Annotated in this window: 101 protein-coding genes and 2 pseudogenes (1 of these 103 cut by a window edge); 40 read left to right on the top strand and 63 right to left on the bottom strand. The window is 61.9% G+C overall.

What is annotated here, in order from left to right; translation table 11 throughout:
* The first annotated feature begins 359 nt into the window (after positions 1-359).
* Positions 360-1,727, top strand: coding sequence for an MFS transporter (locus GH665_RS26530; protein ID WP_174771790.1), 1,368 nt, complete (start codon positions 360-362; stop codon positions 1,725-1,727).
* A gap of 78 nt (positions 1,728-1,805) precedes the next feature.
* On the opposite strand, the gene ltaE is transcribed toward GH665_RS26530, so the two are convergent.
* From ltaE to GH665_RS26515, 3 genes are all read right to left on the bottom strand, one after another.
* Positions 1,806-2,813 carry a low-specificity L-threonine aldolase gene (gene ltaE, locus GH665_RS26525; protein WP_153140227.1) on the bottom strand — a complete coding sequence of 336 codons (1,008 nt, stop codon included), beginning with the start codon at positions 2,811-2,813 and terminating at the stop codon, positions 1,806-1,808.
* 43 nt (positions 2,814-2,856) lie between these two features.
* Complete coding sequence (locus GH665_RS26520; RefSeq protein ID WP_153140226.1) at positions 2,857-3,630, bottom strand: peptidoglycan DD-metalloendopeptidase family protein; 774 nt, start codon at positions 3,628-3,630, stop codon at positions 2,857-2,859.
* Positions 3,631-3,787: 157 nt separating this feature from the next.
* On the bottom strand, positions 3,788-4,099 hold the full coding sequence (locus tag GH665_RS26515) for a cupin domain-containing protein (RefSeq protein WP_028198297.1): 312 nt from the start codon (positions 4,097-4,099) through the stop codon (positions 3,788-3,790).
* 249 nt (positions 4,100-4,348) lie between these two features.
* Here GH665_RS26515 and GH665_RS26510 point away from each other — a divergent pair, with 249 nt between their 5' ends.
* Both GH665_RS26510 and GH665_RS26505 read left to right on the top strand, forming a co-directional pair.
* A complete protein-coding gene (locus GH665_RS26510) occupies positions 4,349-4,669 on the top strand; it encodes a hypothetical protein (protein WP_028198298.1) in 321 nt (106 codons plus the stop codon).
* A gap of 165 nt (positions 4,670-4,834) precedes the next feature.
* Positions 4,835-5,605: a DUF2968 domain-containing protein gene (locus GH665_RS26505; RefSeq protein WP_153140225.1), complete on the top strand. Its 771-nt coding sequence runs from the start codon at positions 4,835-4,837 to the stop codon at positions 5,603-5,605.
* Positions 5,606-5,763: 158 nt separating this feature from the next.
* Here GH665_RS26505 and GH665_RS26500 read toward each other — a convergent pair whose 3' ends face one another.
* From GH665_RS26500 to GH665_RS26455, 10 genes are all read right to left on the bottom strand, one after another.
* Entirely contained in the window at positions 5,764-6,081 is a 318-nt protein-coding gene (locus GH665_RS26500; protein ID WP_153140224.1) for a DUF4148 domain-containing protein, read from the bottom strand.
* Positions 6,082-6,346: 265 nt separating this feature from the next.
* Complete coding sequence (gene gndA, locus GH665_RS26495) at positions 6,347-7,756, bottom strand: NADP-dependent phosphogluconate dehydrogenase (RefSeq protein WP_153140223.1); 1,410 nt, start codon at positions 7,754-7,756, stop codon at positions 6,347-6,349.
* Positions 7,757-7,958: 202 nt separating this feature from the next.
* Positions 7,959-8,582, bottom strand: a complete 624-nt coding sequence (locus tag GH665_RS26490; protein WP_153140222.1) for a DUF938 domain-containing protein — start codon at positions 8,580-8,582, stop codon at positions 7,959-7,961.
* 12 nt (positions 8,583-8,594) lie between these two features.
* On the bottom strand, positions 8,595-9,200 hold the full coding sequence (locus tag GH665_RS26485) for a pyridoxamine 5'-phosphate oxidase family protein (protein ID WP_153140221.1): 606 nt from the start codon (positions 9,198-9,200) through the stop codon (positions 8,595-8,597).
* 125 nt (positions 9,201-9,325) lie between these two features.
* Positions 9,326-10,195 (bottom strand): NAD-dependent protein deacetylase, encoded by an 870-nt coding sequence (locus GH665_RS26480; protein WP_153140220.1) that lies wholly within the window; start codon positions 10,193-10,195, stop codon positions 9,326-9,328.
* Positions 10,196-10,245: 50 nt separating this feature from the next.
* Positions 10,246-10,467, bottom strand: coding sequence for an oxidoreductase-like domain-containing protein (locus GH665_RS26475; RefSeq protein WP_153140219.1), 222 nt, complete (start codon positions 10,465-10,467; stop codon positions 10,246-10,248).
* A gap of 147 nt (positions 10,468-10,614) precedes the next feature.
* Positions 10,615-11,379, bottom strand: coding sequence for an SDR family oxidoreductase (locus tag GH665_RS26470; protein WP_153140218.1), 765 nt, complete (start codon positions 11,377-11,379; stop codon positions 10,615-10,617).
* A gap of 76 nt (positions 11,380-11,455) precedes the next feature.
* A complete protein-coding gene (locus tag GH665_RS26465; RefSeq protein WP_153140217.1) occupies positions 11,456-12,352 on the bottom strand; it encodes a glutamate/aspartate ABC transporter substrate-binding protein in 897 nt (298 codons plus the stop codon).
* Positions 12,353-12,453: 101 nt separating this feature from the next.
* A complete protein-coding gene (locus GH665_RS26460; RefSeq protein ID WP_153142312.1) occupies positions 12,454-13,701 on the bottom strand; it encodes a D-amino acid dehydrogenase in 1,248 nt (415 codons plus the stop codon).
* A 114-nt stretch (positions 13,702-13,815) separates the two neighbouring features.
* A complete protein-coding gene (locus GH665_RS26455) occupies positions 13,816-14,691 on the bottom strand; it encodes a LysR family transcriptional regulator (RefSeq protein ID WP_153140216.1) in 876 nt (291 codons plus the stop codon).
* 233 nt (positions 14,692-14,924) lie between these two features.
* On the opposite strand from GH665_RS26455, the gene GH665_RS26450 reads away from it, so the two are divergent.
* Positions 14,925-15,782, top strand: coding sequence for a polysaccharide deacetylase family protein (locus GH665_RS26450; RefSeq protein WP_153140215.1), 858 nt, complete (start codon positions 14,925-14,927; stop codon positions 15,780-15,782).
* An 83-nt stretch (positions 15,783-15,865) separates the two neighbouring features.
* Here the strand turns inward: GH665_RS26450 and GH665_RS26445 are convergent, their stop codons facing one another.
* Both GH665_RS26445 and GH665_RS26440 read right to left on the bottom strand, forming a co-directional pair.
* Positions 15,866-17,275, bottom strand: a complete 1,410-nt coding sequence (locus GH665_RS26445; protein WP_153140214.1) for a DUF2252 domain-containing protein — start codon at positions 17,273-17,275, stop codon at positions 15,866-15,868.
* A gap of 70 nt (positions 17,276-17,345) precedes the next feature.
* Entirely contained in the window at positions 17,346-18,359 is a 1,014-nt protein-coding gene (locus GH665_RS26440; RefSeq protein ID WP_246216374.1) for a hypothetical protein, read from the bottom strand.
* 441 nt (positions 18,360-18,800) lie between these two features.
* Here GH665_RS26440 and motA point away from each other — a divergent pair, with 441 nt between their 5' ends.
* From motA to GH665_RS26415, 5 genes are all read left to right on the top strand, one after another.
* Positions 18,801-19,670, top strand: coding sequence for a flagellar motor stator protein MotA (gene motA / locus GH665_RS26435; protein ID WP_153140213.1), 870 nt, complete (start codon positions 18,801-18,803; stop codon positions 19,668-19,670).
* A 14-nt stretch (positions 19,671-19,684) separates the two neighbouring features.
* Positions 19,685-20,674: a flagellar motor protein MotB gene (gene motB / locus GH665_RS26430; protein WP_153140212.1), complete on the top strand. Its 990-nt coding sequence runs from the start codon at positions 19,685-19,687 to the stop codon at positions 20,672-20,674.
* Positions 20,675-20,777: 103 nt separating this feature from the next.
* Positions 20,778-21,461, top strand: coding sequence for a Pr6Pr family membrane protein (locus GH665_RS26425; protein ID WP_153140211.1), 684 nt, complete (start codon positions 20,778-20,780; stop codon positions 21,459-21,461).
* A gap of 488 nt (positions 21,462-21,949) precedes the next feature.
* Positions 21,950-24,310: a DUF6531 domain-containing protein gene (locus GH665_RS26420; RefSeq protein ID WP_167531010.1), complete on the top strand. Its 2,361-nt coding sequence runs from the start codon at positions 21,950-21,952 to the stop codon at positions 24,308-24,310.
* Between the two features lie 9 nt (positions 24,311-24,319).
* A complete protein-coding gene (locus GH665_RS26415; protein WP_153140209.1) occupies positions 24,320-24,565 on the top strand; it encodes a hypothetical protein in 246 nt (81 codons plus the stop codon).
* 151 nt (positions 24,566-24,716) lie between these two features.
* On the opposite strand, the gene mctP is transcribed toward GH665_RS26415, so the two are convergent.
* Both mctP and GH665_RS26405 read right to left on the bottom strand, forming a co-directional pair.
* Positions 24,717-26,198 (bottom strand): monocarboxylate uptake permease MctP, encoded by a 1,482-nt coding sequence (gene mctP / locus GH665_RS26410; protein WP_153140208.1) that lies wholly within the window; start codon positions 26,196-26,198, stop codon positions 24,717-24,719.
* Positions 26,195-26,392 (bottom strand): DUF3311 domain-containing protein, encoded by a 198-nt coding sequence (locus GH665_RS26405; protein WP_028198313.1) that lies wholly within the window; start codon positions 26,390-26,392, stop codon positions 26,195-26,197. The genes mctP and GH665_RS26405 overlap by 4 nt, the downstream gene beginning before the upstream one ends.
* A 269-nt stretch (positions 26,393-26,661) precedes the next feature.
* On the opposite strand from GH665_RS26405, the gene GH665_RS26400 reads away from it, so the two are divergent.
* The 3 genes from GH665_RS26400 (at position 26,662) to GH665_RS26390 (ending at position 29,360) form a co-directional block, all read left to right on the top strand.
* Positions 26,662-28,071 carry a cache domain-containing protein gene (locus GH665_RS26400; RefSeq protein ID WP_153140207.1) on the top strand — a complete coding sequence of 470 codons (1,410 nt, stop codon included), beginning with the start codon at positions 26,662-26,664 and terminating at the stop codon, positions 28,069-28,071.
* Positions 28,072-28,073: 2 nt separating this feature from the next.
* On the top strand, positions 28,074-28,721 hold the full coding sequence (locus GH665_RS26395; RefSeq protein ID WP_153142310.1) for a response regulator: 648 nt from the start codon (positions 28,074-28,076) through the stop codon (positions 28,719-28,721).
* 96 nt (positions 28,722-28,817) lie between these two features.
* Positions 28,818-29,360 (top strand): hypothetical protein, encoded by a 543-nt coding sequence (locus tag GH665_RS26390; protein WP_153140206.1) that lies wholly within the window; start codon positions 28,818-28,820, stop codon positions 29,358-29,360.
* Positions 29,361-29,363: 3 nt separating this feature from the next.
* Here GH665_RS26390 and GH665_RS26385 read toward each other — a convergent pair whose 3' ends face one another.
* The 10 genes and pseudogenes from GH665_RS26385 to GH665_RS26340 all read right to left on the bottom strand — a co-directional run bounded on the left by GH665_RS26385 (position 29,364) and on the right by GH665_RS26340 (position 40,169).
* The gene (locus GH665_RS26385; RefSeq protein ID WP_153140205.1) at positions 29,364-30,602 is read right to left on the bottom strand and encodes an HlyD/EmrA/EmrK family protein; all 1,239 of its coding nucleotides are present in this window, start codon (positions 30,600-30,602) and stop codon (positions 29,364-29,366) included.
* The gene (locus GH665_RS26380; protein ID WP_153140204.1) at positions 30,603-32,147 is read right to left on the bottom strand and encodes an efflux transporter outer membrane subunit; all 1,545 of its coding nucleotides are present in this window, start codon (positions 32,145-32,147) and stop codon (positions 30,603-30,605) included.
* Between the two features lie 146 nt (positions 32,148-32,293).
* Positions 32,294-33,190: pseudogene (locus GH665_RS26375) on the bottom strand (glycosyltransferase family 2 protein); the annotation flags it as partial.
* Positions 33,191-33,200: 10 nt separating this feature from the next.
* Complete coding sequence (locus GH665_RS26370; protein ID WP_408271456.1) at positions 33,201-34,793, bottom strand: DHA2 family efflux MFS transporter permease subunit; 1,593 nt, start codon at positions 34,791-34,793, stop codon at positions 33,201-33,203.
* Positions 34,790-36,130, bottom strand: coding sequence for a glycosyltransferase (locus GH665_RS26365; RefSeq protein WP_153140202.1), 1,341 nt, complete (start codon positions 36,128-36,130; stop codon positions 34,790-34,792). The genes GH665_RS26370 and GH665_RS26365 overlap by 4 nt, the downstream gene beginning before the upstream one ends.
* A gap of 9 nt (positions 36,131-36,139) precedes the next feature.
* Positions 36,140-36,709, bottom strand: coding sequence for a methyltransferase family protein (locus GH665_RS26360; protein WP_153140201.1), 570 nt, complete (start codon positions 36,707-36,709; stop codon positions 36,140-36,142).
* Between the two features lie 137 nt (positions 36,710-36,846).
* Positions 36,847-37,686, bottom strand: a pseudogene (locus tag GH665_RS26355) (alpha/beta fold hydrolase); the annotation flags it as partial.
* 644 nt (positions 37,687-38,330) lie between these two features.
* Positions 38,331-38,816, bottom strand: a complete 486-nt coding sequence (locus tag GH665_RS26350; protein WP_144193638.1) for a hypothetical protein — start codon at positions 38,814-38,816, stop codon at positions 38,331-38,333.
* A gap of 22 nt (positions 38,817-38,838) precedes the next feature.
* Positions 38,839-39,651 carry an H-NS histone family protein gene (locus GH665_RS26345; RefSeq protein ID WP_153140199.1) on the bottom strand — a complete coding sequence of 271 codons (813 nt, stop codon included), beginning with the start codon at positions 39,649-39,651 and terminating at the stop codon, positions 38,839-38,841.
* Positions 39,652-39,830: 179 nt separating this feature from the next.
* Positions 39,831-40,169: a hypothetical protein gene (locus GH665_RS26340; RefSeq protein ID WP_153140198.1), complete on the bottom strand. Its 339-nt coding sequence runs from the start codon at positions 40,167-40,169 to the stop codon at positions 39,831-39,833.
* A gap of 264 nt (positions 40,170-40,433) precedes the next feature.
* Between GH665_RS26340 and GH665_RS26335 the strand changes: the two genes are divergently transcribed.
* Positions 40,434-40,748, top strand: a complete 315-nt coding sequence (locus GH665_RS26335) for a hypothetical protein (protein WP_153140197.1) — start codon at positions 40,434-40,436, stop codon at positions 40,746-40,748.
* A 48-nt stretch (positions 40,749-40,796) separates the two neighbouring features.
* Here the strand turns inward: GH665_RS26335 and GH665_RS26330 are convergent, their stop codons facing one another.
* The 3 genes from GH665_RS26330 to GH665_RS26320 form a co-directional block, all read right to left on the bottom strand.
* Positions 40,797-41,870 carry a DUF6765 family protein gene (locus tag GH665_RS26330; protein WP_153142308.1) on the bottom strand — a complete coding sequence of 358 codons (1,074 nt, stop codon included), beginning with the start codon at positions 41,868-41,870 and terminating at the stop codon, positions 40,797-40,799.
* Between the two features lie 405 nt (positions 41,871-42,275).
* Entirely contained in the window at positions 42,276-42,623 is a 348-nt protein-coding gene (locus tag GH665_RS26325; RefSeq protein ID WP_174771789.1) for an FKBP-type peptidyl-prolyl cis-trans isomerase, read from the bottom strand.
* A 127-nt stretch (positions 42,624-42,750) separates the two neighbouring features.
* Positions 42,751-43,275 carry a MarR family winged helix-turn-helix transcriptional regulator gene (locus tag GH665_RS26320; protein WP_153140195.1) on the bottom strand — a complete coding sequence of 175 codons (525 nt, stop codon included), beginning with the start codon at positions 43,273-43,275 and terminating at the stop codon, positions 42,751-42,753.
* A 213-nt stretch (positions 43,276-43,488) separates the two neighbouring features.
* Here GH665_RS26320 and GH665_RS26315 point away from each other — a divergent pair, with 213 nt between their 5' ends.
* The 6 genes from GH665_RS26315 (at position 43,489) to GH665_RS26290 (ending at position 52,615) form a co-directional block, all read left to right on the top strand.
* Positions 43,489-45,060 (top strand): sulfatase-like hydrolase/transferase, encoded by a 1,572-nt coding sequence (locus GH665_RS26315; protein ID WP_153140194.1) that lies wholly within the window; start codon positions 43,489-43,491, stop codon positions 45,058-45,060.
* A 138-nt stretch (positions 45,061-45,198) separates the two neighbouring features.
* Complete coding sequence (locus tag GH665_RS26310; protein ID WP_153140193.1) at positions 45,199-46,533, top strand: MFS transporter; 1,335 nt, start codon at positions 45,199-45,201, stop codon at positions 46,531-46,533.
* 283 nt (positions 46,534-46,816) lie between these two features.
* Complete coding sequence (locus tag GH665_RS39480; protein WP_153140192.1) at positions 46,817-48,283, top strand: hypothetical protein; 1,467 nt, start codon at positions 46,817-46,819, stop codon at positions 48,281-48,283.
* 979 nt (positions 48,284-49,262) lie between these two features.
* Complete coding sequence (locus GH665_RS26300; protein ID WP_153140191.1) at positions 49,263-50,024, top strand: 3-oxoacyl-ACP reductase; 762 nt, start codon at positions 49,263-49,265, stop codon at positions 50,022-50,024.
* Positions 50,025-50,397: 373 nt separating this feature from the next.
* On the top strand, positions 50,398-51,786 hold the full coding sequence (locus GH665_RS26295; RefSeq protein WP_153140190.1) for an FAD-binding oxidoreductase: 1,389 nt from the start codon (positions 50,398-50,400) through the stop codon (positions 51,784-51,786).
* A 238-nt stretch (positions 51,787-52,024) separates the two neighbouring features.
* On the top strand, positions 52,025-52,615 hold the full coding sequence (locus GH665_RS26290) for a BPSL1445 family SYLF domain-containing lipoprotein (RefSeq protein ID WP_153140189.1): 591 nt from the start codon (positions 52,025-52,027) through the stop codon (positions 52,613-52,615).
* Between the two features lie 80 nt (positions 52,616-52,695).
* On the opposite strand, the gene GH665_RS26285 is transcribed toward GH665_RS26290, so the two are convergent.
* Together GH665_RS26285 and GH665_RS26280 are read right to left on the bottom strand one after the other, a co-directional pair.
* Positions 52,696-54,255, bottom strand: a complete 1,560-nt coding sequence (locus tag GH665_RS26285) for a methyl-accepting chemotaxis protein (RefSeq protein WP_153140188.1) — start codon at positions 54,253-54,255, stop codon at positions 52,696-52,698.
* A 117-nt stretch (positions 54,256-54,372) separates the two neighbouring features.
* The gene (locus tag GH665_RS26280) at positions 54,373-54,912 is read right to left on the bottom strand and encodes a YbaK/EbsC family protein (protein WP_153142307.1); all 540 of its coding nucleotides are present in this window, start codon (positions 54,910-54,912) and stop codon (positions 54,373-54,375) included.
* A 217-nt stretch (positions 54,913-55,129) separates the two neighbouring features.
* Between GH665_RS26280 and GH665_RS26275 the strand changes: the two genes are divergently transcribed.
* Both GH665_RS26275 and GH665_RS26270 read left to right on the top strand, forming a co-directional pair.
* A complete protein-coding gene (locus tag GH665_RS26275; RefSeq protein ID WP_153140187.1) occupies positions 55,130-56,443 on the top strand; it encodes a YihY/virulence factor BrkB family protein in 1,314 nt (437 codons plus the stop codon).
* Positions 56,444-56,836: 393 nt separating this feature from the next.
* Complete coding sequence (locus GH665_RS26270) at positions 56,837-58,030, top strand: porin (protein ID WP_153140186.1); 1,194 nt, start codon at positions 56,837-56,839, stop codon at positions 58,028-58,030.
* 209 nt (positions 58,031-58,239) lie between these two features.
* Here GH665_RS26270 and GH665_RS26265 read toward each other — a convergent pair whose 3' ends face one another.
* From GH665_RS26265 to pdxR, 8 genes are all read right to left on the bottom strand, one after another.
* Complete coding sequence (locus GH665_RS26265; RefSeq protein WP_153140185.1) at positions 58,240-59,109, bottom strand: proteasome-type protease; 870 nt, start codon at positions 59,107-59,109, stop codon at positions 58,240-58,242.
* A gap of 72 nt (positions 59,110-59,181) precedes the next feature.
* Positions 59,182-59,982: a transglutaminase family protein gene (locus GH665_RS26260; protein ID WP_153140184.1), complete on the bottom strand. Its 801-nt coding sequence runs from the start codon at positions 59,980-59,982 to the stop codon at positions 59,182-59,184.
* A 12-nt stretch (positions 59,983-59,994) separates the two neighbouring features.
* The gene (locus GH665_RS26255; RefSeq protein WP_153140183.1) at positions 59,995-60,945 is read right to left on the bottom strand and encodes an alpha-E domain-containing protein; all 951 of its coding nucleotides are present in this window, start codon (positions 60,943-60,945) and stop codon (positions 59,995-59,997) included.
* Between the two features lie 183 nt (positions 60,946-61,128).
* Positions 61,129-62,538 (bottom strand): circularly permuted type 2 ATP-grasp protein, encoded by a 1,410-nt coding sequence (locus GH665_RS26250; RefSeq protein WP_120344999.1) that lies wholly within the window; start codon positions 62,536-62,538, stop codon positions 61,129-61,131.
* A 409-nt stretch (positions 62,539-62,947) separates the two neighbouring features.
* Complete coding sequence (locus tag GH665_RS26245; protein WP_153140182.1) at positions 62,948-63,400, bottom strand: HU family DNA-binding protein; 453 nt, start codon at positions 63,398-63,400, stop codon at positions 62,948-62,950.
* Between the two features lie 471 nt (positions 63,401-63,871).
* Positions 63,872-64,627: a tetratricopeptide repeat protein gene (locus GH665_RS26240; RefSeq protein WP_167531009.1), complete on the bottom strand. Its 756-nt coding sequence runs from the start codon at positions 64,625-64,627 to the stop codon at positions 63,872-63,874.
* Complete coding sequence (locus GH665_RS26235) at positions 64,627-66,708, bottom strand: bifunctional 2',3'-cyclic-nucleotide 2'-phosphodiesterase/3'-nucleotidase (RefSeq protein WP_153140180.1); 2,082 nt, start codon at positions 66,706-66,708, stop codon at positions 64,627-64,629. The genes GH665_RS26240 and GH665_RS26235 overlap by 1 nt, the downstream gene beginning before the upstream one ends.
* A 158-nt stretch (positions 66,709-66,866) precedes the next feature.
* Positions 66,867-68,345 (bottom strand): MocR-like pyridoxine biosynthesis transcription factor PdxR, encoded by a 1,479-nt coding sequence (gene pdxR / locus GH665_RS26230; RefSeq protein ID WP_153140179.1) that lies wholly within the window; start codon positions 68,343-68,345, stop codon positions 66,867-66,869.
* 113 nt (positions 68,346-68,458) lie between these two features.
* Between pdxR and GH665_RS26225 the strand changes: the two genes are divergently transcribed.
* Complete coding sequence (locus GH665_RS26225) at positions 68,459-68,896, top strand: carboxymuconolactone decarboxylase family protein (RefSeq protein WP_153140178.1); 438 nt, start codon at positions 68,459-68,461, stop codon at positions 68,894-68,896.
* 70 nt (positions 68,897-68,966) lie between these two features.
* Here GH665_RS26225 and GH665_RS26220 read toward each other — a convergent pair whose 3' ends face one another.
* Entirely contained in the window at positions 68,967-70,511 is a 1,545-nt protein-coding gene (locus GH665_RS26220) for a peptide MFS transporter (RefSeq protein WP_153142306.1), read from the bottom strand.
* A gap of 1,020 nt (positions 70,512-71,531) precedes the next feature.
* On the opposite strand from GH665_RS26220, the gene GH665_RS26215 reads away from it, so the two are divergent.
* The 6 genes from GH665_RS26215 to GH665_RS26190 all read left to right on the top strand — a co-directional run bounded on the left by GH665_RS26215 (position 71,532) and on the right by GH665_RS26190 (position 77,833).
* Complete coding sequence (locus GH665_RS26215; protein ID WP_153140177.1) at positions 71,532-72,104, top strand: cupin domain-containing protein; 573 nt, start codon at positions 71,532-71,534, stop codon at positions 72,102-72,104.
* Between the two features lie 181 nt (positions 72,105-72,285).
* Positions 72,286-73,902: a peptide ABC transporter substrate-binding protein gene (locus GH665_RS26210; protein WP_153140176.1), complete on the top strand. Its 1,617-nt coding sequence runs from the start codon at positions 72,286-72,288 to the stop codon at positions 73,900-73,902.
* A 16-nt stretch (positions 73,903-73,918) separates the two neighbouring features.
* A complete protein-coding gene (locus GH665_RS26205) occupies positions 73,919-74,857 on the top strand; it encodes an ABC transporter permease subunit (protein WP_153140175.1) in 939 nt (312 codons plus the stop codon).
* A gap of 3 nt (positions 74,858-74,860) precedes the next feature.
* Entirely contained in the window at positions 74,861-75,775 is a 915-nt protein-coding gene (locus GH665_RS26200; RefSeq protein WP_246216373.1) for an ABC transporter permease, read from the top strand.
* Position 75,776: 1 nt separating this feature from the next.
* On the top strand, positions 75,777-76,772 hold the full coding sequence (locus GH665_RS26195) for an ABC transporter ATP-binding protein (protein WP_153140174.1): 996 nt from the start codon (positions 75,777-75,779) through the stop codon (positions 76,770-76,772).
* On the top strand, positions 76,769-77,833 hold the full coding sequence (locus GH665_RS26190; protein WP_153140173.1) for an ABC transporter ATP-binding protein: 1,065 nt from the start codon (positions 76,769-76,771) through the stop codon (positions 77,831-77,833). The genes GH665_RS26195 and GH665_RS26190 overlap by 4 nt, the downstream gene beginning before the upstream one ends.
* A 43-nt stretch (positions 77,834-77,876) precedes the next feature.
* On the opposite strand, the gene GH665_RS26185 is transcribed toward GH665_RS26190, so the two are convergent.
* Positions 77,877-79,142 carry an agmatine deiminase family protein gene (locus GH665_RS26185; RefSeq protein WP_246216372.1) on the bottom strand — a complete coding sequence of 422 codons (1,266 nt, stop codon included), beginning with the start codon at positions 79,140-79,142 and terminating at the stop codon, positions 77,877-77,879.
* Here GH665_RS26185 and GH665_RS39205 point away from each other — a divergent pair.
* On the top strand, positions 79,141-79,359 hold the full coding sequence (locus GH665_RS39205) for a hypothetical protein (protein ID WP_246216371.1): 219 nt from the start codon (positions 79,141-79,143) through the stop codon (positions 79,357-79,359). The two genes, GH665_RS26185 and GH665_RS39205, sit on opposite strands and share 2 nt — an antisense overlap.
* Before the next feature lie 252 nt (positions 79,360-79,611).
* Here GH665_RS39205 and GH665_RS26180 read toward each other — a convergent pair whose 3' ends face one another.
* Genes GH665_RS26180 through GH665_RS26165 form a run of 4 tightly spaced genes read right to left on the bottom strand, consistent with a single transcriptional unit; the run spans position 79,612 to position 83,904 of the window.
* Entirely contained in the window at positions 79,612-80,721 is a 1,110-nt protein-coding gene (locus GH665_RS26180) for an agmatine deiminase family protein (protein WP_153140171.1), read from the bottom strand.
* 48 nt (positions 80,722-80,769) lie between these two features.
* A complete protein-coding gene (locus GH665_RS26175) occupies positions 80,770-81,882 on the bottom strand; it encodes a polyamine ABC transporter substrate-binding protein (protein WP_153140170.1) in 1,113 nt (370 codons plus the stop codon).
* 10 nt (positions 81,883-81,892) lie between these two features.
* A complete protein-coding gene (aguB, locus tag GH665_RS26170) occupies positions 81,893-82,807 on the bottom strand; it encodes an N-carbamoylputrescine amidase (protein ID WP_153140169.1) in 915 nt (304 codons plus the stop codon).
* A 32-nt stretch (positions 82,808-82,839) separates the two neighbouring features.
* Complete coding sequence (locus GH665_RS26165) at positions 82,840-83,904, bottom strand: agmatine deiminase family protein (RefSeq protein ID WP_153140168.1); 1,065 nt, start codon at positions 83,902-83,904, stop codon at positions 82,840-82,842.
* Positions 83,905-84,006: 102 nt separating this feature from the next.
* Here GH665_RS26165 and GH665_RS26160 point away from each other — a divergent pair, with 102 nt between their 5' ends.
* Complete coding sequence (locus tag GH665_RS26160; protein ID WP_153140167.1) at positions 84,007-84,909, top strand: LysR family transcriptional regulator; 903 nt, start codon at positions 84,007-84,009, stop codon at positions 84,907-84,909.
* A 43-nt stretch (positions 84,910-84,952) separates the two neighbouring features.
* On the opposite strand, the gene GH665_RS26155 is transcribed toward GH665_RS26160, so the two are convergent.
* Together GH665_RS26155 and GH665_RS26150 are read right to left on the bottom strand one after the other, a co-directional pair.
* Positions 84,953-86,521 carry a DUF3138 family protein gene (locus GH665_RS26155; protein WP_153140166.1) on the bottom strand — a complete coding sequence of 523 codons (1,569 nt, stop codon included), beginning with the start codon at positions 86,519-86,521 and terminating at the stop codon, positions 84,953-84,955.
* Between the two features lie 259 nt (positions 86,522-86,780).
* On the bottom strand, positions 86,781-87,902 hold the full coding sequence (locus GH665_RS26150) for a polyamine ABC transporter substrate-binding protein (RefSeq protein WP_153140165.1): 1,122 nt from the start codon (positions 87,900-87,902) through the stop codon (positions 86,781-86,783).
* Positions 87,903-88,595: 693 nt separating this feature from the next.
* On the opposite strand from GH665_RS26150, the gene GH665_RS26145 reads away from it, so the two are divergent.
* Positions 88,596-90,617: a hypothetical protein gene (locus GH665_RS26145; protein ID WP_153140164.1), complete on the top strand. Its 2,022-nt coding sequence runs from the start codon at positions 88,596-88,598 to the stop codon at positions 90,615-90,617.
* A gap of 127 nt (positions 90,618-90,744) precedes the next feature.
* Here GH665_RS26145 and GH665_RS26140 read toward each other — a convergent pair whose 3' ends face one another.
* Entirely contained in the window at positions 90,745-91,623 is an 879-nt protein-coding gene (locus GH665_RS26140) for an IclR family transcriptional regulator (protein WP_153140163.1), read from the bottom strand.
* Positions 91,624-91,926: 303 nt separating this feature from the next.
* Between GH665_RS26140 and GH665_RS26135 the strand changes: the two genes are divergently transcribed.
* From GH665_RS26135 to GH665_RS26105, 7 genes are all read left to right on the top strand, one after another.
* Positions 91,927-93,018 (top strand): ABC transporter ATP-binding protein, encoded by a 1,092-nt coding sequence (locus GH665_RS26135; RefSeq protein WP_153140162.1) that lies wholly within the window; start codon positions 91,927-91,929, stop codon positions 93,016-93,018.
* Positions 93,011-93,925 (top strand): ABC transporter permease, encoded by a 915-nt coding sequence (locus GH665_RS26130; protein ID WP_153140161.1) that lies wholly within the window; start codon positions 93,011-93,013, stop codon positions 93,923-93,925. The genes GH665_RS26135 and GH665_RS26130 overlap by 8 nt, the downstream gene beginning before the upstream one ends.
* Before the next feature lie 16 nt (positions 93,926-93,941).
* Positions 93,942-94,736 carry an ABC transporter permease gene (locus GH665_RS26125; protein WP_106352325.1) on the top strand — a complete coding sequence of 265 codons (795 nt, stop codon included), beginning with the start codon at positions 93,942-93,944 and terminating at the stop codon, positions 94,734-94,736.
* Positions 94,736-95,146 (top strand): (2Fe-2S)-binding protein, encoded by a 411-nt coding sequence (locus GH665_RS26120; protein ID WP_425496055.1) that lies wholly within the window; start codon positions 94,736-94,738, stop codon positions 95,144-95,146. Before GH665_RS26125 ends, GH665_RS26120 begins: the two co-directional genes overlap by 1 nt.
* The gene (locus GH665_RS26115; protein ID WP_153140160.1) at positions 95,143-96,576 is read left to right on the top strand and encodes an FAD/NAD(P)-dependent oxidoreductase; all 1,434 of its coding nucleotides are present in this window, start codon (positions 95,143-95,145) and stop codon (positions 96,574-96,576) included. The genes GH665_RS26120 and GH665_RS26115 overlap by 4 nt, the downstream gene beginning before the upstream one ends.
* Entirely contained in the window at positions 96,569-97,696 is a 1,128-nt protein-coding gene (locus tag GH665_RS26110; RefSeq protein ID WP_153140159.1) for an NAD(P)/FAD-dependent oxidoreductase, read from the top strand. The genes GH665_RS26115 and GH665_RS26110 overlap by 8 nt, the downstream gene beginning before the upstream one ends.
* Before the next feature lie 100 nt (positions 97,697-97,796).
* Positions 97,797-98,843 (top strand): ABC transporter substrate-binding protein, encoded by a 1,047-nt coding sequence (locus GH665_RS26105; protein ID WP_153140158.1) that lies wholly within the window; start codon positions 97,797-97,799, stop codon positions 98,841-98,843.
* Here the strand turns inward: GH665_RS26105 and GH665_RS26100 are convergent, their stop codons facing one another.
* The 5 genes from GH665_RS26100 to GH665_RS26080 all read right to left on the bottom strand — a co-directional run bounded on the left by GH665_RS26100 (position 98,844) and on the right by GH665_RS26080 (position 102,982).
* Positions 98,844-99,143, bottom strand: coding sequence for a hypothetical protein (locus GH665_RS26100; protein ID WP_153140157.1), 300 nt, complete (start codon positions 99,141-99,143; stop codon positions 98,844-98,846). It abuts the gene before it with no gap.
* 59 nt (positions 99,144-99,202) lie between these two features.
* On the bottom strand, positions 99,203-100,138 hold the full coding sequence (gene panE / locus GH665_RS26095; RefSeq protein WP_153140156.1) for a 2-dehydropantoate 2-reductase: 936 nt from the start codon (positions 100,136-100,138) through the stop codon (positions 99,203-99,205).
* Positions 100,139-100,337: 199 nt separating this feature from the next.
* The gene (locus GH665_RS26090; protein ID WP_153140155.1) at positions 100,338-101,303 is read right to left on the bottom strand and encodes a nucleoside hydrolase; all 966 of its coding nucleotides are present in this window, start codon (positions 101,301-101,303) and stop codon (positions 100,338-100,340) included.
* Positions 101,300-101,689 (bottom strand): cytidine deaminase, encoded by a 390-nt coding sequence (locus tag GH665_RS26085; RefSeq protein ID WP_153140154.1) that lies wholly within the window; start codon positions 101,687-101,689, stop codon positions 101,300-101,302. The genes GH665_RS26090 and GH665_RS26085 overlap by 4 nt, the downstream gene beginning before the upstream one ends.
* 15 nt (positions 101,690-101,704) lie before the next feature.
* Positions 101,705-102,982, bottom strand: coding sequence for a NupC/NupG family nucleoside CNT transporter (locus GH665_RS26080; RefSeq protein WP_153140153.1), 1,278 nt, complete (start codon positions 102,980-102,982; stop codon positions 101,705-101,707).
* 276 nt (positions 102,983-103,258) lie between these two features.
* Between GH665_RS26080 and gltS the strand changes: the two genes are divergently transcribed.
* Entirely contained in the window at positions 103,259-104,509 is a 1,251-nt protein-coding gene (gene gltS, locus GH665_RS26075) for a sodium/glutamate symporter (protein ID WP_153140152.1), read from the top strand.
* A gap of 8 nt (positions 104,510-104,517) precedes the next feature.
* Here gltS and GH665_RS26070 read toward each other — a convergent pair whose 3' ends face one another.
* From GH665_RS26070 to GH665_RS26045, 6 genes are all read right to left on the bottom strand, one after another.
* Complete coding sequence (locus GH665_RS26070; RefSeq protein WP_153140151.1) at positions 104,518-105,702, bottom strand: thiolase family protein; 1,185 nt, start codon at positions 105,700-105,702, stop codon at positions 104,518-104,520.
* Between the two features lie 75 nt (positions 105,703-105,777).
* Positions 105,778-107,217 (bottom strand): efflux transporter outer membrane subunit, encoded by a 1,440-nt coding sequence (locus tag GH665_RS26065; RefSeq protein ID WP_153140150.1) that lies wholly within the window; start codon positions 107,215-107,217, stop codon positions 105,778-105,780.
* A gap of 10 nt (positions 107,218-107,227) precedes the next feature.
* Complete coding sequence (locus GH665_RS26060) at positions 107,228-108,799, bottom strand: DHA2 family efflux MFS transporter permease subunit (protein WP_153140149.1); 1,572 nt, start codon at positions 108,797-108,799, stop codon at positions 107,228-107,230.
* Between the two features lie 7 nt (positions 108,800-108,806).
* Complete coding sequence (locus tag GH665_RS26055) at positions 108,807-109,907, bottom strand: HlyD family secretion protein (RefSeq protein ID WP_174771759.1); 1,101 nt, start codon at positions 109,905-109,907, stop codon at positions 108,807-108,809.
* An 86-nt stretch (positions 109,908-109,993) separates the two neighbouring features.
* Positions 109,994-110,416, bottom strand: coding sequence for a MarR family winged helix-turn-helix transcriptional regulator (locus tag GH665_RS26050; RefSeq protein WP_153140148.1), 423 nt, complete (start codon positions 110,414-110,416; stop codon positions 109,994-109,996).
* 80 nt (positions 110,417-110,496) lie between these two features.
* Complete coding sequence (locus tag GH665_RS26045; RefSeq protein WP_153140147.1) at positions 110,497-110,919, bottom strand: MarR family winged helix-turn-helix transcriptional regulator; 423 nt, start codon at positions 110,917-110,919, stop codon at positions 110,497-110,499.
* 662 nt (positions 110,920-111,581) lie between these two features.
* Here GH665_RS26045 and GH665_RS26040 point away from each other — a divergent pair.
* Positions 111,582-113,198, top strand: a complete 1,617-nt coding sequence (locus GH665_RS26040; protein ID WP_153140146.1) for a DUF2957 domain-containing protein — start codon at positions 111,582-111,584, stop codon at positions 113,196-113,198.
* Positions 113,199-113,301: 103 nt separating this feature from the next.
* Here GH665_RS26040 and hutG read toward each other — a convergent pair whose 3' ends face one another.
* The 3 genes in view from hutG to GH665_RS26025 are tightly spaced (each overlapping or abutting the next) and all read right to left on the bottom strand, a layout consistent with a single transcriptional unit that may run on beyond the window.
* Positions 113,302-114,300: a formimidoylglutamase gene (gene hutG / locus GH665_RS26035; protein WP_153140145.1), complete on the bottom strand. Its 999-nt coding sequence runs from the start codon at positions 114,298-114,300 to the stop codon at positions 113,302-113,304.
* Positions 114,297-115,073, bottom strand: coding sequence for an amino acid ABC transporter ATP-binding protein (locus tag GH665_RS26030; RefSeq protein ID WP_153140144.1), 777 nt, complete (start codon positions 115,071-115,073; stop codon positions 114,297-114,299). Before GH665_RS26030 ends, hutG begins: the two co-directional genes overlap by 4 nt.
* A protein-coding gene (locus GH665_RS26025; RefSeq protein ID WP_153140143.1) for an amino acid ABC transporter permease crosses the window boundary here: on the bottom strand, positions 115,070-115,343 show its 3' end. The gene runs 395 nt beyond the window's last position; only the last 274 of its 669 coding nucleotides appear in the window; the start codon falls outside the window, past its right edge — the gene reads right to left on this strand; its stop codon occupies positions 115,070-115,072. Before GH665_RS26025 ends, GH665_RS26030 begins: the two co-directional genes overlap by 4 nt.

Here is a 115,343-nt window from a genome sequence, read left to right as displayed (position 1 = left end):
GTGACAACGTGATCGCGCGCCAGTTCGAAGACGTGATACCGGGTTGACCGTTAGTTGCATGTTGGTTGCGTGTTAGTTACGTCATAAGCAGCTTACAAAGCGCCTCCGCCCCGCCGGGCTCCCAGCACGATTTCCACGTCTCTGTAACAATCACTCCATTCGCCGCGCGAGCCGCCTGGACCGCTGGACCCGGCCTCTGCGCGCTTCACTCCATGCAACCCTGCCGCTTGCGCGCCGCGCTGTCCTTCCGACGCGCCCGGTGCTGCGGCATGCTTAACCCGACGAGCCACGCCTTGTCCGACAAACCCAGCACCGCCCGCAGCGCGACACTCGACCAGACCTTGCCGGCAGACGGCCCGATGAGCGCGGCCAACCGCCGTGCGATGGCCGCGATCATGCTCGCGGTCGCGCTCGCCACGCTCGATACCGCGATCGCCAACACCGCCCTGCCTGCCATTGCCACGGATCTGCATGCCCAGCCCGCGGCGTCTGTGTGGATCATCAACGCCTATCAGCTCGCGATGGTCGCGACGCTGCTGCCGCTTGCCGCACTCGGCGACATCGTCGGGCATCGCAGGATTTATATCGGCGGCATTGCGCTGTTCACACTGGCGTCGCTCGCGTGCTCGCTCGCCTCGACGCTGCCGATGCTGGCCGCCGCGCGCGTGCTGCAAGGTCTCGGCGCAAGCGCGATCATGAGCGTGAACACGGCCTTGATCCGCTATTTGTATCCGCCGCATCGGCTCGGACGCGGCCTCGGCACCAACGCCCTGATCGTAGGCGTCTCGTTCGCGGTCGGGCCGACGGTGGCGTCGCTGATTCTGTCGGTGGCTGCATGGCCGTGGCTGTTCGCGGTCAACGTGCCGCTCGGCCTGCTGGCGCTGGCCTTCGCGTGGCCCGCGCTGCCGCACACCGAGCGCGGCACCCACAACTTCGATCCGATTGCGGCGCTCCTCAACGTAATCACTTTCGCGGCACTGATCTTCGCGCTTGGCGAAGCGGCCCAGCGCGCGTCGGCGCAACTGGTGCTGAGCGCCGCAGCGATCGCCGTGGTGTTCGGCCTGCTGCTGATTCGTCGCGAGGCCGGTCACCCCGCACCGATGCTGCCGGTCGATCTATTCAAGCGGCCGGTGTTTGCGTTGTCGGCGGTGACCGCGGTGTGTTCGTTCGCCGCGCAAGGGCTGGCGTTCGTGTCGCTGCCTTTCTATTTCGAGGACGTGCTGCATCGCAGCCAGGTCGAGACCGGCTTTCTGATGACGCCGTGGCCGGTGGTGGTCGCACTGGCCGCGCCGCTGGCGGGCAGTCTGTCCGACCGCTACCCGCCGGGCTTGCTCGGCGCGATCGGCCTCGCGGTGATGTCGGCGGGGATGGCGTCGCTGGCCTTGCTGCCGGTGCATCCGCACGTGCTCGACATCGGCATTCGCATGGCGATTTGCGGCGCGGGCTTCGGCTTCTTCCAGTCGCCTAACCTGAAGGCATTGATGGCGAGCGCGCCGCCCGAGCGCAGCGGCGGCGCCAGCGGCATCGTCGCGACTGCGCGGCTGCTCGGACAGACCACGGGCGCCGCGCTGGTCGCGCTGAGCTTCGGCATTGCCGGCCGGCACGGGCCGACACTCGCGCTCAGCACTGGCGCCTTCTTCGCCGGCGCGGCGAGCCTCGCGAGCGGGCTGCGGCTGTTCGCGCCTTCGCATCGCGCGGGCGTGCATGCGAAGGCGTCGGCGGAATAGGCGGACTAAACAGAACGGGCGCACTGCGGTGGCAGTGCGCCCGTTTTTCCATCTGCCTGCCTCTGCCTGAGCGACCGCTCAACGCGCGGCGAAATACCCCTTCACTGCGGCGATAAAGGTATCGATATCCGCACGCGACACATCTTTATGCGTGACGAAACGCGACGCGTAGAGCATCTGCGTGAGGATGCCGCGCTCCTTGAGCCACGCTTCGAGCGGCGCGCAATCCTGCTGCGGAAACTGCGCGAACACCATATTGGTCGCGATCGACTGCACCTTGACGTGGTCGATCGCTTCCAGACCGGCCGCCAGATGCGCGGCGTTCGCGTGATCGTCGGCGAGACGCTCGACGTTGTGATCCAGCGCGTACAGGCAAGCCGCCGCCAGCACGCCGGCCTGACGCATGCCGCCGCCCAGCACCTTGCGCCAGCGATGCGCCACCTCGATCAGTGCCTGGCTGCCGACCAGCACCGAGCCGACCGGCGCGCCCAGCCCTTTCGAGAAACAGATCGAGATCGAATCGAACGGTGCGCACAGCGCCGCGACCGGCTTGCCCGACGCAACTGCCGCGTTGTAGACCCGGGCGCCGTCCAGGTGAGCCGACAAGCCGCGCTGACGCGCCAACTGCACCGCCTCGTCGACGTAACCCGCCGGCAGCACCTTGCCGCCAATGGTGTTTTCCAGCGCCAGCAGCCGCGTGCGCGCGAAGTGGTTGTCGATCGGTTTGATCGCCGCGGCGATCTTCTCGAGCGGGATCGACCCGTCAGCGGCATTTTCGAGCGGCTGCGGCTGGATGCTGCCCAGCACCGCCGCGCCGCCGCCTTCGTATTTATAGGTGTGCGCCAGCTGGCCGACGATGTATTCGTCGCCACGCGCGCAATGCGCCATCAACGCGGCCAGATTGCTTTGCGTGCCGCTCGGGAAGAACAGGCCGGCTTCCTTGCCGGCGCGCTCCGCGACCGTTGCCTGCAGACGCAGCACGGTGGGGTCGTCGCCCCAGACGTCGTCGCCCACTTCGGCGGCCGACATCGCCGCGAGCATGGCCGGGGTGGGACGGGTTACGGTATCGCTGCGCAAATCGATCATGGTGAGAGCCTTGTGTGTCCCGGGTTTGTGTCAAAAAATTAGCTTATCCGCCCGACTTCGGCAGCCACGCAAGCGGATCGACCGGCTGGCCGTTATGGCGCACTTCGAACTGGATCGACGCCACGCCCCGGCTATCCACGCCGACTTCGCCAATGGTCTGCCCTTGCGCGACAGCGTCGCCTTCCTTGACCAGCAGCGTGCTGTTCTGTCCGTAAGCGGTAATCAGCGAGTCGTCGTGCTTGATGATGATAAGCGGACCGTACGCTTCGATCCCCGTGCCGGCATACACCACCCGGCCGGTCGCGGCCGCCTTGACCGGATCGCCCGGATGGCCGCCGATCACGATGCCGTTCGACTTGCCCGGCGCAAAGGTCTTCAGTATGGGACCGCGCAACGGCCACTGCAGCACGCCTTGCTGCGCGACGTCGGCCTCGCCGGGCACACCCGGTGTCGCGGTCGCACCGTTCTGACCGGCAACATTGACCGGCGGTGTCACGACACTACCCGACGCCATCGGCGGAGCTACCCGCAGCACCTGCCCCGGATTGACCGGCGAATTCCATGCAAGACCGTTCCACGCCGCAATCTCCTGCGGCTTACGGCCGTATGCAGACGCAATGGCCGCCAGCGAGTCGCCCGGATTGACGCGGTAGTAACCGGCCGGCACCGGGACCGTGGCAAGCGTGGTCGGCCGGGACGGCGCGCTGCTGTAGAACGGCGTGCTTTCCCACGGCATCGTCGTACAGCCGCTGATCAACACGCCGAGTGTCGCCGCGATCAGCAACCGGGTCGCCGTGAATTGCCATTGCCTTGTCATGTGATTTTCCTCGACATTTTGATTCAATCGGATTCGATCAGCCCGAAGCATTTGCCGTGCCGCACGGTGCGGGCGTCACGGCGCCTGTCCATTATGCCGCCGCGTGCCGGCAAAGACTCCAGCATGGGCACAGGCACAGGCATGGATGAGACGCCTCTCAGACGCTGCCCTCGGCCTCGACCACCAGAATGCGCGCCACGCCAATGGGATGCGCGACATGTTCGGTGCCCACCGACGCGTAGAACACGTCGCCGGTTTCCAGAATCGCCGACTGCTCGACGCCGCCCTCGCGATAGCGCATCTCCACGCGACCGTCGAGCACGGCGAACACCTCCTCGCCGTCGTTGACATGCCACTTGTACGGCTGATCGGTCCAATGCAGGCGCGTTGTGATGCCGCGCATATTGGCGATATCGAGCGCGCCCCAGGGACGCGTCGCGGTGAAGCTCTTGCTGCGAATGATCTTCATGGCGGATAGCAGGTTGAGAAACGGACGCTGCCGGCGCGTTATCCGTGCTACATACCGGAGTACCCGGCCCGGCAGGATCGCGCGCTTCGACTGGCCCCATTATAGGTGCTGCGGCTAGCATGGCCGCCGACACGCGGCCGCCCGGGAGCATTAGTGTGATTATTGAATCCTTTCAGCCCTCGCCTATACTCAGTCATGCTGCCGCAACGCGCCGTAAGCAAAACGCCTGAATTCAGCGAGGAGTTGGGGATGAACAAAGCCACGTTTCTGGCCGTGCAGCTCAACGTCGACGATATTGCGGCATCGCCCGGTTTGGTCGAATTGCTGAACACGCATCTGGTTTTCGCGGCAGACGTCGCCGAGGCCGCCGACGCACTGGTTCAACTGGCCAGCATCGCGGGATTATCCAGCGGCGTTGAAGCCAGCGTTGAGATTCCGGCTCTGGCAATCGAACGGCTGCGCGAAGCGCTCGACAATCTCAGCGGTTACGACGAATCCTGGTTGCTTGCGCTGGAACCCAGCCGCGCGTTGTTCGACGAAATCGGCCGACGGCATCGCACCCTGCATTAAAGCTGCGCTCGCGGACAACTCATCCGCACCGCCGCGCACCCCGGCGCTCCCCCAGGCGCCGCCGGTCCGCCAGTTTTCGCTCACCGCCCGAACCGCCTGATCGCCCGGCATGCCTGAGCGTCGGCGCCATCCGAAGGTTTCGGGCGAGTCAACCGGAGGAACGCCGTGAAAAGTCTCCTGAACCGCCGTAGCGTGCTGGCAGGCCCATCGCATCTCGTGCAGGTCTCACGAGAGAACACCGCCGATTCCGTATCGCCCGACGACAGTGAGGAGGCCGCGCTGGCCGCGGCAGCCGGCGTCGCTCCCGCCGCCGACGCGGCCGGCACACCCGCGGTTGCCCCGGCCGCGGAGCCGGCGCGGCCGGTGACGACGTTACGGCCGGTGCCGGTGGTGCCCTCGCAAGTCAGCGCGCGCGGCGTGCAGATGGCCGACACCGCCGAAATCGAATGGCTCGCCGAAGAAGAGGCGCTGACGCCGTTTCGCGTATTCCGCAGCTTCGCCTATTCGGTGAGCCTGTTGTTCCACGCAAAGGAATTGACGTACTACGTCGCGCTGTATCAGGACGGCTCGTTGTGGCGCGCACTCAAAGCCGCCGACCTCGAGGCTGCGGAAACCGCCTTCCATCATTTTGAGGAACAGGCAACCCGGCTTTCGGATGGCGAAACGCGCCGCGCGCAACTCGAGGCGCAAAACGAGCAGCTGGCGCGCATGATCGCCCGCTCCGAGGCGCAGGCCGAACGGCTGCGCTCGGATCTGCAACGGCGCGGCGCACAGGAACAGACCGTGTCGAACCGGCAGCATCAGGTGCGCAAGGAAGTGTCGCAACTGGAAGCGCAGCGGGTGGCCGCGCAAGCGCACCTGAACAAGGCGCATCGGCAGATTCACCAGCTCAATCTGACCAGCAACGAAGGGATTCCCCATTTGCCGAACCGGTGATGCCTGCTCTGAGATTGAGCTGGGATCGAGCTGAGATTGAGCCAACGGCGAAGCAGCGCCGTAAACGACAAAACGCCGCCCGGCAATTCCGGGCGGCGTTTTTTTTGATTACTCGCCGCCAATCAGCCGGGCGGCATTTCCATCAGCTTCGGCGCGATTTAGTTGCCGAAGTAGACCGAGTTGCGGTCATTGCCGCTCACCGGACGGCCGGCTTGCGAGGTGCCTGCCATCGGTGCGCCGTAGCCGCTGTTCACAGCCTGAGCGGTGCCGTTCTGCGCGTCGACACGTGCTTGTGCTGCTTGCAGGTTAGCCGGGTAATCGGCATGGTCGCCGATCGGGTTGTAACCGGCCTTTTCGAGTTGCACCAGTTGAGCGCGGACGTCAGCGCGCGTCAGCGGTTGGTTCGATTGTGCAAACGAAGCAACAGGAGCAACCAGAGCGGCGGCAACGACAACTGCAGAGATAAGGGACTTCATGATGTAAACCTCCAGAACTTGTAGTTAATGCGCTTTGTGACCTGTTGTCCGTAGCGCTTAAATAGAAGTTTAGGAGCGTTGACATCTAGGGGAAACCCCTAAAACGACGAAACTCTATTGCGATTTTCGAAACAGTAGGCGGCCTGAGGTGCCGCCATGCTATCTGCCTGATAGCTTTCAACAACAATTGTCTGTCTCGATTTCAATCGGTCATGCAGCCCGGCGCGCCTTATGGCAAGCGCGCGCCGGGCCGCAATTCAAACGATCAATTCCAGTTCGCGTGGAAGCTGCCCGGCTTGTCGATACGTTCGAACGTATGCGCGCCGAAGAAATCGCGCTGGGCCTGCACCAGGTTCGCCGGCAGGCGTTCCGAACGATACGCGTCGAAATACGCCACGGCCGATGCGAAGGCCGGCACCGGCACGCCCGCATTGATGGCGGCAATCACCACCTCGCGTAAAGCTGACTGGTAGTTCTTAGCGATGTCGCGGAAGTACGGATCGAGCAGCAGATTGGCGATCGCCTTGTCTTTCGTATAGGCGTCCGTGATCTTCTGCAGAAAGCGGGCGCGGATAATACAGCCGGCGCGGAAAATCTTCGCGATCGTGCCGTAATCCAGATCCCACTTGTACTCTTCCGATGCCGCCCGCAGTTGCGCGAAGCCTTGTGCGTACGAAATCACCTTGCTGAAGTACAGCGCACGGCGCACCGATTCGATGAAGGCGTCACGCTCCACGCCAGGCGGCTTCGCTGCCGGCCCTTCCAGCACCTTGCTCGCGGCCACGCGCTGAGTCTTCAGCGACGACAGCACGCGCGCGAACACGGCTTCCGTGATCAGCGGCAGCGGTGCGCCAAGGTCGAGCGCGTTCTGGCTGGTCCACTTGCCAGTGCCCTTTTGCGCCGCGCGATCGAGGATCACGTCGACCAGGTCTTTACCGGTTTCTTCGTCTTTCTTGCCGAAAATCTTCGAGGTGATCTCGATCAGGTAGCTGTCGAGTTCGCCCTTGTTCCATTCGGTGTAGACCTTGCCCAACTCTTCGTTCGACAGGCCGACCACCTGCTTGAGCACCGCATAGCTCTCGGCGATCAGCTGCATGTCGCCATATTCGATGCCGTTGTGCACCATTTTCACGAAGTGGCCCGCGCCGTCCGGTCCCATGTACGCCACGCACGGCTCGCCGTCCGGCGCCTTGGCGGCGATCTCGGTGAGGATCGGGGCGACCAGGTCATACGCGTCGCGCTGTCCGCCCGGCATGATCGACGGGCCTTTCAGTGCGCCCTCTTCGCCGCCCGACACGCCCGTGCCGATGAAATGCAGGCCGGCCTTCGCCAGTTCCTGATTGCGGCGGATGGTGTCGGTGAAATGCGTATTGCCGCCGTCGATCAGGATGTCGCCCTTGTCCAGCAGCGGCTTGAGCGATGCGATCGTAGCGTCGGTCGGTTCGCCCGCCTTGACCATTAGCAGAATGCGGCGCGGTTTTTCCAGCGACTCCACGAACTCTTCCAGCGTGAAAGCCGGCACCAGCTTCTTGTCCGGATATTCGGCGATGAGTTCGTCGGTTTTCTCGCGGCTACGGTTGTACACCGACACCGCGTGGCCGCGGCTTTCGATGTTGAGCGCCAGATTGCGGCCCATGACCGCTAGCCCCACCACGCCGATTGCCTGTTTGCCCATGTGAATTCTCCAGAGTCCAATGAATGTCGAGACGCCGCGCCGGAAGGAACGTCGGCGGGACGTCGAGGGTGAAAGGATAAAAGAAATGCCGGCTTGCCGCTCGCTGGCGCTCATGGGCGCCAGGCAAGCGGCGCTTTGCGCCGCGCGTGGCGCTTCGGGCGTCCACGCGCGGTCAATCGTTTTGTCAGACTCGTCCAGCCCGTTAGCGTTTCCTGAACACCAGACTGAAATTGTTGGCCGGCATCGCGATGGCTTCATCGCACACCAATCCAAGCGATGCGCCCAGCGCTACCACGGTTTCCATCTCACGCACGCCCCACGCCGGATCGCGGCTGCGCAACTGCCAATCGAACGCCTCGTTGCTCGGCGAGGTGTGCGCGCCACCGCGTTTGTAGGGGCCGTACAGATACAGTACACCGCCCTCGGCAAGACGGCGGCTCGCGCCGTCGAATAGCGCTTGCGTCGCGCTCCACGGCGAGATGTGAATCATGTTGATACAGACTACGGCGTCGAGTTTGCCTTGCGCGTCCACACCCCAATCCGCCTGATGCACATCGAGGGCGAGCGGCGTGCGCACGTTCGCCAGCCCTTCGTGCGCGATCCATGCCGCAATCGACTCGCGTGCATCCGCATCGAGGTCGCTCGGCTGCCAGTCAAGCCCGGGAAGCGCGCTGGCGAAACACACAGCGTGCTGACCCGTGCCGCTGGCGATTTCCAGCACACGGCCGGTGGCGGGCAGCACCGCGCGCAATACGGCGAGAATCGGTTCGCGATTGCGTTCGGTGGACGGCGAGTGTTGCCGCAGCGCCGGATGGGAATCAGTCATGTTCACTTTGTTTCAGTACAGCGTCGTGCGCACGCGTTCGGCGAGCTCACGGTCATAGGTCGCCGCATCGAACTGCATGCCGTTGATGCGCCGGTGGATCTCGCCCGCGCTCGGCAGGCGTGAACGTTCGACATGATGCGCCGGATCCCACAGTTTCGAGCGCACCAGCGCTTTCGAGCAATGAAAATACACCGCGTCGACGTCGATCAGCAAAACGGTGCGCGGCAGTTTACCTTCGACGGCGAAACTGTCCAGCAATTCCGGATCGTTGGAAATGCGGCCGCGGCCGTTCACGCGCAAACTTTCGCCGACGCCCGGAATGATGAACAGCAGCGCCAGATGCGGCTCGGCGATGATATTGCGCAGACTGTCGATGCGATTGTTGCCGATGCGGTCCGGCAGTGCGAGCGTGCGTTCGTCGATCACGCGCACGAAACCCGGTGCGTCGCCGCGCGGTGAACAGTCGAGACCTTCGGGACCGGCGGTGGCGAGCACCACGAACGGCGCGACCTCGATGAACGCGCGATAGTCTTCGTTCACGTAGGGAATCTCTTTGTTCACTGCGCGCTCGTGAGGCTGACCGTAGATTGCTTCGAGCTGTTCGATCGTCGTCAACATCGGCGTTCCTGTGGTGTGGCGGTTTCTTGTGAAAGCAGCGCTGCGTGGGATAAAGATTATCGGCGATTTACGCGGGCCGCGCGGTTTCGGGCAACCAAGCCAGGCAACCGGCCCCCGCTGCGTGACTAGTCCAGTGCGAGACGGCCCGCGAGCGCGGTCAGCGTATCGGCACAGGGTGCGGCGATTTTCAGCGACAGAAGCGGATCGGCGCGCGTGCGCCCCAGATTGATCGCAACGATCGGCTTGCCCTGCTTCTGCGCCCACACGCAGAAGCGGTAACCGGAATAAACCATCAGCGACGAGCCGACCACCAGCACGGCGTCCGCCGCATCGAGCGCATGCGAAGCCGCTTCGACACGCTCGCGCGGCACGCTTTCGCCGAAGAACACCACCGAGGGCTTCAGCAAACCGCCACAGTTCGTACATGCCGGAACGCGGAAAGATTCCAGATCGTGCCACTCCAGATGCGCGTCGCCGTCGGCCGCGGTTTCGGCAGTGACGTTCAGAAGCGCGGGATTGCCGGCTTCAAGCGTCTGCTGGATCGACGCCCGCGTATGCTGCATGCCGCAGTCCAGGCAGGTCACGCCATCAATGCCGCCGTGCAGTTCGATCACCTCGCGGCTGCCCGCGCGCTGGTGCAAACCGTCGACGTTCTGCGTGACGAGCGTCGGCACGTGGCCCGCTGCCTCGAGCCGGGCCAATGCGGTATGCGCGGCGTTGGGCTGCGCGCCGGCCACGACCGGCCAGCCGACCATGCTGCGTGCCCAATAGCGCTGACGCATCGCGGCCGTGCCGAGAAATTCCTGCAGCGTGATCGGCGGCGAACGCTTCCATGCGCCATTGTCGTCGCGATAGCCTGGAATGCCGGAGTCGGTGCTAATGCCCGCGCCGGTCAGCACGAACAGACGTGGATAGCGCTGCACGAAGGTATGCAGGTCGTCCAGCGTGTGCGACGCGTTGAAGGGTTCGACGTGTGCGGGCTGGGGGTCGGTCATGACGGGAAGAAGGTGTGGCTGTGGCCTGGGTGTGGAAGCTGAAACGCCGGTTAGCGGCGCGTGCGCGGCTTGCTCTGCCGCTCGTGCGTGGTTCGCACCGCCGGCGCCGCTTGCCTTGCCTGCCATTCGGCGAGCGCTGACTGATAGCGCTCGAGCGCTTCATCGTAGAGATCGAAGACACACGGATTGCAGCCGCTATGACAACAATCTTCGAGCTCGGGCTGAACGGGCGGCACCGGCTGCGGGTCGTCCTTGGGTGTGGCTCGGGGCACGGTGAATCGCTTTGTCGAAAGGGCGGGAAACGCTCAGTATAAGTTGATCTCCCACGCCGCGCGCGGCGGCACCCCGGGCTGAACACGCGCCTGCAAAGGTCGCCCAAGCCGCTCCTGCAAGCCGCTCGCCCCGCGAAGCCCGGCCTTTCAGCCTCTGCCGACGAACGGCATCTTGCTCGCCATGATCGTCATGAACTGCACATTCGCCGACAACGGCAACTCCGCCATATGCAGCACCGCGTCGGCAACATGTTGCACGTCCATCAACGGTTCGACCGCGATTTCGCCGTTTGCCTGCGGCACGCCGCGCGCCATCCGCTCGGCCATCACCGTCGCGGCATTGCCGATGTCGATCTGCCCGCACACGATGTCGTATTTGCGGCCGTCGAGCGAAACCGCTTTCGTGATGCCGGTAATCGCGTGCTTGGTCGCGGTATAGGCGATGCTGTTCGGCCGCGGCGCGTGCGCGGAAATCGAGCCGTTGTTGATGATCCGGCCACCCCGCGGCGTCTGCGTTTTCATCAGGCCGAAGGCCGCGCGCGTGCAGAGAAACACGCCGGTGAGATTGGTGTCGACCACCGAGCGCCATTCTTCGATATCGAGTTCGTCGATATCCACCGGCGAGCCGTTGCGGCCCGCGTTGTTGAACAGCACGTCGAGCCGCCCTCGCCACGCGCGGATCGTGTCGAACAGCGCGGCGACGCTGTGGGCGTCCGTCACGTCGCAAGCCACGGCAAGCGCGTCGCCACCCCGTTGCCGTGCTTCTTCGGCCGCGGCGTCGAGTGGCGCCTGGCGGCGACCGGCCAGCACGACGCTATAGCCGTGTTCCAGCAGCCTGAGCGCACAGGCCCGGCCGATGCCGCTGCCCGCGCCCGTCACCAGCGCCACTTTCCTGATTCCCGTTCCTGTCACCACGCCTCTCCTTGTTTCGCAGACACGCTGCACGCGACACGTCTGACAGGGCCACGCTATCGATCAGTCCAGCGGATCAATCCAGCGCGCGGTCGTTCGGGTTCGCGAACAGCGACTTCATATCCGCCGAAAGCGGATAGTTCAAGTTGATGCCCTTCGGCGGAATCGGTTGCATGAACCACTTCTGATACATCGTGGCCGCCTCGCCCGAGGTTTGCAGCCGCGCGATCACGCCGTCGGCGAGCTTCTTGAAGCCCGGGTCTTCCTTGCGGAACATGCAGCCGTACACTTCGGACATCGGCGGCGTGCCGGTGATCAGGTAGTCGTTCGCATCCGCCTCCTTGGCCTTAGCACCATACAACAGCGGATCGTCCATCACAAATGCAACGGCACGGCCGGTCTTCACGTTGAGGAAAGATTCCGCGTGATCTTTCGCGCTGATCAGACGCATGTTCATGCCCTTCTCATTGTTCATCTGCCGCAGCAGGCGTTCCTCGGACGTACCCGCCGTCGTCACGACCGTCTTGCCGGCGAGATCGGGAAAATCCTTTATCCCCGAGTTCTTCTTCACGATCATGCGCACGCCGTACTGAAAGAAGCTGTTCGAAAACGCGACCTGGTTGTCCCGATCTTTGGTGTGGGTGGTCGAACCGCATTCGATATCGATAGTGCCGTTCTGGATCAGCGGAATCCGGTTTTGCGACGTAATCGGCACTTCCTTCACTTTGAGGTTCGGCAGGTTCAGCTCTTTTTTCACCTCGTCGACGATCTTCAACGCGATCGCCTGCGCGTAGCCAATCACCTGCTGCTGCTCGTCATAGTAGGAAAACGGCACCGACGATTCGCGCACGCCGAGCGAGATCACACCGGTTTCGCGGATCTTCTTCAGCGTGGCGCTTGAATCTTCGGCGTGTGCGGCGCCGCTCAGCGTCGAGGCGATAGCGATCGAGGTCAGTGCTGCTGCGAGTTTCATGACGTCTCCTTGCATGGATGCCGAAGTGGCGTGTGGTGGTTAAATGCGTTTGTCTTGCCGTACGGCGGGTGAACTGCCTGATGCTGTATTGCGTGCGGCAGCTAGCGCTGCCACGAGTAGGCACCGAGATCGAGCGGCGGCGTGCGTCCCGCGATCGCATCCGCGATCACGCGCGCACTGCCGCAGGCCAGCGTGAAACCGAGCGCGCCGTGCCCGGTGTTGAGCCAGAGATTGCGATACGGCGTAGCGCCAAGCAGCGGTTTGCTGTCCGGGGTGGCGGGACGATGCCCGCACCAGGTCTCGGCAACCGCATAGTCGCCGGCATCCGGGAAAATTTCCTGGGCCTGGCGCCTGAGCAAGGCGAGGCGCCTTTCGCGTTGCGCGACGCTCATGCCGGCGATCTCCACCATGCCGGCAATCCGCAGGCGCTCGCCGAGCGGCGCATACACGACCTTGCGATGCAGATCGGTCACGCTGACGCGCGGCGCGTGGCCGGGCGTGCCGGGTAAGGTCAGGCTATAGCCGGTGAGCGGATACATCGGCAGCCGCACGCCGAGCGTGCGCAGCAAGGGCGCGCTGCCGTTGCCCAACGCCACCACGAATGCATCCGCACGGATTTCGCCGTGCGGCGTGCGCGCCGCCACGGCCTCAGCGGCTTCGATAATCATCGACTCGACCGGCGTCGCATAGTGAATCGCCACGCCATAGCGCGCTTGCAGCAAACCGGCGAGCGCCACGCCGAAGGTGTAGCAGTCGCCCGCTTCTTCTGACGGCGTATGAATACCACCGGCCAGCAACGGCTGCGCGCGTTCGAGCGCGGGCTCCAGCGCCACGCACGCGGCGGCATCGAGCGCGCGCTGGTCCGAACCCGCGGCCGCCAGATACGCCATCTTGCGGCGCGCCGCGTCGAACGCCTGAGCGTCGCGATACACGACGAGCTTGCCGTTGCGCACGTAATTGAAGTCAATGGCTTCGCGTTGCACCAGTTCGTGCAACGCGTCGCGGCTCAGGGCGCCCAACTGCAGCATTTCCATGGCCGTCTGCCGCGCGCGGCTGCCGCGGCACGCCAGCAAAAACGATAGACACCAGCGCCATTGCTGCACGTCGAGGCGCGGCACGAAGCGCAAGGCGGAATCGCGTTGCAGCAGCCACGCGGGCAAGTGCGGCAAGACCGATGGATCGGCCAGCGGCGCAACATAGCTGTAGCTCAGTTGGCCGCCGTTCGCGAAGCTCGTTTCGAGCGCCGCACCGTCGCGGCCTTCGAGAATTGTCACGTCATGGCCGTCGCGCGCCAGTTGATACGCGCTCGTCAATCCCACCACGCCTGCACCGAGTACACATACCCGCATTGCCATCCATACCTCAGGAGAATCGTTCGCCATGAGTGTGGCGCGACGAAATACGCACATCAAATGAGCAGATGCACGGCTCCATAACCCAAGGTTAAGACCTCGAACGGCGGCTTACGCGAAAGGCGCGCGCAATACGTCCAGAAATGCGTTGCCGGCTTGCGAGTCCATCCCGCCGTCGCGCCAGAGCGCGAATACGCCGACCGAGAGCGCGGGCGTCACCGGACGGATCGCAACAGGTTCCGCGCCGCCGCGTGCAGTCAGCTCGTCAAGCAGAACATAGCCAATGCCGCGCGCGGCCAGCGCGCGCGCCACATACCAGGTCTGTGCTTCGACCGCCGCCACGCGTTCGTCGAGCCCCTGTGCTTCCAGCGCATTGCCGATCAGCTCGCCGAGCGGATCGCTGTTGCCGATGCTGATCCAGTCGCGGGCGAGGAAGGCCGGCAGATCGATCGGCTGCTGTGCTTCGGGATCATCCGGCGGACCGACGCAAACGATCGCCGTGCGGCCCAGCTCGATCGCGGCGATGCCCGGTCGCGCCGGCGGATTCAACGCGACCGCGAGGTCGAGATCGCGCGTGAGCAACGCGTTGAGCAGTTCTTCCGTATGGCGCGTCTGGATTTTCAGCGACACGCGCGAATAGGTGCGGCGAAACACCTGCACCGCCGCCGGAATCAGACTTAAACCGAGGCTCGGCAAGCACCCAATGCGCAAATGGCCCTCCGGCTGCAGCGCCAGATTGCGCGCCAGATGGCGAATCCCGTCCAGATTGGCCTGCAGCTTCTGCGATTCCGAGAACAGCAGTTCCGCTTCGCGCGTCGGCTGCAGACGGCCATGCACACGGTTGAATAGCGCAAAACCGAGACTGCGCTCCGCATGCGCGAGCGCCTTGCTGACAGCAGGCTGGGAGACGCACAGCAGTTCCGCCGCTTTCGAGAGCGACCCCGTACGCATGATGGCGTGAAAAATTTCGATGTGACGCAAACGCATGGATGCATGACCGGTAAAACCGGCGAAGTAAGCGCAGAGGGACGGGCCACGTCGCCCGGCGTGAAATCATGGATATCGCGAAGCATAACGTCTTTCAACGTGCTTTCATGAGTTGTCTTTCCGGTGCGCCCCGGCGCCGATCGGCGCATCAATGGTATTGTTCGCCGTTGCGCGTCGTATGCGCAATTCAAGGCCTTCCCAGGATGGTGGAAGGAAGACAGGAAGCACGCTTTATGAACCAATTCTTCACACAGCCGCAAGGTGCTGAGGCCGCGCCGCAGCGCCGCTGGCCGCGCACCGGCTACCCCCCGATGCTCACGGCCACCACCGCCTGGCACGTATTGGTGCTGGCCGGATGCCTGCTGGTGCCCTCGGCGTGGCCGTGGTGGCTGGCCGCGATCTTCGCGAATCACGCTATTTTCACCGTGGCCGGCCTGTTGCCGCGCACCTCGCTGCTCGGCCCTAACTGGACGCACCTGCCGGTCGGCGCGCGCAACGCGGACGCGATCGCATTGACGATCGACGACGGTCCCGATCCCGTCGTCACCCCGCAAGTGCTCGATCTGCTCGACGCCTTCAAGGTGCGCGCCACCTTCTTCTGCATCGGCGAGAAAGCACAACGCCACCCGGAGATCGCACGCGACATCGTTGCACGCGGCCACGCGCTGGAAAACCATTCGCAGGTTCACCTGCACACGTTTTCGATCACGTTTCCAGCCTCACTCAGGCGCGAAATCGACGCGGCGCAACGCACCTTCGAAGCATTGAGCGGCGAGCGGCCCATGTTCTTCCGTGCCCCGGCGGGTTTGCGCAACATCTTTCTCGAACCCGTGCTGAGCAAGCTCGATTTGCGGCTCGCGGCGTGGACGCGGCGCGGTTACGACACGCGCGAGCGCGATCCGCAAGTCGTCGCGCACCGGCTGCTCGACGGCCTTGCCCCGCGCGACATTCTGCTGCTGCACGACGGCAATGCCGCGCTCACTATCGACGGCAAACCGCTGATACTCGCGGTCCTGCCGCGTGTGATCGATGAAGCCCGGCGGCGGCGCTTGCGTTTCGTTACGCTGCGTGAAGCACGTATCGACGACTGAACCGGCGCCCTTCCACACGGCTCGGCCGCTGGCCATGCGGCGAGCCGCGCAAACGCCCCTCACAGCCCTTTCACACGCCGCGGTTACACGCGGAAATCCGCCGCCATGTCTTCGTCCGTGCGCGCCTCGAGCTCGCCGCTGCGGCAGGCTTTCAGGAACACGTCGTAATCGCGTTCCACCTGGTCCGCGTAGCTGGCGGCGTAGCCGGTGAGGGATTCCGCAAACTGATCGCCACGGCCGATGTACGCGCTGACTTCGATTGCCTGGCCACTCGCCTTGGCATGCGCACGCGCCATGATCCAGCCGCACAGTTTCGCGTAGCCTTCAAGGAGGTCCGTGTCGAACAGCTCGATGTTCGCCGACAACTTCATGTCGCGCAGTTGCCGGAAGTAGAAGTGGCGCCCTGACGGCCCGCTCGCCCAGCCGAGAAAGATATCGCTCGCTGCCTGCAGCATGCGCTGCCCGCGAACCACCCGCTCGCCCTCGTGCTTGAGCGAGGGCGCCTTGTAGTACTGCGCGATCACCGACGGCCGTGCTTCCTTGATCTGGATGAACAACGGCTTGCCCATGTGATCGACGTTCAGCAGTACAAGACAACGCGTGCCCACGCTGCCCACGCCTACTACCTTGAACACCAGGTCCTGTGCCGTGAAATGGCTGAGCAACTCCCGCCGATCGTGCGACAAGGTTTTCAGGTACTCGCTCCACGTCCGCTCGATCAACTTGTTCCAGTTAGCGGTCATGAACCAGTCGTCGTCGGCAGAAAACAGCGTATTGACGCCATGCACATGAAAGAGTCCAGGCGGCGCGTCGCGAATCGACCAGCGATTGCCATCGAACTCCGCCATTTTCTCCAGCAGGCTTTCGTGGGTACGGCCCGCCGCCTTCTCCATGCCACGGCGCACGACGCGGCGACGCTCGGGTGTCAACGCTGTCTCGGCCATCAGATCGAAGGTGATACGGTCGTACCAGAGTTCGAGCGCGCCGCATTGCGCGTATTGCGCCATACGGTCGCGATATTCGGTGGCGGCGGTCATCACCAGATGCTCGGCCGTGCCGCGGCTCAAACGCATATGACGCGCGGCCACCACGAGGCTCGCGGTCAGGCGTTTCAAGTCCCATTCGAACGGGCCCGTTGCGACTTCGTCGAAATCGTTCAGGTCGAATACGAGTTGACGCTCCGGCGTCGCGAAGCCGCCGAAATTCATCAGATGGCCGTCGCCGCATATCGGCATGGAGAGACCTGTGTCGGGCACCCGGCTCAGATCGTGAGCCTGAATGATCGCGGTGCCGCGAAAGAACGTGAATGGCGACACCGACATGCGCCCGTAGCGCAAGGGCACGAGCTTTTCGACCCGCCCTTCACTGCTTTGCTTTAGCAACTCAATCGGGTTGCGATGCAATTCGCCTACCGTACGATGGCTCGACCGCTTCGAGTGCTCGCGGGCGGCGCGGCCACGGGCTTCCCGTTCGGCGATGGTGCTGGCTCTCATGCTGTTCTCCGGTTTTTGTGTGAATCTACTATCGTTTCCAGAAGACTGCTTCTGCTGGCACGGCGAGCTATCACCAACGGTAGCCCACACCGCCGAAAATCACGTCCGAATCGCGATCATAGCGTGTCACGATCCGATTCCACGCGATCCGCGCTTCCCAATGGTCGGTCAGACGATACGCGCCGGCGATCGTGACGAGCCCGGAGAACTTCCCTGCGCCCGGTCCCGGCGACTCGCTATTTTCGTTTTCGTTAATCGCGTAGTAAGCGCCGAGTCCGAGTCCCAGCGTTACCTTGTCGTTGAGGAAGGCACGCGTCGCCCAGAGCTGGCTGGTCACGCCGTCGCGGCGGGCCACCTTGCTACTGCCTTCGTGAAGATAACCGAGCGTCACATCGAGGTATTTTGCAAGACCGCGACGGTACTCGATCGCACCGCCCAGCGCGCTCGGCGAGCTGGTTGAATTGACGATGGTCTTGCCGAGGTACAGCGCGACTTCGTTGTCAGTGACCTTGTGCGTGCTGCCGCTTGCCCAGTCGCGCGGACCGGGCGTGCCGGGAGCATCGAGCTGATAGCCGACGCCGAACATCAGGCTAGTCGCATCCGGCCCGCGTTGCACATGCACACGATTCAACTGCAGTTGCGTGATCCACCGGCTCGATGCGTAGTACGCCGCGCGCACGCTATACACGACACCCCAGCCGTGCGTGTCCGAATAGCTTCCGCCCTGCACGGCGGTGGTGGTGTCGAAGTAACGGTATGGCCCGATGCCTGCCTGCAGGACGAACTGCGGACTTCCCACGGGAATGCGGCCCCATAGCTGGATCATCTGGCCGTCCCTGTGATGGTCCGGAATGTGTCCTTCATTGAGCCACGTGAAACTCGCGGCAAAGTATTGCCCGAGCCCTTCCTGATAATTGAATGCCCAGGTGTAGGTGTTTGTGCTGCCCGCGCGAGAGCCACCCCCGAATAGGGAAAACTCCTGGGCGTGACCTGCGGTGGATACGAACAGGAGTCCAAAACCGGTAACGCAGGAAGCCGCCTGGATTGCCAGCCTGCGGCTCACAGCAAAGTTCAGATTCCGCATGCGCATTGCATCTCCGGATGAGTCGCTGTGACTGCCGGGATTCATGGCCCGGCAAAAAAGCCGAATAGCGGCAATGAGCGCCGGAACCGGCTGTCATTACAAATTGATTGCCATGCTAGCAGACCATTCGGTAAAAATGCCACTCCATGCTTTTTGAGTAATCCGGTTATGCATCTAACTCCTCAATCGTCCAGTCTGCAAATGCCGAAAATTGGTTGCGACCGCAACGGCCCTTCACAACATGGCGGACAAAATTACCGGAAATCGAACCGATGATTAACTATTTGGTGAATATTTTATTTTTCACGGATCCACACACTTCAGACATCGCGAATCCGGCCGTTTACCGGTACATACAGAATATTAGCGGCGCACCCGAAAAGTCCCTTTAAATAGGGCCTGTTCTAACGAACGTGCGTTGCGCAAGATAACGGAGAGAGCATGTTTGTCGCAATTGGCTGGGTAGTGGTAATCGCTTCTGTAATCGGTAGTTTTGTCGGTGTAGGCGGGCATCTTCCCGCGCTCATTCAACCATTCGAACTGCTATGCATTTTTGGCGCCGCGATCGGCGCGTTCGTTGTAAGCAATCCGACCTCCACGCTGAAGAAAACGATCAAGGCGATTCCTTCGTGCTTTAAGAGCGGCGGATATACGAAGGAAAAATATCTCGAGCTGATCGCGTTACTCTACGAGTTGCTTCAGAAGGCGCGCAAGGAAGGCATGATGGCGCTCGAAGCCGACGTCGCCGCGCCGGAAGAAAGTGTGCTGTTCCAGAAGTATTCGCACGTATTGAAGGACCATCATCTGCTCGACTTCATCGTCGACTATTTACGCATGATGTCCGGCGGCAACGTGAACGTGCTTGAAGTGCAGGACCTGATGGACGAAGAACTGGCCACGCATCATGCCGAAGCGTCGGTCGCGGCCAATGCGATTCAGAAGATGGCCGACGGCTTACCTGCATTCGGCATTGTCGCCGCGGTGATGGGCGTGGTCCACACGATGGGCTCGGTCGGCGCGCCGCCCGCCGTGCTCGGCGAGATGATCGCCGGCGCGCTGGTCGGCACCTTCCTCGGCATTCTGCTCGCCTATGGTTTTATCGGACCGGTCGCCGATCTGCTCAATGCCAAGGGTCGCGCCGAAGCCAAACCTTATCAATGCGTGAAGGCAGTATTGCTCGCAGCGCTCTCCGGCTATGCACCGCCGATCGCCGTCGAATTCGGCCGCAAGGTGCTGTTCACCGCCGACCGCCCGAGCTTCCAGGAACTCGACGACGCCGTGCGCGCCACCAAGATGCCGAAATCGGCCTGACGTGGAGCGGCATCATGAGTGAAAGAAGATCGCGCGCGTCCCAGCAGGAAGAGACCAGCGCTCCGGTGATCGTACGCCGCTCGAAGAAGGGTGGCGATCATGGCGCCCATCACGGCGGCGCATGGAAAATCGCCTACGCCGACTTCGTCACCGCGATGATGGCGTTCTTCCTGCTGATGTGGCTGCTCGGTTCGACGTCCAAGTACGACAAGCAAGGCATCGAAGACTATTTCAACACCCCGCTGTCGAGCCTGCTCGGCGGCAACGAAGGCACGGCAGCGGCACGTCCGAACGTCATCCAGGGCGGCGGGCGCGACATCACCGACACCCGTCCCGGCGACGGCAAGAAAACCCAGACCGAACCCACACCACCGGCGAAGGTCCCACCGATCGTGGCCCCCGCCGACGCGGCACGGCTTCAGCAATTGAAAGAGAAGCTCACCGCCTTGATCGAACAGAGCCCGGCGTTGAGGGCATTCAAGGATCAGATCCGCATTTCGATCACGAACGAAGGTCTGCGCATCGAGATTGTCGATTCACAGAATCGTCCGATGTTTCCGTCCGGCAGTTCAAAGTTGCAGCCTTATGCCGTGACGATCCTGACGCAAATCGGCGCCGCGCTCAACGACGTGGAGAACCGCATTTCGATAGCCGGCCACACCGACGCAGTGCCGTACACGGCCGGCCCGGAGGGCTATTCAAACTGGGAGCTTTCGTCTGAGCGGGCCAACGCCGCACGCCGTGCGTTGGTAGCGGGCGGCATGCACGGCGAGAAGCTGCTGCAGGTGCGCGGGCTCGCCGATGTATTGCCGCTAAACAGCAACGTCGCCGACGAGCCGACCAATCGGCGGATCAGCATCCTTGTACTGAACAAGGCCGCGGAACTCGCGTTCTTCCACGACGGCGGCCGCACGACGATTGACGAAACGTCGCCCGCAAGTTCGGCTATACCCGAAGTAGTGAGCCGTTTGCAGCCGGTCAGCGTTTCACGTAGCACGCCATAGAATTTTTATTGGGCAGAGGTTGGGTGCGGATCGGCCTCGACTTCGGCTCGTGCGCTTTTCGCGCTTGCTGCAAAGCGCATGAGGTGTGTATAGAATCGTTCGCATGCGCCCTGCCCCAGATCATCACCATGAGCCCGAGCTTCCGCTCCACACGCCCAGCGTCTCGTCTGTGACGCTGGCGGCGATCATTGCCGTGATCGCGTGGATTTCGATCGTTGCGCAAGCCGACCTGACGATCGACCGCACGCTAGCCCGCGGGCTCGGCGTGCTTGATGGGGTTGCGCGGATGAGCAGTTACCTCACCAATCTAACGGTATTAGCGTGCGCGGTCTGCTTTACCTGCGTAGCGTTACGAAGGCGCAGCCTGGCGATCATACGTTTTTTTCGGCAGCCAACCGTCGTGACCGCGGTCGTTGTCTACATGGCATTTGTGGGGATTGCCTACAACCTGCTTCTACGCGGAATGTGGTCGCCGAGGGCGTACAGGCTGCTGCTCAACGAATCGATGCACAGCGTTTTACCGATGCTGACGGTGCTTTACTGGGTGTTATTCGTACCGCGATTTCATTTACGGTTACGGCATTGCCTGCTGTGGCTGATCTATCCCGTCGCGTACCTCGCCATCACTTTCTGGCGCGGGAGTTTGTCAGACTTTTATCCCTATCCTTTCATCAACGTCGACGTGCTCGGCGTCAGACACGTCGTCGTCAATTCCGCCCTACTGTTTGGGGGATTTCTGATGTTGATGGCCGTGTTCGTGGGGATCAACTTTAGGCGTAGACGCTGATCGCTCACCGTCTGGCTCTTCTAGTGTTCCCCTGATTATATTTTCTCGCGGCTGTTAAAGATCGCGATTCGAAGCTCCCTTACGAAGTGTCCACTCTGAACGACGGCTTACGCTACCGCCGCGTCCCCCACTCCTTGCCCACGGCTTCGCACGTGAAACGGCGTTAGCGTCGTTCGAAATAACGTCGATGGCTGTTGCTCCTGCCTCAATCTGTCAATCGTTGGTCGTGTCATGGTCAACGATGATCGCACGGCATGCTCGCCTTCGTCATGCATGGTCACTTTTAACAGTGCTCCCCTAGGTGAGGTCAGAATCGGGCGGCAATGACGCGGAATTGCGCGCCAATGCAATGCCGAACATTCCGATCTACCAAAGAGACATCCAATTTTGGGAGTTGTCCTATTTTATTGACAGCCTCTACCTGGTGCAGTGTCGAGCGCATTACGAATTGCCAACGATGCATTGCAAAAGGGATATCTATGAGGCAAATGAAAACGCCCAACGGGCTGCGGGCCAATATCGTGCGCCTTTTGGCTGCGCTAGCGCTGTCATCAACCGCCATCAGCGCTCATGCTGAAAGCTGCTGGGATCTTTATCCAAAGTCGGGGGCGACGCCGGGCACTTCTTCGTGCCGACTTGACGTAGCAAGCAATACGCCGGGTGGCATGGGCAGCTACGGATGCCGCAACGACATGGCACTGATTGACGAATGGTGTTCCACGCCTGACGATCCCGACGATTCATGTCCGGTTGCCGATCCCGTGTATCCGGCCAACGGCAAAGTAACCCTGATTGAAAGTGACTTCCGCAGTGGCGACGCAGTGCCGCTGACTTTTACGCGAAGCTATCTTTCTTCCCCCTTCGTCAAATCTGCGACGGCGATGGGGCCGATGTGGCTAAATAACTGGCAGCGTCAACTTGACGTTACCGGAGCGAGCGGTAGCTCCCCGAAGATCGTCGCGTATCGTGCAAGTGGGCAGCCACTGACTTTCCAATTGACGAGCGGACAGTGGAAGACTTCCGCGTTTAGCGGGTTAGCGCTCGCGCAGTCGGGCAGCGGTTGGACGTTAACGGACCTGACAAGCAATACCGTCGAAACCTATTCCAGGCAAGGCGTGTTGCAGGCTGAGGCGACCCATACGGGCTTTACACGCACGCTCGTTTACGACGGCACGGGAAGACTCACGGCGATCAATCAGCGCGCTGCCGGTGCAATGCCAAAGTACGACCTTCTCACAATCAAGCTTGACTACGATACGCAAGGTCGCATCTACCGTATGACCGACCCAAGTGGCGGCCTTACACAGTATGGGTATGACGCGAATAGCAATCTGATATCCGTGACATGGCCCGACGGCTATGTTCGCCGGTATGTCTACGACGATTTACGCTTCAAGAATGCGCTTACCGGTGTCATTGACGAGAACGGCTCACGTATCGCAACTTGGACTTACGACGACCGGGGCCGCGCGACCGCCGTCAGTCACCCGGATACGACGCAGAACGTTCAGTTTGCTTACAGTAGAAACTCGACCACCATGTCTTGGGGTAACGAATCCGGGACGATGAACTACGCGTCTATCGCCGGGATGTTGCGGTTGACAGGTAGCACTGCTGCCGACGGCAACGAGAGCCGAAGTTTGGACGCGAACGGCAACCTGCTACAAAAAACAGCACCTGACGGAACCGCTGCCTATTCATACGATGCGACGGGTCGGCCGGTGCGCGCGGCTGTAACCAGTGCTAACGGGACCGTCATAACGAACGTGAGATATGCGGATGCTACGAGCTTGCGGCCATTGCTAGTGGCATCGCCTGGAAAAATGCGGGCGTTCGTGTATGACCAGAGTGGGAACGTTACGGGATACAGCGAGTTCGACACGACCGACTCGACCGGAGAAAATGGTTTCGACGCGATCAGCACGGGAACCAAGCTGACGATTGGTGCGATCTACGACGCGAATAATCGCATGTCGGAAGCGACGGTTTACCTCAATGGGATAAAAACAGAATACTGGTGGTACTTTCCAGACGAAACGGGCAATCTGATGAGTGCCCAGGAGCATATTTCCCACTTCCTCATCAGCGAAATTGAACGCGATGCGTCTAACCGACTAACCGTCGTTAGCGGCAACTACCGGGAAGGACGCTTCACATACGACAAACGTGGGCGCGTTATCCGGTTCGTGTACAAGGAGGACACAATCCCTCTGACGGCCGGGGTAAAACGTATCCTGACAGTGGACTACACCTACACGCCTGACGGACGTGTATCGAGCCGCACCGGGACGGTTGCGAAAAACAACGAAGCCGCACAAACTATTTCCAACGATGAGATAGATCAGTGGATTAGCAACTACGAGGGTGGCGTTGAGCCGGTTGGGCCGCCTGCAAAACTATCAGGTGCGCGCAGTGCGCTGAAGGCAAGCAGCACGACGGCAATCAACCCGGTATGCCCTGAATGTTACGTTTTCACGCGGGCGAAGTTCGCCTGGAAACTTTTCTATCGCGACTTCACTGTCACCCCGACGGGTCAACCCGTTCGAGGCGATGTACCGGAACTGCAAATAGCGGCGCAAGAACAGGTTCCGTTCCCTATCCTGATACCGGAGCAGAACGCGCAATCGAAACGTGCGGTGCTATATGCTCAGCTGTTCTCAGACGGCGGTGACCCTGATTCGGGCTTCGTCAAATGCAGTTATGGTCGGCCTGCGTCAAAGCGCTGTCGAGACGTGCGTGAAAAGTGTATTGACAAATGCACGATGCAATATCTTCCGACCCCCGCAATGAATGACGGCAGGAACTATCATCTTTGCATCACTCAATGCCTGGCCGATAACGGCTGTTAGGAAAACACTATGGATAAAGAAACTGCGAAGGATATCGACAAGACCTTGCGTGATGCATTTCGGTCTGTTGAAGACGCAATCAGGCTCGTTCAAGCTCGTTGCTCGGTGGAGGAGTTCGAATTTTTCCGCACAGAAGCTGGAAGGGTGGCGGGTGGCATAACGCTACTTTTGTTACCGCTATGGGAAGACTACCCCGACATTGCCCCCGAAGGTGTGGTCGTCAGTCCACCAAAGAGGGGAAAAAGTAAGCGGTAAAAACGAAAAAAGGCGCGAGCAATCGTGCCTTTTTTATTGTTGCGCCGTTACCGGCCCCAATGTTGCGCGGGCAGTCGTTGCGTGGCTGCGCTGATTTGGTCAGTGAAGACCAGCGCCGCAGGTAGCCCACGGCGCCAGCCGAACAACCACCTCAAACCGCCGCCACAACCCTCCGCGGCGACAAAACCGACACCACAAAACTCACCACAATATTAGCCGCCAGGGCGATCAATCCGATATAAAGCGGATAGGTAGCACCACCGACATGCAAGGCAAACACCGGCTTAAGTCCTTGCGAAATAGCCAACCCAGTCCCCAGCACGATCCCCACCAGCCACCCAAGAAACAACCCTGGCGTATTCAACCGCCGCGTATACAGCGAAAACACAATAGCCGGGAAAATCTGCAGAATCCACACCCCACCCAGCAGTTGCAGATCAATCGCATACTGCGTCGGCAGAAACACGATAAACAGCAGCGCGCCAAACTTCACGACCAGCGAAACGATCTTCGCGGTCGATGCTTCAGCCTCAGGCGTGATATTCGGCGAGACGAGAGGACGCCACAAATTCCGCGTGAACAGATTGGCCGCGCCAATCGACATGATCGCGGCAGGCACCAACGCGCTAATCGCAATGGCCGCGGCCGCAAAGCCGACAAACCACGAAGGAAACAGCGTGTTAAACAGCGCCGGCACCATGTCGGACGCCGACTTCACATGCACGCCGGCAGCAATCGCCATATAACCGAGCAACGCGATCAAGCCCAGCAATAGCGTATACGCGGGCAGGAAAATCGCATTCTTGCGCACCGTGTTAGCCGACGCGGACGACAACACCGCCGTCATCGTATGCGGATACATGAACGCCGCCAGCGCCGAGCCTAACGCAAGCGATGCATAAGCAGTGAACTGCGTCGGCTTCAGAATGATTCCGGTTGCGCCGCCCTTGGCCTTGAAATACGTATCGGCCGCGTCGAACACATGCGCATAGCCACCAAGCTTCGCCGGAATCAGCCAGACTGCCGCGATCACGACGATATAGATCATGATGTCCTTGACGAAGGCAATCATCGCCGGCGCCCGCAAACCGCTTGCATACGTGTACAGCGCCAGAATCACGAAAGCGACGATCAGCGGCATCTCGCCGGTCACGCCAAGCCCCTTGATCACCACCTGCATGCCCACCAGCTGAAGCGCGATATACGGCATGGTCGCGACAATACCGGTGACCGCCACCGCGGCCGGGAACCACTTGCCGCCGTATTCGCCCTGCACGTAGTCCGCTGCCGTGATGTGGTTCTTCGCATGCGCGATCTTCCACAGCTTGGGCATCACCGCGAACACGAACGGATAGACAATGATGGTGTACGGCAACGCAAAGAAACCATACGCGCCCACCGAATACACCAGCGCAGGCACCGCAATCACGGTGTAAGCGGTATAGAAATCGCCGCCCACGAGGAACCACGAAATCACCGTGCCGAACTGGCGGCCACCCAGGCCCCACTCGTGCAATTGCGTCAGGTCGCCCCGCTTCCAGCGCGCGGCAAAAAAACCGATCACGGTGACAAGAACAAAGAACGCGATAAAGACGGTCATCGCAACCGGGTTCACAGGATTGACATCGCTCATTTGACACCTCGGTACACGACGTAAATCAGCAGCGAGGTCAACGGAACCCACAAGAACTGATACCAGTAGAAGAACGGAAAGCCGGCGAATGAGGGCCGTGTGTCGTTATAGAACGGCAACCACAGCAACGCGATGTACGGGATCAGCAGGACGATCCATAGCCATGAACGGCCGGAAGATTGGGAGGTCTCCACGAACTTCTCCTAAGTCTATTATTGAAACCGCGCGCCTCGACTTTTGGCCGGGCACGCGGAAAACCGGTTACCTGATATTAGACGGCAAAACCGGTGTTTGCTTTTTGCTCGGCACCAGGCTGCCACCGCCAGGTGCACCGCAACAACGCGCCAGAAGGCGCGGCACGCCGCGGGGATGTAGTATTCGCCTTCGTGGGCGCTGTCACAAGCGCGCAACTACGTAAGCCAGCTACGTAATACTACGTAGCCCGTCGGCCGTTCTCTCTACGATGAAACTCAAAGCAAAGATTGTCCTGCTGGCGATCGTGCCCTTTCTGGCGGCCATCGCCAGCATTGAAATCGGCGTGCGCCGGGAAGCCACGGCGCTCGCCGAAACGCAGCACGCGACCACTCAGGCCGCCTACATGGCCAGCAAGGAAATCGAGCTCAAACACTATGTCGAGCTCGCGACCACGGCGATCGCCCCGCTCTACGACGCGGGCCGCGACAACGCACGCGACGATGCGATGCTGCGTACCCGTGCGCTCGACATTCTCGGGAAAATGGACTTCGGCAAGGACGGCTACTTCTTCGTCTACGACATGCACGGCCGTACGCTGATGCATCCGCGCGAACCCGATCTCGTTGGCCGCGACCTCTGGGCGCTGCGCGATCCGAACGGCGCGCTGACGATCCAGCAACTGCTCGCCGCGGCCTCGCGCGGCGGCGGTTATGTGCGTTACGTCTGGCATCGGCCATCGACGGGCAAACTGGCGTCGAAACTGGGCTACGTGGTGCCGCTCGAACGCTGGGGCTGGATGATCGGCACCGGCATCTATCTCGACGATGTCGATGCCACACTCGCGCATATCGACGAAGGCGCAGCGGCCAACATCGATCGCACGATGCAGTGGATCGACGGTATCGCGGTGGCCGGACTCTTCGTGATCGCCTTGTGTGCGCTGGTGCTCAACGTCACCGAATACCGCAGCGCCGACGCAAAACTCAAGCGGCTCGCGCAGCAGGTGGTCGACTCACAGGAAAACGAACGAGCGCGTCTGTCACGTGAGTTGCACGACGGCATCAGCCAGATGATGGTCTCCGTGAAGCTGCTGCTCGAATCGGCATTGACGCGCTTCGAACGCAGTGACGCGCGCGTGCCCGCAGCAGAAGCCGCGCTATCGACGAGCATTGCGCGGATCGGCGACACCTTGCGTGAAGTGCGCCGCATCTCTCACGCACTGCGTCCGTCCATGCTCGACGACCTCGGCGTAGCGGCTGCCCTGGAACAGCTCACCCGCGAGTTGAGCGACCAGTCCGGCATCCAGATCGGCTTCACGCAGATTGCCCATACCCATGCCGCGTCTTTGCCGGAAGCGGTGAATACCGTGCTGTTCCGTATCGCCCAGGAAGCGTTGACGAATATCGTGCGGCATGCCCACGCCTCCAGTGCGGCGCTGTCGCTGGAGGTATCGAGCGATGCCGTCACGCTAACCATCGCGGACAACGGCTGCGGTTTCGACGTCGCGCACGCGCTCGTCAATCCACACGCGGGGGTGGGTCTGCGCAATATGCGCGAGCGGCTGGACACGCTGGGCGGCAAGCTGTCACTCAGCTCGCAGCCCGGTCATACGATCGTGACCGCGCGTGTGCCAGTGGTAGCGTCCACGCCTCAATCGCCGGCCTTGCAGGAAATCTGATGATGAACGACATGTCCCTCGCCATCGCACGTTTGATTCTGATCGACGACCACCCGCTGGTTCGCGACGGCTTGCGCGCGCGGCTCGAAGCCGTACGCAACATCGAGATCGTCGGCGAAGCCGGCAATGCGCAGGAAGCGCTCGCGCTCGCCGACAGTCAGGAACCGCATCTGGTGCTGATGGACGTCGGCATGAACGGGATGAACGGTATCGCGCTGGCCGGCCTGTTTCATGAACGCTTCCCGGCAATTCGCGTGTTGATGCTGTCCATGCACGACAACCTCGAGTACGTGACCCAGGCGGTACGCGCGGGGGCCAGCGGCTACGTACTCAAAGACTCACCCGCCACCGAAATCATTCAGGCAATCGGCGCGGTGCTGGAAGGCAAGACGTTTTTCAGCGCAGGGCTGGGCGCACGATTAATTCAGGCCTCGGCGACGCAATCGCCGATTGAACGGCTCACGCCGCGCGAGCGCGATATTCTCGACGCGCTCGCGGAAGGCCTCTCGAGCAAGCAGATCGCGCAACGCAACGATTTGTCCGTGCGCACGGTAGAAACGCATCGGCTGAATCTGAAACGCAAGCTCGATATCGAAGGTCAGGCTGAGTTGATCAAGTTCGCTGTCGAGAATCGTCGTAAGAATCGTTGAGCATCCGAACAGCCGCTGCATAATCTCGTCCAGGTAGCCGGGAATCAAGGCCGTCGATCCGTCTGCCCCACGCTCAACACTCCGGAGCCGAAGACGATGGAACGCCTGATTAGACAGTACCTGGCAAGTTTTCTGGTCTGCATGGCCGCGACGCACGCCTATGGCGAGGCGCAACGCGTCAATCGCGGGCACGACCCGTTCTTTCAGATATCCCAAGCGGTCAGTGACTGCCCGGTACCGCTGGGCCCGCTCGAGACCGAACAGGAATGGCTCGACGACAGCCATTACCGGATCGAGCGCGGCAATAGCTGCTGGGTGGAAGGTCGGTGCCGTCTGTCGAACGCGTACCTGTACGACGCGGAAATCGCCGAGGCCGTACAGCGGCGGCTCGCCAATATCAACTACGCCAACCACTGGCGCGAACAGTCGACGCTGTGGCTCACGCTGCAACGCCGCTTCATCTACGTTCAAGGTTGCGTCGCACCAGGCTTCGATAAACAGGCGTTCCTCACGGAACTCGCGAAAACCGCGGACGTCGATCGCGTGATCGACGACACCACAAGCAATCCGCACGCAGCAGCCCTTCCCTATAGAACGCTTGCTGAGCCGGACAAACCGGTGATCGATCCCGGCAACTAGCCGCTATTGCGCAGCGCCACCCCGGTCGCTGTTATCCCGGATGATCTGCGCGATCAACGTGTCGGCATCGCGCGAAACGTTATCGTGGACGCGGGTACTCAACGTGGCCGCCGGCGTATCGTTGCCGATCAGATGACCACTTCGCACGTGCGTATCCACCGACACCTGCATCGAGAGACCGAGTCGCAACGGATGCGCAGCGAGTTCGGCCGGATCGAGCGAAATCACGATCGGCACGCGCTGCACGACCTTGATCCAGTTGCCGGCCGCGTTCTGCGAAGGCAGCATCGAGAACGCGCTACCCGTGCCCGCCGAGAAGCCTTCCACGTGCCCGTGATACACCACCTGCGAGCCATACACGTCCGACACGATGCGCACGGGCTGCCCCACCCGCATGCTGCGGATCTGGCCTTCCTTGAAGTTCGCTTCGACCCATAGACGCTCGAGCGGGATGATCGACATCAGGGCGAGTCCTGGCCCGACCTGCTGGCCGATCTGCACCGAGCGCTGCCCGACCGTGCCGTCGACGGGAGAAACCACGGTGGTGCGCTGCAGGTTCCGATAAGCAAGCCGCAATTGCGCGGCGGCTTGCAGAACCGGCGGACTGGCTTCGACCGGAAATTTTCCGCCGAGCGCGCGGGCAGCATCGAGTTGGACCTGTGCCGAAGCGAGATTCGCTTGAGCAACCGCCACCGCCTCACGAGCACGCGCCAGTTCTTCCGGCGACACTACCTCGACCGACGCATGATCGCGCGCCGCCAGCGCACGTTGCGCCAACGCCAGTTCGGCGCGGCGCGCATCGATCGATTGCACGTAGAGCTTGCGCGAGATCGTCGCGTTTGCTACCTGGCGCACGGCGAGTGTAAGTTGCGCTTTGGCCTGCGCGAACGCGGCGGCCGCTTCGGCGTCGTCGAGCTTGACGAGCGGCTGGCCCGCACGAACCTGACGCGTGTTGTCCACGAGAATATCGGTGACCGTGCCGGGTATCTGCGCGGCGATCTGCACGATGTTGCCCGCCACGTAGGCGTCGTCGGTCTCCTCAAAGAAGCGCGCGCTCAACCCCCAATACGTTAGCCACGCCAGACCGGCGAGCGCCACCACACCGAAGAAAACGGCAAACCGGCGCCGCCGCGCAGTCCGTTTCGAATCGTGCGCGTCGCCCGATATGCCTCCCCCGTCTGCCGGGTTTGCCTGCTGCTGGGTCCAGCCGGCGGCATGCTGTGCCTGTTTATCGTTGTGCATTCAATCGAAGTGCGTATCCGTGATGCGTGCGTGAGAGGGAAAGGTCGGCTGATAGTGCGAGATCGGCGCGCCGGCCACCTTGCGTACGTCAAAGCCGCCACCGAGCGCGCCCACCAGCGCGACCTGCAGCAGTCTGCGGCGGCCCTGCAAATCGACTTGCTGGGCGCGTTCGTCGAGTAAGGACAGGTCCGCCAGCGTCACGTCCTTCTGCATGCCGATACCCCGACGATGCCGCTCCTCTGCAATCGCAACGATCTTTGCGGCTGCGTCGACCGCGCGCGTCTGCTCAGTGGTGAGCGTATCGACCGTACGCAACGAAGTCAGTTGACGCGCAACGTCGCCGAGCGCCTCGTCGATCGTCTTGTTGTAAAGAGCGATCGCGGCGTCGACGTTGGCGTAATCGCCGCCGAGTTGGGCACGCAGCCGGGTTCGATCGAAAATCGGCAAGGAGATCGCCGGTCCCACCGAACCAGTCAGCGCCGCGCGCGAGAAAAGCGCGGCGGGCGTCAATGCCGTGAGCCCGGCAAAGGCCACCAGATTCACGTCGGGATAAAACTGCGCCCGCGTGGCGTCGATATTCGCGAGAGCGGCTTCGGCCCGCAAACGCGCCGCCACGATATCGGGCCGGCGGCCCAGCAGGTCTACCGGCAATTGCGCGGGCATTGGCGCGTCGGCCGCCGCTGCCAGTTGCGGACGATGCAGCGACAAACCGCGCTCCGCGCCGCGCCCCGTCAGCACGCCGATCTGCAACTCGGTCAGTTTGATGCGTTCGTCGTTGAGTGCCTGCTGCGAAGCGAGCCGGCTTCGTTTCAGTGCGGCGTCGGCCGAGTCGTAAGCGTTATCGATGCCGCGCGCACCCCGCTCGCGCAACACCGCATCGACGCTATCCGCGGCCTGCTGCTTTTGCAGCAGAATGTCCTGCATGGCATATCCGCGGTCGAGCTCGCAATAGAGCGTCACGAGCGCAACCGTCAACGTGAGCCGTGCCTGCTCCGCATCGACGCGCGCCGCATCGCGCGTGGACAGCAGGCTGCCGGTCAGCGCGGCATTCTTGCCCCACAGGTCGAGCTGGTAGCTCAAACCGGCGAACAACGCCGCCGGCGAGACCACCGGATCGTTGAACAACTGCACCGGAATCTGCCGACCGCCAACGGACACATTGGCCACGTCGTCCGGTTGCGGCAAGCGGGCCTTGCTTACCGTCGCGCCCGCCGTGCCCGTAAGACCGGTGAGCGAAGCAAACTGTTCGAGTTGGGCCTGCGCGGTGCCCACCCTCGCCTTGGCGATCTGCAGGTCGGGACTATTCTGCAACGCCTCAGCAACCAGTTCATCCAGTTGCGGATCGCGGTAGCGTTTGACCCAATCGGGCGCGGGCCATGTGCCGTTCGCGTTCGGCCCGATACTCTGGACAAGCGCATCGGCGGACGGTTTAAGCGGTGTAACGCTAGTATGCAGACCAGCATCGCTCACACACCCTGTCAGCGCCGCTGCAATGAGCAGAAGCGGTAAAAACAGTGGCGAGGAGCGCGGCAAAAGCAATTGCATAGACTGTCTCACGAGTGCCAGGTACGAGGTACTGCACGAGCTACCGTGCGCGCTCCCGGTTCTGGCGTGCTCATCCCGCCGGCCATCGCGGGGTCAGCCACAGCAGCTACGTTAGCCGCCCTGGCAACGTTGGCCGCAAGTCGCGGACGCGTCCGTTCAAGCGGCCCCATTCGCCCGAAGAATCCATCGAAAACACCCTGCGCAATCGCTTTGAGCTTTGCTGCCTTATGCTTCTCCAGCAGCAGGATTTGCACGATTTGCCAGAGCGTCAGCACGTTCGGCACGATCGCCACCGGCAAACGTAATCCATATTGCAGCGCCAGCTGCATTGCGTTTCGCGCGCTGTAATAGCGGCGGAAACCGGGATGATTCATCGTCGTCAATTCCAGCGGACCCAGTTTGTGACGGCTCCGCGAGCCAATCCGATGCAGCAGCACGAGCGACGGCACGACATACACAGGCACATTACGCAGCAGCGCGCGCAAGCAGTACTCGGTGTCGACATGATCGATGAACAGCGCTTCGTCGAAGCGGCCAAGCCGCGCGAACGCCTCGCGAGACACGACGCAGCCGGACGAAATCAGAAAGGCGCAGCGCTGCAACGGCACGTCGGCTTGTATCGCCAATCTTTCGACCGCCAGCCCGCTCGTCGCGAGCTCGGGCAGGAAGCGCTGATCGTTCTCATCGAAGATACGCGGGCCGGCCAGGAATGCCCGGCCGCTCATTGAGGCGCACCGCTCGCGCATCACCGTGAAGTAGTCGGCAGGCGCCTCCGAATCCTGGTCGAACAGCGCGACCGCTTCCACACCCGAGTCGAACAGCGTACTCAAGCCGCAATTGAAGGCGCCCGCAATGCCATTGCGATTACCGTGATGCTGCAACGCGACGCCCGCCTCCCCCAGCATGATCGCGGCGCGCGCGTCCGGCAAAGGCGAGTTGTCGACCACCAGCAGACGATCGCACCTTTCGCGCATCGCCACCGCGCGTGCGAGTTGCGCTTCGCTCGGATGAAACAGGATGATCAATGCGCCCAGGATCGTCATTGGAAGTTCCTCAGTGACCTAAAGCCATTGCCGCACCGCGCTTTGGACGCGTGAGCCACATCATCGCGGCAAGCACGAGGCAGGTGACGCTTGCCATGTAGAACATGTCGCCGGTCGCCATCATGTACGCCTGTTGCTGCACGACGTGATGCAAGGTGGCGAGTTCGCGCGCGCCGTCGATACCCATGCCGTGCAGGCTCTGAACAAAGCGCTGCGTGTTGCCGGACGATTTCGTCACCGACTGTGCGACGACGTCGTAGTGATACAGCGCGCGGTTATCCCATAGCGTGACGCTCATTGCCGTGCCGAACGCCGCCGATAGCGTGCGCAGGAAATTCGACAGGCTGGAGGCCGCCGCGAGCTTGTCGTCGGACACGCGCGAGAGCGTCGCCGCGGTCAACGGAATGAAGAAGCACGGCAAGCCGATTCCCTGGATCAGACCCGGCGTGATGATCTGCGTGAAGGTCATGGTCAGCGTGAAATGCGCATCCCACCACAGCACGCCCGCAAACACGAGAAAGCCGAAAGTCGCCAGCACGCGTGCGTCGAAACGGGCTGCATAGATGCCGACCAGAATCGAGAACACCAGCGCGAGCACGCCGAGTGGCGCAGTGGCAAGTCCGGCCTGATATGCGGTGTAACCCATCACGGCCTGCAGCCAGAGCGGAAAGATCACGCCGACCACCGAAAAGCTCATCATGCCAAGCGCGATAATCAGCACGCAAAACGAGAACGTACGGTCGCGGAACAGGCTTAAATCGATCACAGGATGCCGTTCGCCGGCCTCCCAGATCAACAGCGACACGATCGCCAAACCGGCGACGATCGCGAGCGTCAGGATCAGCGGCGAATCGAACCAGCCGCGATCATGCCCAAGATCCAGCACCATCTGCAGCGAGCCCACACCGACCACCAGCAGAAGAATGCCGGGCAAATCGATCGGCGCCGCCTTGGCAGCCGGCGCGTCGGGGCGCAGCATCGTCATGCACACTGCAAACGAGAAGATACCGATCGGCAGATTGATCAGGAAGATCCACGGCCACGAAAAATTGTCGATGATCCAGCCGCCCACCACCGGGCCGAAAATCGGCGCAAGCAGTACGGTCATCGCCCATAGCGCGAGTGCCACAACGCGCTTGTCCGGGGGAAAGGTGCGCAGCAGGATCGTTTGGGAAAGCGGCACCATCGGCCCGGAGAAAAGCCCCTGCAAAGCGCGGCATACCACCAGAAGATGAAAATCGCCGGCCACGCCGCACAACAGCGACGTCAGCGTGAAGAGCACCACCGCGCCGAGAAACAGCCGCGTTTCGCCGAGCCGGCGCGAGAGCCAGCCCGTCAACGGTACGGCGATGGCTGCGGCCACGGAGTACGAACTGATTACCCACGTGCCCTGGCTGTTGGACACGCCGAGGCCGCCGGAAATCGCCGGCACCGCGACGTTTGTTACCGTCGAATCCAGGACTTCGATGAAGGTGGCCAGCGACAACGCGAACGTCAGCAAGGCGAGTTGCGCGCCGCGCATGCGAGGTACGCTGTGCTCGCCAGCGGAGTCCGGGCCAGGGCCATGCCCCGTATCCGCCGGCAACGGCGTAGCGGCGCTCATACGCTATGTCCGATGGCGGCCAGCGCCGGCGAAGTCGTGCGACCGACAGTTTGCTCGCGCACGGCGGCCGGCATGAACGCTTCGATATAGCGCGCGGCGGTCTCGCAGCCGTCCGGCGACGCCGCGAGGCGGTCCTGCACGCGTCCGCACTGGGTCGCGATCGACGGGCTGCCAAGCACTTGCCTCAAGGCACGAACGAGCGCCTGCGGTTGCAGCGGCCTGTCCAGCCGAATGCCGCATCCACTCACGACGACGCGCTGTGCGTTATCGAACTGATCGTGCGCGAACGGTGTGACCACCTGCGGAATACCGGCGGCATACGCCAGCGCAGCAGTGCCGATGCCGCCGTGATGCACGAGCGCACGGCAGCGTGGTAACAGCGTCTGCAGCGGCACGTAACGCCGCTTGAGCAACGCGCCCGGCGCGTCTGCACACACATCGGCCTCAATAGCAGCCGCATCGGTTTTGGGCGCATCCGGTGTCAGAAGAATGCCGCGCAGCCCACCTTCCCTCAACGCCGCGCTCACGGCATTTGCATAGCGTTCCTGATCGATCAGCGTCGAGCCTGCTGTGAAAACCACAGGCCGCTCGCCCGTAGCAAGAAAAGCGTCGAGTTGCGGATCGGGCGCGGTCGCGCTCGTGTCGTTGAACAGCGGAAAACCGCTAAGGCAGCGCGGTGCCGGCCAATCCGGTTGCGCTTGCGCGAACCAGTCCGGAAACAGGCACAGCACACCGTCGGTCGAATGCAGCCACTCGCCGAAAATGCGCCGCACCGGCGCGGGCCCCAGTTCCGCGCGCAACCCATTCAATGCGGGGCCGCAGATCTTGTCGAGCACCTGTCGCTCGATTAGCCGCAGCAGCGCCGTTTTTACAGCCAACGGCAAGCCACGCGGAATCGTCAGACGCGGGTGGGTGGGCGGCGCATGCGCGGACAGCAGGGTCGACGGCGACACCTGTACCGACACGAACGGCACACGATACAGTTCCTGCATCAGCCGTGCGGAAAAAGCCCATAACGTGCCGACCAGCACCGTGTTGCTATCGGTCAACGCGGCCAGCGTGTCGAAATGCGGTCGCAATGTTGGTGCGATCACCGCCCATAACGTCCGGAACGACGTACGCGGATGCCATAGCGCCGGGTTCGCCATCGCCGCTTCATATTCAGCGGCGGTGCCGATGGGCACGAAAGCAAAGCCCTGGCGCGCGGCAGCTTCTGCGAACGGAGGATGCGTGCAAAAGACGATCTCATGGCCGCGCGCGGCCAGCGCCGCACCGATGCCGAGCAACGGATGCACGTCGCCCGCCGAGCCGATCGCGGTAATGATGACTTTCGCCATTCGGGCAGCTCAGAAGAGACCGGGAATCAGCGCGGCGACGTCGCGGCGATACTGCGAATACGCACGGCCGAAGTGACCGGTCAGCCAGCTCTCCTCGACCCGCACCTTGTACGCCAGCGATGCGAAAATCAGCAATAGCCCGACCACGCCACGCCATTGCGCGCCGATCAGCACGGCCCCCAGAAGGGCCAGCAGGCAGCCCGTATAGATCGGATGACGAACCAGCCCATAAGGCCCGCTACGCACCAGTTCATGCCCTTCCTTCAGCGTGACCGACACGCTCCAGTTGGTGCCGAGATGCAGCCGCGCCCACACGGAAAAAGCAAGACCGGCCAGGAGCACGGCGAAGCCGGCCAGCTGGAGCGGCCCGATTGCATGCAGATCGACGGACAACGCCGCTGCGGTGAAGTCCGGCAACACGATCAACGCGCCGCCGCCAATCAGCGGAATCGACTGCAACGTGCGCGACAGCGATGCCTCCTTGCGCGCGGTCTGTTTGACCCGGTTCGACGTCGCGACCCAATACAGCAGCCACAGCGCCCACGGTACGACAATGGCAATGCTCTGAGCGATATTCACGGTAGTTCGACCTGTTGGAACGAGTGATCGGCGGTCGTCTGCAAGGCGACGTTTGCGATGTTTGCAATAGCGGGTTGCGGCACCGGCATCACGGGTGAGCGCGCGCCAAACGCGTCGAAGCGCTCGAGCGCGCGGCCTGCCGCCTGTGCCGGCGGGGCGCCGAAGTAATCGAAAATCGCTGTCCTGACCTGGCGTAGCGCGGCTCGTCCTTCGAGATCGAGAAAGTGCCCGGCCTGCTCGATCGTGAGAAACTCGGCGCGCTTCAGATGCGCGCTGAGCGAGCGGGCATCCTCAGGCGTGGTGTAGTTGTCGAGCTCGCCGTTGAGGAACTTCAATCCGCACTCGATGTTGCGAAACTCGTGCAGATAATCCTCCGGACGAATAGCCAGAATCTGGTCGACGTGAAACGCCACCTGGTCCTGCTCGTCGCGTGGGAGCGTGGAAAGATAGCGGTAGTTGTAGAGCTTCATGATGCGCGGCAGATGCTGGCCAACCGTATCGTTGAGCAGCTGCGCGGCCTTCAGATTTTCGCCGGCGGCGATGTGGTCGCGTGCCGCGGTCACATACGCGGTCATCGCCTCGTTGAGCCGCGGCGAGAACGACGCAATCACCGCGCGCCTCACGCTGGTGCGCGCGCGAGAGAGCGCAAGCAGCGACGCCACCCCGCCCCACGACACCGACAACAGGAAACCCGGCTCGAATAAGCCTATTAGATGCAACAGAATGTCGACTTCATCGTCTTTTGTAAGAACGAAGTCACACACGTTATGCGTTTTCGATTGACCTGCATAAGGTAAATCGAAACAAATTGGGTTATAGCGTTCACCGAGGTATTTGATTGTCTGCCCGAACGACGCTGTGGTAGCCAACGCGCCGTTGATCAGAATGACACTCTCGAAGGCCGGATCGAATACGTGACGTTCAACGTAGACTTTCAGGCCCGCCGGTAGCGGAACAAGGAGTTTTTCGATGGGCATGGCGTATTCGCATGCACTTGCGCAAGCAGGTGCGTACCGATACCGCGCCCGCACTCGCGGACGCCTTGCGGCCGTACTACCGGGGATCAGGCCCATGCGATCTGCCTTTGCGCCGGCAAATCCGATCCGCGACGACCGCTGCTGCACCGAAAGCATGCATCACTCGATGTGATGTATGCCGACTCTCCCTGGCGCGCGCCTGAACTCCGGCGCGCTTCAATCGAGCGTTCGATGCCTCGTAATATATTTATATGTAATTCGGAAAAGCCTGCTTCAATCTGTACCGCATGCCATCCGTTGACGCCAGTCTGCATTCACTGCGTGAAGACTTCATGTCAATATACGATGACGGAAAGCTTTTTAACATACTTCAAAAATAAAAGCTAAAAAAAGTCATTGGGCATATGTTCGAAATCCGCAGAAAAATGTAATTGAAAGGAATCAGCGTTGCGTTGCGCGGAGCCATTGCGCCATGGCTGCATATTGAACGACAGGACATGTACCGGAACAGCCCGCATGCTGCGCGAGCGTGCGCAGCATGCGGGCTTGCACGCGTTCGGTAGCAGGACGTTGGTGTTGCCCTGGCGTCAGAACAGGATTGGGGACAAGCGGTTATACCGGCGCGCACTCGCCACCGACAGACACTACCGGACCAGCGAGAATGCTTCCCGGCTGGCAATCTCACCCGCGCCGTACACGCCAACCACCGTATAGTCGGACGCCACGCATTCGAACGTCGCGCCCTGAAACGTGATGACAAAGTGGCGTTGCACAGGACCGGGCGAAGTGACGGCCGAAATCTCGGCGGCCAGCGACGAATTCATCACTTCGTGAACCGAGTAGCTACTGAGCCCAGGCGAAGCAAGCGGATGGATCTCGAGATCGGCGTCGCCAGGCGGCCCAAGCCGATGAAACACGGCATCGGGAAATAGCACGGTACAAAATGGATCGTCGTCGGAATCGAATGGTCCGAACCGTTCGAAGTCGGACTCGGCAATGGGATAAGCCAGAATCACCCGACGATCGCTGGAAACAATGAATGGTTCGGCAGCGTCGACTGCAGGCTGAGGAACAGAGTCCAGCAGGACGACATAGTCTTCCTGCTGGGGTGAATCGAGCGTGCTGGTCATCTACTTCAGGACTCCGTTGCGCTCACGCGCCGGCTTGCACCGTCGAGGTTTGCGGCGCCGCGGCAACAACCCGCTTCGCACCGGCTTTGGCTTTGCTGCCGGTCTTACGACCCGGTGTTTTCCTTGCAGCGGCGGTTTTCTTCACAGCAGCCTTCTTTGCCACGGCTTTTTTCGCAGCAGGCCTGCCGGCGCCTTTCTTTGCCGCAGTCTTTTTAGCCGCTGCGGTGCTCTTCTTTGCAGCCGCTTTGGACGCCACGGCCTTTTTCGCCGTCACGCCTTTCTTCGCGGCGACATTGCGGGTCGCGGCAGCGCCGTCGATCAGAAACTGGGTTCGGTCTTTAACCGTTGCGAGCCACGCCGGTGCCGGACCGCGTCCGCTCCAGGTGGCGCCCGTTTTCGGATTGAGATACTTGGGTGGCTGAGCACCTTTAGGCTGGCCTTTTCTTCCGGCTTTGGCGTGAGTGACCGCGGCCTTTGCCGCGGACTTCAGTTCGCCGGCACCTTCAATCAGAAATTGGGTCCGGTCTTTCACTGCGGCAATCCATGCCGGTGCGCGCCCGTGGCCTGTCCAGGTCGCGCCGGTTTTATGGTCGCGATACTTCGCAATCGACTTGCCTGCAACGCTTTTTGCCTTACCACCTGCAGCACGTCCATTCAGGGCGAGCGCGGCGCGCCTCGCCTTTGCCTTTGCTTCGATATCCGCAGTAGTCAGGCCGTGCTTGAGCATCAGGTCGCGAATCTGGTCGACCGCGGCTTGTGCTTTCCTGGCGATAAGCACGTCGGCTTGTGCCTGCAGCTTCTTCAGCTTTGCCTGGATTTGCTCTAACGTGGGCATTTGATCGCTCCTTATGTGGTAATCGATCGAACTATGCCATGAATAGCGTCAGAAAGGCAGATCTATGCCGCTATAAAGGCAACAGACTCACACGAGAATGCATACCGTGGAGTACGAACCTTTCGAGTTCACTACTAGAGAACCGCATTCTTTAGCTATTCCGATTGCCGGCGAACTACCTAAGTCGGAGTAAAAACAACAACCTGGCGATCGGCTATGTACCGCACACTGCGCATGAACCGGTACTGCTGATCGTCCGCGGTTATCCGGTTGAGTCCCAACTGCGTCAATGCCAGCATCTCGTCGGCCTGAAAGGCAGCCACTACGCCGTGATCCGTCAACTCCTCCAGCGTGCCGGACGGATTGCCAATATAGACACTGCGCACCTGCGTGCCGATCCGCATCAGAACCACACTCTCGCCTTCATCGAGCGCCAGTTCGAGATAGCCGGCAAGCGTTCGTAATGAATCCGGCGTGCAGGCCTGGGCCTGGTAGATCGCAGCATTCGATGGCGTCATTTCTGTTTCCCCATCACCCGCATAAAGAGAAGCCGGCCGCTGTGCAATGCGGCAATAACTGCTTCTACTATAGGCAAGCATTCGGAGATTCAAAGGGTGGCCATTCTTTTTTTTAGCCGGTAACCCCGCGTTACCAATCTCGCAGCGCTGTTTCACCTGTGTCTGGCCCCCCCCTTCTACACTCCGAACCGTATTCAGAAGCAAAGCAATGACGGTTCGGCAGTAGTCGGATGCATCGCACCTGAATGTGCAAGGAGAAGGAAAATGAACAAGAAGATCGTTGGCGCGGCACTTGGCCTGGCCTTTCTCGCGGCATCGTCGATAGCATCGGCACATGTGGACATAGCCGTCGGAGTCGGCATTCCGGTCGGCGTAGTTGCACCGCCGCCCATTTATGCCGCACCGCCAGTCGCCTATGGTCCGGCTCCGGTCACGGTTGCCTACGATGGTTATGGTGGCTATGGCGACTGGCGCGCACGCGAGTGGCGTGAACGCCGCGAATGGCGTGAACATGAATGGCGCCGCGAGCAATGGCGCGAGCACGAATGGCATGAACGCGGCCGCTGGGGCGGCTATTGAAATAGCGCGCTAACGCGCCATTTCCGAAGAACTCGTAGCCTGGACTGTTCACGCGATCCGCAGTCCGCACGCCGGCAGAATCTCCTGCGTCGTCACGAAGCGGTGCTCCTTGACCGCGTCGTGAAAGCGCCGGTAATCACTGTTCTCAAAGACGTCGCTCCACCGGGGCCGATCCCCGCTGTCGTCGTCGGACTGCAAACCGGTAGCTTTGTATTTCCAGGAGCCGACTCCCTTGGGCACGTACTCAGGAATCGATTCTGACAGGCCGGGAATCGCACCCGTTTTTACCGCTTCGCAAAGGGTCTGCAGGCGCTTATTGTCGTCCGGGTTCCGATTGGTGTCGAGAAGCATGGTAAGTGCGGCTCGGACATCTTCCGGCAAACCGGCGTGGTTTTCGAAATCTTCGCGCCCCGCCACGTAGGCACGTACCGCGCGGCAAGTCATCTCGGCCGCCTGCATGAACTCAGGCAGATTGTGCCTTTTGACGCGCATATTTCTGCCGTCGGTGTAATGCCATTTCGCCCACGGCTGGTCGGGATAATGCAAGGCCGCGCCGTGACCGACAGGCAGTGCAAGCGTGAGTACATCTTCCTCGATGTGCTCGACCAGATGCTGCGTGGCGCGTTTCAGACGGGCAAACCAGCCTTCCGGCGTGCAATCTTCTGCCTCCAGCATATGGACACGGTTCGTCGGACTTTCGATTCCGGCGAAGCCCTGGTGGGCCCACGTATCGACGTAGGTGTGAAGCGTCACACCGAGACGATGCAAAGCCGTATCGGCGCCTCGTTGCCGGATCGCCCGGCGCACCACTTCGCGGGCCACGGCGCTATCCGGCCGGCACACCGCTTTGTCTTCGAGCGTTTCCCCGACACCGGCGGGCAGAAAGTGAAATGGTGCCCATACCAGCCGGTTCTGGTCATTTTCTGTGTTGGTATAGTCAAATAGTTTGTGCGCGGTGGCGAAGCGCTCGAAAGTTTCACCGCCCGAAAAACGCAGTATTCCTGACGTGGTCGCGTCGTCGACGTACTGACACGCATGCGCCACCGTAATTGCCTCCTCGGCTGCCATTCCGCCGATACGTGCAGCGATATAGACGACCCCGTAGTGAAAATCGATGTTCATAAAAGGCGCTCCCGACGCGCAACGAACGATGGCCAGAGATTCCGGAATGCGCAAGGCGGCGGTTGCAGCGCGGCGCACGAATAGAACGTAAACGACCGAATGCAATAGAACTTTAAAAGAAAACAATGTCGCCGGCACTCAACGAAACTCGTAGGCCGCGCCGACGTCACACATGCTCTGATTGCGTGTGCCGTGCTGCGTAACTGGACAACCAGTCGCAGTGCGAATCGGCACGCTGTGTCACATTGCCTCTCATTCGAACCTTCGGGCCGCAAGCACGCCAATGCAAGCAGATACGGCAATGAAAGCCAATGAGCGAAAAGCAGCGACGAATGCAGTGCCCCAAAAGAAAAACCCCGCTTCGATCTCCGAAGCGGGGTTTTTCCTGGTGCGCATCGCGCCGTATTACTTGACGATACCGACGAGTTCGACTTCAAATGTCAGGTCGCTATTCGCCGGAATCACACCGACGCTGCGCTCGCCATAAGCCGTGGCCGCCGGGCAGGTCAGCTTGGCCTTCTCGCCGACTTTCATTTTCTGCACGCCTTGCGTCCAGCACGGAATCACGCGATTGAGCGGGAAGGTTGCCGGGCCGCCATGCTTCGCCGAGCTGTCGAACTCGGTGCCGTTGGCGAGCGTGCCGCGATAGTTGACCTTCACAACGTCGTCAGCGGCCGGTTGCGGACCCGTGCCCTGCGTGAGATGTTCAACGATCACGCCGGAAGGCAATTTTTCAGTGGTGGCAGCGGCCATCGCCGTGGAAGAAAGAACAGCCGCGGCGACCAGAGCAACGATAGATTTCAAAGCAAGTCTCCAGGTGGGTAGTGCGCGTCATTGTAGCGGATCACCTGTTGCGGCCGAGGTGATCGCAGGCGCAGGTTTATTCGACGTCTTCGTTCAATAATGGAATCGCCCCAGAAATCGACCCAGGCAGCGACCCGCTTCTGGCGATTTCGCGTTGCGTCAGTTGCGCGGCTTGCTGCTCCATCCGCTTGAGCAAGCCGTCGAGTAAATGCGCTTCTTCATTGCTCAGGCAGGCCGCGAACTCGGCGTTATAGCGTTGCCCGCTCACGCGCGCCTGTTCGTAGGCGAGACGGCCGGCTTCGGTGAGCGTGAGCACGGTCAGCCGCTTGTTCTGCGGCAGGCGCGTTTTCGCAATCAACCCTTTCTTCACCATATTGGCGACACAGCGGCTCGCCACCACCATGTCGAGCGCGGCCGATTCGGCAAGCCGGGACAGACTCGCGTCGGGGTACTTGCCGACGAACGCGAGAATGCGCCAGTCGCGCCGGCTAATACCAAGTTCCCGACGGAACATCAGCCCGACGCCCTGGGTTGCCACGCGCGCCAGGTTATGAAGCCGGTAGAGCAGAAATTCGTCGATGTGCTCGGGATGCTTCAGCACAGGTGTTGATTGAGGGTCGGTCGCAGACACGGTGAGCGTAAGTCTAACAAGGGGTTGACGGCCATTATGACGCGCTTTCGCGGCAACGGCCCCGGCGTATTGTGCACTTGCACATATATTTGATTAGGTCAATCGTCGGATTCGTTTCTAGCATCGAGGCTTCTCCCCGGTTTCTCCTATTTCAGGCCGCAAGGCCGCAGACGGTGCTTATAGATGGCGGATACCCGCAACGTTCTCTTCATCATGTGCGACCAGCTTCGCCGCGATCACCTCGGCTGCTACGGACATCCCTACCTGCAAACCCGTCATATCGACGCGCTGGCCGCGCGCGGCGTGCGTTTCGACAACGCGTTCGTCAGCTCCGGCGTGTGCGGTCCGTCACGCATGTCGTATTACACCGGCCGCACGATGAGCAGTCACGGCGCCAACTGGAACCGGGTGCCGCTCTCGATCGGGGAAATGACGCTCGGCGAATACCTGCGTCTGAATGGCCGCTCGCTCGCGCTGGCCGGCAAGACGCACGTGATGGCTGACGGCAACGGCATGCAGCGGCTCGACATCGCGCGCCAGAGTCCGCTCGGACTGCGCCTCTCGACTGGCTCGTTCGACGAACTCGACCGCTACGACGGTCACCACGAACCCGGCAAGGAGAGCGGCTATCCGGCCTTTTTGCGTGCACACGGCTACGTCAGCGACAAACCGTGGAGCGACTTCGCAATCAGTGTGGAAGACGACAGCGGCGCGGTGCATTCCGGCTGGAAAATGCGCAACGTGCGCTGGCCGGCGCGGGTGGCCGAGCCGCATTCCGAAACGGCCTACATGACGGATCAGGCGATCCGCTACATCGAGCAGCAGGGCGACACGCCGTGGGCCTTGCATTTGTCGTACGTAAAGCCGCACTGGCCCTATGTCGCGCCGCGGCCCTATCACGACCTGTATTCGCTCGATCAATGTCTGCCGCTCGCGCGCAAGCCCGCCGAACTCGACAATGCCCACCCCGTGGTCGCGGCGTATCGCACTCACGAAGAGAGCGCCAATTTCGCGCGTGAAGAAGTGTCGAACACCGTACGGCCGGTTTACCAAGGTCTGATCCAGCAGATCGACGATCATCTCGGCCGGCTGTGGGATACGCTCGAACGACTCGGCCGCTGGCAAGACACGTTGATCGTCTTTACCGCCGATCATGGCGACTTCCTCGGCGATCATTGGCTCGGCGAAAAGGAACTGTTCTATGACACCGTGCAGCGCGTGCCGATGATCGTCTACGATCCGTCGACGCGTGCCGACGCTACTCGCGGTAGTGCCGAAACGCGCTTCGTATCGGGCATCGACGTGGTGCCGACGGTACTCGACGCGCTCGGCCTGCCGGCCTATGAAGAGCGCATCGAAGGACACTCGGTTCTGGCACTCACGCGCGGCGAAACGGAGCATGCCGAAGGCTGGCGCGATTACGTGGTCTCCGAACTCGACTATAGTTTCCGCCGCACACGTCTCGCACTGGGACGCAAGCCCGATGAATGCCGCGGCTGGATGGTGCGCGACACACGCTGGAAGTACATACACTGGCAAGGATATCGCCCGCAGCTCTTCGATCTGGCGAACGATCCTGACGAATACATCGATCTCGGCGCCGATGCGAGTCACGCCCCCATCCGCGCGCAAATGCATGCGAAGCTCGCCGACTGGTACGGCTCGTTGAAACAGCGCGTCACGATCGATAACCCGACGGTCGAGAGCAAGACGGACACGCACAAGGACTGGGGGGTCTTTTTCGGCGAGTGGTAGTACGGGCAATGGGCACGAAAGTACGCGAATGCGGCCTTGATGAAAACTTCAGATAGCGCCCCAGGCGCAGATTGACTCAGCGTCACACGAATAAATCATAGGCGCCCGGCACAACATACCGGGCCGCAAGGAGACACCATGCAGCGCTCGCCAGCACTGACGCCCGACGACGCGATCTATCGCAAGATCGCGCGGCGCATCGTGCCGTTTCTATTCATCTGCTATGTGGTCAATTTCATCGACCGCGTCAACATCGGTTTTGCAAAACTGCAGTTCCTGCAGGATCTGAAACTCGACGACGCTGTATTCGGCTTCGCGGCGGGAATGTTCTTCGTCGGCTACCTGCTGTTCGAGTTGCCGAGCAATCTGCTGCTGGATCGTATCGGCGTGCGCAAGACGCTCTTGCGGATCATGGTGCTGTGGGGTCTTCTGACCGTGCTGCTGATGTTCGTCAGGAGCGCGAGCATGCTGTATCTGCTGCGTTTCCTGCTGGGTGCCGCCGAAGCCGGCTTCTTTCCCGGCATCATTCTTTATCTGACGTACTGGTTTCCCGATCGGCAACGCGGACGCATCACGAGCCTGTTCATTATGGCCGTGCCGTTGGCGGGCATCATCGGCGGCCCCCTGTCAGGCTGGATCATGGGGCATTTCCACGACATGCTCGGCTTGCGCGGCTGGCAGTGGCTATTCCTGATCGAAGGGGTGCCGGCTATCGTACTCGGCGTAATGGCGATGCTCTATCTGGACGATCGCCCAATGCACGCAAAATGGCTGAGCGACGCGGAAAAGGCCCACATCACCGCCGCGCTCGAGACGGATCGACAGCAGCGCGGCGCGCACCATGCGCCGCCCACGCGGCTCTCCGACGTGTTGCGCAACCCGCGAATCTATCTGCTCTCGGCGATCTATTTCTGCGTGTTCATGGGGCTCAATGCAGTCGGCTTCTGGATTCCGACGCTGTTGCGGCACGTCGGCGTGCAACAGATCGGCAATATCGGCTGGTTGAGCGGCGCGATTTCGGTTTGCACGGCAATCGGTATCGTGGTGATCGGACGCAGCTCGGATCGTCACGCCGAACGGCGCTGGCATGTGGCGTGCTGCGGCTTTGCGGTGGCCGGCAGTTTTCTGCTGCTGCCGCTCGCCGCCCACAGCGTGCCCTTCACCGTCGCCCTGCTGGTGGTCGCGTCGACCTGCATCTACGCAACGCTAAGCATTTTCTGGACGATTCCCACCGCGTATCTGGATGGCGGCGCAGCCGCGGCCGGTATTGCGACGATCACTGCGATCGGCGCGATTGGCGGTGCGGTGAGCCCTTCATTGGTCGGCATGCTGAAGGCCGAAACCGGCAGCGTCTACGCGGGCTTTACCGTCATCGCGGCGCTCCTGATTGCCGGTATGGTTGCACTGCTGCGGGCCGTGCCCGCGCCACATCGCGATGCGGTAGGTACAGTGGGGCCGGTTGTGTTGAAGTAGGCGGGCGCAGGTTCGGGTTCGGCTAACTCTGTCGTTCAGACGACGCACCGCGCATCCGTTCCCCGCGTCGTTGCCGTCAGCCTTGAAGTCCGCAAACATCGTTTCGCGCTCACGGATATCGGTGTCTTGCATCTGGAATTGGTGGGCGTGAGGGTGAGCGGATATGTGGCTGTCCGCTCGTGTGATCCCCCTGGACGTCAGCGCGGGAAGTCGATTGCCGGCCGCCGCGCGCTGAGAAACGTCCGCTGGGTCAGTGGCCGTGGCCGCCGCCGTAACCGCCGCCATGGCCACCGCTGCCGCCGCTGCTGCCTTTGCCGCCGTTGCCGCCGTTGCCGCCGTTGCCGCCGTTGCCGCGGCCACCAGCGCCATGGCCACCGTCACCGCGACCGCCATCGCCGTGGCCACCATCGCCGTGGCCACCATCACCGCGACCACCGTCGCCGTGGCCGCCGTCACCGTGGCCGCCGTCACCGTGGCCGCCATCGCCGCGACCACCAGCGCCATGACCGCCATCGCCGTGGCCGCCATCACCGTGGCCGCCATCGCCGTGACCACCATCGCCGTGGCCGCCGTCACCGTGGCCACCATCACCATGGCCGCCATCACCATGGCCGCCATCGCCATGACCGCCATCGCCGTGGCCGCCATCGCCGCGACCACCAGCGCCATGGCCACCGTCACCGCGACCGCCATCGCCATCGCCATGGCCGCCATCACCGCGACCACCGTCACCGTGACCGCCATCGCCGTGGCCGCCATCGCCGCGACCACCAGCGCCATGGCCACCGTCACCGTGGCCACCATCACCATGGCCGCCATCGCCGTGACCACCATCACCGTGACCGCCATCGCCATGGCCGCCATCACCGTGACCACCATCGCCATGGCCGCCATCGCCGCGGCCGCCGTCGCCATGGCCGCCATCACCGTGACCACCATCACCGTGACCACCATCGCCATGGCCGCCATCGCCGCGGCCGCCGTCGCCATGACCGCCATCGCCATGACCGCCGTCACCGTGACCACCATCGCCATGACCGCCGTCACCGTGACCACCATCGCCATGACCGCCATCACCGTGACCGCCATCACCGTGGCCACCATCGCCGTGACCACCATCGCCGTGACCACCATCGCCATGACCGCCATCGCCATGACCGCCGTCACCGTGACCACCATCGCCATGACCGCCGTCACCGTGACCACCATCGCCATGACCGCCATCGCCGTGGCCGCCATCACCGTGGCCACCATCGCCGTGACCACCATCGCCGTGACCACCATCGCCGTGGCCGCCGTCACCGTTGCCGCCTGTTCCGCCGCTACCTGTCCCACCGCTGCCCGTCCCACCACCACCCGTTCCACCACTACCCGTCCCACCGCCACCCGTCCCACCACCACCCGTCCCACCACCACCCGTCCCACCACCACCCGTCCCACCACCACCCGTTCCACCACTACCCGTCCCACCACCACCCGCCCCACCACCACCCGCCCCACCACCACCCGTCCCACCACTACCTGTCCCACCACTACCTGTCCCACCACTACCTGTCCCACCACTACCTGTCCCACCACTACCTGTCCCACCACTACCCGTCCCACCACTACCCGCTCCCCCCTTCCCGCCATTTCCACCGCTCCCCGCACTCCCGGCACCCAGTCCGGCCGAATCCGAAGTCGACCCGTTCGCGGAACCGCCAGCGCCCACGCCAGTCGACGCAGTTCCGCTGCCATTGCTGTTCTGTGAGCCCGAAGACGACGTCGCCCCCAAACCCCCTGCCGCTGCCACGCCAGCCCCACCGGCCGCGCGCGACCCGCCGTCTTCCTGTTTGCAACCAGCCGCGTCAAATAGCGAACAACTGATCGGCAACGCTTGCGCAACCATCAGGTTTGTCGAATTTGCCGACGGCGCCGCAGATGTCGCCGGACTCGTTTGAGCACCCGCCATGGCCGCATAAAGACTCACCGCAACCGCCAACACCGCTTTGCTTGTCCCCAACGCCCGTGCTTCCCCGTTTTGCTTTTTCATTTCAGTCTCCTAAACATCTATTTGGAAAGACAGATCCAGATAACGATTGAATCTCTGCTCGCTGTTAAAAAATGAAACTTCAAAGCCCGGTCGGTATTGCCGCGCGACGCCCGAAAACCGCCTGACGCCCGACATCTCTCACGGAGAATCCCGGCCCGATTCACTCCGATCCGGGATAAACGACACGCTGTGCGCGAACAAATCCTTGGAAATGGCACAGCAGGGCCCGATGGACGTTGAAGTTATGCGCAGCGCCCTGCAGTGACCGTGCGCTAGACCACGCAATGCGATATAGATGACCTGTTTCCGATTAATTGCGTACCGCCACTGTCAAAGATCGTTAACTCCTATCCGTAGCGCTGTAATTTTTTAAAATATGCAGTCCAAACTATTATTCTCGATTTAACGAAATAACCACTTCCTCAGATGAATCAAACAGCAGTTTCCAGGTAGCGAAGTGGAGCGTGATGCGAACAAATAAGTGTTTGTCCGGACACAAAGGAGAATTTGCAAAGACCAAAATGCGGGCAATCACACAGACAGCACAAATCAGACGCGCGATGCGTCCCAGCGCACATATAAATCGCCGCCTCCGCATAAGTACCGTCTCTATCCCCGCACCCTCCCACCAGGCAAGCGGGAAAACCGGATCGGCGACAATAGGAAGACCGCAACTTCATCGACCACAGGAAACGAAATGCTTTTATCCGAACAATGGGTGCTGGTAACGGGCGGTGCCCGCGGACTCGGCGCCGCGATCACACGTGCACTGGTACGCGAAGGCGCGAGCGTCGTGGTGAATTACCACCAGAGCGAAAAGTTGGCTCATGCGCTCAAAGACGAACTCGGCGACCGTGTCCTGCCGATCCAGGCGGACGTGACCGATGCAGCCGCCGTCGCGCGCCTGTTCGAAGCGGCGCAGACTCAAACGGGCAAGCCCGTGGTATCGGTGGTCAACAACGCGCTGGCCGACTTTCAGTTCGACGGCGACGCTCGCCCCAAAATCGACTCGATCGACTGGACGCGCTTCCAGCAGCAACTGGACGGTTCACTCAAGGGCGCACTCAATACGATGCAAGCAGCAACCGCGAGCATGCGTTCGCGCGGATTTGGCCGCATCGTCAACGTCGGCACCAACCTGTTCCAGAACCCCGTCGTGCCCTATCACGATTACACAGCGGCCAAGGCGGCACTGCTGTCGCTCACGCGCACCGCCGCTCACGATCTCGGTCCGGACGGCATCACGGTAAATATGGTGTCGGGCGGCCTGCTACGCATCACCGACGCGAGCGCGGCCACGCCCGAATTCGTGTTCGATCTGATCGCCGGTTCAACGCCGCTACGGCGCGTCACATCGCCTGAAGAGTTCGCCGATGCCGTGCTGTTCTTCCTGTCGCCATGGGCACGCGCGGTCACCGGTCAGAATCTGATCGTGGACGGCGGCCTCGTGAAGGGTTAATCGCCGAGCAACGCCGGCAGCGCATCAGTGGGTGCGCTGTCACCCGGCGAAACGCAATCCTGCGGCGACAAAAGCGTTGCCGCGCAACTGCCGCCACCGCACACAATCCCCTCTCGCCTCACACCACCTTTTCCCGAAGCGTTTGCACCATCCAGCGCAGCGCCGGATATCGTGAATCGCGCCGCAATCCGCGAACACTTACCACGCGTGCCTTCGCGCGATGCCGAACGCAAACGCGGGTTTACCTTCGTTTGACATACGGGAGCAGGGCCGTTTACTGGACGTAACCCGAACCTGTCCAGACGCTTTCGATTTACTTTGTTCAGCTGAATTGTGTTCCGGGTGCGTCCCCTACTACGTGTGGAGGTGTGTCATGGTTAGCGTGTCCAGCAGCGCCGCAGAAGAGCTCAAAACTGCAATCCGAGGCGAACTGTTATTACCTGGCGACGCGGGTTTCGACGCGGCCCGCAGCATCTGGAATGCAATGATCGACCGGCATCCGGCAATGATCCTGCGCTGCGCCGGCGTGGCCGACGTACGCCGCGGTGTAGCGTTCGCGCGCGACCAGGGCCTGCCGCTCGCAGTGCACAGCGGCGGTCACAACATCGCCGGAACCGCGCTGTGCGACGACGGTCTCGTCATCGACCTGTCGCCGATGAAATCCGTCCAGATCGATCCGGTTGCGAAGCGCGCCTATGTGGAACCCGGTGCGACGCTGCGCGATTTCGACCACGAAGCCCAGGCGTTCGGGCTTGCCACGCCGCTTGGCATCAATTCGACCACCGGAGTGGCGGGCCTGACGCTCGGTGGCGGTTTCGGCTGGCTGAGCCGCAGATATGGCATGACCGTCGACAATCTGATTTCCGCGGACGTGGTGACTGCCGACGGCGAGCTGCTGCACGCAAGCGCCGATTCGAATGAAGATCTGTTTTGGGCGATTCGCGGTGGCGGCGGCAATTTCGGCGTCGTCACGCGCTTCGAGTTCGCACTCCATCCGGTCGGGCCGCTCGTCTATGGCGGCCTCGTCGTGCTGCCGCTCGATCAGGCAAAGCATGCCCTGCATCAGTACCGCGCCGCTGCGGAACACATGCCGGAGGAATTGAGTGTATGGGCCGTTTTGCGGCTCGCGCCGCCGCTGCCGTTCCTGCCGCCTGAAGTGCATGGCAAGCCGGTCATCGTATTCGCAATGTGCTACACCGGCCCGATCGAAAACGGCCCGTCCGTGGTGGAGAACGTGCGCGGCTTCGGCACGCCGGTGGGCGAACACCTTGGGCCGATGCCGTACGCGATGTGGCAGCAGGCGTTCGATCCGCTGCTCACACCGGGCGCTCGCAACTACTGGAAGTCGCACAACCTCGACGGCATACCGGACGGTCTCATCGACGCGCTGCTCGATGCGATCGGCACGCTGCCCTCGCCTCACTGCGAAATTTTCTTCGGGCAGATCGGCGCGCAAACGAGCCGGGTACCGGTCGAAGCCACGGCTTATTCGAGCCGCGATACGCAGTACGCCATGAACGTCCACGGCCGTTGGGACAACGCGGGCGATGACGAGCGCTGTATTGCCTGGGCAAGGGCCTTCTTCGATGCGGCCGCACCATTCGCGCTAGGCAGCGTGTACGTCAACTTCATGACGCAGGAGGAAGGCGCTCGGGTGGCTGACGCGTACGGGCCGAACTACGAACGCCTCGTCGCCGTGAAGCACCGTTACGACCCGCAGAACCTGTTCCGCCACAATCAGAATATCCGGCCGTCGGCGTAGCGATCGAGAAGGAGCGGCGTTGAGCGAAGTGAATCCGCGGGTGAACGTCGGCGCATCACCGCTGTCAGATACCCAAGCCGTGGCCGTCAGGCACGCAAAATGCTGATTAGCAGGCGTACGGGCTATCGGCATCGGGGCTGCCGGAGTCCGGGCTACCGACGGGCAGCCGGCGTCACAGCATTCACTGTCAATGTCAAATTAGAAACCGCCCCTTTCATCACGCACAAGGAGAACGATCATGCGCAGACGACAATTCATTATGACCACGAGCGCCGCTTTGGCTACAGCGGGCTTTGGCCTAGCCGGCTGCACGACCACGTCGTCATCCGCGAGCGGGTCGCCTTCGGCCAATGCCGCCAAGCGCGACACGATCGACTCAGGGGTCGATTCCACCTTGTCGCGTCTCTACGCGAACGCCACAGGCTCGCGCGAACTGGTCGCCAAAGCGCGCGGCGTGCTCGTGTTCCCATCAGTGATTTCGGCGGGCTTCTGGATCGGCGCGCAATACGGCGAAGGCGCGTTACGCGTGGCCGGCCGCACAACGGGCTACTACAGCACCGTCGCGGGCTCGTTCGGTTTGCAGATCGGCGCGCAGTCCAAGGCGCTCATCTTCCTGTTCATGACGCAAGATGCGCTCGACAAGTTCCTCGGCAGCCAGGGGTGGGCAGCCGGCGCCGATGCAACAGTCGCCGTGCTGAAAATCGGCGCCAACGGCGCGGTCGATACCTCAACCGCCACCAGCCCGGTCGAAGCTTTTGTGCTGACGAACGGTGGCCTGATGGCCGGCGTGTCGCTCGAAGGCACCAAGGTCTCGCGTCTGATCATCTGAGCCACGCTTGACAAACACAGCGTGCCAAACACAATCAGGCACCGTCACGCGGCCGTGCAAGCGCTCGCGTGACGCCTCGATCAGTGCCCTTCCGGCAGCGTGAACACCGCAATCGCCGCCGTCAGTTGACCGGTCTGCGCCTTCAGCACATCGGCCGAAGCACTCGCTTCTTCAACTAGCGCCGCGTTCTGCTGGGTCGTCTGGTCCATGCTAGCCACCGCGATATTGACCTGCTCGATGCCCGAACTTTGTTCGACCGACGCCGCACTGATCTCACCCATGATGTCGGTCACGCGGCGCACGGCGTGCACCACTTCCTGCATCGTTTCACCGGCACGGCCCACGTACTGCGAGCCGCCCTCGATCTGCGCCGCCGATTCCTCGATCAGGGTCTTGATCTCCTTGGCCGCCGCCGCGCTGCGCTGCGCGAGGCTGCGCACTTCTCCCGCCACCACGGCAAAGCCGCGGCCCTCTTCACCGGCGCGAGCCGCTTCGACGGCCGCGTTCAAAGCGAGAATATTGGTCTGAAAAGCAATGCCCTCAATCACGCCGATGATGTCACCAATGCGGTGCGACGACTGCGAGATCCCCCGCATCGTCTCGACCACCTGGCCGACCACTTCGCCGCCGCGCGCCGCTGTCTCGGACGCATTGTTTGCAAGCTGACTGGCCTGCTTCGCGTTGTCGGCATTCTGCTTCACAGTGGCCGTGATCTGCTCCATGCTCGAAGCGGTCTCGCCGAGTGCGCTCGCCTGCTGCTCCGTGCGACGCGACAGGTCCGCGTTGCCCGCTGCGATCTCGTTGGAAACAGTCGAGATCAAGGTCGCGCCGCTGCGAATCTGCGTGATCGCTTGTGCCAGACGATGCTGCATACGCTGCATCGCGGCCAGCAGGCTGACGTCGTCGCCAGGTTTCGTTTCGACGACCACGTCGAGGTCGCCATCGGCGATACGCGAAGCAATTTGCGCCGCGTAGGCCGGTTCACCGCCGAGTTGCCGCAAGATGCTGCGCAGGATCACACCGATCACGAGCGACACCAACAGGCACAAAATCAACGACGCGCCGACATACTGTGCGAGCGCGGTGTAGAACGCCGCGTCGATATCGTCGGTGAACACGCCGGTCACGATCGTCCAGTCCCACGGCTTGTAGAGCCGCACGTAATTGATTTTCGGCGCCATCTGATTGGAGCCCGGCTTCAGAAACTCCAGATGGATAAAGCCCTCGCCCTCGCGTTCGGCGAGATCGGAGCCGTCCTTGAATACATGACGGCCTTTCGGGTCCGTGAAGCCGCTCATGTCCTTGCCTTCGAGATCGGCCCGCACACCGTGCATCAGCACCCTGGCATGCGCGTCCTCGATCACCAGGTAGCCGCCGGCGCCGTCGTAGCGCATCGCACGCAGATCGGCCATGGCCGTGCGTTGCGCGTCGGCAAGCGACATCGTGCCGGCCGCGGCGAGGCCGTTATAACGATCCAGCACGCTGTAAGCAACACTCACGACACTTTTCAGTTCGGCCTGGCGGTCGGCGATCATCGTAGCGTGCGTTTTGAAAGCACCCCACAGGCCAATCGCCAGGATTCCCGTGCACATTACCGCCAGCGCAAGCCACAGCCGCACTTTCAGGCGAAAGCGTTCCATCTCCGTATTCCTTTGGACTTGTATTTGTATTCGACGCGCCGCGCGAGAGCGGGCACTTCAACTATTTATGTCAGTCTTTGGAATAACGGCCACGCGGGGGAAAACTTCAGCGTTTGTTCACTCGGCGGGCAGCGCCAGCGCGGCGACTTCGCAGCGCGGCCATTGCCGCAGCACGTCGGGCGCCAGCAGCAGCTTGGCTGCCCGCACCCCCGCTCCCATCACGATCTGGGCGCGCTCCATGACCGCGGCGTCGACGAGAATGCGCCAGTCGTCCGGCAAGCCAAACGCGGTAATGCCACCGAATTCCATTCCGCTATGCTCCACGGCGGCTTCCCTTTTGGCGAACGAAAGGCGTTGCGCGCCGAGTGCCGCCTTCACCGCCCCGTTGATGTCGAGGCGCAGCGAACCCAGCGAAACCAGCGCCGCATAATGTTCGGCGCCCTCCTTCTTGTAGCGGACCACGATCGTGTTGGCGCAATCTTCCAGGCCAAAGCCGTAGCGCGCGCTGAATTCGGCCGTGTCCGACGCGTCGTCGCTCACGGCAAATACGGTCACGCCCTGGGCCGGGAGATTTTCGACGACATGCGCCGGCAAATGCGCGCTCAATTGTTCCGCGGTAATGACGTCCAGCTGTTTGACGAGTTCGTGCGAGTGCATGGCGATAAAAAAAGTGAAGGTCCATCGGCATTCTAATGGCATGCGTGCTTGCGGCGTATCACGCCCAGGTGCATCCGGTGCTTGTTATAGTTAGTCACAGGCACACGGTTTGCGGGACGCGTCGATACGGCGAGGGCGGCGTCGATGCCACTTCACAGCAAATTCGCAGCAACTACATGGCGTATCCGGCGCCTGCATCCCATTGAGAAAAACGACCATGGACATCGACACGCTTTCCGCCGAGAACCTCCAGTCGGTGGCCCGCAAGCAGGCTAATTGGGCAATCGGCGCATTCAAACAGTTTGCCGAGGACCGCTGCGCGGCCATGGCCGCCAGCATCGCGTTCTATGCGGCGTTCTCGCTCGCGCCCACGCTGGTCATGGTGATCGCCGTGGCGGGCTGGTTCTTCGGCGCCGAAGCCGCGCGCGGTGAGTTGTTCAACCATATTCACGGCCTGCTCGGCGACCAGGCCGCGGCGGGCGTACAGACCATCGTCGAGAACGCTCATCACAGCGGCAGCGCCGGTGGCATCGCGGCGATCATTTCGTTCACGATGCTGGCGATCGGCGCCTCGGCAACCTTCTCGTCGCTCAATAGCGCACTCAATCTGGTGTGGCCCTATACCGGGCCGCGCTCGTCGAGCGTGATCGCACTGGTGCGCGTGCGCCTGATTTCGTTCGGCCTCGTGCTCGGCGTCGCGTTCCTGCTGATCGTCTCGCTGGTGCTCGACACGGTCATCACGTTCATCGGCAAATGGCTATGGGGCAACTCGCCGTATGTGGTGATCGGCAATCTGCTGCAACTCGGTGTCGGCTTGCTGGTGCTGGCCTTCGCCTTTGCCGGCCTGCTGAAGTTTCTGCCGGACGCCAAGGTGCGCTGGCTCGATGCGTTCGTCGGCGGGGTCGTAGCCGCCGTGCTGTTCTCGGCGGGCAAGAAGTTATTCGCGCTCTATATTGCACACGCCGGAATGGCGAGTTCGTTCGGCGCGGCAGGCTCGCTGGCCGTGCTGCTGATGTGGTTGTATTTCTCGGCCGTCGTGCTGCTGCTCGGCGCCGAGTTTTCGGCGGCGCGCGGGCGCATGCACGATCCGCGCGGTGGCTGGGGCATGCAGGACGAGTCGCCACCGGGCAGCCGCGCCAAGCTCGCTTCAGTACTGGCGGCCTCGACCGTATCGGCGGATGCCGTGCCGCACGCAAAAAGCCGCGAGGTTCATGCAGTCGCAGCGGCATCGGCCTCGACACCTGGCCACGCTACACCAGCTTCGGCCTCACCACGAATGCGAACGCGCAATCCGACTTCCGTGCGGGCGGCTGCGGTGAAGATCGGCCGCTCGGTCGTACTGGCCGAAGCCCAGGCGACACGCGTTGCCGCCGTCACGCTGACCAGCGCGGGCCGCACGGCCGTCGCGGCCGACCGCTATGTCCGGCGATATCCGTGGACTTCGGTGCTGTTTGCGGCGGCAGCCGGACTGGCGGCAGCAAGCTTGGCGCGCCGCACCGGCGACGAGAACGCGACCGCAGATGAGGACTGATGCGTGTCCGTCATGACCTCTGAGCGCAGCGGCCGTCCGGATCACAACGCATAAATTCTGTCCAGCGCGCCCGTCAAGCACAACGCAGTTCGACTTTTATATGGACGCTGAAAAACGGCCGGAACAGTTAGACGACTACATTACAACGGCCATTCAAACAAGTGTCTAAATTACCGGTACCGGAGCCTTCACTATCAACGAAACAACAATAATGCGCATTTCACGATGCAATATTGCGGAAATAGCAATAATCGTTAACAGGCTTTAAATACAAGGCTTTGCGTCGTTTGTCAGTTTTTGGAGACAGTCTTTTTTTTCCAGTTCTTAACGCTTCGAGCAGTGAGCTATTCTCCTTTGCGCAACAACAAACTAATCATCTGCGTGGAGAAATGGATGAAACGAATCGCACTGTCTACCCTCTCGCTGGCGCTTCTGGGCGTCACCGGCGTGGCACATGCTCAAAGCAGCGTTACCCTTTACGGCTTGATCGATGAATCGGTCCAGTTCGTTCACAACACGCAAAATTCGGCCGGCAAGAATTCAAATCTGACGCAAATGTACGGCGGCAACCTGCAAGGTGATCGTTTCGGCCTGAAGGGCACGGAAGATCTCGGCGGTGGCCTGAAGGCAATCTTCCAGTTGGAAAACGGCTTTGACGTGAACACCGGCAAGCTGGGTCAAGGCGGCAAGATGTTCGGTCGTCAAGCCTACGTTGGCCTGACGGGCGATCAGTGGGGCACGTTCACGCTGGGTCGTCAGTACGACCCGGTGGTCGACCTGGTTCAGCCGCTGACGGGTGACAACTATTTCGGTTCCACCTTCGCAACGCCGGGCGACGTCGATAACAACGACAACTCCTCGCGCACGAACAACGCCATCAAGTACACCTCGCCGGTGTGGGGCGGCTTCCAGTTCGAAGGTCTGTACGCGCTGGGCGGCGTGGCTGGTTCGACGGGTTCGGGCCAAACGTGGTCGGGTGCTGCAACGTTTGCAACGGGTCCGTTTAGCGTTGCTGCCGGCTACTTCCGCGCTGACAACGGCAATACGCTGGCTAGCCGCACAACGGGCACGCCGCCGAACCAGACAGTGGGCTGGAACGGCAGCACTTCCGACGGCACGTTCGACGGCAGCCTGGTCAATGGTGCCTATTCGGCAGCCAAATCGATCGGTATCGCTCAGGTCGCTGCGCAATACGTAGCAGGCCCGTTCACGGTCAACCTGCGCTACAGCAATGCGCAATACAAGCCGGATGCAAATTCGGGCTTCGGTTCGACGGAAAAGTACAACGTCGGCGGCGTGTACCTTGGCTACCAGGCAACGCCGGCAATGCTGGTGGGCGTGGGCTACATCTACACGAAGGCTACGGGCGACGCGAGCGCTACGTATAACCAGATCTCGCTGGGCGGCGACTACAACCTGTCGAAGCGCACGGACGTCTACCTGGTTGGCGCATGGCAACACGCAAGCGGCCAGCAACGTGACGGTAATTCGCTGGTCAGCGCTGGCGCATCGATCGGTTCGTACGGCAACCCGTCGGCTTCCAACACGCAAGAAATGGTTAGCCTGGGCATCCGCCACAAGTTCTAATCGAACTTGACGGACTGCTGAAGCAATACGCAGTTGAGAACCAGCCACGGGTGCAAACCCGTGGCTGGTTTTTTTTCGTCTGATGGTTCTGGCTGTGAAGGCGGCTCAGGGCAGCACGCTGCCGACGCCGAAATCAGCCGCGGGCAAAGCTACAGCGTGGCGCAGGATATGGCGTCGAAGAAAGCGGACGCAGGCGCGCCCGCCCTGGCCTAGCGTTGCGCTTTAGCCTTCTCCGCCTGCGCCAGGGTCTGCGCCGGCTTGGCATCGAACTCATGCTCCACACCGTCCGCCCCCACCGGCGCACGATGCAGCACCAGTGCCCGTTCGCGTTGCAGCAGCGGCACATTGGGCGAATCCTGCCAGTCCGGATCGGGAATCTCGCCGAATACCTGACGCAGCCGCTCGCCCCACGTGCGATGAATCATCTCGAAGTAGGCGTTGTCGTGATCGATCGAAACGAAGCGCGTGACACGCAGCGAATCTTTCTCGTAGACCAGAAGATCGAGCGGCAGGCCCACCGACAGGTTCGAGCGCAGCGTCGAATCCATTGAAATCAGCGCGCACTTGGCCGCTTCGTCGAGCGGCGTGGACGGTGTCAGTACGCGATCGATGATCGGCTTGCCGTACTTGGCCTCGCCGATCTGGAAATACGGGTTCACGGCCGACGCTTCAATGAAATTCCCCGCCGCGTAGATCATGAACAGGCGCGGCCGGTTACCCGCGATCTGGCCGCCAAGAATGAAGCTGCAATTGAAGTCGACGCCGAATTCTTGCAACGCCTCGGCTTCGCGCTGATGCACGCCGCGCACTGCACGGCCGATCACGCGAGCTGCGTCGGCCATGGTCGGCGCGTTCCAGAGCGTGGGCAACGAGGGATCGGCCGGCTCGGACAGCTCGTGCAGCACCGCTTGCGTAAGCGACAGGTTGCCGGCGCCCAGCAGCACGAGCATGCGCTCGCCCGGCTGCTCGAACACCGACATCTTGCGCGCTGTGCTGATGTGATCGACGCCCGCATTGGTGCGCGTGTCCGACAGGAACACGAGCCCGTCGTCGACGGACATGGCCACACAGTAGGTCATAAAGAAAGTACCCGCAAAAAACGACAGAACGGCGCTATTGTAATGCCGCGCGCATGCGCCCTCCTGCCGCCGCTATTGCGGCGTCTGCCCACTGACCGTGACAGACACCTTCAGATGCTCTTCCAGCCCGCCGATACGCCGGCCGCGCACCGGCGCGGCGGCTTCGTAGTCGCGCGCCACGGCGAGCCGGCAGTAGATCTCGCTGGCAAACGCGGCATGCGTGACGTCGATGGAGATCCAGCCCTGGCCGTCGAGCCAGACGTCGACCCACGCATGGCTCGCGCCGTGCTCGACGTCGCCGGGTTCGATGTAGCCGCTCACATAACGCGCCGGGATGCCGCGCACGCGGCAACAGGCCAGCATCAGGTGCGCATGGTCCTGGCATACGCCGTTGCCGAGCGCGAGCGCCTCGGCGGCGGTGCTGGTGACTTCGGTGATGCCGGGGTTGTACTTCACGCGCTGCACGATCTGTTCGGACAATTCGATCAGATTGCCTGAACTCGCGAGGCTCGGCACCGACGCGGCCAGTTCGCGAATCGCCGCGTCGGCCTCGGTAAGACGTGTCGAGCAGGTGAAATGCTCGAGCGGGATCGGGCCGACGGCGTCGGGTAACTGGCCGTCTTTCAGCGCAATGGTGTCCACTTCGCCGGCTACATGCAAACGAATCTCGCCATGCGGCTTGTTGATGACGAGCGTGTGCAGCGCATTGCCGTAAGCATCGAAGGTCGCGTCGAGCTTGCCGGGCGCATCGATACTCCAGCGCCGCACCACCTGCGAGGCGCCGCTCGAGGGGGTCAGTCGCAATTGCTGGATCGAATAATGGACAGTCGCTTCGTAGCGATAGGACGTGTCGTGGCGGATCGTCAGGTACATAAGAAAACTCCGTCAGGCGACTGGCAGCATCAGATAGGTACGCGCAACCAGATTGCCGAGCTCGAACACGCGAGCAAGGAACTGCGTCAGATAGGCGTGCAGGCCGGCTTCGAAAATCTGCCGGATGTCGGAGTACAGCAACTCGGCGCGCAGCTTGCCGGCGAACCGTTCGCACTGATTCGAGCCCGGCGTGCGCAGCATCGCCAGATTCGAGCAGACGCCTTCGAGCGAAGCGAGCAGCGAACGCGGCATCTGCTGGTTCAGGATCATCAGTTCGACCACCCGCGCGGGCGTCACGACGTCGCGATACACCTTGCGATAAATCTCTAGCGCCGACACCGAACTGAGAATCGAGGTCCAGTAATAGAAGTCTTCGAGCTGGCGGGCGGCGTCGCGCGAATTCGGCTCGACGTCGGCAAAACGCACGTCGAGAATCCGCGCGGTGTTGTCGGCACGTTCGAGGAAGGTGCCGAGCTGCGTGAAGAAAAACGCGTCGTCCTGCAACGCTGTGCCGATCGTCACGCCGCGCGACAGATGCGAGCGGAACTTCACCCACTCGAATAGCGCGCCCGGATTGCTCGCCGCCTGGCCGGCCGAGGAACGTTCGTTGAACTCGAGCCAGGTGTCGTTGATGGTTTCCCACCATTCGGTCGTCAAGGTGCCGCGCACGGCGCGGGCATTCTCACGCGCGGCCTGCAAACACGAGTGAATGCTCGATGGATTGGTCGCGTCGGCCACCATGAAATCGAGCACGTGTTCGCGGGTCGGTTCGTCGTAGCGCTGTGCGAAAGCGGCTTCGAGTTCGGAGATGCGCAGCACCGAGCGTTGCGCGCGCGCCTCCTGTTCGGGCGTCTGCGGCAACAGCAGCGCCTTCAGGTTGATATCGAGCATGCGGGCGGTGTTCTCCGCGCGCTCCATGTAACGGGCCATCCAGAAGAGGTGATCGGCGGTTCGGCTTAGCATGACGGCGTTCCGTATCTGATGACGCAAGACCTGGGCAAAAGTAAAGGTCCGCGCGGGTTATCCGTGTGCGCCGGCGGCAGTCTGAGTGATCTGCCCCGGCGCGTCAGGTTGCGGGCGCGGCTGCCTGCCGTGTGACAGGCGTTGCTGCGTGGCAACTGCGTGGCAACCGCTGGAGCAACCGCGTCAGTCGACCATCCACGTATCTTTAGTCCCGCCTCCCTGCGACGAATTGACGACCAGCGAGCCTTCCTGCAACGCCACGCGCGTGAGACCGCCCGCGCACATCGTCACGCCCTTGCCGGACAGCACGAAGGGCCGCAGGTCGATATGGCGTGGCGCGATGCCCGCTTCGACAAAAGTCGGACACGCAGAAAGCGCCAGCGTGGGCTGCGCGATATAACCCGCCGGCCGCGCAATCAGGCGCTCGCGGAACGACTCGATTTCGGCTTTCGTCGAAGCCGGTCCCACCAGCATTCCGTAGCCACCCGCGCCGTGCACTTCCTTCACCACCAGCTCGGGCAGATGCGCGAGCGTGTAGGCAAGATCGTCGGGCTTGCGGCACTGGAACGTGGGCACGTTGTTGAGGATCGGCTTCTCGCCGAGGTAGAACTCGATCATTTCCGGCACGTACGGGTAGATCGATTTGTCGTCGGCGATGCCGGTGCCCATGGCGTTCGCGAGCGCTACACGTCCAGCCCGATACGCGGTCAACAGACCCGGCACGCCCAGCGCCGAATCATTGCGGAAAGCGAGCGGATCGAGAAAATCGTCGTCGACGCGGCGGTAGATCACGTCGACGCGCTTCGGCCCCTGCGTAGTGCGCATGAACACATAGTTGTCGTCGACGAACAGGTCCTTGCCTTCCACCAGTTCGACGCCCATCTGCTGCGCGAGGAAGGTGTGCTCGAAATACGCGGAGTTGTACATGCCTGGCGTGAGCACCACCACGACCGGATCGTCGACGCCTTCAGGCGCCACCGAGCGCAGTGTGTCGAGCAGCAGATCGGGATAATGCGCGACCGGTGCAATGCGGTTCTGCACGAACAGTTCGGGGAACAGCCGCATCATCATCTTGCGGTTTTCCAGCATATAGGACACGCCCGACGGCACCCGCAGGTTGTCTTCGAGCACGTAGAACTCGCCCTCGTCGCCCGCGCGCACCACGTCGACCCCGGCAATATGCGCGTAAACACCGAGCGGCACATTGACGCCCTGCATTTCAGGCCGGTATTGCGCGTTGGTATAGACCTGTTCGGCCGGCACGATACCGGCACGCACGATGTTGCGATCGTGATAGACGTCGTGGATAAACAGATTGAGCGCCTGCACCCGCTGGCGCAAACCGGCCTCCAGCGTCTGCCATTCGCTGCGCGGAATGATGCGCGGAATCAGGTCGAAGGGAATCAGCCGCTCGGTGCCGGACAAATCGCCGTTCACCGCAAAGGTGATACCGACCCGGCGAAACAGCAGGTCGGCTTCCGCACGCTTGCGCGCGATCGCCTCGTTGCCCTGCTTCACCAGCCAGCGCTCAAAGCGCGCGTAGTGTGGCCGCACGGCATCGTCATGATGACGCATCTCGTCATAGCATCGCATGTCACGCCCCGCTCTTGTTGTCGGATAGAAGGCGAATGCGCTGCGCATTCGGTGTTCGACAATCGTTCAAGCAAGCGCTATGCCATTGAGCTTTTCGCGCGCCAGACACGGTGCATGCACGCTAAAAGCGCATCCCGACCGGCATGCCTCGCTGCCATCGTACTGCGACGGCTCATGATGCGCTAGTACGGTGCATAAGGGGCACCGTGGCGGCCGGCGGCGAACTCGCAAGCACAGCGGGCGCGCATAAAAAAATCCCCGCGGATTCGCATCCACGGGGATTCGTACAACTCGTACTGCGGATCGGCTCAAACGTTAAACACGGTTAAAAGCGCACGGTTAAAAGCGCACGGCTAAAAAACGAACCGTTAAAAGCACGCTAAAAACCGCGCCAACGCATGAAACGCGATCAGCCTGCTGCAGCGTCTTTCAGCTTCTTCAGCGGACGTGCCTTGATGCGCACGCTAGCCGGCTTGGCCGGGAACCAACGCTCTTCGCCCGAGAACGGGTCTTTGCCGAAGCGGCGCTTCTTCGCCGGCACAGCTTGCACGACGATCTTCAGAAGACCCGACAGCGTGAATTCGCCAGCGCCCTTCTTGTGCACAGCGCCGAGGATCGTGTCTTCGAGCGCGGCCAGAACAGCCTTGGCTGCCTTCGGTTCCACAGCAGCGCGTTCAGCGACGTGTGCAGCCAGCGAGGCCTTCGTGAAGGTGTCCTTGATCGGCGACGGAGCGCTGGAAGCCTTCACGGCGACCTTCTTAGCTGCGACGGCTTTCTTCGCAGGGACTTTCTTTGCAGCAACCTTCTTGGTCGGTACCGGGGCAGCAGCCTTCTTGGCCACCTTTTTTGCGGAAGTCGGCATGTTTCTCCTACCTGTAGTGGTCAGTGAATTGCACGAAGCGCACACGGTATGTGCACGCTTCAACGCCGGATTCTACAAGCGCTAATACGATTTGCGCGAATCTTTTGTGTATAACAGCGAAGGTTTGTTGCGCGGCGCAGACTGCGCAATGCATTTTGAGGCTTGTTTTAGCGGGTAAACCTGCGTCTGCGTGCAACGGCCAGGCTCCCAACACAGACACGTAACGGGCGTTACAAGTCATTTCAGTGCGTAAATAGAGGCACTTTCAGCGCCGGACGATGATCGCCGACGGTCCTCTCCGGTTGCCCGTCGCCGATGGATAGCGACTCGATGACTCACTCGCGACTCGCCGAAGCGCTCGCGATGCCGGTTCACGCGACAGAAAAAACACGCCCCCTGCAGCGAAAATCTCTGCAGGGGGCGGCCAGGATGACTCCGCAACAGACAATCGCGGGCCGTTTCAATGCGCGATCATGGTCGGCTGACGTGCTTCAGATCGTGCTCGGTCTCCTTCACGTGGGCCCAGTACTCGTCCTCGTCGCGTGCCATGCCGAGTTCGCCGTTACGATAGGCAATCGCCAGCGCCAGATTGGCCTCGGGTAACTCCGCATTGGCTGCGCGCGTCAGCCATTGCAGCGCAAGCGCGTCGTCGTGCGGCAGCGTGGCGCCGAAGCGATACTCGTTGGCGAGCTGGAATTGCGCGAGCGGCAGCCCGGCTTGCGCCGCCTGCTCCAGCCAGCGAATCGCCAGGTGGGGATTCCGCGCGACGCCATAGCCGTTGCGATAAAGCGCCGACAGATCGTAAGCCGCCTGCGCATCATGCGACGCGGCTACGCTCAGCCAGCGGCGGCTTTGCGCATAATCCGGCGCGATGCCGGGCAGCCCGCGCAGCAGCAGATGTCCGAGCGTGCCTTGCGCAGCCGGCACGCCGTCGAGCGCAAGTCGACGATACGACTCGACGCCTTCGCGCCGCTCGTCGAGTTGTGCCGAACTCACCAGCACGTCGGCCAATGCCTCGCGCGCCGCCACATTGCCGAATGCCGCGGCAATGCGCAGCCGCCACACGGGCCAGGCGGCGTGCGTCGCGGTCCCCTGCATCTGCCAATCGTCAATCTGCACATTGGAAACCTGCGTGCCCACGACCGTAGCGAAGGTTCCCCCAGCAATCGCGACAGCCACGGCAAGCGTCGCCGCCGCGGCCACCGGCCTCAAAGAGAAGCGCGCCATCATTGGTTCAGGTTCACCGCGTAGACCCCGAGACCCTTGCCGGTGCCGTCGTCGGCCTGAAGCTGGGTGACGTTGGTGATGCCGTAGGTCTGCGCAAGCGGCGTCAGATTCGGCGGCGCCTTGAAGGTCACCTGCCCGGCCGTCGCCACCTTCGTGAAGCGCCAGCTACGATCGCTGCCGTTGTTCGCCACCTTGATGGACTGCAGCTTCTTGATGTAGGAAATCAGGACGTCGCGGTTCGCATCCGGCGAGGCATAAATCGTCTTGCTGCCGTCCAGCCCCGGAAAACTGCCGCCGCCGCTCGCGCGATAGTTGTTGGTCGCGACGATGAACTGCTGCGTATCCGAGATCGCCGCGCCCTGATATTTCAGGTTGCGGATCCGGCTGCCCACGGCCTGCGTTACGTCGATTTCGTAGCTGAAATCCTTCGACGTGATCATGTCGAAGTTATAGCCCGGATAAGTACTGACGAGTGCCTGCGCCGCCGTGTTGGCCGGATCGATCTTGTTGAAACGCTTGGCTGCGGTTTCGAGCCAGGCCTTCAGATCGGCGCCCGTCACCTTCACCGCGTAAATCGTGTTCGGGTAGAGATAGAGGTCGGCGGCGTTGTTGATCGCCACATTGCCCTGCGCGACGTCGGTGAAATCGTTGCCGCCGCCAAAACCGCTCTTGAACGGCGCGCTCACCGACAGCACCGGGATGCCCGCATACTGCGGCAGATTCGCGTTGACGTAATCCTGCACGTACGCCGCCTGCGCCTGATTGACGATCTCGATGGCCGAGACGTCGCCCACGTCGGCGAAGTAGCTGGTCATGCGGAAATCGGTCGTGCCGATCGGCGTTTTCACATAGTTGATGGTCGCGCTGTGTTCGGCCGCAATCGCCTGCGAGATCGCCGGATCGACCGCCACGTAGCTGTTATCGGCGTTCTGGATCGAGCGTGCTTCCGCCGTGCTCGAACTGCGGTCCACCGTCCACGTGCCGTTCGTGTAGTTCAGCGCAAGCTTGATCACGCCGAGATGCTTGCCCCAGAAATTCGCCATTACGGTCGGCACGCCGTTGACCGTGCCCTTCACTTTGTCCACGCCCGGCAGATTGAATTGCGAGACCGTGCTGTTCTTGTCGGGGAACACCTGGTGCGAGTGGCCGATCAGCATCGCGTCGATGCCGGGCACCTTCGAAAGATAGTAGCTACCGTTTTCCATCGACGGCGAATAGGTCGAATTGTCGAGCCCGCCGTGCGACATCGCGACGATGATCTGCGCGCCCTTCGCCTTCATTTCCGGCACGTACTTCGAGGCGCTTTCCACCAGCCCTTGCGTATAGACGTTGCCGTCGAGCCAGCGTTTGTCCCACGCCATGATCGCAGGCGGCGTGAAGCCGATCACCCCGATCTTCACTGGCGCGCTGACGGTCTTGCCGTCGGGCGTCGTGGCCGTCAGCGTACGCTCGAGGATGGTGTACGGCTTGAAAATCGGCTGCTGCGATTTCGCGCCGAGCACGTTGGAAAGCACCAGCGGAAAGTTCGGTCCCGCGCATGCCGGTTGCGATGCGACCGGGCTCATGTTCGGCACGTCGAACGCGCTGCCGGTCACCTGGGCGAGGAACGGCAGGCCGTAGTTGAATTCGTGGTTGCCGATCGTGCCCGCGTCGTACTTCAGCAGGTTCATCACCTTGTAGACGCCGAGCGTGGTCTTGCAATCGATCGGCGCGACCTGCGCCTGGTAGTCGGCGAGCGCCGTGCCCTGAATCGTATCGCCGTCGTCGAGCAACAGCGTGTTCGGGAATTCCTTGCGCGCCGCCGCGATCAGCGTCGCCGTGCGCTCCAGACCGAGCGACTTGTCTTCGGCCAGCTTGTAATAGTCGTAGCTGAGGATATTGGTGTGGATGTCGGTGGTTTCCAGCAGTGCGAGCGTCGCCTTGGTGCCGCTCGCCACCTGTTGCTGCGGCGGCTGCGCCGTGTCAACGTCACTGCTGCTGCATGCCGTGATGCCGATCGCGCTCACCGCACCCAGCGCGCCCAGGGCGCCGGCCGTGCGAAACGCACGCATCCTCTTTGCTTCCATAAACGTCAGTCGCATCCCTACTGTCCTCCGGTTGTCGTCTTATCGCGCTGCTCCATTCAGGAGCGGCGTTGCATTACAAACAATTACAGAGGCGCAAGGTTACGGCTGCTTTATGACACTGATTTGTATGGATTCAGATAGGTTTAAGTAATATTTTTGTGTGCGTCAGGCCGTTAGCGCGCGAGGCGCGGCAGGATGCCGGCGAGCTTGCCAAGCGCCGCATCGATATGCTCGACGGCAATGTTGCCGTAGCCGAACATCACGCTCGGCTGCGGCTTCACGCGCAGATGGAAGGGGGCAAGTCCATACACACCGATCGACGCGTCACGCGCCGCCCTCACGAGTCTTTCTTCGCTCAACGGCGCCTTTAGCCGCGCCGTCATATGAATGCCCGCGCTCGGCACGATCGGCTCGAACCACGGCGCGAGATCGCCCCGCAGATGCTCGAGCAGCATCGCGCGACGGGCCGCGTAGGTCTTGTGCATGCGCCGCAGATGCTTGGCAAAGTCGCCGTTCAGCATGAAGCTCGCCAGCGCGGTTTGCGTGAGCGTGCAGCCGTGACAGTCGGCAATCTGGCGGGCCTTGAGAAGCGGTTCGTAGAGCGACGCGGGCGGCACCACGTAGCCCACCCGCAGCTCAGGGAAGATCGTTTTCGAAAACGTGCCCACATACGCGACGAGACCGGCGCGGTCGAGACTTTTCAGCGGCTCCATCGCCCGGCCTTCGAAGCGGTACTCGCAGTCGTAGTCGTCCTCGATGATCACGGCGCCGCGTTTCTGCGCCCATTCGAGCAACTCGACGCGCCGCTCCAGACTCATCGGCATACCGAGCGGGAATTGATGCGAGGGCGTCACATAGACCACCCGCGCCTTGTCCGGCAGCTTGCGCACGATCAGGCCTTCGCTGTCCACCGGCACCGGCACCACGCGTGCGCCCGCGGCCGTGAAGCACGCCTGCACCGGCGGATAGCCGGGGTCTTCGAGCGCCGCGATTTCGCCGGGCCGCAACGTGATGCGCGCGATCAGATCGAGTGCGTGCTGCGCGCCTTGCGTGACGATCACGTCGTCCCAGTTGCTCGTGACCGCACGGTTGAACGCCAGGTAGCGCGAAATCGCGAGGCGCAGTTCCTGCTCGCCGGCCACTTCGCGATACGAGCCCGGACTGCGCGCCTGCACACGTAAGGCGTGGTTCACGCAACGGCGCCAGACATCGAAGGGGAACAGCGACTTGTCGGTCGCGCCGCCGACGAAATCGTGCGGCGAGGCCACCGTAGGCATCGGCAACGAAAAGGTCTCGGGCATCTGCTCCCACAGCGGCTGGGCACGCGCCGCGGTTTTCTGTTTCGCCTTCGCGCGCTCGCGCGCCGACTCGGCAGCCAGCGCATGCGACGAGCGCCGCACCGGCAGACGTTCCAGTCCATCGGCGACGAACGTGCCCGAACCGGCGCGGGCGTTCAGATAGCCTTCAGAAAGGAGCCGTTCGAATACGTCAAGCGTGGTCTTGCGCGAAACGCCCAGTTGCGTGGCGAGATCGCGCGTGGACGGTAAGCGCGTGCCGCCGGCGAGGCGCCCTTCGAGTATGCCGGCACGCAATTGCCGGTAGATCTGTCCAGACAGATCGTGACGCCCCTCTACCGCGATATGGATCTCCATCCAGGTGGTTACCTCAAATATCCGAGAAATGGTTATTCCGAAAGACCAATGCCGACCGTAAGCTTACCTCCGTCACCGCCTTCGGAGCGGACATTTACGATAAGGAACAGCTCATGCAATCCCGTCTCGACTTCTACAAAGCCAGCCCGAGAGGCACTCGCGCGATGATCGCGCTCGAAGAAACCGTCGGCAAAAGCACGATCGACAAATCGCTCGCGGAACTGGTGCGGATTCGCGCGTCGCAGTTGAACGGCTGCGCGTTCTGCCTCGATATGCACGTGGCCGACGCTCGCAAGCACGGTGAAACCGAGCGGCGTCTGGCAACCATCGCAGCGTGGCGCGAAGCGCCGTTCTTCACCGAGCGCGAACGCGCGGCGCTCGAGTGGACCGAGTCGGTCACACTGATCGCTCAAACACGAGTACCGGATGAAGTATGGGAAGCGGTGAAGCCGCATTTCACCGAGCAGGAGATTAGCGACCTGACCTTGCTGATCATTGCGATCAACGGCTGGAACCGGATTGCGGTTTCATTCCGCAAAATGCCGGATTAAATATCGGAGTTGATTGAGAGCGGAGAGCGGAAAGCGGCACCCTGGCGCCGCTTTCCGACGCGGCAGCAGCTTACTCCGCCACCGCGCCCCTCAACGCAGCCTCTTGCCGCGCATTCTCGCGCGCTTCGTCGCCGCAACGCTGATGTTCACGCGAAAGCTTGCGCATCAGCGGCAACAGCAGCACGGCAATCAGCGCACCCACTGCCGCGAGCCAGCCGAGGCCCGTAAACAGCTTGATGTACAACGGCAGCGATTCGAGCGGATCCATGTCGCCCTTCGGCATTTGCGCGAAATTCGCCACCACGCTGCCCAGGTATTGCGACACACCGGTTGCCACGAAGTAAGCGCCCATCATGAAACCGCTCATCCGCGCCGGCACGTAGCGCGCGATCATGGCGAGACCCAGCCCGCTCACCAGCAATTCGCCGAGCGAGTACAAGCCGTAGCCGCCCACCATGAACCACGACGACACCCGTCCGTTCACCGCGTAGCTGCCGCTCGCCGCATACACGAAGAAACCGGCCGCCACCACCGCGAAACCGCATGCGTATTTGACGGCCACCGGCACGTCTTTGCCGTTCTTCGCGAGCCTCGTATAAAGCAGCGCGAGCACCGGGCTCAGCAGCATGATCCAGATCGGATTGAGCGCCTGAAATTGCGCGGCGCTCCATGTGAACAGCGTCTCGCCGAACAGGATGAAGCGCGGATCGACGTTGCGCAGCGCGAACAGCGTGAGCGACGTCGACATCTGCACGTAGAACACGAAGAACAGGATCACCTGCGCGGTCAGGACCAGCGCGGCGATCAGACCCGAGCGCTCCGAGCGTTCGCACTTCATCAGCATATAGCCGAAGATCGCCAGAATCGCGACGCCCGCCGTGTACACGCAGGCCACTGCAATCGCCTTGTGCTGCAGCACGAACATCGTGGCCGTGCCGAGCAGGATGCCGCCCAGCGCGACCGCGCCGACGCGTTTCCAGCGGATCGGTTCAGCGTCCGGGGCGGAGCCGATATGCGCGAGCGTGCGGAACATGATGAAGTAGTTCAACACCGACAGCAGCATGCCCGCGCAGCAGACCGCGAATGCCGTGTGCCAGCCCCAATGGTCCTTGATCCACGGCGTCGCGAGCATCGACAACGTGGAGCCGATGTTGACCGCCATGTAGTAGATCGTGAATGCACTGTCGATGCGCGCGTCGTCGCCTTCATAGATGCGGCGCACGAGATTCGCGGCGTTCGCCTTGAAAAGCCCGTTACCCACCACGATCACGCCAAGCGACGCGTACATGTAGTTCAATTGCTCATTGGGCAGCGCCAGCATGAAATAACCGGCCGCCAGCACGACCGCGCCGAAGATCATCGTGCGGCGCGCGCCGAGAATCTTGTCGCCGATCCAGCCGCCGATCGACGGCGATGCGTACACCAGCGCCGTGAACGCGCCCCATGTGAGCGTGGCGTGGCTGTCGGTGAAGTTCAGCTTGTCGATCATGAACAGGACCAGCAGCGCGGCCATCCCGTAGTAACCAAAGCGCTCCCACATCTCGATCAGAAAGACCGTCGAAAACGAACGGGTCTGCGAGACCGGTGCGCGGTCCGCGGGATTGGACGAATTCATCATGTACCTCTTGTACTTACGGTTGCGGCGGCGCATGGGCTGGCCATGCGGCGCGAAAAACGGGCTCTGGAAAACGCTCAGCCGGCCGGACGCCGAGCGCTACGCGCATTGGCATACGCGTGCGCAATCAGTGGCGCGTTCATCTACACGTTCATCTGGAAACTGAGCGGTGCGCTCATTTGCAGACTGAACTGCAAAGCGAGACGCCAAAACCAGCAGAAAAACCAGGGGATGGGATAGAGGCCCGCCACGCGGTGCGCCCCGAGGGAACTCCTCTGCCCCGAAGGAAGTCCTTTTGGGGGTTTAGGGGGCGCTGCGCCACATTGGGCTCAGGCTCCGGCAAGCGGAACGGGCTCAATGATAAAGCATCGCGGAAAATGGGGGTCCGGCGGCCGGCGAACCAGGGGTCGCATGACGGCGGCCGCGTCTGGCGGCGAACGCTACGCTCGCGGCGGGAAAAATCGGCAATGATAGTCAAGTCCTCATGCCAGCCGGCGTTCGGATAGAACGTGCTGGACAATGCTCCGTTGCGCAGGATCGCTGCGCGCGGAATGAAAAACAGCGGCCGGCATCGCGTCTGATACAAAGACGCGCCCTCAACCGCCAGGCGGCCAGATTCTGCAAATAGAAACACGATTCGTCACTCAGGGAATTCACTAGTGCCACGCCAATTACCGGTTCTTACAAGCCAGTCCGCTACATTACGAAGTCCTATCTGCCTGAAAATAAGCTTTGATGTCATGCCTTTAACTACGCCGGATACTCAACCTGCATCAATGCGCAACCATGTGCATACGCTTGTGCATGCCGCAATCTTTACCGCTTGCGCTGCAGGTTTCTCGCCGAATTCCAGTCAAAACGGCTGAGGCGAATTTCAGTTCTGGCAACATAGAGCGCTGTCTCGAAAATGCGGCCCCTTGCATGACCGGGTGCTGAATAGCCCGCCAACCCGGCTTGAGCCGCAATCAAACCATATTTACTTATATCAAACAAATTTTGACGGGCTAATTTCCTCCTGCTATGGTCACGACAATTCAAAAGAACAACCCGGCACTCGAACTTGGGAGCAAGATCCGCGCGCTGCGGCAACGGCTGAAGCGCACCCTGGATGACACGGCAACGGCGGCGGGGATTTCCAAACCGTTTTTGTCGCAAGTCGAACGCGGTCTGGCATCGCCGTCCATCACATCGCTGGCCGGCATTGCCCACGCGCTCGGGGTGACGGTGCAGTATTTCGTCGACACACCAAGCGAAGAACGCTCGGTGTGTCGCGGCGATCAGTTGAAGTTTTTCGGTTTTGCGGACTCGGCCAATCTGTTTGCACGGTTGACCAACCTGACGGGGGGCCGTCAGCTCGAAGCGATCCTCGTGAGGATGCCGCCCGGGCAGAAGCGCTCCGAAGTCACCACGCATGCCGGAGAAGAATTTGTGTATGTGATCAGCGGCGAAGTGTCGCTGACGCTGGAAGGCAAGACGTTCGTGCTGCACGCGGGAGACAGCGCGCATTACGAATCGACGGTGCCGCATAGCTGGGCGAATACCGCGCGTATCGAGACGGTGGTCGTCTGGGTGGGTACACCGAGACTGTTTTAAAAAGCAGGCACCTTCTCCGGTTGATCCGGCCAGGGGCCGCCTGCATTACTAAACGTAAGGAATCCTGTATGTCGCGCAACCAGCACGAGCAACAAGGGCCGCCCCGGTCCGGGTACCACGGATAACCGGGCGCCCCGGCGCCGGCGCGTTCTTCTCCCGACCTTTCCTGCGATCTCAACCGATGAAAAACCCGTTCGTCCATAGAGCGGCGCTGGCCGCGCTCGTCCTTGCGTTTCAGCCCTCCGCTTTCGCCGTCACGGTGCCCGCCGGCGTCACGCTCGCCGCCAGCCAGGAGATGACCCGCCAGGTGCCGACCGAAACCGAATCGCTCGACCCCGCGCATATTGAATCGTGGACCGGCAATACGATCGGGCTCGACCTGTTTGAAGGCCTGACGCGCATGGATGCAAGCGGCGCGATCGTGCCGGGTGTCGCCGAGTCGTGGTCGCGCACCGGCCCGAATACGTGGGTGTTCAAGCTGCGCCACGACGCGCGCTGGAGCAACGGCCAGCCGGTCACGGCAGCAGACTTCGTCTACTCGTGGCAACGCGTGCTCGATCCGAAGACGGGTTCCAAATACACCGTGCTGGTCGAATTCGTGAAGAACGCGAAGGCAATTCTCGCCGGCAAGGCGCCGCTCACGAGCCTCGGCGTGCGCGCCGTCGATCCTTACACGCTCGAAGTCACGACCGAAGTACCCGCTGCCTTCTTTCCGCAGTTGACCGCCATGTCGACGATGGTCCCGGTCAATCGCGCGGTGGTAACGAAGTTCGGCGGCGACTGGACGCGTCCCGGCAACTTTGTCGGCAATGGCCCGTATACGCTGACCGACTGGCAACCGAGCAACCGTCTGGTGGCCAGCAAGAGCCCCACGTACTGGAACGCCGCCAAGGTGGTGATCACGAAAGTGACCTACCTGCCGATCGAAAACGACGAAACGGCAATGCGCATGTATCAGGCCGGCCAGTTCGATTACACGTACTCGATTCCGTCGGGCATCTTTGCGCAGGTGAGCAAGCAGTTCGGCGCCGAACTGAAACCCGGCCTGCAAATCGCCACGTACTACTACAGCCTGAACAACGCCGACCCGGACTTCAAGGACAAGCGCGTGCGCCAGGCGCTGGCGATGGTGCTGGACCGCGACCTGCTGACCAAACGTCTGACGGCCGACGGCGAAATACCGCTGTACGGCCTGATCGCCAAGGGCACCGAAGGCTCGGCCGTGTTTACACCCGACTGGGCGAGCTGGCCAATGGCCAAACGCGTCGACTACGCGCGCAACCTGCTGAAGGCGGCCGGCTATTCGGATGCGAAGCCGCTGAGCTTCACACTCACCTACAACACCAACGACCTGCACAAGAAGGTCGCGCTGTTCGCCACCTCGGAATGGCGCACCAAGCTCGGCGTCACCGCCAGGCTCGAAAACGTCGAATACAAGGTTCTGCTCAAGCAACGCCACGACGGCAAGGTGCAGGCCTCCCGCGACGGCTGGTTCGTCGACTACAACGACGCCAACTCGTTTTTCGATCTGATCCGCTGCAACAGCGTGCAGAACGACCAGCGCTACTGCAACCCGCAAGTCGACAAACTGATCGACGAAGGCAACCAGCAGCTCGACGACGCGAAGCGCACCGCGCTGCTCACGCAGGCGCACGATCTGGCGATGAACGACTACCCCGTGGTATCGCTCTTCCAGTATTCGGCCGACCGGCTGGTCAAACCGTATGTCGGCGGCTACACGTCGACCAACTACCTTGACCAGCGCGCCACGCAAGACATGTATCTGATCAGGCACTAAGCGCGGGAGCACTGTCATGCTGGCCTATACGCTGCGCCGTACGCTCTGGGCGATCCCGACGATTCTCGCCGTGATCACCGCGTGCTATCTGCTGCTGCACCTCACGCCGGGCGGCCCGTTCGACACCGAGAAGCATCTGTCGGCAGCCGTGCTCGCGAACCTCAACGCCAAATATCATCTCGACGAACCGCTGTGGCTGCAGTACTTCCACTACCTCGGCTCGCTGCTGCACGGCGACCTCGGTCCGTCGTTCCGCTACGCCGACTGGTCGGTCAACGATCTGGTGTGGAAGGCGTTACCGGTGAGTCTCGGCGTGGGCGGCGTGTCGGTACCGATCGCGGTCGTGATCGGCGTCACGCTCGGCACGCTGGCCGCCGTGCGGCGCGATCGTTTCATCGATCACCTGGTAATGGTGCTCGGCAATATCGGCAACGTGGTGCCGCCGTTCGTGCTGGGTCCGGTGCTGGTGTGGATCTTCGCAATCCTGCTGAAGACCTCCGAGGGCCAGGGCTGGCTGCCGGCCGGCGGCTGGGGCGAAGGCGAATGGCGCTATCGCGTGCTGCCGATCGTACTGCTCACTATCATCAACGTCGCCGCGATCGCTCGCGTGATGCGCGGCAGCATGATCGAAGTGCTGTCGGGCAACTTTATCCGCACCGCGCGCGCCAAGGGGCTGCCGGGACGCACGATCGTGTTGCGCCACGCGCTGAAGCCCGCGCTGATGCCGGTGGTTTCGCTGCTTGGTTCGATCTGCATCTCGTCGATTACGGCGGCGGTCGTCACCGAGTCGGTGTTCGCGCTGCCCGGCCTTGGTCAACTGGTCGTCAACGGCGCGATCAACCGCGACTACACCCTCGTGCTCGGCCTCGTCGTGCTGACCACCGCGGTCGCTGTCCTGTTCAATCTGCTGGTCGATCTGGCGTATGCCTGGCTCGATCCGCGCATCCGGTACTGATCCATGCCCCGCTCAATTCAGTCGACTGGCGCGGCGCTCGATCCGCTCGCGGCCATTACCAGAGCGCCGCGTTCGCGCGGACCGCTCGCCACCGCCGCGCTGCGCTTCGCGCGCAATCGCGCGGCGTTTTCCGGCTTCGTCATCCTGCTGCTGATCGTGATTGCCTGCGTGACCGGTCCGTGGTTTCTGTCGAACAATCCGATCGACAGCGACTGGAGCGCGATCAGCCTCGCACCCACGCTGCAAAACATGCACTGGTTCGGCACCGACGAACTCGGCCGCGATCTGCTCGCGCGCACGCTGCAAGGCGGACGCGTGTCGCTGGAAGTGGGGTTGCTCGGCACGCTGGTGTCGGGATTGATCGGCGTGGCGTATGGTGCTACCGCCGGCTATCTGGGCGGCCGCGTCGATGCGGTGATGATGCGTATCGTCGATATGATGTACGCGATCCCCTACATGCTGATCGCGATCCTGATGATGACGATGTTCGGCCGCGCGTTCTATCTGGTCGTGCTGACGATCAGCGCGTTCTCGTGGCTCGACATGGCCCGCGTCGTGCGCGGTCAGACGCTGTCGTTACGCTCGCGCGAATTTATCGACGCCGCCCGCGCCATCGGCGTGAGTTCGCGTTCGATCATCGCGCGCCACATCGTGCCGAATCTGCTTGGCGTGGTGGTGGTCTACGCGAGCGTGACCGTGCCCAACATCGTGCTGACCGAATCCGTGCTGTCGTTCCTCGGCCTCGGCGTGCAGGAGCCCATGACGAGCTGGGGCGTGCTGATTCAGGACGGCGCGCAGAAGCTCGAATCGATGCCGTGGCTGCTGCTGTGCCCGGCGGTGATGCTGTGCGTCACCTTGTATTGCGTGAATTTCGTCGGCGACGGTCTGCGCGACGCATTCGATCCGAAGGACCGCTGACATGGCGCTACTCGAAGTCAAAGACCTGAGCGTGCGCTTCACGCGCCGCGAGGGCGCACCCGTCGACGCGGTGCAGCGCGTGTCGTTTTCGCTTGAAGCGGGCCGCACGCTGGGTATCGTCGGCGAATCGGGCTCGGGCAAAAGCCAGACCGTGATGGCGCTGCTCGGCCTGCTGGCCGGCAACGGCAAGGTGTCGGGCGCGGCGACCTATCGCGGCGAAAACCTCCTGACGATGAGCGAAGCCGGGTTGAATAAAATTCGCGGCGACCGCATCGGCATGATCTTTCAGGACCCGATGACCTCGCTCAACCCGTTCCTGACGATCGAACGACAGATGACCGAGACGCTGCAACTGCATCGCGGGATGTCGCGCCGCGAAGCACGCCGGCGCGCCATCGAAACGCTCGAAACAGTGCGTATTCCCGATGCCGCGCGGCGCATCAACATGTATCCGCACGAGTTCTCCGGCGGCATGCGGCAACGCGTGATGATCGCAATGGCCCTGCTCTCCGAGCCGGAAATCCTGATCGCGGACGAGCCGACCACCGCGCTCGACGTGACCGTGCAGGCGCAGATCATCGAGTTGCTGCGCGAACTGAATCGCGAACGCGGTACCGCGATCATTCTGATCACGCACGACATGGGCGTGGTGGCCGGCTTGTGCGACGATGTGATGGTGATGTACGCCGGCCAGACCGTCGAGCAGGCGAATGCCGCCACGCTATTCGCCGCGCCCACGCATCCGTACACGATCGGCCTGCTGAACGCGCTGCCGCGCCTCACCGACGACGACGACCGTCCGCTGCAAACCATTCCCGGTAACCCGCCGTTGCCTGGTGAAATCGGCGAAGGTTGCGCATTCGCGCCGCGCTGCACGTATTGCAGCGATCGGTGCCGCGAATCGCGGCCCGCGCTCACGGCGTCGCCGATAGCCGCCGGCGCGCTGCGCGCCTGCCACCGGCCGGTGCGGGACATCATGGAGGTCCAGCACGTATGAACCCCACTTCCATGGCAAATCAGGCTCAGACCCAGGCTCAGGATCAGGCAACGCTGTTGTCGGTCGACAATCTCAAGGTGCAATTCGGCGTGCCGCGCGGTGGCTTTCCGTGGTCCGGCAAGGCCACGCTGCGTGCGGTGGACGGCGTGTCGTTCAGCGTGCGACGCGGCGAAACCGTGGGCCTCGTCGGCGAATCGGGTTGTGGCAAATCCACCCTCGCCCGCGCCATCATCGGCCTCACGCCGGTGGCGAGCGGCAGCGTGCGCTGGCTCGACAAGGAAACCGTGCTGCCGGGCGCAGGCCGCGATACGTCGCGCCTGCGCCGCGACGTGCAGATGATTTTCCAGGATCCGCTCGCCTCGCTCGATCCGCGCATGACGATCGAACAGATCGTCGCCGAACCCTTGCTCACGCATGGCCAGGACATTGCCCGCGCCGACGTGCAACGGCGCGTGCTGACCATGCTCGAACGCGTCGGCCTCAACGTGCAGCATCTGCGCCGCTATCCGCATGAGTTTTCCGGCGGTCAGTGTCAGCGTGTGGGCATTGCACGCGCGTTGATCGGCGAGCCGCAACTGGTGATCTGCGACGAGCCGGTGTCGGCGCTCGATGTCTCGATCCAGGCGCAAATCGTCAACCTGCTGCGCGATCTGCAGCGCGAGCTGTCGCTATCGCTGCTGTTCGTCGCGCACGATCTAGCGGTGGTCAAGGCCATCAGCCATCGCGTGCTGGTGATGTATCTCGGCCGCGTGATGGAGTTCGGCGACAAGCGCGACGTCTATGGCGCGCCGCGCCATCCGTATACGCGCGCGCTGCTGTCGGCGGTGCCGGTGCCCGATCCAGTGGTTGAACGCGCCCGCCGTCATCTGCTGCTACGCGGCGAGATTGCGTCGCCGCTCAGTCCCCCCTCCGGTTGCGCGTTTCGCACGCGTTGCCCGGATGCGATCGAGGCCTGCGCGAGCGAGATTCCACAGCCGGTCACACACGGCGCGAGCGCGACACGCGTCGCGTGCATTCGCGTGAGCGACGCCCCGCAGAACATCCCTCTGGGAACTCACTAAAGAAGTTACCCCGGCGAAGGTGTTCTAAAGCAGGTGCGTCCGCCTAAGCGGGGAGTTCACGCGTCGCACAATGCACACCGCCGCCGCCCGACGCAATGCCCAGGATATCCACCTGGACAATCGCCCGGGATCCGGCATACGGCCGGATGACGGCCACGGCGGCGGCATCGGCTGCAAGGTCGTTGAATTTCGGCACGATGATCGCCCCGTTGCATTTGTAGAAGTTGATATAGCCCGCGGCAAAGTTTGTCATCTGTTTGTCGCTCAGCGTTACGCCGTTGGATGTGCCGTAGTTACCCGGCGCATTCAACGCAATCAACGTCAGTTGCCGCCCTTTTGCATCCGTTTGTCCCACGAGGTTTCTGTAGTTGGCCGCCATCAGCGCCTGCTCATAGGTCGAGTTGGTCGGATCGGCTGCATAGGCGACCACGCCCGGCGCGAGGAACTTCGCATAAAAGTCGACGTGCCCATTCGTGATGTCGGTCTCATTGGCAGGCGTTGCCGCACCGCCCTGGCCACCGGCTCCGCAACCTTGCGGAAAGATCGCGGTGCCCGGAATCCAGATGATCTTCTGCACGCCGAGCGTTCGTTGCAACTCGGCCAACACCGTATCTTTGGCGGTCGGCAGAAGCGTCGCGCTAGCCACCACGCCATTCGGAATGGCGAACAGTTGTGGATTGCGATTGACGTGCAGCACTGCGGATTCCGTGAGAATTGCCGTCGCCTCGCCGTCGAATTCGATCGCCCCGCCTTCGAGCGTCAAGGTGCTCTGAATCAGCGTCGCGTTGTTCGCCTGTGCCATCCAGCCCGCCAGCGTGTGGTCGTTGGCAAACGGTTGGAAGAATTTGCCTGCCTTGGACTTGTTGCTGCTCGCTGCCACCTGCGCGGGCACCGTCATCCCCGCGTTCAGATTCAGGCTATCCGTATTCGCGTTGCCCCAGCCGTTGAAGTTGAAACTCACGGCGCACAATGCGTTGCCGTTGGCGGTGTTCTTGACGAACAGACAACCCGTGTCGCGGGTCCAGAGATCGTCGAACCCATTGGCAAGCGCGATCAGATTGACGCCGCCCACGCCCGTGGCCCGGCCCAGATAGTTCGCGTGAATCCCCGGATTCGCACCGCTTGCCGTCGCCAGCAGGGTTTGCGCCACGCTCAGGTCGACCGGCAGCACCAGCATGTTGACCGGCTCATACGTGCCGATCGCCTTGGCCACGTCCATCAGGTCGGCACGGACCCGGTCGATGCCCGCATCCGTGCTCTGCGGCGTAACCGGCGTCCAGATCCCTTCCGAACCCGAGGCGAACGCCATGTACGTCGCCGTATGCGGCAACTCCTCGCCCGGCAGAAGGTACGGTATACGACTGGCCGGTGATGGATTTCTGGATGACGATGATGGCGAAGACGGGCTCGACGACTCGCCTGAGCCGCACGCGGCCAAGGTTCCCATCAAGGAGATTCCCAACAAGCCAGTAGAACTTTTGATGAAGCCGCGACGCGTCACTAACATGCGATCAGCCGGTGATTGAAATGCCTTGCTGCGTTTGCTCTGTGTCATATCCATTTACCTGTCACTGCATCTGTTTTCCGGCCCCGGTTCGTGGCCCGGAATCCGGCGGAATTTTTGCGAGCGCACAAAACGTCGGCAAACGATCTCCCCGCCGCGGTGTTGCTCCGCAGTCGATTCAATGCATCGGAAAACCGGATTGCGCCGAGTCTGGAAGACTCGACCGTTAGGGGAATCACGAGTCCGCATCGTGGATGCGGCTCGCGACAGGGAGTTAGCCAGGCTGCTGTTGGGTCGTGCAGTGAATGCCACCGCCGCCGGCAGCAATGCCGTCGATATTCAATTGAATCACGTCCCGGCCGGGAAACAGATCCACAAGAACATCGCGCGTATTGCGATCTGCCTTGCTGTCGCCGAACTCCGGCGCGATCACCGCGCGGTTGCACAAATAGAAATTGATGTATCCGGCCGCGAACTGGTCGTTCTCGTACTTCCGGCGCACAGTCGTGGGACCTTGCAGCACCACCACCTTCAATGGGCGGCCCTTCGCGTCGGTGGACTTGCGCAGGATCTCCAGATGGCGCTTCGTCACCGCGTGATCGTAGGAAGACGGATCCGGATCGAGCCCGGCAACCACAACGCCCGGGCTCGTAAAGCGCGCGTAGAAGTCGGTGTGCCCGTCGGTAATGTCCTTGCCGGCAATGCCTGGCAGCCAGATGATTTTCCGTAGTCCGAGCAGGCGGGACAGCTCCGCTTCGCACTGCGCTTTGCTGACACCCGGATTGCGATTGGCGTTCAGCACGCAGCTCTGCGTAATGATGGCCGTGCCTTCGCCGTCGACTTCAATACCGCCGCCTTCCAGCACCAGACGCGTTTCGAGCAGGTTCGCCCCGGCCCGGCGCGCGACGAAGGCCGCAACTTCCGCATCGTGTTCATGCTCCTGCTTGTTACCCCAGCCATTGAAGTTGAAGCCCACGGCGCCAAGCTGGCCCGCAGGTCCTTTAACGAACACCGGCCCGGTATCGCGCATCCACAAATCGTCGATGGGTTGAGTCACGAGTTCGACCGCCGCGCCACACAGGCGGGCAGCGATGTCGTGGTCCTCTTCCCGCACCAGCATTTTCACGGGCTCGTGCGCCGCAATGGCCTTCGCAATGCCAGCCAGATTCTCTCTGGCTACTGGGAGCAATTTTCCGCCCCAAATGTCCTCGCTGGGGCCGAATGCCATCCAGGTCGCGGCATGGGCATCGCCTTCGTCCGGCATCCGCCAGTTGGCACTCTGCGCAAGCGCCATCGTGCTGAAGCAGCTGCCGAGCGCGCCGGATAGCAGCGCGCCACTGGAGGCCAACAGCCCCCGTTTCAGGAAATGACGTCTTGTCGTCATAAAAAACACCTCATTCATATCGGTAAAACCGGCTGCGAAGCCTGCTATTCAGGGCTTACTCGCCTTGAGCCCAAGCCAGATCCGGCCTTCCAGACGCGCGGTGGCGGGCGCTTCGACCACCGGTGTAAACAACGTGCGCTTCTTTTGCTCATTCGGATAGATGTTCGGATTATTGACCAGCGCCGGGTCCATCAGCTTCACTGCGGCCAGATTGGCATTAGCGTATCGCGTGGCATTGGAGATCTTCGCCACGACATCCGGCCGCAAGATGTAATTGATGAACGCATGCGCGTTGTCCGGATGCTTCGCGGTCTTCGGAATGACCATGCCGTCGAACCACATCAGGCTGCCAACGCTCGGAATGTCGTAGACGATGTCACGCTTGCGGTCCAGCTCCCGCGCCTTTTGCGAGGCCAGGTTGATTGCGCCGGAGTAGCCCACCATGACGCACAGTTCGCCGTCGATCAATTCGTTGGCGTTGGCCGAGTTGACGAACAGATGAATATAAGGCCGCACTTTCAGCAGCATGGTCTGCGCGACAGCATAGTCTTGCGCGCTCGGGTTCACCGGATCACGGCCGACATAGCGCAGCGCCAGTGGCAGCACTGTACTCGCGGAGTCCTGCAAGCCGATACCGCAGCGCGCGGCAATGCGCGACGCGATCGCCGGATTGAACACCAGGTCCATGCTGTCGACGGGCATATCCTTACCGAGGATCGCGCTGACCTTGGCACGGTCGTACCCCACGCCCACCGTTCCCCACATGTAGGGAACGCCGTACTGATTGCCGGGATCGGACTGCGCCATTAATTTCAGCAGCGCGGGGTCGAGATACTTGAGATTCGGCAACTTGCTCTTGTCGAGCTTGAGAAATGCGCCGGCCTGGATCTGCTTCGCCATGAAATCATTGGTCGGCCATACCAGGTCGTAGCCACTGTCGCCCGTCATCAGCTTGGACTGCAGTGTCTCATCGCTGTCGTAAGCGTCATAGCGTACCTTGATGCCGGTTTCCTTCTGGAACGCTGACAAGGTGTCGGGGGCGAAATAGTCGCTCCAGTTGTACAGGTTCAGTACTTTCTCTTCTTCGGCATGGGACTGCCCCGCAAGCAGGCACAGACAGAATCCGAGACCGGCCAATGCCGGCAGCCAGTGCTTTTTCATCACGTATTCCCTAGCGGTAGCATGAAGAAACGCCGTCGCTGGTCAGCAGCGTACGATACATTTCCGGGCGGCGATCGCGGAAAAATCCCCAGGACTGCCGGTCTTCCCGAATAGCGTTCAGATCGAACGTGTGCAGAAGAATGGTTTCGTCCGTGCGATTGGCCTCAGCGAGTTTTTCGCCCGTGTGATCCGCAATGAAACTGGACCCGTAGAACACGCCGGCGAGCCCTTGCTGCTGCGGATTACCGTTGCCGAAGCCGACTTCACGGCCAATCCGGTTAGCCGCCACCACCGGCACCATATTGGCCGCCGCGTGGCCTTGCATCGTGCGTTGCCAGTGGCCCGCCGAGTCGAAATCGCCGCTGAACGGCTCAGACCCGATGATGGTCGGAAAGCACAGGATTTCCGCGCCCATCAACGCAAGACTGCGGGCCGTCTCGGGATACCACTGATCCCAGCAGATGCCGATGCCGATCCTGCCGAAGCGGGTGTCCCACACCTTGAAGCCGGTATCGCCCGGCGTGAAATAGAATTTCTCCGTATAACCCGGGCCGTCCGGAATATGCGTCTTGCGATACACGCCGAGCACGGTGCCGTCGGCATCGGCTACGGCAACCGAGTTGTAGGCGGCATTACCGGCCCGCTCGAAAAATCCGATGGGCAACACAATACCCAGTTCGCCGGCAAGTTTCGCGAAACGGGCAATCCGCGGATTGCCCGCGAACGGTTCGGCCAGTTCCAGATGCCTCACGTTCTGATCCAGACAGAAGTACGGCATCATGAAAAGCTCGGGGCACAACACAAGGTTGGCACCCTGCTTTGCGGCCTCACGGATCAAGCGTTCCGCGATGGCCATATTGTCTTCAAAGGTCCAGCTGCCGGATGCCATTTGCACCGACGCTACGGTGATGTTTCGCGACGACATGTGAAGGTTCCTTCGATCGGATCCGTTCTGGATCAGTTAGCGATGACGCCGGTGGTGACGTTAGGGGTAACAGCCGGCTGCTGCTGCGTCGAACAATGAATGCTGCCGCCGCCGATCGACAAGGTGGGAATCGGCAGCAACTCCACGCGCCGCTCCGGAAACGCCTGCGCGAAGACCTCGCGTGCGGCCTGGTCCTGCTCCACGCCAAATGCGGTCGAAATCACCGCGCCGTTGACCAGAATGTAGTTCGCGTAGCAATCGCAGTAGCGCTCGGAGCCGTAGCGTTCGCTGACAATCGGCGAGGGCAGATCGATCAGTTCGAAGCGGCGCCCGGCAGCATCGGTGGCCAACTCCAGTGCCCGGCGATTCTCGCGCATCACATGAAAGTAATCGCCCTGCACCGGACTCGCGCTCTGGCACAGCATCTTTCCGGGCGCAATGAACGACGCAATACCGTCCACATGCCCATTGGTCTCCACTTCGTCGGGATTGCCAGGCAACCAGATAATCTTCTCCACCCCCAGCATGCGCCTGAGTTCGGTCTCGATTTCAGCACGGTTCATGTGCGGATTGCGGTTCGGATGCAACAGGCAGCTTTCCGTGGTGATCAGCGTACCCCGCCCGTCCACGTAAAAGGCGCCGCCTTCCAGCACCATGTGCGAGTTGAAAATCTGCGCCCCGGCCGCGCGGGCGATATCCTGCCCCACTTGCTGGCAACCGTCGTAAGGCTGGTATTTCTCACCCCAGCAATTGAAGCGAAACGCGGCGGCGCCCAAGCGGCCACGCTCGCCCACCAGAAAAATCGGCCCGCAGTCGCGCAGCCAGTTATCTTCCGCGGCAACGCCCAGCACCTCGACGCCACGGCCGAGCAACTCGCGTGCGGCATCCGCCTGGCTGTGATGGGCGCTCACCACGCAACGCTGGTAGCGGGCAACGGTCTGCGCGACCAGTGCAAACTCCCGGCAGACCCGCAGATAGTGGTCTCCCCACAGCTCTTCGCGGCCCTCCAGAATCGGCCATCCCAACCAGGTGGTGTCCATCTTTTCCCATTCAGCAGGCATCCGGTAGCCGTATTGGCGAGCGTCAAAGCGACTCATTCCTCTATCTCCGTCGTTAGGTGGTGAGCCATTGTGATACGGGTTACACTTGATGAAAAATGATGTTTATTGGCCAAATCAATCAACTTTTCTCATACCTCCATGCAACGTGTCCCCTCCCTGAAGTTGCTGATGGGCTTCGAAGCCGCCGCGCGACTGGGCAATTTCTCCCGCGCGGCCGACGAACTGCACCTGTCGCAATCCGCTATCAGCCACCAGATCCAGCAACTCGAGGAGCAACTTGGACAACCGCTGTTCCGCAGAATCGGCCGCGGCGTGGAATTGACGGTCGCCGGCGAGGTGCTGCAGCGAAGCGTGCAGCGCTCGATGGAAACGCTGCGCAGCGGGCTCGGGCGCATCGCCACCTATCTCGACCCCGGGCTGGTCGTGCTGGTGTGTCCCGCGCCCTTGCTGCACGGCTGGCTGCAGCCGCGCCTCGACCAGTTGCAGCAGGTGCTCCCCGATCTATGCCCGCTGCTCTCCACCGACGAAAGCGCGCGCTATGTCGATGAGATCGACGTCGATATGACAATCGGCGCGCGGCCGATGCAACAGGCCGGCCTGGCGGAAATACCGTTTCTGCAGGACGAATGGGTGACCGTGTGCGCAACGGAACTGGCGGCTAAGCTCGAGCGCGTGCCGCGCACCAAACATCATTTGCATACAGGCCTAATCTGCCTGGAAGAGAACCTGACCAGCGAGAGCACCGGGCCGATTTTCCGCGGGCAACTGTCGGCCTATCGCATGAGCGCGATCTATGACGATCAGCGCCTGGTGCTGGACGCGGTGTTGCGTGGGCGAGGCATTGCCTGCCTGTCCCGGCTGGTGGCGCAAGGCAGCATCGATCAGGGCGTCTTGACCATCCTCGCCGACTACCCGCGTTTGCCGGGTCTGACGTGGTGGCTCTCGCGTGTGGCCGGGCCGTCGCGCTCACCCATTGTCGAGCAGATGTTCGAATGGCTGCTCGCACAGGGTAAAGAAGCCGAGGCCTCAAAAAAGCCGTGACGCCATCCACGCGGGAGCGTGGATGATGTCACGGCATGCCGTACTAGAACGAATAAATGAACTGCGTGGCGAGCAGATCGTTGGTACTGCTATAAGAACCGTCGTTGCGTAGGAACACCTTGTTATTGGCCCAGTCGTGCCGGTACTCGACCTTCACCGTAATCTGTGCGGTCGGAAAAAACAGCAGATCGAGCGCGACGTCCTGACGATTCGAACCCTTGCACTGCAGGCCCGAACCACCGCTTGCCTGCGCATTGGCGAAGCAGTCCGCGCTGATGCCGAAGCCATTGTATGGATCGCGGCCCTGGCCATTCAGCGCAATGCCACCGCCACCACCGCCATTCTTGCTGTCGGCGAGGAAGTCGTAGCGCAGCGTCGCGCCCATCCGGCCGATGCCCGGCACGCTGAACTTGCGATGCGCGAGCAGCGAGACGCCATACCATTGCGCCTGGCCGCCGTTGAACGCGGCGTTCTGCTGCTGGCCATAGTCGAGTTCGACGTTGTACTGGACATCGGCGAGCAGGTAGGTCAGGTCGGCTTCCGAGAAGAAAAACATGCCGAAACCGCTGGGCGCCTGGCCGCCCACGCCGTAACTCACAGCACCCGTCGTCGGGTTGATAGCGCTCGGCAAGGTTTGCCGGCCAATGTTGAACGACGCCCCGATATCGAGCGCGCTGGACCACGTATAGTCCGTGCGCGCTGTGAAGGTCGGTACCTTGTTGCTGGTCGTGACCGGATCGCCCAGCGCATTCGTGCCGGTCTGCGTGATGGCGCCATTGGTCCGGTACTGTTCATTGCCGAGCAGGAACTTCCAGGCCCAATCTCCCTTCGAGTAGTTCGCGCCGAGACCGATATAGCTGCCCGGATCGGAGAAGTCATACAGCAGATTGTGAGTCAGCGTGAGCATCTGATTCGACTGCTGCACTTCATAGCCGCCGAAGCTCGACATCAGTCCCGCGACGAAGGTCGTCGTGCCCGACAGCGGCACGCTGACGACCGCCGTATTCAGAATGTCGTTGCCGATCTGGCCATGCTCGTTCTGCAACAATGTGATGCCATTGCCGCGATTGGGCATCAGGGTGATTTCGGCCGACGGCGCCATTGGCCCGACGCCGAAGGTCTTCCTGATGTCGAGGTATAGATCGCCGAACGTGCTGTTGAAGTAGCCGCCGGTGCTTTCATGGTTCGCGAACAGGAACGAAGAACTACCTTGCGCGCGGTTGTACACGTAGGTCGGATCGATATAACCCGTGACCGAGAGACCGGCAATCGGTCCCGTATTCGCGGCGTCTTCGAGCGAGTTCACCTTCAACTGCTGAATGGCAAGCTGCTGCTTCATGGACGTGACGTCGTCGTTGGTTAGCGTCGCCCGCGCGTTACCATAAGCGGATGATGAAACATCGACCGGTGAGGCCGCAGGCTCGGCGGCTGCCGACTGCGTTGCCAACTGAGTTGCGGGTTTTGCCGGGGACTGTGTCTGCAATCGCCTCACTTCCTTTTGCAGCGCGTCGAGCTGTGCCTGCAGTGCCCGGATCTGCCCAGTCGTGGTGTCTGCCAGCGCGACGCCGGGCAGACAGCCCGCCACCAGCAGACCAATCAGTTTCTTTCTCACACGAAGTCTCCTCGTTTGTTGTATTGCGATTAATCTGTCCATGCTCAGGCCTCGCGAGCCTGCCTCGCACGGGACGCACCCACGAGCGTTCCCACGCGAGGCGCGCGAAGCGGCTCACAAGACATGCAGCGTTCAGGGAAAAGTTGGCCGCGCGTTAGCGGCGCAAGCGGGCTAGCGTCGCGGCGGCTTCAGGCCGCGTGGTGATCGGCAATCGGCGATCGACAGCCGGCGGCCACTGAAACCACGCTATTCGACGCCATCAGCGCCCCGCCTTGAGTTGCGCCCAAAGGCGGTTTTCCAGCCGGACAATGTCAATTGGCAACGGCCTCATCAGGGTCATCTTGCTCAGCACGTCATCGGGGGGATAAACGCTCGGGTCCTGCGACACGACCGGGTTGACCAGCGGCCTGGCGGCACGGTTCGCGCTCGGATAGAACACTTCGTTGGTGATCGCCGCATTGACCTTCGGGTCTTCGATATAGTTGATCCACTTCATGGCGGCTTCGGGATGCGGTGCGTCCTTCGGAATCACCATCATGTCGAACCAGAGCAGACCGCCCTCCTTGACGTTCGAGAAGCGGATCTCGTAGGAACGCTTCGCTTCTGCCGCGCGCCGCCGTGCAATCCCCACGTCGCCGGACCAGCCGATCGCTACGCAGACGTCGTTATTGGCGAGGTCGTTGATATAGCCCGACGAGTTGAACTGGGTGATGTAAGGACGCACCTTCTTCAGCAGATCGAAGGCCGCCTGATAGTCGGCGGGGTTCGAACTGTTAGGGTCCTTGTGCAGATACTGCAGCGCGGTGGCGAATCCGTCGGCGGCCTGGTCGAGAAACGAGACGCCGCAACTCTTCAGCTTCGACACGTTGGCCGGATCGAACACCAGCGCCCAACTGTCGACCGGCGCGTTATCGCCCAGTGCCTTCTTCACTTCCCGTACGTTGTAGCCAATCCCATCGGTGCCGTACGCCCAAGGCACGCCGTATTGCGCGCCAGGATCGGCATCCGCGATCATTTTCATGAGTACCGGATCGAGATTCTTCAGGTTCGGAATTTGCGACTTGTCGAGCTTCTGAAGCATGCCCGCCTGAATTTGCCGCGCCATGTAAAGCGACGACGGCACGACGACGTCGAACCCCGAACTCCCCGCCAGAAGCTTGGCTTGCAGCGTGTCGTCACTGTCGTAGTTGTCGTATCTGACGTGAATACCAGACTCCTTTTCGAAGTTCGGAATCGTGTCCCTGGCGATATAGTCCGACCAGTTATAAACGTTGAGCTCAGTATCGGCCGCCATCGCCGGCGGCGAGCAGGACAGAAACAGTCCGGCGATCGCAGCAAGAGCAGCACCCGCGACCTCATGCTGAAGATGACAAAAGCGCATTGTTATTTCCCTTGAAGATAAGAGATTGGCGTGAGGACAGGCAGGCCGTGGAAGCGGTCTGTTATTTGCTCTCCAATCCTAAATATTTTAATAATCTGAGCACTGAAAAAAATGGACGAAGAACTGTTGCTCGTCCGGCGTTGCGTCTCTCGCGTTGCCGACCGGTGAAGCATTTTCGGTCGAACAATATCTGATGGGAATTGATGTTTATTGCCTGGTTCGATCAATTTCCCTCATGTCTTTGCCGCAGGGGGGAACGGGTTATGAAGCGTAAGCAGATTGTTATCGCAGGTTACGGGCTGTAAGCAGTCCGGATCGACAAGTTATCGAACTGTAAGATGGGATTTCAATCGCGCGGAAAATGCATCGAAAAAATACGCTTCTCTTAAAAACTGAGACGCAATGTCAAATGAGGTAACGGAAGATAAGGCACTGTCGCGCTCAGTAGCGTAGATAACAGCGCGAATAACCGCGCGGAAAAAACGCTAACAAAAAACTAGCAGCCACAACCGGGGGAGTGTTCAGCATGAAGAAGCACGTCAAGCGCCGTCCCAATCTACCCACGCAAGAATTCAACTGCATGACTGCCCGCTGAATCCACTGAAGCGGATTGCGTCCGGTATGCCGTCGACACGAGAGTCGTTTCGCAACAAATGTTAGTGGAGCGCCGTAGTTTCCATTTCAGGAAAAATCATGAACCTCAAAATAACGACACGCCATCACACAAAAACGGGATTAGCGCTGACAGCCGCTGGAGCCTTGACGCTGTCCATACTCGCCGCCTGCGGCGGTGGCTCGACGAGTACAGGTGGCTCACCGGCCACATCGGGTAGCTCGACTGCCACACCAACGGCCATGACCGGCACCGTCGCCATCGGCAATGCGCTGGTAGGCGCCAACGTGCTGGTCATCGATTCGACGGGCAAGAACGCTTCCACAACGAGTGCCGCGAGTGGTAACTACTCGGTGCCGCTGTCGGGACTCACCGCGCCGTTCCTGATCGTCGCGACCGATCCGAGCGGTAACAATGCGCCGCTGTATTCCGTCGTAGCCAGCGTGCCGACCGGCAGCAGCGCCCCGCTGGTCGCCAACGTGACGCCGCTCACCACGGCAGTGACAGCGCAACTGACCACGGACGGCAATCCGCTGGATCTCACGACTCTCGCTACGCTCTCGTCACTGGTGACGCCCGCGAACGTCAGTGCTTCCGTGTCGAAGCTGAACAAGGCCCTGTCGACCCTCCTGACCCAGACGGGCGGTCTCACGGCGGCCGCCGCCAGCAGCTTCGATCCGATCGGCGGCACGTTCACGCCGAATCAGACCGGCGCGGATGCGGTGATCGATTCCGTGACCGTGACACCCTCGCCGACGGGTGGATTGCAACTGGCAAGCATCGCCAGCCCGAACAGCGTGATTGCACTGAACTCCACGGCCGCGGCGGCGAGCACGCCGCTGTCCGCGCCGACAGTTCAGGCGAACTACCTGGCGACGCTGCTTACGCAACTGGGGCAATGCCTGGGCGGGACGACCTCTGCCTGTTCGTCGGCTATCGACGCCTCCTATCTCGAGAACGGCTTTTCCACGTTCCAGAGCTACCACTCCGGTATCAGCGCTGCGGGCTCGACCATCACGGGCGTCAAGACGCTGACGTTCATCCCGGCAGGCACATTCCCGAACGTGAACACGCAGAGCGCGCTCGTGCAGATCTTCTATACCAGCGCGTCGGGCACATCCAACTTTGCGACGACCGTCGTGCAGCAACTGGCGAACGGCAACTGGGACATCATCGGCAACCAGCAGGGTTACAACATCTCGATTACGTCGTTCCTGGCCCAACGGCAGTTCCTCGATACCAGCGACGCGCAGTATGGGCGATATGAATCGGGACTCGGCATCAGCATTCCCGCCGGTGCCGCAGGCACGCCTAACCCGGTGACCCTTGCCTCCGCGTCGGTAACGGGACCGGGCATCAACGCTACCGCCTGGCTCGAGCCGCGCAATGGAGCGGGCAACTCCAGTCTTTCGCTGACGGAACACCTCCTGAGCGCCGCCCCCACCGGCGGCGCCACGACGAACGCCAACACCAGTCTCTATCGCTGGTCATGGCAGGCACTGCCCGGCAACACCGCGACCTATACCCCCGGGTCCAACAACGTCGGCTACTACACGCCCTCGCCCATCAACACGTCGAGCGTGCCGCAGTTCGCGATCTATACGGTCACGTTCTACGACACCAACGGCAACCAGATTGGTCAACCCACGAAGGTCATGAACCCGACTCCCGTGCTCGGCTCGTCTGCCGGCGCCGGGGTCAGCTGGCAAACGCTGTCATCCAGTACACAGAGCGCATTCCTGAATCCGAACGGATCACTGGCAGGCGCGCAGACTTCGGCCAGCCTCTCGTGGTCGAACCTGATCGGCAATGCCAATGCGAACCTGGCGCCGCTGGTGACTGGCGTGCAGATTCAGACGGTGCCTGGCACGGGTGTGACACCCTCGACTGAAGTAGACGGATGGTGGACGGGACCGGTGAGCTTCCAGAGCTCGGGGCAGTACACCGCAACCGTGACAGCAGGCGTTGCCCAGAACGGCGTTCAGCAATGCACGACGGCCTGCCAGTTCCCTGCGTTGCAGGCCGGCGGCTCGCGGCTTGTTCAGTTGAACTGGAGTGCTGCCCAGACCGCTTACTACAACATCTGGAAGTACAACGACTGAGTGCGGCCTTAACGGCACAAAACGGCACGAAACGGCTGATCGCGTAATCGGGTAGCCGTTTCGTCAGTTTGAGAAGGTTTCGAGGCGGTGCCTGATAGCGGGCGCCGCCTTTTTTGTTGCCGGTGCCCTATCCAGCGATGCGCTCGGTGGTCATGGCGCGCGACAAGCCATGCATCGGCCGGCGCAGCGCAACATCGAACGGGTTGGTCTGCGGGCCGATCGCCTCCGCCTGACGGCGCAGCAACTCGACGACCATCGGCAGGCGATCGTCGCCGAGACGCGCGGCCAGGGTGCCGACGCTCAACGCCGCCACTGCCACGCCCGTACGGTCCAGAATCGGCACCGCCACACCCGCCATGCCGTCGAGCACCCCGCTATTGCGGCCCGCGTAACCCAGCTGACGCACGCGTTCGATCTCGGTGCGCAAATACACTTCGTCGAGCACGCCATAGCCACGAATGCGCGGCACGTTAAAACGAATGATCTCTTCACGCTCCGCTTCCGGCAGGAACGCGAGAATCGCCAGACTCCCCTGACCGACACCCAATGCCACGCGCCCGCCGATATCGCCGGTGAACGAGCGAATCGGAAACGGGCCTTCGCAGATGTCGAGACACACCGCGTCGAAACTGCTTTTGACCAGTAGAAAAATCGTGTCGCCGAGACTCGCGCACAAGCGCAGCAACGCCGGACGGCACAGCGTACGCATGCCGCTCGGATTGCCCGCCTGCGCGGCGAGCGCAAAGAAATCGACGCTCAGCCGGTACAGCTTCGAATTTTCGTCCTGTTCGACGATGCCCTCGGCAATCAGCGCATGAAGAATGCGGTGCACCGTGCCTTGCGTCAGCCCCACCGCCTTCGCGAGACGCGTGACGCGGCCACCGTCGGGTTGCGCCTCGGATAGCGCGCGAATCACCGCAAAGGCGCGCTCCAGCATGCCGGGGCCCGGCGCGTTGCCTGTTTCAGCCAGTTCGGAATCGGCATCTCGTTTGGCGGCAGCATTCATCTCCAGCGCTCCGAATTATTTCATTGACCGGAACACTATAGAGGGTTTTATCCCTGAATGGAATCTTCGCCGCACGCCCGTTCCATTTGAGCCTTGTCTTTGTTCATAGGGATTTTCCGGAGATCACGCAGCGGAACAGTTGAAGCCGGTTCTATCAAATACATTCCATACAGCGGAATTTTTTTAAATCTTATATCGGTAAACGGAATTTGAAATTGACGTCATGTAATTTGGCTGGATAGAGTCGGCTTCATCGAGGCAGTAGCCGATTGAACCGGTGTCGATCCATCCAAAGGCCAGATCATGTCGTTCCTCACACTCACGGACGTCGCGAAATCGTTCGGCGAACTACAGGCAGTCGCCGACGTGAACCTGTCGGTTGAAAAAGGCGAGTTCGTTTCGTTGCTCGGGCCGTCCGGCTGCGGCAAGACCACCACCTTGCAGATGATCGCGGGCTTTGTGGAAACGACACACGGGCGCATCACGCTCGACGGCCGCGACATCACGCACATGAAACCGAACCGGCGCGGCCTCGGCATCGTGTTCCAGAGCTATGCGCTGTTTCCGCATATGAGCGTCGCGGACAACGTCGGCTTCGGACTCGAAATGCGCAATGTCGACAAGGCCGAGCGCAAGGAGCGCGTGCGCGAAGCACTGGCGCTCGTGCGGCTCGATACGCTCGCGCACCGCTTTCCGCGCGAACTCTCCGGCGGTCAGCGGCAGCGTGTGGCGATCGCCCGTGCGATCGTGATCGCGCCGCCCGTGCTGCTGCTCGACGAACCGATGTCGAATCTCGACGCCAAGCTGCGCGAAGACATGCAGTTCGAACTGCGCGCGATTCAGCGCAAGATCGGCACGACCACCATCATGGTCACGCACGACCAGTCGGAAGCGCTGTCGATCAGCGACCGCGTGGTGGTGATGGAAGCCGGCCGCATTACGCAGATCGACACGCCATACGAAGCCTACGAGCGGCCGGAAAACAGATTCGTCTCGCAGTTCATCGGCAAGGCGAACATGCTGGCCGGCAAAGTCGTGGCGTGCGACGGCGACGCGATCCGCATCGACCTCGGCCACGATCTCGCCGAAACCGGCCGCACGGCGCAACTGCCTCTGCGCGAGCGCGCAATCGGCGTCGGCGACGCAATCACGCTGTGCATTCGTCCGGAGAAATTGCGCCTGTGCGCGCCGAATACCGGACGCTTGAGCGCCACCGTGACGAGCCGCTTCTTCCTCGGCAGCCAATGGCTGTATCGCGTGGATAGCCGGCTTGGCGAAGTGCTGGTGTGCTGCCAGAACGAAGGCACCGAGCCGCTGCCGGAAGGCGCGGCGGTCGGGGTCGACTGGAACAGCGAGGCGATCCGTTTCATTCAACGGGATGCGCATCATGGCTAGTACGCTGCCCGCCTCGAAGAACAACAGCATGAAGACCGGCAATGCACGCCGCGCGCCGTGGCAGGCATTCCTGCCGTTGTGGCTGATGTGCGCGCCGGCGTTCCTGCTGTTCGCGGCGCTCGTGCTGGTGCCGCTGCTGATGACGCTGGTACTGACCTTCTACCGCTTCGATCCGTCGAGCGGCCCGATTGCGGCATTTCAGTTCGGCAACTACGCGGAAGTACTGAAATCGTCGTATTTCCATACGATCTTTCTGCGCACGTTCGGCATCGCCTTTCTGACCACCCTGCTGTGCATCGTGATCGGCACACCCGAAGCCTATGTGCTGTCACGCATGCGCGATCCGTATCGCTCGATGTTCCTGCTGATCATTCTCGCGCCGCTGCTAGTCTCGGTCGTGGTACGCGCGTTCGGCTGGAGCATGCTGCTCAACAGCAACGGCCTCGTGAATCAGGCATTCGGACTGGTCGGGCTCGGACCGTACAAGCTCGAATACACCACCTTCGCGATCGTCATTGCACTGGTGCACGTGATGCTGCCGTTCATGGTGATTCCGGTGTGGACCGCGTTGCAGAAGCTCGATCCGCAAACGGAGAATGCCGCGCTTTCGCTGATGGCATCGCCCGCCACGACCTTGCGCCGCATCGTGTTGCCGCAACTCACGCCGGGCATTCTGTCGGGCAGCCTGATGGTGTTTGGCCTCTCGGCAAGCGCGTTCGCGATTCCCGGCCTACTCGGCGGACGGCGCCTGAAAGTCGCCGCCACCGCGGTCTATGACGAATTCCTCGGCTCGCTGAACTGGCCGCTCGGCGCAACTATCGCGCTCCTGCTGCTGGTCGCGAATCTGATCGTGATGCTCACTTATTACCGGGTTCTGGAACGCAAGTACGCCAGAAGCCTGGGCTGAACCGCGCGAGATCATCATGAGAAAAAACGGCCCCATTGCGCTGATTTTCCACACGCTGGTGATTGCGTTCGTGCTCGCACCGCTCGTGATCGTGGTGCTGGTCGCCTTCACGCCCGACGAAACGCTCACGCTGCCCACGCACGGTTTCTCGCTGCGCTGGTTCCGCGCCATCCTTGACTACCCGGACTTCATCTCGGCGTTCTTCAATAGCCTGAAGCTGGCATTTGCCTCGGCGACCCTCTCGTTGATCGTCGCGTTGCCCGCGGCGCTCGCGATCGGCCGCGCCCGCTTTCCGGGCCGTGCTTTCCTCAACGGCCTGCTGTTGTCGCCGCTGGTGATTCCCGGCCTCGTGCTCGGCATCGCGCTGCTGCGCTTTTTCGCGCTGATCGGCGCGACCGGCTCGTTCGCGTGGCTCGTGCTCGCGCACATGATCATCATCACGCCCTTCGTGATGCGGCTCGTGCTGGCCTCGGTCAGCGGTCTGGACCGCAGCGTCGAACATGCCGCGCACTCGCTCGGCGCCGACGCATGGACCACCTTTCGCCGCATCACCTTCCCGATGATTCTGCCGGGCATTACCGGTGGCTGGCTGCTCGCGTTCATCAACAGTTTCGATGAACTGACCATGTCGATCTTCGTCACCTCGCCGCAAACCGTCACGCTGCCGGTTCGCATGTACATGTACGCGACCGAATCGATCGATCCGATGATGGCCTCCGTCTCCGCGCTGGTGATCTTCATCACTGCCGGTGCGATGCTGCTGCTCGATCGCGTATATGGGCTCAACCGGATTCTGATCGGCCAGCACTGATGTCTTCTACCGCTCTCTCACCCATGCCGTCGAATTTGCCGTCTTCCGAACCCGCCGTGCCGAAGCGCGATGCGCAATTCGTTCGCGTCGCGGAGACGCAGCGCGAAGCGCTCAGCTTTTTTATCGACGGTCACGAAGCCACCGCCTTGCAAGGCGACACACTGCTCACCGCCGTGCTGATGCAGCAACGCCGCGTGCGCGAAAGCGAATTCAGCGGCGCACCGCGCGCCGGCTTCTGCCTGATCGGCGCTTGCCAGGACTGCTGGATGCGCACCGAAGAAGGGATGCGTTTGCGCGCGTGCTCGACGCTGGTGACGCAAGGCATGCGGGTCGTCACGCGGTTTGCGGGAACGGCCTGCGTGACTGCATCGGCTGCATCGGCAGCGGCTGCGATCGGAGACCCGCAATGAGCAACGATCACCGCGTGGTCATCGTCGGCGCGGGACCGGCAGGCGTGCGCGCCGCCGAAACCCTGGTTGCCGCCGGCATCAAACCCATTGTGCTCGATGAAAATGCCCGTTGGGGCGGCCAGATCTATCGCCAACCACCGGCGAACGGCGCGTTCCAGCGCTCGAAAAAAACGCTCTACGGTTTTGAAGCGCACAAAGCCGACGCGCTGCATACGACAATGGCCGAGCTTCTTCCGCGCCTCGACTATCGCCCCGACACGCTGGCCTGGGCTTGTGAAGCGGGCCGGCTCGATACGCTGCATGCGGGACGGGAAATCAGCGTGCCGTTTTCGCATCTGATCATCGCCAGCGGCGCCACCGATCGCGTACTGCCGGTTCCGGGCTGGACGCTGCCCGGGGTCTACACGCTGGGCGCGGCGCAAGTCGCCCTGAAGGCACAGGGCTGTGCGATCGGACAACGCGTGGTGCTCGCCGGCACCGGGCCGCTGCTCTATCTGGTCGCCTATCAGTACGTGAAAGCCGGCGCACAGGTGGTCGCCGTGCTCGACACGAGTCCGCTGTCGCAGCAGGTTGCCGCGACGCCGAAGCTCGCGCGGCAGCCCGCTACGTTCGCCAAAGGACTTTATTACGTCGCTTGGCTGAAACTGCACGGCGTGCGGATCGAGCGCGACGTCAGCCTCATTGGGATTCGTGGTGAACATGGCGTCAGTGCCATTGAATGGCGCGCCTCAAACGGCCACTCGACGGCCGGCATCATTCCGTGCGACGCCGTCGGCATCAGCTTCGGCCTGAAGCCTGAAACCCAACTCGCCGATCTCGCCGGATGCCGCTTCCGTTTCGATACACACAATCGTTGCTGGCTACCCGAACTCGACCCTGCCGGCCGCAGCACCGTGCGCGGCATCTATCTGGCGGGTGACGGCGCGGGCATTGCCGGTGCCGACGCGGCCGAACTCGCCGGCCGCCGCACGGCGCTGGCGCTGCTCGACGATCTCGGCATCGCCCATCCACGTGGCCAGGGCATGCAAAGCGCAGCCTCCCTCGAACGCAGCCTGCAACGTATCGCTGTGTTTCGCCAGGGTATCGAAGCCGCGTTTGCCCCACCCACGGAATGCGCGGCGCAATGGCCCGACGACATGACCGTATGCCGCTGCGAAGAAATCGATGCGGGCACTTTGCGGCGCTGCATCCGGGGTGGCGAAGCGAACGAGATCAACCGCCTGAAAGCGCTCACGCGAGTCGGCATGGGCCGCTGCCAGGGGCGCATGTGCGGCGAGGCGGCCTTGACGCTGCTGGCGCAGGAAACCGGCAAACCGCTTGACGCCGTAGGCCGCTTACGCAGCCAGCCCCCGGTCAAACCGATTCCACTCTCGCCCGCCCTGTATGCCGAGGGCGTCGTCGACATTCCGGAGGAAGCGCGCGATGAGTGAGCCCTTGCACTACGACGTCGCGATCGCGGGCGGTGGCCTGGTCGGCTCATCGGCGGCGCTGGCGCTGGCGCGGCGCGGTCTTCGCGTGGGCCTGTTCGAGCGGCGTTATTGCGGCGCACAGGCAAGCGGCGTGAACTACGGCGGCGTGCGCGTCCAGGGACGGCCGGCCGAACAGATGCCGCTCGCCATGCGGGCGCGGCGCACCTGGAATCGTTTGCCGGAACTGATCGGCATCGACGGCGAATTCACCGTGTCGGGACATTTACGGCTGGCGCGCAGCGAAGCCGATCTTGCCGCGCTCGAAGCCTGGGCGGAGATGGCGCGCGGCCACGGACTACAGGCGCAGTTGCTCAGCGGCACCGCCTTCCGGCAACGCTATCCATGGCTGGGCGCTGCGGCGATCGGCGGCTCGCTGTGTGCGACCGACGGTCATGCGAATCCGCGCCTCGTGTCGCCGGCATTCGCACGCGCGGCGCGGGCCGCAGGCGCGGACGTGCGCGAGCATACCGAACTGACCGAAATCAGTCACGACGGCACACGCTTCCAGTTACGCGCAGGCGATACACGCATTAGCGCCGACTGGCTGATCAATTCCGCCGGCGCATGGGCGAATGCGGTGGCCGGCTATTTCGGCGAAACCGCGCCGATGAAACCGATCTATCCGAACATGTGGGTCACCGAACCCCTGCCGCTTTTCATCACGCACAACCTCGGCGTGTATGGCGGCGGCATCTACGCACGGCAGGTGGCGCGCGGCAACTGCGTGATCGGCGGCGGACGCGGACAGGGCGACGGCGAATACGGTCAACCGTCGACGGAAACCACCCGCGCCGTGATGCGCGACGCGTGCGCCCTGCTGCCCGGGCTGCGCGAGGCGCTGCTGATCCGCACATGGAGCGGTGTGGAAGGCGAAACGCCCGACAGCAATCCGATCATCGGAGCGAGCCGCACGGTCCCGCGTCTGCTGCATGCGTTCGGTTTTTCGGGTGGTGGATTTTTGCTGGCGCCGGGGGTCGGCGAAATCCTCGCGGATCTCGTGATCGACGGCGCCACGGCCACACCGCTCGACGCTTTTTCGATCGATCGCTTCGCGGCTGTTGCTGCGTCGTCCGTCGCCTAGTTACTGCGTGGTTTGTTGCCTGGTTTGTTGCCTGGTTTGTTGCCTGGTCGTGGTCCGGTCATCGCCCCGTTATTGCTTAGTGAAACTCAGGAGCCTCACAATGAAACTGTTGAAGACGATCGCGGCGCTCGCCGCACTGTGCGCATTCAGTGCCGCCGCGCCGGCATGGTCGGAGACCAAAACCATTTACATCGGCATGAACGGCGGTCCGATGGAAAAGGCCTATACGAGCCAGGTGCTGCCCGACTTCGAGAAAGCCAACAATGTCAAAGTGGTCGTGGTGCCCGGCACTTCGTCGGACATTCTTGCCAAGCTGCTCGCCAACAAGGCCAATCCACAGATCCACGTGGTGTTTCTCGACGATGGCGTGATGGCACGCGCCGTCAGCATGGGCGTGTGCAAGAAGCTCGACGATTCGCCGGTGCTCAAGGAGCTCTACCCGTTCGCGCGCATGAAGGACGATATGGGTGCGGGCGTGCAACTCGGCATGACCGGTATCGCTTACAACAAGAAGCTGTTCGCTGAAAAAGGCTGGGCGCCGCCGACTTCGTGGATGGACTTTGCCGATCCGAAGTACAAGGGCAAAGTGGTATTCCAGTCTGCCTCGAGCAGCACCTTCGGCTTGCACGGCTTTCTGGCGATCAACCGATTGATGGGCGGCAGCGAGCAGAACGTCGAACCGGGCTTCACGAAATGGGCGAGCACGGTCGGCCCGAACGTCGTGGAGTATGTGCCGAACTCGGCGAAAATTTCCGAAATGGTCCAGACCGGCGAAGCGGGTCTGTTCCCGTTAACGCCAACTGCCGTCAGCGATCTGCAGGACAAGGGCATTCCGGTCGGCTATGTGAATCCCAAGGAAGGTCCGGTGTTGCTGCTGGTCGATCTGTGCGTGGTCAACAACAACCCCGATCCGCAACTGGCGCAGAAACTCGCGCAGTTCCTGCTGTCCGCGCCGGCTCAGACAAAAGCCGCCGAGGCCGGCAAGCAGATTCCGACCAACCGCCTCGCGAAGATGACGCCGCCGATGCAGCAAAGCCTCGGCAACGTGGACGATCTGGTGAAGAAAGTGACCGTGGTGGATTGGGACACGATCAATGCGCACCGCGCGCAGTGGGATACGCGCTGGAACAGGCAGATCGAGCGTTAATCAGAAGATCACCGAAATCGCCACGCCCAGCCAGATCGACAGGACGCCCACAAGAAACATGTGCCGTGCAATACGGACGCGGGCGTCGCTGGTTTCCGGTTCGACCGGGCTGGTGGCGACCCACGGCACGAGGCCGAGGCAGCCAAAGCCGATCATCGCGAACAGGAACACAAAGACGTCGGACGCCTGCCACTTCGTCTGATCGTACAGGCCCCAGTAGCCGAGAAAAACAATGCCGATCGAGAAGATCGTCGCCGAAGCGGCACTGAGCGCGGGTACGGATCCAGTTGGACTCGGCATGGCTTTACCTCCGAACGTTAGGCTGCAGTGGCCACCCCGATCGCCCGCGCACCGGTCATTCAGGAGGTACGGGTCTGCCTCGCTTCATACGTCTTCAGATGACTATAGGCGATACGCAGCAGCGACAAGCCGTGCTCGCCCTTCTGCGCGTCGCCACCGCGCGAAATCAGATCGCCGAGAATGTGATCCGCCTCGGTATGCGAGTGGTTCTCGACGTCGCGCAACATCGAAGCCGTCAGCGGCGACGGCGTAAACAGCGTTTGGGTGGCTCTCGCGTCGAAGTCGGGGCCCATCGTGAAGCCGTTGTGTTCCGCGACCCCGCGGCACTCGCCGAGCAGGTTTTCGACGATGCGCTTGCCATCCGGCGCCGCCAGAATATCGCCGACCGAACCGCGCATCAAGCACGTACTGGCCGCCAGTGTGGCCAGGAACACCCACTTTTCCCACATGCGTAGCAGGATGTTGTCGCTGACCACCGCGTCGAAATTCGCGCCGGCCATCGCATCCGCGATCGCCTGGACACGCTCGGACGGGCCGCCGTCCAGCTCGCCGAAGGTGATCGCGTGCGTTTCGTTCAGATGCATGATGTGCTGTTCGGGGTTGAGCGTCGCCGCGATCACGCATTGACCGCCCAGTACGCGTGAGGTACCGAACTTTTCCTTGAGCACGTCGATATGGCGCATGCCGTTGAGCATCGGCAGAATCAGCGTCGATTCGCCGACCAGCGGTGCGAATGAATCGATCGCGTCGTCGAGACTGTAGGCTTTACAGCTCAGCAGCACCAGATCGAACGGTTCCGCGGCAACACCGGCGAGAATCGTCTTGACGTCCGGCAAGGTGAGATTGCCACGCGCGCTGTTGATGACGAGCCCGTCACGGGCGAGTTTTTCCGCCCGGCCCGGACGCACGAGAAAAGTCACGTCCTGGCCCGCCGCCGCGAGACGTCCGCCGAAATAGCCGCCTACGGCACCCGCCCCTACTACTAGAATTCGCATCTTTTGCCTCTTGATAGATTTGGGTCACGCGCATCGGGTCGATCAGCCAGGGCTTTGAGAACCGCGTACGCAGCACGTCTGCAGAAATGTAGCAAAGATTGACGATGCGCATCAGCCAGCGTGGCGGACCGGTTTGCTGCAACGCACTGTGCGTTACGTCAGATCAATCGGCGCGCCGCCAGATCGTTCCCGGATTGTTCTACAGCGTGCCGCAGACGGTGCCCTCGTAAAGCGCGAGCATGCCGGGCACATCCACGTCGAGACAAACCACGGCCTCGGGCCGGCTGTCCCAGTCCGGCGCGGGCACCGGCATCGTAGAAGGTTTCTGGATGCTTTGGCCCACCGCGATACCGTCCGTCAGCACCCGTACCGGCCCACTACGAACCGTATAGAGATGCGGCGCCAGCACATAGGCGACCGCGGACGAATCGTGTACGTAAATACCCTTGAGTTGCGCGCTTTGCTCATGAAAGGCCTGGTAGTGCCGCGACACGTCCCATACGAACTGCCCTGCTGCACCGCCGCGATCGCGCAGCGACGCCAGATAGTCTTCGCTCATGATGGTGCGCTGGGTGACGTCGAGGCCCACGATCACAACCGGCCACGGCGCGCCGAACACGATATCGGCCGCATCGGGATCGCCAAGGAGGTTCGCTTCGGCGGCGGGCGTTACGTTGCCGAGCACGCCATCTGTGCCGAACGCGCCGCCCATGATAACCACCTGCTTGACGAGCGAAGCGATCCGCGGATCGTCGGTCAGCGCCAATGCCAGGTTTGTCAGCGGTCCTACGGCAATCAAGGTGACTTCGCCGGGATGCGCGCGCACGGTGTCGATAATGAAGCGGTGTGCAAGGCGCGCGTCGAGCGGGGCTTCAAGACCGGCTTCGATTGCGATGTTGCCCAGGCCGTTGTCGCCGTGAATCCACGCGAGCGGCTCGGGTGCGGCGCGCCTGAGCGGTGCGGCGGCGCCCTGCGCTACCGGCACGCCCGGCGCGAACCGCCCGGCGAGAAAACGCGCATTACGCGTGGTGGTCTCGATCGTGGCGTTGCCGAATACGCTCGTGAGTCCCAGCAGCTCAATGTCCGGATGCAGCGCCTGAAAAACCAGCGCCATCGCATCGTCCACACCGGGATCGGTGTCGTAGATAACCTTGTGCTGGCTCATAGATAGAACGCATCCGGCAATTGTTCACGGGCGGTGGTGTCGCGCGTCGCGCCATGCAGATTACCGAGCCGGATCGGCAATTCGGGGCCGCCCAGTTCGATGATCACCTGGCGGCACGCGCCGCACGGTGCGATCGGGCCATTCGTATCGCCGATCACGGCGAGTGCGGCGAACTGGTCGCGCTGATAGCCCGCGGCAATCGCACTGAAAAACGCCGTACGTTCAGCGCAATTACACAGCCCATACGAAGCGTTCTCGACGTTGCAGCCGTCGAACACAGTGCCGTCTCTCGTCAGCAGCGCGGCGCCGACCTTGAACTTCGAATAAGGCGCGTAGGCCTTTTCTCGCGCTGCACCCGCGCGTTCCAGCAGTTGTTCCATGTTCATGCAACGATCCTCGATTCAATTCAGCGTCAGGAATATGCCCGCAATCGTGGCGCTCATCAGGTTCGAGAGCGTCGCGGCGAGCACCACACGCAAGCCATAGCGCGCGACTTCGGCGCGGCGTTCCGGCGCGACGGCGCTAAACCCACCCGTCAGCACCGCGATCGACGCAAAGTTTGCGAAGCCGCACAGCGCAAACGACAGAATAGCAAGGGTACGCGGATCGAGTGCCTGGAGGCCGGCCGCGCTTACGCTCGCGGCGTCTTTCAGATACGGCGACAGCGATGCGTAAGCCACGAACTCGTTCAGAATGATCTTCTGGCCAAGGAAATTGCCGGCGATGCTGGCTTCGCTCCATGGCACGCCGATCAGATACGCAAGCGGCGCGAACACCGTGCCGAGCACCGACTGCATCGACAGTTGCGGATGACCGAACCAGCCGCCAATGCCGCCGACAATACCGTTTAGCAACGCGATCAGGCCGACGAACGCAATCAGCATTGCGCCGACCATCACCGCGATTTTGAGGCCCACGGTCGCGCCGGAACTCGCGGCTTCGATCACATTCGCGGGACGTTTTTCGTCAAAGCTGAGGTTCTCGAGATGCACGCGGCTCGGTTCGGTGCTCGGATGAATGATCTTGGCAAACAGCAAGCCGCCGGGTACCGCCATGAACGACGCGGCCAACAGATAATCCACCCGCACACCGAGGCCCGCGTAGCCCGCCAGCACCGATCCGGCAATCGCCGCCATGCCGCTCGACATCACCGCGAACAGTTCGGCACCGGTCATGTCGCGCGTGAACGGCTTGACCACGGCAGGCATTTCGCTCTGCCCCAGGAAGATCGTGGTCACAGCCGAGAACGATTCGAGCTTCGATACGCCGAGCAGCTTCTGGAATATCGTACCGAGCACGATCACGATCCAGCGCATCACGCCGATGTAGTACAGCACCGAAATGAGCGCGGTAACGAAGATGATGGCCGGCAGCACCCGCACCGCGAACACAAAGCCGCCGTCGCCGAAGATCTGGAACATCTTCGATTGCACGAGGCCGCCAAACAGGAACTCGATGCCCGCGTTGCCATAGTCGAGCACGTGATTGACGCCCGACGCAGCGGCCGAGAGAACCGTCTTGCCCACCGGCACGAAGAGAATGAAAGCGCCGATACCGATCTGCGCCAGCAGCGCCGGGATGACAGTCCGCAAGCGTATGGCGCGCCGGTTGGTCGAAAAGATGAAAGCGATAAGCAACAGTACGGCAATCCCAAGGACGTTTCGTGCGATCAGTGTCATGTCTCTTGATGTTCTCGTGAAAGTGGCAGTGATGCTAAACGAAACCGGTGCCGGAAAAAACTCTAAACGTTGCCCCACCCGCACCCCGACTGGTTCACGGTCCGCAACGCCATTCGTCGAGGCAGTCATTGTTGGATCGACGCCGTTCAGGTACGCTCACGCCACAGGCGCCTCCCGCTCCGGTCCTTGCCTTGCATTGCCGCAGCTTTGGCGCTCCGCGCGCCGTTAAACGCCTCATCACGCTGTGGCTATCTTTCTTACTCAACGAGGTCGCCTATGAACGTCGGCATCTATGGAACGCTCGTCACGGCTTCACTGGTCTTGTTGCTGGGCAACAGGCTGGTCGGATGGATCCCCCTGCTGCGCAGCTATACGATTCCCGAACCCGTTGCCGGCGGCCTTCTGGTGGCAATCGTCCTGCTGATCCTGCGCACCGCGAGCCACATTGAAGTGCGCTTCGATACCGCCATGCAAGCACCGCTGATGCTTGCCTTCTTCGCGACCATCGGCCTCAACGCCAACCTCGCCAGCCTCAAATCCGGCGGTCCGCTGCTGATGCGTTTTCTCGGCCTCGTGATCGGCCTGCTGGTTCTGCAAAATGCAGTGGGCATCGCCCTCACTTATGTATTGGGCATTGATCCGTTGTACGGTTTGCTGGTCGGCTCGATCACGTTGTCCGGCGGCCACGGCACCGGTGCGGCATGGAGCAAGGTATTCGCCGAACACCATGGGCTCCAGTCCGCCACGGAGGCCGCGATCGCCTGCGCGACGTTCGGCCTCGTGATGGGCGGCATTCTCGGCGGCCCGGTGGCGCGTATTCTGATGCGGCAGGTCGCCGGGAAGAACTCCGCGCGCACCGCAAGCCATTCCGGGGAGCATGCCAGCGAGCACGCGGACAACCTCGTTGCGAGCCACGCCGAAGCGCCGCTCGCCTTCGAAGAGCCGAAGGCGGAACAAGCCACCACCCCCGCCGCCTTCATCGAAACGCTGGCGCTGATCGCGATCAGTCTCGCGGCCGGCGACGCGCTCTCACAACTCCTGGCCGGCACGGCGATCGAACTGCCCACTTTTGTCTGCGTGCTGTTCGTCGGCGTGGTGCTCAGCAATGCACTCGGGCTTGCGGGCAAACCCGTTCTCGATCACGCCGTCGCGCTGCTCGGCAACGTGAGCCTTGCGCTGTTCCTCGCCATGGCGCTAATGACGCTCAAGCTCTGGGACCTCGCCTCGCTGGCGCTGCCAGTCGTTACGATTCTGGTCGCGCAGACCGTTTTGATGGCGCTCTACGCGATCTTCGTCACGTTCCGCGTGATGGGCCGCAACTACGATGCCGTTGTGCTCGCCTCGGGTCACTGCGGTTTCGGACTCGGCGCCACACCCACCGCCATTGCGAATATGCAGGCCGTCACGGCCCGTTTCGGCCATTCGCATCTCGCCTTTCTGGTGGTGCCGATGGTGGGCGCCTTCTTTATCGACATTGCCAATGCAATCGTCATCAAGGGATTTCTAGCCCTACCGATCTTTCATTAGCCGGTCTCTCAGAGCACTTCCAGGGCCAGCGCAATCCCCTGGCCGCCGCCGATGCACAACGTAACGATGCCTCGCTTCAAGCCGTCGCGGCGCATCGAATGCAGCAGTCGTGTCGTCAATACCGCACCGGTCGCGCCGATTGGATGGCCGTGCGCGATCGCACCGCCTTGCACGTTGATCAGATCGTCCGCAATGCCGAGTCTGCGCGCCACCGCGATCGGCACGGCAGCGAAGGCTTCATTGATCTCGAAGCGTTCGACATCGTCGAGTTCCCAACCTGCGCGCGCCAGCGCCATTTGCACGGCGGGCACCGGACCGAGGCCGAACATGCCCGGCTCGACGGCCGCAACGCCATATGCCACCAGCCGCGCGAATGGCTCGATGCCGCGCGCCTCGGCGAACTCGCGCTCAGCGACCAGCATGGCTGCCGCTCCGCTGTTCAATCCCGGCGCGTTGCCCGCGGTAATCGTGCCGTCCGGACGAAATGCCGGGCGCAATCTGGCGAGCGTTTCGATCGTGGTATCCGGGCGCGGCTGCTCGTCGCTCGCAAAATGCTGCGGACCTTTGCGCCCCGGAATTTCCACCGCGACCAGTTCAGCGTTGAAATCGCCGCGCGCCTGCGCCTCGGCAAAGCGCTGTTGAGAACGCGCGGCCCAACGGTCCTGCATTTCGCGCGTGAGGTCGAACTGGGCGACGAGATCTTCGGTATGCCAGCCGGAGTGCTCGCCAGAGAATGCGTCGTTCAGGCCGTCGCGCAGCAGGCTGTCATGGACTTGTGCGTTACCCATCCGATAGCCCCAGCGGCTGCCGTCGAGCAGATACGGCGCGCGGTCCATGTTTTCCATACCGCCGGCCACGCTTGCATCGCCCAGGCCAAGCCAGACTTCCTGGGCCGCGGACGCAATTGCCTGCGCGCCCGACCCGCACACACGATTGACCGTCAACGCAGGCACGGCGACCGGCACGCCGCCGCCGATCGACGCCTGACGCGCCGGATTCATCCTGTTGCCGGCCTGAATCACGTTGCCCATCACCACCGAGGCCAACGCGGCCGGATCGAGACCGCTGCGCCGCAGCGTCTCACGCACCGCCACCGCGCCCAGTTCGGTTGCGGGCACTTCTTTCAGCGATCCGCCGAACGCGCCAATCGGCGTTCTCACCGGATTGCAGATCACCACTTCCCGTGTACTCATGATTCATCTCCAGTTGGACTACCTAATTCACCCATTCCACCCATTTCAGCCATTCCACCGCCACGTCCGCGCGCATTAATTTGACGATGCCGCCGTGACCGTTTCAGGAACATCCCAGCCCCCGCCTAGCGAGCGGTACAGCGCGACGGCCGCGAGCGCATGTTCGCGTTTGGCCTGATTCAACGACTCCGCATCGCGCAGATACGCCTCCTGCGCGGCAAGCACATCGAGGAAATCCGTCGCGCCGCCCTTGTAGAGTTCGCTCGACAAACGCAGCGCGTGGTTCGATGCGTCAAGCGCGCCGCCCAGGCGTTGCACCTGCACCGCGCCGCTCACCAGGTCGCTGCGGTTGTCCTCGATCTCCTTGAGCGCCTGCAACATGGTTTGCTGCAAGCCGAGTTGCGACTCGCGCATCCGGCTCTCGCTCGCGTCGATATTCGCGGTGATACGGCCAGCATTGAAGATCGGACTCGTCGCGTTCAATGCGGCGCTGAAGAGGTTATCGGTCAGCGTCGGCAAGCCGAGATAGGACGAGGCCAACAGGCCGTCGGCGAGATTGAGCTTGAACTGCGGATAGCGCTGCGCTTTAGACACACCCACTTCCGCCGCGCGCTGTTCAACCGTGGCGTAGGCATTGCGCACGTCGGGCCGCTGCAACAGCGCCTCGGAAGGCAGCGTCTGCGGTACGCTTTGCGCGGGCACCGGAATGTCGCGCGCCTGATGCGGATCGGCCAGCATCAAACCGTCGACGCTCTCCGGCGTGCGTCCCGAGTACACCGCGATCAGACTCAGTTGATGCTGCACGGTCGACTGCACGCGCGGAATCTGCGCCTGCAGATCCTGTAGCTGATTCTGCGCACGCGCGACGTCGAGTTGCGTCGAGAGTCCATAACGCAAACGCTGCTGCGTAAGTTTCAACGCGCGAGCGCGAATCTGTTCGTTGTCGCTGAGAATCTGCAATTGCGCTTGCGCCCAGCGCAGATCGATATACGCCCCCGCTGTATTCGCCGCGAGTGCCAGACGCAGTCGATTCAAGGCCGCCTGCCGCCCCGATACTTGCGCCTGTGCCGCAAGAACGGCAAGGCGTTCGCCACCAAACACGTCCGGCGTCCAGCTCGCCGTCACGCCGACGCCGGCCTGACGCACATAGCCGAGCGGTGGCGGCGTATTCTGCCGGGAGTCCGCTGCGCTCGCGCTCGCATCCAGTTCGGGCAGCAACGCGGCGCGATTTTGCGTCGCGATATCCTGCGCCTGCTTGACGCGTTCCACTGCGGCTTGCACATCGAGATTACCCGTCAGCACCGACTCCACCAGTTGATGCATGACAGGGTCGCCGAATTGCGTCCACCACGTGTCGGCATTGATGCTGCCTTGAGGCGCATCGACATTCCACGCAGCCGGCGCGACGGTCTGAACCGACTGCTTCAGGTCCGCATGCGTTTCCGGTTGCACCGCGCACGCCGCGAGTGTCAGCAACGCCGCGCTCGCGAGTACTTTGAGAACAAATGGTTTCATGCTGGATTCCTCAATGAGCGTCGGGCGGTGGCGCGGTGTTGCCGAATGGGCGCGAGAACAGCACGCTTAGCAAACCGACGACAAAACAGAGCGACAACGCAAAAAACGTGTCGGAGAACGTGAGCACGAGCGCTTCGCGCATTAACAGCGCATGCAACTGCCCGAGGCCCGCATTAGCCGCATTCAGCGCATCGCCGCCAACTTGCGCAAAGTGCGCGCTTTGCCGCTGCAAAATCGACTCGACCACCGGACGGCCCGCGCTCAGATGTTCGTCAAGCCGCTCGTAGTGGAGATTCAAGCGATCGTTGAGCATCGTGCTGCTCACTGCAATGCCGATCGCACCGCCCAGATTGCGCATCAGATTGAACAGCCCGCTAGCGGAACGAAGCCTCGACATCGGCAACGAACCGAGCGCCATCGTGACGATGGGTGGAATGCAGAACTGCTGGCCGATGCCACGCAACGCCTGCGGGATCAGCAACTCCTGCCAGCCCCATTGACTGGTCAGCGGCACATACAGATAACAGCCGACGCCGAACAGCACGAGGCCGAACACCAGCAGGATCCGCATGTCGACAAAGCGCGCGACCACCGAATAGGCAAGCATCGCGACCAGTTGAAAACAGCCGACCGACAGCAACGCCACGCCGATCTGCAACGAATCGAACCCACGCACGCGCGACAAGAACACGGGCGTAAGGAACACCGCGCAGAAGATCCCGATCCCGGTGATGAACGACAGCAGACTGCCAATGCCGAAGTTGCGGATCGCCAACGCGCGTAAATCGACGATCGGCTCTTTCGCGGTGAACGCATGCACGATGAACAGGAACCCGCTGATCGCCGCGATCCATGTGCACGTCACAATCACATCGTCACCGAACCAGTTCTTGCGTGGCCCTTCTTCCAGCACGTATTCAAGGCAACCGAGAAAACCGGACATCAGAAGAATGCCGAGGTAGTCGCCCTTCTTCAGCAACGACAGATCGACATTGTCGAAGTGCACGTACTTCGGCACCATCAGCGTGACGACCGCGCCCGGCACCAGGTTCAGATAGAACAACCAGTGCCATGACCATTGCGAGGTGATCCAGCCGCCGATCACCGGGCCGACGGTCGGTGCGAGTGTGGCGAGCGCGCTGATGGTGGTGGACGCAATCAGGCGCTGCTTGCCGGGGAACAGCACGAACGCCGTGGTGAACACCGTCGGGATCATCGCGGCACCGAGCGCGCCCTGCAAACCGCGGAACAGGATCATCGAGTTGATGTCCCACGCGAGACCGCACAACATGCTGGTAACCGTGAAGCCAAGCGCGGAAAACGCGAACACCCAACGCGTCGAGAATACGCGGGTGAGCCAGCCGGACATCGGAATCACCAGAATTTCAGCGATCAGGTACGAGGTCTGCACCCACGAGAGTTCGTCCTGGCTCGCGGACAAACCGCCGCCGATATCCTTGAGCGACGACGCAACGATCTGAATATCGAGCGTCGCCATGAAAAACCCGACGCACATCAACGTGAACGCAAGGACTTTGGTTCGTGTCGGCAGGTCGGCGGGATTGGCGAGAACTTGAGTCATGACGGGTTCATCCACGCGCCGGCGTGTTGCCGGCGTCGACATGCACCTTCACCGTCGCCGAAAGTCCGGGCCGCAGCACGCCTTGCATGTCCTTCGGCACATCGAGACGCACGCGCACCGGCACGCGCTGCACGATCTTCGTAAAGTTGCCGGTGGCGTTCTCCGCCGGCAGCACGCTAAAAGTCGCGCCGGTCGCGGGCGCAAGACTCTCCACCACGCCGTGAATCCGCTGGCTCGATGCATCGAGATCGACATCCACGCCGTCGCCGACATGCATCTTCTTCAACTGGTCTTCCTTGAAGTTGGCGTCGACCCACAGTCCGCTCGACGGCACCACGGTCAGCAGCGATACACCCGTGTTCGCCAGCAGGCCGACGCGCGCGGTGCGATTGCCGACGTAACCGTCGATCGGCGAGCGGATCGTGGTGTACTCCACATTCAATGCCGCAACCCGTTGCGCCGCCTGCGCGGTGGCGATGCGCGCCTGAGCGTCGCCGATCTGCGCGTCGAGTACAGCGATCTGCCGTTGCGCTGCGATCAGCGCCGCGCTGCTGCGGTCGACCGCGGCATGCGCCTTGGACAGATCGGCGTCCGCGCGCTCCACGACCTGGTTCGATACGGCGTCGTCTTTCACGAGTTCGCGATAGCGCAACTGATCGGCGGCGCTGCGCGTCAACTCGGCGCCGGATGCGCGAACCTCGGCGGCCTGCTCGTTGATGGTGGCAAGCTGCAAGGATTTCTTCGCCTGCAATTCGGTAACGGCCGCCTGCGCGCTCTCCACTTCCGCACTGGCCTGCGCGAGGCGAGCGTCGTAATCGCGCGCATCGAGCCGGATCAACACCTGATTCGCGTGGACAAACTGGTTGTCGCGCACCAGCACATCCGTCACGAAGCCGTTCACTTTCGGCGACATCACAGTCACATCGCCACCGACGTAGGCATCGTCCGTCGTTTCGACAAAACGGCCGACGAAGAACCAGTACGACGCGGCCAGCGCGAGCACGGCAAGCACTGCGATGATCGCGAGCAGCATCCATGGAATGCGCCGTGCCGGTTTGGCGGCGTTGGCCGCGCTGGGCGGCGCAATTGTCGAAGGGGTAGTGGACATGATGTTCGTATGTGTGTATGCACTCGTTACGTTGAGAAAACAGCACGTGAGACCGCGCCGCCCGTGAGTCGCCGTACTTGCGACCGTTAGATTGAATCCCATGTGATGGCGAATAATTCGCCCCGTAAAGCTGCCGCGCGCCTTTCGCCGAACCGGTGCTCGAATTCAGCCTGGGCCGCATGCCAATGTTCACGCCCTGCCCTAAGACGCTGCTCGCCTGCGGCAGTAAGCGCAATCGTCAGCGCCCGCGCGTCGGCACCGAGTGCTTCGCTCGACACCAGACCGTTGCGGCGCAGCGGCTGGATCGTGCGGACCAGCGTGGTGCGCTCCATGCGCATGGCTTCGGCCATCTGTTTCATCGTCATGGGGCCGGTGCGTTTGAGCCGCCCCAGCAGCGAAAACTGTGTGATGGTCAATCCGACATTCGCCAGGTGCCGATCGTATATCTGCGACACATAGCGTGCGGCCTGGCGGATCGCAAAACAGTCGTCGTCGAAGAGCCCATCCATCGTTGCATGCCCCTTTCGTGAGTGCGTATGCACACAATCAGGTAGACCAAAGCTCGTTGAAACGAGCCGATCCATTCCGTCTATCCGGTAATACTGAAGAGTTCGGCGCGCAGCGCTTTTGCGCGCGCGTGGCCAAACTTCTCCTCGAACTCGTCCTGCGCGGCACGCCATGCAATGGCGGCCTGATCGAAGGTCGCTTCGCCCTGCTTCGTGAGACTGAACAGAAACGTGCGGCCGTCATACTCCGCGGCTTCGGCGACCACCAGCCCGTCGCGCTGCAACGGCTTCATCGCGCGAACCAGCGTAGTGCGCTCCATCACCATGGCGTCGGCAAGATCCAGCATCGTCAGGGTCGGCGTGCGTGCAAGTCTCGCGAGAATCGTGAACTGCGCTGCCGTCAGCCCGACCTGCCCGAGATGGCGCTCATAAATCTGGGTGACGTGCCGGGCCGCCTGGCGCAGCGCGAAACAGTTGCATTCGTCGTAAGAGAGAGGACGGTTCATGGTGGGCAGTCTAGATGTGCATACGCACAGAGTCAAGTTTGCTTGCGTTGAACACTGTGTTGCGGAATCTGCTCAACGCGCATCTCCGAAGCGAACGTTCATACATACGTCTGTTTGAAATCCCGATGCAAGGCCCATGGCACGGCGATAAAATCCACGGATCGAGTTTGGATTACTACCACTATATACAAGTCCGCAGCAGCGGCTTAATGTTCACCCGCAAACATTAAATCTAATAACAGGCCAAGGAGACATTAATGTCATCCATAACGACTCCGGCGAGATTCGCAATCCGGATTGCATACGCCGTACCGATTATCTGCATTAATGCCATTTCCGCTACGGCTGATCCAGCTTGCCTGACCTGACAAAACGGCTGCCCGCCGCGGCCGCTGGCGCAGGCATGCGTCGGAAATGGTTTGCGAGCCTGTTTAAACGTATTTGAATCGACCCATGGCGGCGATCACGCTGAAGGCGTCCGATATTGGGCGGGGATGACTGTATCCGCTTGCATTACTCGTCTGGCGAGGTAAAGCGCGAGCCGATACGCGGCTTCAGCCATTCAGACGGCAAGCAGAGTCCCGGCTAATCGAGCCGCCTGATCGGGGTCATTTCAGCAGGCAAATTAATAACGAACGACGATTCATGAGGAGACAAACAAAATGGCATTCAAACAGCGCGGCGGTTCATCCGTCGCGACACGCGTCGCCACGCTCGTGCTGCCTGTGGTGCTCGCCGCCTGCGGCGGCGGCAAAGCCGACGACCCGGCAGCCGTAGCCGTACCGCAATGCTCGGGCAGTTCCTGCCCGCCGCAAGGTCAGCCGGCCGGCACCCCGGTTGTCGGCGCCAAGCTGTGCCCCGACACGCTCGACTATTCGACGACCTATACCGGCGGCTCAGGCAGCGGCGAATACATCAAAATGAAATTCGATTCGACGAAGAAGCAATACCAGATGACCTTCATCGAATCGGCCGTGCCGACTTCGGCGGGCCAGGTCAACAACACGCGGGCCGGCATGACGATCACCGGCGACTACGACAACCCGAGCGGCGCATTTGCGCTGCCGACCGCCGAACAGAACCGCTGCGCGATCATGCTGAAGAACGGCAAGACTGCGGACGGCAGCTACAGCGTCACGATCAATCCGCAGGACCCGCCGATGCTGTTCGTCGGCCAGGGGATCATCGGCGGCGGGATTCCAGGAGCGACGATTCAGTTCGACGGACTCGAACCCTTCCCCGGATTTCTGATTGGTGCCGTGCCCTCGCGCACGTTCGACTCGTATCCGTTCCTCGGCTTCAGCGAAACCGTCACCGACTTCACGCAGGTGGCCGGCGCATATAACGAACTGGGATTCCGCGTGAACCCGGAAGGCAGCTTCGCGCAGAGCGCCGACGGCGAATCGATGACCGGCTGGTCGCCGACCGCGATTCAGGCCAGCGAGACACTCAACGCGGACGGTTCCTGTACAGCCGATTCGTCGCTTTACTCGTGCGCGATGACCGGCACGCCGTGGACGCTGCGCACCAATGCCGATGGCACGCCGGACAACGTGTTCGTCAGCGCGAGTTCGCCGCTGTCCCTGAGTTATCCCGCCGTCGGCGTGGGCGTGCTGCAACTGCTCTTCTCGCAGAGCCAGGCGCACGGCATCATGATCGTCGGCAAGGTGAACAACCAGCTCGTGCCGGTCGTGATTCGCGTCGGCTATGCCCATACCGATGCGAACCCGCTCAATATCACAAACAACGCGCTCGACGATCAGCTCGGCATCTCGCTGCTGGCGCCCGCCACGAAGATTGCCCAGACGGCGTTGAGCGGCGGATACATCGGCGCCAACAGCGCTTCGGCATGCGGCGTGGTGACCAGCATCGGCCAAGGTTCCACTGCGATCTACTTCAACGGGCAGTTGGTCTATGTGGCCGTGGGCACGTGCGGCGACGGCAGCGCCTCGTTCAATGCCGGCGTGAACTACGGCGCCACGTTGTTCCAGAGTCCGTCGGCCGCGTTGCTGAATCCGTTCACCTCGGCGTTGTCGAGCAACTTCTCGCTCGACTTCACCCAGACCCAGCCGGGCCTCGTCAAGGTGACCGCGAACAAGGACCTGATGTCCGGTGGCGCGGCTATCTACAAGGCGGGGGACACCGGTGTGATGGTGAGAGTGGGCCCGGTGTACGGTCTGCTGATGAACGGGGTCAATCAGCCCAGCTTGACCTACGATCCGGCGAACTATGCCGGCAAGGTGAATCCGTTTCTTTCGATTGGGGCGTTTGTGCAGTAGGTACGCGCTGTTGAAACGGAAAACGGCTCACTGGAGTAATCCGGTGAGCCGTTCTGTTTTGCGAACTGCTTCGCCCCCACGCATTGCTGCACGGTGCGGTGTGTTAAAGCAACCGATAAGCCAGTCGCGCCGCCGCCCTCGCCGTGCGCTTGTCCTGATCGAGCGACGGGTTGTACTCCGCGATATCCGCCGCCCGCAGCTTGCCCGACGTACGCACGCGCAGCACCATTGCTTCGACTACCGACAGCGGCACGCCTAACGCAGCCGGTGCCGATACGCCAGGCGCGGTGGCAGCCGGGAGCACGTCGAGATCGATTGTCAGATAGACATCGTCCGCTGCATCCAGCAACTGCTGGAGATCATTCAGACGCTGCGGCAATTGCGGTTCCTGCATGTCGATGTCGAGCACGTAGTGCACGCCAAGTTCTTCTGCATGGGCAAACAGCGAAGCGGTATTGCCCAGATCGCTGATACCGAAGCACGCGTAGTTGAACGGCACGCCGCGCTCGGCGCAGTCGTTCGCGATCTGATCGAACGGCGTGCCCGAATTGGCGGGCCGCTTCTGGCGCAGATCGAAGTGCGCGTCGAAGTTGATGATAAGCAGTTTGCGCGTGGCCATTGAAGTGACCGATGCAGCGGCCACGCGATCCTGATGCAAGCGCAAACCGCTATACGTCCCCCACGCGACCTCATGACCGCCGCCGAACACCAAAGGCCGGGCGCCGGCCGCGAGCACGTCGCTTATCACGCTCGCGAGTTCCGCCTGCGCGCCTTCGAGGTCGCCGTCGTCGCACACCACATCGCCCGCATCGGCAAGCATCGCCATCGAAGTCTTCGCCGGCAGGCCGGCCAGAACCCGGCGCAATTCCTTCGGCGCATGTGCCGCGCCGGTACGCCCCTGATTGCGCCGCACGCCTTCGTCGGAGCCAAAACCGACAATCACCGGCACATCGTTTTCAACCTTCAGTGCGCCATGAAGACCCTCTTCATGCACCGGCGCGCCGCCAAACGCCACCACCTGATTGAAAATACGCCGGGTGTCGCCAGGCTCACCGTCGTCGGAACGGCCAATCCACACCTTGTCGTCGAATGGAACTCTCATGCGCGTGACAACACCGCCTGCAAGAAAGCCCGCGTGCGCGGCTGCGACGGCGCCGAGAAAATCTCGGCAGGCGGTCCAGCCTCGACGATTACGCCGCCGTCCATCACCACCACCACGTCGGCGACTTCTTTCGCGAAACCCATCTCGTGCGTGACGACCACCATCGTCATGCCTTCGCTCGCGAGCAACTTCATGACCTGCAGCACTTCGCCGACCAGCTCGGGATCGAGTGCGGAAGTCGGCTCGTCGAACAACATCACGCGCGGCTGCATCGCCAGCGCGCGAGCAATGGCAACGCGTTGTTTCTGACCGCCCGACAGACTCGCCGGCATCACATGTGCCTTGTGGGCAAGCCCGACCTTTTCCAGCAACGCGGTTGCAGTCGCTTCGGCTTCGGCCTTACTGGCGCCACGCAGCATCCGCGGACCCACCGTGATGTTGTGCAGCACCGACAGATGCGGAAACAGATTGAACGACTGAAACACCATGCCCACTTCAGTGCGCAGCGCATTCAGCGAGCGCTCCTTGAGCATCGCCCCATTGTCCACGAGACGATGCCCGCAGATATCGATCGTGCCGCCTTCCGCCTCTTCGAGCCCGTTGCAGCAACGCAGGAAGGTACTCTTGCCCGAGCCGCTCGGCCCGATCACGACCACTACCTGCTGCGGCTGAATGTCGAAATCGATACCGTTAAGCACGGTGTGCGAGCCGAACGATTTGGTCAGCCCACGAATGCTGACGATAGGTTCATCCACTTTGGCCACGGTATTCATTGCACCATTCCTCCTGCACGCAAGCGGCGCTCCACACGATGCAGCGCGTAATTGGTCGCCTGCGTCAACACCAGATAGACCAGCGCGATGGCCAGATACACCTCGAGCGAACGGTACGACACGCTAATGATCTTCTGGCCTTCATGCATCAGATCGTCGATAGTCAGCAGCGACACCAGCGCCGAATTCTTGATCAGCGCGATGAACTCGTTGCCGAGCGGCGGGATCATCCGCACGATCGCCTGCGGCAGAATGATCGCGCGCATGGCC

Origin of the sequence: Paraburkholderia agricolaris (assembly GCF_009455635.1) — a bacterium.
Lineage (GTDB): Bacteria > Pseudomonadota > Gammaproteobacteria > Burkholderiales > Burkholderiaceae > Paraburkholderia > Paraburkholderia agricolaris.
The sequence above is the reverse complement of the archived record's forward strand: the minus strand, read 5'-3'. Positions and strand labels throughout refer to the sequence as shown.

What these genes read in the sequence shown, in the direction of transcription:
- GH665_RS26530 (WP_174771790.1), top strand. Translation starts at nt 360, where the DNA reads ATGAGCGCGGCCAACCGCCGTGCGATGGCCGCGATCATGCTCGCGGTC.
- ltaE (WP_153140227.1), bottom strand. Translation starts at nt 2,813, where the DNA reads ATGATCGATTTGCGCAGCGATACCGTAACCCGTCCCACCCCGGCCATG.
- GH665_RS26520 (WP_153140226.1), bottom strand. Translation starts at nt 3,630, where the DNA reads ATGACAAGGCAATGGCAATTCACGGCGACCCGGTTGCTGATCGCGGCG.
- GH665_RS26515 (WP_028198297.1), bottom strand. Translation starts at nt 4,099, where the DNA reads ATGAAGATCATTCGCAGCAAGAGCTTCACCGCGACGCGTCCCTGGGGC.
- GH665_RS26510 (WP_028198298.1), top strand. Translation starts at nt 4,349, where the DNA reads ATGAACAAAGCCACGTTTCTGGCCGTGCAGCTCAACGTCGACGATATT.
- GH665_RS26500 (WP_153140224.1), bottom strand. Translation starts at nt 6,081, where the DNA reads ATGAAGTCCCTTATCTCTGCAGTTGTCGTTGCCGCCGCTCTGGTTGCT.
- gndA (WP_153140223.1), bottom strand. Translation starts at nt 7,756, where the DNA reads ATGGGCAAACAGGCAATCGGCGTGGTGGGGCTAGCGGTCATGGGCCGC.
- GH665_RS26490 (WP_153140222.1), bottom strand. Translation starts at nt 8,582, where the DNA reads ATGACTGATTCCCATCCGGCGCTGCGGCAACACTCGCCGTCCACCGAA.
- GH665_RS26485 (WP_153140221.1), bottom strand. Translation starts at nt 9,200, where the DNA reads ATGTTGACGACGATCGAACAGCTCGAAGCAATCTACGGTCAGCCTCAC.
- GH665_RS26480 (WP_153140220.1), bottom strand. Translation starts at nt 10,195, where the DNA reads ATGACCGACCCCCAGCCCGCACACGTCGAACCCTTCAACGCGTCGCAC.
- GH665_RS26465 (WP_153140217.1), bottom strand. Translation starts at nt 12,352, where the DNA reads ATGAAACTCGCAGCAGCACTGACCTCGATCGCTATCGCCTCGACGCTG.
- GH665_RS26460 (WP_153142312.1), bottom strand. Translation starts at nt 13,701, where the DNA reads ATGCGGGTATGTGTACTCGGTGCAGGCGTGGTGGGATTGACGAGCGCG.
- GH665_RS26455 (WP_153140216.1), bottom strand. Translation starts at nt 14,691, where the DNA reads ATGCGTTTGCGTCACATCGAAATTTTTCACGCCATCATGCGTACGGGG.
- GH665_RS26450 (WP_153140215.1), top strand. Translation starts at nt 14,925, where the DNA reads ATGAACCAATTCTTCACACAGCCGCAAGGTGCTGAGGCCGCGCCGCAG.
- GH665_RS26445 (WP_153140214.1), bottom strand. Translation starts at nt 17,275, where the DNA reads ATGAGAGCCAGCACCATCGCCGAACGGGAAGCCCGTGGCCGCGCCGCC.
- GH665_RS26440 (WP_246216374.1), bottom strand. Translation starts at nt 18,359, where the DNA reads ATGCGGAATCTGAACTTTGCTGTGAGCCGCAGGCTGGCAATCCAGGCG.
- motA (WP_153140213.1), top strand. Translation starts at nt 18,801, where the DNA reads ATGTTTGTCGCAATTGGCTGGGTAGTGGTAATCGCTTCTGTAATCGGT.
- motB (WP_153140212.1), top strand. Translation starts at nt 19,685, where the DNA reads ATGAGTGAAAGAAGATCGCGCGCGTCCCAGCAGGAAGAGACCAGCGCT.
- GH665_RS26425 (WP_153140211.1), top strand. Translation starts at nt 20,778, where the DNA reads ATGCGCCCTGCCCCAGATCATCACCATGAGCCCGAGCTTCCGCTCCAC.
- GH665_RS26420 (WP_167531010.1), top strand. Translation starts at nt 21,950, where the DNA reads ATGAAAACGCCCAACGGGCTGCGGGCCAATATCGTGCGCCTTTTGGCT.
- GH665_RS26415 (WP_153140209.1), top strand. Translation starts at nt 24,320, where the DNA reads ATGGATAAAGAAACTGCGAAGGATATCGACAAGACCTTGCGTGATGCA.
- mctP (WP_153140208.1), bottom strand. Translation starts at nt 26,198, where the DNA reads ATGAGCGATGTCAATCCTGTGAACCCGGTTGCGATGACCGTCTTTATC.
- GH665_RS26400 (WP_153140207.1), top strand. Translation starts at nt 26,662, where the DNA reads ATGAAACTCAAAGCAAAGATTGTCCTGCTGGCGATCGTGCCCTTTCTG.
- GH665_RS26395 (WP_153142310.1), top strand. Translation starts at nt 28,074, where the DNA reads ATGAACGACATGTCCCTCGCCATCGCACGTTTGATTCTGATCGACGAC.
- GH665_RS26390 (WP_153140206.1), top strand. Translation starts at nt 28,818, where the DNA reads ATGGAACGCCTGATTAGACAGTACCTGGCAAGTTTTCTGGTCTGCATG.
- GH665_RS26385 (WP_153140205.1), bottom strand. Translation starts at nt 30,602, where the DNA reads ATGCACAACGATAAACAGGCACAGCATGCCGCCGGCTGGACCCAGCAG.
- GH665_RS26380 (WP_153140204.1), bottom strand. Translation starts at nt 32,147, where the DNA reads ATGCAATTGCTTTTGCCGCGCTCCTCGCCACTGTTTTTACCGCTTCTG.
- GH665_RS26370 (WP_408271456.1), bottom strand. Translation starts at nt 34,793, where the DNA reads ATGAGCGCCGCTACGCCGTTGCCGGCGGATACGGGGCATGGCCCTGGC.
- GH665_RS26365 (WP_153140202.1), bottom strand. Translation starts at nt 36,130, where the DNA reads ATGGCGAAAGTCATCATTACCGCGATCGGCTCGGCGGGCGACGTGCAT.
- GH665_RS26350 (WP_144193638.1), bottom strand. Translation starts at nt 38,816, where the DNA reads ATGACCAGCACGCTCGATTCACCCCAGCAGGAAGACTATGTCGTCCTG.
- GH665_RS26345 (WP_153140199.1), bottom strand. Translation starts at nt 39,651, where the DNA reads ATGCCCACGTTAGAGCAAATCCAGGCAAAGCTGAAGAAGCTGCAGGCA.
- GH665_RS26340 (WP_153140198.1), bottom strand. Translation starts at nt 40,169, where the DNA reads ATGACGCCATCGAATGCTGCGATCTACCAGGCCCAGGCCTGCACGCCG.
- GH665_RS26335 (WP_153140197.1), top strand. Translation starts at nt 40,434, where the DNA reads ATGAACAAGAAGATCGTTGGCGCGGCACTTGGCCTGGCCTTTCTCGCG.
- GH665_RS26330 (WP_153142308.1), bottom strand. Translation starts at nt 41,870, where the DNA reads ATGAACATCGATTTTCACTACGGGGTCGTCTATATCGCTGCACGTATC.
- GH665_RS26325 (WP_174771789.1), bottom strand. Translation starts at nt 42,623, where the DNA reads ATGGCCGCTGCCACCACTGAAAAATTGCCTTCCGGCGTGATCGTTGAA.
- GH665_RS26315 (WP_153140194.1), top strand. Translation starts at nt 43,489, where the DNA reads ATGGCGGATACCCGCAACGTTCTCTTCATCATGTGCGACCAGCTTCGC.
- GH665_RS26310 (WP_153140193.1), top strand. Translation starts at nt 45,199, where the DNA reads ATGCAGCGCTCGCCAGCACTGACGCCCGACGACGCGATCTATCGCAAG.
- GH665_RS39480 (WP_153140192.1), top strand. Translation starts at nt 46,817, where the DNA reads ATGGCCACCGCTGCCGCCGCTGCTGCCTTTGCCGCCGTTGCCGCCGTT.
- GH665_RS26300 (WP_153140191.1), top strand. Translation starts at nt 49,263, where the DNA reads ATGCTTTTATCCGAACAATGGGTGCTGGTAACGGGCGGTGCCCGCGGA.
- GH665_RS26295 (WP_153140190.1), top strand. Translation starts at nt 50,398, where the DNA reads ATGGTTAGCGTGTCCAGCAGCGCCGCAGAAGAGCTCAAAACTGCAATC.
- GH665_RS26290 (WP_153140189.1), top strand. Translation starts at nt 52,025, where the DNA reads ATGCGCAGACGACAATTCATTATGACCACGAGCGCCGCTTTGGCTACA.
- GH665_RS26285 (WP_153140188.1), bottom strand. Translation starts at nt 54,255, where the DNA reads ATGGAACGCTTTCGCCTGAAAGTGCGGCTGTGGCTTGCGCTGGCGGTA.
- GH665_RS26280 (WP_153142307.1), bottom strand. Translation starts at nt 54,912, where the DNA reads ATGCACTCGCACGAACTCGTCAAACAGCTGGACGTCATTACCGCGGAA.
- GH665_RS26275 (WP_153140187.1), top strand. Translation starts at nt 55,130, where the DNA reads ATGGACATCGACACGCTTTCCGCCGAGAACCTCCAGTCGGTGGCCCGC.
- GH665_RS26270 (WP_153140186.1), top strand. Translation starts at nt 56,837, where the DNA reads ATGAAACGAATCGCACTGTCTACCCTCTCGCTGGCGCTTCTGGGCGTC.
- GH665_RS26265 (WP_153140185.1), bottom strand. Translation starts at nt 59,109, where the DNA reads ATGACCTACTGTGTGGCCATGTCCGTCGACGACGGGCTCGTGTTCCTG.
- GH665_RS26260 (WP_153140184.1), bottom strand. Translation starts at nt 59,982, where the DNA reads ATGTACCTGACGATCCGCCACGACACGTCCTATCGCTACGAAGCGACT.
- GH665_RS26255 (WP_153140183.1), bottom strand. Translation starts at nt 60,945, where the DNA reads ATGCTAAGCCGAACCGCCGATCACCTCTTCTGGATGGCCCGTTACATG.
- GH665_RS26250 (WP_120344999.1), bottom strand. Translation starts at nt 62,538, where the DNA reads ATGCGATGCTATGACGAGATGCGTCATCATGACGATGCCGTGCGGCCA.
- GH665_RS26245 (WP_153140182.1), bottom strand. Translation starts at nt 63,400, where the DNA reads ATGCCGACTTCCGCAAAAAAGGTGGCCAAGAAGGCTGCTGCCCCGGTA.
- GH665_RS26240 (WP_167531009.1), bottom strand. Translation starts at nt 64,627, where the DNA reads ATGGCGCGCTTCTCTTTGAGGCCGGTGGCCGCGGCGGCGACGCTTGCC.
- GH665_RS26235 (WP_153140180.1), bottom strand. Translation starts at nt 66,708, where the DNA reads ATGCGACTGACGTTTATGGAAGCAAAGAGGATGCGTGCGTTTCGCACG.
- pdxR (WP_153140179.1), bottom strand. Translation starts at nt 68,345, where the DNA reads ATGGAGATCCATATCGCGGTAGAGGGGCGTCACGATCTGTCTGGACAG.
- GH665_RS26225 (WP_153140178.1), top strand. Translation starts at nt 68,459, where the DNA reads ATGCAATCCCGTCTCGACTTCTACAAAGCCAGCCCGAGAGGCACTCGC.
- GH665_RS26220 (WP_153142306.1), bottom strand. Translation starts at nt 70,511, where the DNA reads ATGAATTCGTCCAATCCCGCGGACCGCGCACCGGTCTCGCAGACCCGT.
- GH665_RS26215 (WP_153140177.1), top strand. Translation starts at nt 71,532, where the DNA reads ATGGTCACGACAATTCAAAAGAACAACCCGGCACTCGAACTTGGGAGC.
- GH665_RS26210 (WP_153140176.1), top strand. Translation starts at nt 72,286, where the DNA reads ATGAAAAACCCGTTCGTCCATAGAGCGGCGCTGGCCGCGCTCGTCCTT.
- GH665_RS26205 (WP_153140175.1), top strand. Translation starts at nt 73,919, where the DNA reads ATGCTGGCCTATACGCTGCGCCGTACGCTCTGGGCGATCCCGACGATT.
- GH665_RS26200 (WP_246216373.1), top strand. Translation starts at nt 74,861, where the DNA reads ATGCCCCGCTCAATTCAGTCGACTGGCGCGGCGCTCGATCCGCTCGCG.
- GH665_RS26195 (WP_153140174.1), top strand. Translation starts at nt 75,777, where the DNA reads ATGGCGCTACTCGAAGTCAAAGACCTGAGCGTGCGCTTCACGCGCCGC.
- GH665_RS26190 (WP_153140173.1), top strand. Translation starts at nt 76,769, where the DNA reads ATGAACCCCACTTCCATGGCAAATCAGGCTCAGACCCAGGCTCAGGAT.
- GH665_RS39205 (WP_246216371.1), top strand. Translation starts at nt 79,141, where the DNA reads ATGTACGTCGCCGTATGCGGCAACTCCTCGCCCGGCAGAAGGTACGGT.
- GH665_RS26185 (WP_246216372.1), bottom strand. Translation starts at nt 79,142, where the DNA reads ATGGCGTTCGCCTCGGGTTCGGAAGGGATCTGGACGCCGGTTACGCCG.
- GH665_RS26180 (WP_153140171.1), bottom strand. Translation starts at nt 80,721, where the DNA reads ATGACGACAAGACGTCATTTCCTGAAACGGGGGCTGTTGGCCTCCAGT.
- GH665_RS26175 (WP_153140170.1), bottom strand. Translation starts at nt 81,882, where the DNA reads ATGAAAAAGCACTGGCTGCCGGCATTGGCCGGTCTCGGATTCTGTCTG.
- aguB (WP_153140169.1), bottom strand. Translation starts at nt 82,807, where the DNA reads ATGTCGTCGCGAAACATCACCGTAGCGTCGGTGCAAATGGCATCCGGC.
- GH665_RS26165 (WP_153140168.1), bottom strand. Translation starts at nt 83,904, where the DNA reads ATGAGTCGCTTTGACGCTCGCCAATACGGCTACCGGATGCCTGCTGAA.
- GH665_RS26160 (WP_153140167.1), top strand. Translation starts at nt 84,007, where the DNA reads ATGCAACGTGTCCCCTCCCTGAAGTTGCTGATGGGCTTCGAAGCCGCC.
- GH665_RS26150 (WP_153140165.1), bottom strand. Translation starts at nt 87,902, where the DNA reads ATGCGCTTTTGTCATCTTCAGCATGAGGTCGCGGGTGCTGCTCTTGCT.
- GH665_RS26145 (WP_153140164.1), top strand. Translation starts at nt 88,596, where the DNA reads ATGAACCTCAAAATAACGACACGCCATCACACAAAAACGGGATTAGCG.
- GH665_RS26140 (WP_153140163.1), bottom strand. Translation starts at nt 91,623, where the DNA reads ATGAATGCTGCCGCCAAACGAGATGCCGATTCCGAACTGGCTGAAACA.
- GH665_RS26135 (WP_153140162.1), top strand. Translation starts at nt 91,927, where the DNA reads ATGTCGTTCCTCACACTCACGGACGTCGCGAAATCGTTCGGCGAACTA.
- GH665_RS26130 (WP_153140161.1), top strand. Translation starts at nt 93,011, where the DNA reads ATGGCTAGTACGCTGCCCGCCTCGAAGAACAACAGCATGAAGACCGGC.
- GH665_RS26125 (WP_106352325.1), top strand. Translation starts at nt 93,942, where the DNA reads ATGAGAAAAAACGGCCCCATTGCGCTGATTTTCCACACGCTGGTGATT.
- GH665_RS26120 (WP_425496055.1), top strand. Translation starts at nt 94,736, where the DNA reads ATGTCTTCTACCGCTCTCTCACCCATGCCGTCGAATTTGCCGTCTTCC.
- GH665_RS26115 (WP_153140160.1), top strand. Translation starts at nt 95,143, where the DNA reads ATGAGCAACGATCACCGCGTGGTCATCGTCGGCGCGGGACCGGCAGGC.
- GH665_RS26110 (WP_153140159.1), top strand. Translation starts at nt 96,569, where the DNA reads ATGAGTGAGCCCTTGCACTACGACGTCGCGATCGCGGGCGGTGGCCTG.
- GH665_RS26105 (WP_153140158.1), top strand. Translation starts at nt 97,797, where the DNA reads ATGAAACTGTTGAAGACGATCGCGGCGCTCGCCGCACTGTGCGCATTC.
- GH665_RS26100 (WP_153140157.1), bottom strand. Translation starts at nt 99,143, where the DNA reads ATGCCGAGTCCAACTGGATCCGTACCCGCGCTCAGTGCCGCTTCGGCG.
- panE (WP_153140156.1), bottom strand. Translation starts at nt 100,138, where the DNA reads ATGCGAATTCTAGTAGTAGGGGCGGGTGCCGTAGGCGGCTATTTCGGC.
- GH665_RS26090 (WP_153140155.1), bottom strand. Translation starts at nt 101,303, where the DNA reads ATGAGCCAGCACAAGGTTATCTACGACACCGATCCCGGTGTGGACGAT.
- GH665_RS26085 (WP_153140154.1), bottom strand. Translation starts at nt 101,689, where the DNA reads ATGAACATGGAACAACTGCTGGAACGCGCGGGTGCAGCGCGAGAAAAG.
- GH665_RS26080 (WP_153140153.1), bottom strand. Translation starts at nt 102,982, where the DNA reads ATGACACTGATCGCACGAAACGTCCTTGGGATTGCCGTACTGTTGCTT.
- gltS (WP_153140152.1), top strand. Translation starts at nt 103,259, where the DNA reads ATGAACGTCGGCATCTATGGAACGCTCGTCACGGCTTCACTGGTCTTG.
- GH665_RS26070 (WP_153140151.1), bottom strand. Translation starts at nt 105,702, where the DNA reads ATGAGTACACGGGAAGTGGTGATCTGCAATCCGGTGAGAACGCCGATT.
- GH665_RS26065 (WP_153140150.1), bottom strand. Translation starts at nt 107,217, where the DNA reads ATGAAACCATTTGTTCTCAAAGTACTCGCGAGCGCGGCGTTGCTGACA.
- GH665_RS26060 (WP_153140149.1), bottom strand. Translation starts at nt 108,799, where the DNA reads ATGACTCAAGTTCTCGCCAATCCCGCCGACCTGCCGACACGAACCAAA.
- GH665_RS26055 (WP_174771759.1), bottom strand. Translation starts at nt 109,907, where the DNA reads ATGTCCACTACCCCTTCGACAATTGCGCCGCCCAGCGCGGCCAACGCC.
- GH665_RS26050 (WP_153140148.1), bottom strand. Translation starts at nt 110,416, where the DNA reads ATGGATGGGCTCTTCGACGACGACTGTTTTGCGATCCGCCAGGCCGCA.
- GH665_RS26045 (WP_153140147.1), bottom strand. Translation starts at nt 110,919, where the DNA reads ATGAACCGTCCTCTCTCTTACGACGAATGCAACTGTTTCGCGCTGCGC.
- GH665_RS26040 (WP_153140146.1), top strand. Translation starts at nt 111,582, where the DNA reads ATGGCATTCAAACAGCGCGGCGGTTCATCCGTCGCGACACGCGTCGCC.
- hutG (WP_153140145.1), bottom strand. Translation starts at nt 114,300, where the DNA reads ATGAGAGTTCCATTCGACGACAAGGTGTGGATTGGCCGTTCCGACGAC.
- GH665_RS26030 (WP_153140144.1), bottom strand. Translation starts at nt 115,073, where the DNA reads ATGAATACCGTGGCCAAAGTGGATGAACCTATCGTCAGCATTCGTGGG.